We start from the raw sequence: 115,343 nt of genomic DNA, 5'->3' as shown, positions 1-115,343 counted from the left end.
CGCCCTGCACGGTGCGGCTGACCATCTCCAGGTACCGGCCGACGCCGTGCTGCTCGTGGACGACGTAGTCGCCCGCGCGCAGCCGCAGCGGGTCGATGCCGCCGCGCCGCCGCGACGGCATGCGCCGCATGTCCTTGGTGGACGACTTCTGCCCGGACAGGTCGGCCTCGGTGACGACCGCCAGCTTGATCGAGTCCCAGGTGAAGCCGTGCTCCAGCAGGCCGGTGGAGACGCTGACCACGGCGGGGGCCGGGGGTTCGGCCAGGTCGGTGAGGGTGGCGCCCAGGCCCTCCTCGCCGACGAGCTGGACGAGGCGTTCGGCCGGGCCGTGGCCGGGGGTGACGACGACGACGCGCCAGCTGTCGCCCGTCCACCGCTTGAGGTCGCCCATGACGCGGGCGGTGTCGCCCCGGTACGCCTCGGCGGCGTGCACGCCGAGGTTGAGCGCGTCGCCCTCGGGGTTGAGGGCGGTGACCGTCCAGCGGTTCAGCCCCAGCTCGGTGGTGTGCTGCTGCACCTCCTCCAGTGAGCGGAAGGCGGCCGCGCCCAGGTCGATGGGGGCCTCTCCCCCGGCGGCGGCCGTGACCCAGCTCGCCTCCAGGAACTCCTGGCTGGTGCGCACCAGTTCGGCGGCGCGGCTGCGGATGCGCTCCGGCTCGCACACCAGCAGGCGCGAGCCCTCGGGGAGCAGGTCGGTGAGCAGCTCCATGTGGTCGGCGAGGACGGGCGAGAACGCCTCCATGCCCTCCACGGTGTCGCCGTCGGCGATGCGGGTGAGGATGTCCTCCAGGGCCGGGTGCTGCTCGGCCAGCAGCTTGGCGCGTTCCCGCACCTGCTCGGTCAGCGGCAGCTCGCGGCACGGCGGCGCCCACAGGCCGTCCTGGGCCACCTCGAGGGACCGCTGGTCGGCGGCCTTGAAGTAGCGGATCTCCTCGACCGTGTCGCCCCAGAACTCCACGCGCAGCGGGTGCTCCTCGGTGGGCGGGAACACGTCCAGGATGCCGCCGCGCACGGCGATCTCACCGCGCTTCTCCACCAGGTCGACGCGGTGGTATCCGGCGTCGACGAGGCGGCGGACGACGTCGTCCAGCTCGGCCTCGTCGCCGGAGCGCAGCCGCACGGGCTCCAGGTCGCCGAGGCCGGACACGATCGGCTGCAGCACCGCCCGCACCGGCGTCACGACGACGTCCAGCGCCCCGCCGACCCCGTCGTCGGCGCCCGGGTGGGTCAGGCGGCGCAGGACGGCCAGGCGCTGCCCGACGGTGTCCGAGCGCGGCGACAGCTTCTCGTGCGGCAGCGTCTCCCACGCCGGGAAGTGCGCGACCCGGTCGGGGTCGAGCAGGCTGGTCAGCGCCGACGTCAGGTCCTCGGCCTCGCGTCCGGTGGCGGTGACGGCCAGCACCACCCCCCCGTCCGTGCCGTGGCGCGCCAGGGCGGCGGCCAGGATCGGCCACAGGGCCGGAGGCGCGACCACGTCCCGGTCGACGCGCGCGTTCTTGAGCGCGGCGCCCAGCTGAGGGTCGCCGCAGGCCAGGTCAACAAGTCCAGAAAGCGTCATGTTCGCCCGCTCGTCGGTGCTCCTTGCGGGGGCGGCCCCCGCCCCGCCGTTCGAAAGACCTCCGCCCGCCTTGCCCGGCGCCCGCCCGGCAGCACCGCCGGGGGACGACCCGTCGCGGGGCAGCCCGAAGCCCCGGAATCCCTCTGGACCCCGGTGTGCGGTACCAGCCTACGCGCCCGCATACCGTCCCGTACGGCCGCCGGACGATCAACCGGAATGCGACGGAGTCGTCTAGGATGAGACAAGTTTGTCGCATATGAGACAGAAGAGTGTCACCGCCATGAACTCCGAAGAGATCGTCACCGCGGCGATCCGGCACCTCAACGAGCACCCGACCGCCTCGATGGCCCAGCTCGCCGAGGCGATCGGCGTCAGCCGCGCCACCCTGCACCGCCACTTCGCCAGCCGGGAGACGCTGCTGCACGCGCTCGGCAGGCGCGCCGTCGACCGCTGGGAGCGGGATCTCGAGGAGGCCGACGCCGACGGCGCCGCCGCGTCGGGCGACCCCGCGCGCATCGAGCGGGCGCTGCGCCTGCTGCTGCGCGGCTTCGTCCAGGAGGCCGACGAGCACGGCTTCGCGCTCACCGACCACTTCATCGGCCAGTTGCCCGACCTGGCCGAGCGCGGCGCGCGGCTGGAGGAGCGCGAGCAGGCGCTCTACGCCGCGGCCCAGGCGGCGGGCCTGCTGCGCGCCGACCTGCCCGTCCGCTGGATCGGCAACGCCGTGTACGGGCTGCTCGTCGCCGTCCGCGAAAGCCTGCGGCGCGGCGACGTGGCCCGGCGCGACGTCGAGGACCTGCTGCTGACCACCTTCCTGCGGGGTGCCGGGTACGGCGCCGACGCGCACGAGCGGGGGCGGCCATGACCCGCACCACGACGCCGGCCGACCCGACTCGCGCGCGTCCGCCGGCGCATCCGCGCCGCTGGGCGGGGCTGGCGGTGCTGTCGGCGAGCCTGCTGATCGTCGTGATGGACATGACGATCCTCAACGTGGCGCTGCCCGCTCTGTCGGCCGAGCTGCGGCCGGACTCGGTCGGGCTGCTGTGGATCGTCGACGTCTACTCGCTGGTGGTGGCCGGGCTCCTGGTCACCGCCGCCGCGCTGGGCGACCAGTGGGGCCGGCGGCGGGTGCTGCTGGCGGGATTCACGGTCTTCGGGCTGGCCTCGCTGGCGGTGCTGGCCGCGGGGACGCCGGGCGCGGTCATCGCGGTGCGGGCCGTGCTGGGCGTGGGCGGCGCCCTGATCATGCCGTCCACCCTGTCGATGATCCGGCACCTGTTCACCGACCCGCGCGAGCGCGCCACCGCGCTCGGCGTGTGGGCCACGATGGCGGGCCTGGGCGCCGCGCTCGGCCCGATCCTGGGCGGCGTGCTGCTGGAGCACTTCAGCTGGCGGTCGGCGTTCCTGGTGAACGTGCCGGTCATGGTGGCGGCACTGGTGCTGGGCCGCTGGCTGCTGCCCGAGTCGCACAACCGGCGTCCGGCCGCACCGGCCCATTCCGGCGGGCGCTCGGGGACGGGGCGGTGGGACCTGCCCGGCACACTGCTGTCGACCGTCGGCATGGTCGCCCTCGTCTACGCGATCAAGCACCTCGGCAAGAACGGCCCGGCCGACCTCGGCGCGCTCGTCGCCGCGGCGATCGCGGCCGTCACGCTCGGCTGGTTCGTGACGCGCTGCCTGCGCCGTCCCGACCCGATCCTGGACGTGCGCCTGTTCCGGGGGCCCGCCTTCTCCGCCGGGGTGGTGGCCGCACTGAGCACGAGCATCGCGGTGGCCGCGGCGATGCTGCTGCTGGCGCAGTGGATGCAGCTCGTGCAGGGCTACTCGCCGCTGGAGACGGGACTGCGGCTGCTGCCCAGCGCCGTCGCCACGGCCGTGCTGTCGCCGCTGGCCCCCGCCCTGGCCGCCCGGATCGGCGCGCGCACCGTGCTGGCCGGGGGCCTGGCCGTCAGCGGGCTGGGGTTCGTGACGCTGGCCGCCGCCCCCGGCCCGCTCGGATACGGCACCGTCGCGGCCGCGCTGACGCTGGTCGGCGCGGGACTGGGCGCGCTGGCCGTCGCGTCCGCCGTGATCATGGCGGGCGCCCCGCCGGAGCGGTCCGGCAGCGCCGCCGCCATCGAGGAGACCAGCTACGAACTGGGCGGCACGCTCGGCGTGGCCGTGCTGGGCAGCGTGGCCGCCGCCGTCTACCGGGCCGGCCTGCCCCCGGACCGCCTCGCCGACGCCGGGCTGACCGGGCCGTCCGCCGCCGGCGTGCGCGAGTCGCTGGGCGGCGCGCTGGAGATCGTCCCGACCCTGGGCGAGGCCGGGGCGCGCCTGGCCGAACGGGCGCAGGCGGCGTTCACCTCGTCCCTGCAGTGGGCGGGCGCGGCGGGCGGCGCCCTGCTGCTCCTCGCCGCCGCGCTGGTGTGGCTGCTCACCCCGCGCGACCTCGACCTGTCCGGCGGCCACGAGCACTGACACCGGCGCGCTCGACCCGCGACGTCCGGAGGACCGGCGAGGTTGGTCGCCTGGCCGCATGCGGCATGCCAAGAAGCCGCAAATAGCGGACAGTGCGCAGTCGTGCGATTACGCTGCGAGACTGTGACCGATCTGCGTACGCCGCCGCTCAACGACGGTGATCTGTTCTCAGAACGCGTCCGGCAGTACGCCCATGACCGGCCGCTGCGGCCCGTCCACATCCTGGAGGCCGGATGCGGATGGGGGCGGGGGCTGGACCTGGGCGACTGCGAGCGTCGGGTCACCGGTGTCGACATGGACGCCCCGGCGCTGCGGGCCCACACCGCCGGCCGCACCGACCTGGACGAATGGCACCTGGGCGACCTGCGCACCGTGCCCATGCCGCCGCGCGCCTACGACGTGGTGCACGCCCCGTTCCTCATCGAGCGGGTGCCGCACGCCGAACTGGTGCTCGACCGCTTCGTCGCCGCGCTCAAGCCCGGCGGGCTGCTGCTGGTGCGGCTGCGCGACCGCAACACCGCGTTCGGCTTCCTGGACCGCAGGCTGCCCCGGTGGCTGCGCGACCCGCTGTGGCGCCACCTGGCGCGGCACGGCCGGGTCGAGCTGCTGCTGCGGCCCGAGGCGTCGCCGGGCGCGGCGCGGCCCGCGCAGGAGGCCGAGGGGCGCCACGAGGCGGCCGCGTCCGGCGCCTCCGGGGGCGGCGCGGACGACGCCGCCGAGCGGGGCCACGTCCGGGGGCGGCGGGTCGGCGACGAGCGCGCCGCCCGGATCGGGGTGCCGCCGCCCGCCGTGTACGAGAAGGTCGCCTCCCGGCAGGGCATGCGCTGGTACTGCGTCATGCGCGGGCTGGTGATCGCCGAGGAGTACACCTCGCGCGCCTCACTGGACGCGCTGGGGGCCGGTTCCGGCCTCGTCGGCGGACTGTGCCGGCTGGTCGCCTCCCTGTCCCGCGGGAAGCTGACCTCCGAGCACAGCGAGGTGACGCTGGTCATCCGCAAACCCGAGAACCGTTTCGCGCGGGTCATCTGAGCGCGGCCCCCGCCCGGGCGGCCGTCCCGGCCACCGCGGCGGGCGGGCCGAGATGCGCACAGCGGTGGACGGTAGGTAAATTTTCTGCGGCATCCCCCTACTGACCTGCGTCGGCCCGGTTCCCCGCCCGGGCAGGATCGGAGACCGCGGTGACCGCCGAGACGGGCCTTCCCGACACGCTGCGCGACCTGCCCGCACACACCCCGGGCACGGTCGAGCTGGCCGATCTGGAACTGCTGCTGGCCGGGGCCTACCCCCCGCTCAAGGGGTTCCTCGGCTCCTTCGACACCGCCATGGTGATCGCCGGAGGACGGCTGGCCGACGGCACGCCGTGGCCCGTCCCGGTCACCCTCGCGGTGCCCGAGGAGCTGACCGGCCACGAACGGATCGTCCTGCAGGACCCCGAGGGCGTGCCGCTGGCCGTGCTGAGCGTCGCCGAGGCCTGGCAGGACCCCACCAGCCGCGGCTGGCGGCTGGCCGGCGAGCTGGAGCCGCTGCGCGCCCCCGCGCACGGACCGTTCCACCGCCTGCGCCGCCGTCCCGACGAGCTGGAGCGCCCGGACGGCCCGCTGCTGGCCGTCGCCACCCGCGAGCCGTTGCACCGCAAGCAGCTCGGCCAGCTTCGGCAGGTGGCCGAACGGCTCGGCGCGCGGGTGCTGGTGCTGCCGCTGCTGGGCGGCGAGCACGACGAGGCGCTGGTGCGGGCCCTGCTGGCGGTGCGCCGCGACCTGCCGGACGGCACGCGGGTCGTCCCGGTGCCGCTGCCGCCGCGCGAGGTCGACGGCGAACGCGACCTGCTGCTGCGCGCGCACGTCGCCGCCGCCTACGGCGCCACCCACCTGCTGGCCGACGAGCAGCAGGCCGACACCGCCGAGAAGATCGCCGACGGCGCCCCGATCCCGGTGGTGGTGCCCGAGCCGTGGGCCTACGACGCCGACGTGGAGGTGTGGCGTCCCGTCGCCCGCATCGAGCCCGACCACGTCCAGGCGGAGCTGACCCGCGAACGGCTCGGCGAGCTGCTCGACCGGGGCGAGCCGATCCCCGACTGGTTCACCCCGCCCGCGGTCGCCGCGGAGCTGGCCGTGGCGCGGCCGCCCAAGCACGAGCGCGGCCTGACGGTGTTCTTCACCGGGCTGTCGGGGTCGGGCAAGTCGACGGTGGCGCGCGGGCTGGCCGACGCGCTGGTCGAACGCGGCGGCCGCACCGTCAGCCTGCTGGACGGCGACGTGGTGCGGCGGCTGCTGTCGGCCGGGCTGACGTTCTCCCGCGCCGACCGGGACCTCAACATCCGCCGCATCGGATACGTGGCGGCCGAGATCACCCGGCACGGCGGGGTGGCGATCTGCGCGCCGATCGCCCCGTACGCCGCCACCCGCGCCGAGGTGCGCCGCATGGTGTCGGCGGTCGGCGACTTCGTGCTGGTGCACGTGGCCACGCCGCTGGAGGAGTGCGAGCGGCGCGACCGCAAGGGCCTGTACGCCAAGGCGCGGGCCGGGGCCATCCCCGAGTTCACCGGGATCTCCGACCCGTACGAGGAGCCGGACCCGGCCGTCGACGGGGGCGCCGACCTGCGGCTCGACACCACCGGGCTGGAGCCCGACGAGGCCGTCGACCGCGTGCTGGACCTGCTGGTCGAGGGCGGCTGGGTGCGTCCCGCCTGACGCGCGGCGCACAGGGGTCACCGTTCTCTCACCTGTCCGGTACGGGGCCCCTGGCTGCCGATCATGCCTGCCGGGCGTTTAGTCTGGTTTTCGGCTTTCCCGATATACCCGGTAGGTCATGCTGATGGACTTTGATTGGACGATGGCGTTCGGCTCGTTCCTGGTCGCCATCGTCGTCGGGCTGACCGGCATGGGCGGCGGCGCGCTCATGACGCCGATGCTGGTGACGTTCTTCGGGGTGAGCCCGCTGGCGGCGGTGTCCAGCGACCTGGTCGCCGCCGCGGTGATGAAGCCGGTCGGCAGCGCCGTGCACTACCGGCAGGGCACGATCAACCTGCGGCTGGTGGCGTGGCTGTGCGCGGGCTCGGTGCCCGCCGCGTTCTGCGGCGTGCTGGTGGCCCGGGCCCTCGGCGACGGCGCCGAGGTGCAGGACGTCATCCAGAAGGCCATGGGCGTGGCGCTGCTGCTGGCGGCCGCCGGGTTGATCGTGCGCGGCTACATGGCGCTGGCCGACCGGGCCGCGCGGCGCGAGCCCGGCGAGCGCCGCACCGCCGCGCCGGGGTCGCCGGCCGCCGTCGGCGCACCCGAGATCAAGGTCCGGCCGGTGCCGACCGTGCTGGTCGGCGCGGTCGGCGGGCTGGTGGTCGGCATCACCTCGGTCGGCTCCGGCTCGCTGATCATCGTGGCGCTGCTGGCGCTGTACCCGGCGCTCAAGGCCAACCAGCTCGTCGGCACCGACCTGCTGCAGGCGGTGCCCCTGGTGTTCGCCGCCGCCCTCGGCCACCTGCTGTTCGGCGACTTCCACCTGGAGGTCACCGCGGCGCTGCTGGTCGGTTCCGTCCCCGGCGTCTACCTGGGGTCGCGGATCTCCTCGCGCGCGCCGGGCGGCCTGATCCGCCGCGCGCTGGCGTTCGTGCTCGTCGCGTCCGCGCTGAAGATGTTCGGCATGGGCACCGAGGTCCTCGCCTGGACGCTCGTCGGCCTGGCCGTGGCGGGCACCGCGACGTGGGCGCTGCTGCGCCGCCGCCACGGCCTGCCCGCCCTGGAGCTCACCGGCAGGCTCGCGCGGGCGCCCCGGCACGAGCCGGAGGTCACCCGGACCCCCGCGGGCAGGAGATAGCGACCGCTCGCCGCCGGCGCCCGGCTCGGCGGGCGCCGGCCGCTCAGCGGGAGCCGGTGATGAGGGCCCGCAGCGCGGTGCTGGAGGTGTGCACCGTGTACGGGAAGTAGATCACCCGCACGCCGCGTGCGCCGAGGTCGGCTTCGAGGCGGTCGCCCTTGGGGGTGCCCTTCCAGTCGTCGCCCTTGAACAGCACGTCGAACCCCAGGCGCTCCCACATCACCACCTTGTCGGCGGAGACGTCGGTGACGACCTCGTCGACGCAGCCCATCGAGCCGACGATCTCCATCCGCTCGGCGTGCGGGACGATCGGCGCCCGGCCCTTGACCTGCTCCAGCACCTCGTCGGTGACCACGCCCGCGATGAGGTGGTCGCACTCGGCACGGGCGCGCTTGAGGATGTTGAGATGCCCGATGTGGAACATGTCGTAGGCGCCCGGCACGTACCCCACCACGCCCGTACGGCGGCTCACCGGCGCACCCCCGTGTCCACCGGCTGCCCGGCGGGCGCCGCGGCGGGCGCGGGAGCGTCCAGGGCGGCGACCTCGCGGAACCACTTGACGGAGGCGGCCAGCAGGAACAGCGCGTTCCCGGCGAACAGCAGCGTGTAGAGGGGCAGGAAGACGTCGGTGAAGCCGAGCAGCAGGAACGCCACGCACAGCACCCCGTAGTCGGTGGGGATCACCAGCAGCGACCGCAGCGTCGACGGCGCCGCCGGGGCGGGCGCCGGGCCGGTGCGGCGGGCCCGCGCCAGCAGGTCCTTGAGGATCATCCCGAAGAACATCACCGCGGCCACGATGGTGAACCCGAGCGGGACGAGCAGGTAGGCGTCGCGGTCCAGGTCGTAGAACCGGTACCACGACACCAGCACGGCCGAGTGCAGCGCGGAGATCTTCGCCGCGTCCACCATGTGGTCCAGGTACTCGCCGGACGCCGAGCCGCCGCCGCGCAGCCGGGCCAGCTGGCCGTCGGCGGCGTCGAAGGCGTAGCCGACCACCAGCGCCAGGCACACCGCCGCGCCCAGCCACGGCGCCGGGTCGACCAGCGCGATCAGGGCGATGCCGGTGAAGGTGAAGCAGGCGCTGATCGCCGTGACCTGGTTGGGCGTCAGGCCGGCCACGTACGAGGCGGCGGCCAGCACGCGGCCCAGCTTGCGGTTGACGAACCGGGAGTAGGCGGGGGCGCCCTTGGCGCTCTTCTGCGCGGACGCCAGCCGGGTCAGCGCCGCGCGGAACCCGGCGGGCGCGGCGGCGTCCGAAGTGGCCCGCGCGCTCACGCGACCGACGTCCTCGGCGCGGCGCCGGCACCGCCGGCGCGGGACAGGCGGATGCGCTCGCGCAGGACGGGGCTGCGGGTCTCGGCCAGGTCGGTGAACCGCACCACGCGCACGCCCGTGCCCTCCAGCTCGCGTTCGGCCGAGGCCGCGGAGCCGGCGGAGCCGGCGGAGTCGCCCGGGGACGCGTCCGCACCGGTGAACACCACGCCGAATCCGACCGCGTCCCAGGCGGGACGCAGCGCCGCCTCCTCCAGCGGCACGACGTCGTGGACGCCGCGCACGTTGCCGACGATCTCCATGCGTTCCAGCAGCGGCACCACCGGCCGCGCGCCGTGCACCCGTTCGGCCAGCTCGTCGGACCACACGCCGACGACGAGCCGGTCGCACGACCGGGCGGAACGTCGCAGGACGTCCAGGTGACCGACGTGGAAGAGGTCGAAGACCCCCGGCGTGAAGCCGATCACCCCGTGCATGCAGCCCCCTTGCCCCTGAACGCGGGCCTACGTGTACGTCCGTCCTGGAACAGCCGTACGCTAGCAGCCCTTTGCTCGAACGTTGTCGCAGTTCTACCTATTGTTTCCATGGCGTCCATCTGGTGGTCGTCAGGTCCTGCTGAGGTCCGCCGCGGGGTCTCCCGGCGCGGCCGACGCGTCCGCCGCGGGCGGCGCGGACGGCGCGGCGCCGACCGGCGGGTCGCCCCGGCGCAGCATCCGCCACAGCAGCGCGGCCGACACCAGTCCCCCGGCGCCGAGGCAGAACGGGGCGATCGACGCCGCCCCCGCGTCCACGGCCAGCAGGACCGTCAGGACCAGCAGCCCGACCAGGCTCTCCACGCCGCGGATGACGAACACCGTCCGGGACCGCTTGCGGGCGGTGGCCAGGCTCGCCAGCGGCAGCGTGCAGGCGAAGCACACCGCGTACACGCCCCAGCCGACCGTGGCCAGGCCGTCGACGTCGAACGAGCCGCCGGTCACCACCGGCCCCAGCCAGTCCGCCAGCAGGATCCCGGCCAGGCTCATCACCAGCGCGATCCCCGCCATCAGCGCGCACGCCCGCACCGCCTGCCGGGCCCGCATGGGACGGCCCTCGCGTTCGGCCTTGGCGAAGTCGCCCAGCAGGAACCAGCCCGCGCCGTTGACGAACGTCAGCGCCGGGGCCAGCAGCAGCCGGGCCGCCTCCACCGCCGCCAGCGCGGCCGTGGACGCGAACCCGGCGATCATGAGCCGGGCGACCAGCAGCGCGGTCGGCCGGATGCCCGCCTGGATCGACCGCCACCACGCGAACGCGGCGATCTCGCGGAACGCGGTGCCGCGCAGCGGCGCCCGGGCGTACTCCTCGCGCGGCAGCCGCACCCAGGCCAGCAGGATCGAGGCGGCACAGCCCACGCACATCGCGCCGAGCAGCAGCTCCAGCGACGCCTCGCCCGTCAGCGTCTGCCACCCGCCCAGCACGCCCAGCGTGACGAGCAGGTAGCTGCAGTCGTTCAGCGCCAGGCGCCAGAACTCCATCCGCGCGGTGAAGATCCGGCGGCCGGTCTCGTTCAGCAGCCACAGCGCGACCAGCAGCGCGAACAGCGCCGTGCCCGCCGCGCCCGCCAGTCCCATCACCAGCGAGATCACCGCGCCGACGACCGCGCCCGCCGCCACGGTGCCCGCCACCGACAGCAGCAGCGCGCCGCGCACCCGCGGGTCGAACCGGTCGTAGACGGTCAAGGTGTCGCCCACCCACGCCGTCTGCACCGCGGTGATCATGACGAGGACGGCGACGAACAGCGCGTACCCGCCGTAGCCGTCGGCGCCCAGGCCGCGGGCGGCCAGCGCCTGCACGACCAGGCTGCCGCCCGCGGTGACGAACTGGACCGTGACCGCGCCGCCCGCCGACGACAGCAGCCGCCCGAGCTTGCGCGCGACCCGGCTCTTGGGGACCCGGCTCACCTGTCGAGGTCGTAGCGCATCAAGGTGGACTCGTTCTTCCGCGGACGGGCGTCCTTGGCCAGGTCGTCCAGGGAGAACGTGTCCTCGGCGGTGCGGCTCGGGTCTCCGGAGCCGTTCCAGCGGTCGCGCGGCCGCTCGGCCGGCTTCGTCCGGTCGATGTCGGCGGCGCCGTCGCCGGGCTTGCCCGCGGAGGACGACGCCGACGGCCCGGACGGCGCGGACGCACCATTGCGGGACATGCGTCCACCCGGCGGGGACCCCGCCGGGGACGCGTCACGCGACGACGGGCGACCGGCGTCCGAGCCGGGGTTGCCGTGCCGCCCCGGGCGCGCCGGACGGCGGCCGTCGCCCCGGCCGCCCACCGGCCGTCCGTTGCGCGAGCCGTTCATCTCGGCCCGGCCGGTCGGGGGAAGCGGCGGCACCGGGCCCTTGGCCGCGTCGTCGGACCACGCCCGGCCGGGCCGTTCGACCGCCGGGTCCGCCGGAGCGGACCGGCCGCGGCGCGGACGCGGCGGCTCGGGCGCGGCGGGCGGCGCGACCGCCTGCTCGCCGTGGTCGGCCGGGCCCGCCGCCGGGACGGGCGCCGTGCGCCGCCGGGCGCGCGGCGAGGCGGCCCGCAGGAACGACACCACGCACGCCACGATCAGGCCGACGGCCAGCCCGATGACGGCGTTGCGCGGCAGCTTGCTCGGCTCGGCCGCGTTCGGGTCGGCGGTGTCGACGAACTGCACGCCGTCGTTGGTGTTGGCGCGGGCCGACAGCACGCCGCTCTCGTCGGTCTGCAGCTTGGTCAGCCGGGTGGCCAGCAGCCGGTAGTTGCGGCTGCCGACGGCCGTGGCCTCCATCTGCTGGGTGACCTGCTGCTGGGTCTGCTGGATGGACTTCAGCTGCTCGTCGAGCTTGGCGATGTTGGTGGAGACCGTCACCTCCTGGTAGGCGTCCACCACCGCGTTGGCGAACATCGCCGCCTCGCGCATGTCGGACCCCTTGGCCTCGACCAGCACCACGCCGCCGTCGGCCTTGCTGGAGGTGGACACCCGGCCGCGCAGCTGCGCGCTGGTCATGGCCGGGCCGCCCTTGCGCTTGATGATCTCGGTCGCCTTGGTCAGCACGGGCGTGGACCCGGCGAACGCGGCGCGCTGGGCGGTGTAGGTGGCGAAGCCCTGCCCCGAGACCACGCCCATGCGCAGCACGTTGTTCTTGTTGGTGGGGTCGGTGACCGCGAAACGGGCGGTGGCCGTGGCGCCGCCCAGCAGCAGCTGCGTGGCCGCCGCCGAGACCAGCACGGACACGAGCACGATGATGAGCGACATCGTCCGGAAGCGCCACACCGCCTCGACAAGACTGATCTCCGGCGTGGCCGGGACGGAGGCCGGAACGGGAGTCTGTGCTGTCATCGGCTGCTCTGGGTCCTCGTGGGATCGGATGGGGGGACGTCTGATGCGGGCGCGGATGCGGCGGCGGATCCGGGCGAGGTCAGGGCGCGTACGGCGGCGCGCAGCTCGCGATGGTAGCGGTCCTCGCCGAAGCGGTGGGCGGCGTCGGCGCGGGCCCGCTTGGCCATGGCCAGGGCGCCGTCCCAGTCCTCCAGCAGGCGGGCGATGCCGTCGGCGAGGGCGGCCGGGTCGTCGGGGGGCACCAGCACGCCGTTGTCGCCGTCGCTGACGATCTCGACCAGACCCTGGGTGGCGCTGGCCACCACGGGCCGTCCGGCCAGCATCGCCTCGACCGCGACGTTGCCGAACGGCTCGACCCGGGACGGCACGACCGCCACGTCGGCGGCGGCGAACGAGTCCCACACCGAGGGACGGAAACCGGCGAACTCCACCGCCCCGTCGTCACCGGCCAGGGTCCGCAGCTCCTCCTCGAACCACTCGTAGCCGGGGAAGACGTTGCCGACGAGGGTCAGCGTCACGTCGTGGCCGCGCTCGCGCAGCAGCCGGACGGCGCGCACCGCCACGTCCGACCCCTTGCGCGGCGACAGCCGTCCGACCAGCGTGACCCGCACCGGCGCGTCCAGGACGGGCCGCGGCTCGGTGACCTGGGCCGGGTCGGGCTCGGCCACGCCGTTGTAGATGATGCGGGCCCGGCGGCCGACCGGCCCGAGCGCCGCCGCGCTCGCCCGGCTGTTGACGACCACCGACCGGGCCAGCCGCAGCGGCATCGCCAGCGCCGCGCGCACCGGGCGGGGCACGCCCTCCTCGGCCTCGTGCACGTGGCACAGCGCCGGGACGCGGGCGAGCCGGGCCGCCACCAGCCACAGCGGGATGGTGACGGTGTTGACGTACAGGGCGGCGGCGCGGTCGCGGCGCAGCAGCCGCACGGCGCGCGGCAGCGCCCGCACCGACGCGGCCGCCAGCCGCAGGATGCCGACCGGCGACATGTACGCCTTGCGCAGGACGGGGACGGGCAGCACGACGACCTCGGCGCCCGCGTCCCGCAGCGGACCCGACAGCGGCCCGTCGGCGGGCAGGGTCACCACCACGCGCCGTTCGGCCGCCAGCGCCCGGACCGACTCGACGAGCATGCGGTCCGAACCGTAGAGATCGGGCGACGGGTGCGCCAGCACCACAACGGATCTCTCGTCACCCTCGTCCACGGCCCCCTCCTTCCGGCGCCGGTGCACCCGGCAACCGTTGTCGCGCCACCCACAGATTAACCGGGCTTTACTTACAGGACGCGCGAGATGTCCGCTCGCCTTACGCTGGCCTGATCAGACATTGCGGTTCTACGACCGCGGCTGGATCTCGGTTCAACAAGGTAATGCTCAGGCAGGGGGTCAAGGGTGCGCATCGCCATGGTGGGGACTCGCGGAGTTCCGGCGCGCTACGGCGGCTTCGAGACCGCGGTGGAGGAGATCGGGCGTCGCTTGGCCGCCTCCGGCCACCAGGTGACGGTGTACTGCCGGGGCGAACGGCATCCTGAGCGGGAGTATCTGGGCATGCGGCTGGTGCACCTGCCCGCGGTGCGCGCCAAGGTCGCCGAGACGCTCAGCCACACGGCGCTGTCGGTGCTGCACGCCTCGACCCGGCGGATCGTGCGCCGCGGCCCCGACGTGGCGCTGGTGTTCAACGCCGCCAACGCGCCGATGCTGCCGATGTTGCGGGCGCTGCGCGTCCCGGTGGCCACGCACGTCGACGGGCTGGAGTGGAAGCGCACCAAGTGGAGCGGCTCCGGGCAGCGCTACTACCGCACCGCCGAGAGCCTGGCGGTGCGCTGGTCGGACGCGCTGATCGCCGACGCCCGCGGCATCGAGGACTACTACCGGGAGCGCTTCGGCGCCTCGTCGGTGTTCATCCCCTACGGCGCGCCGATCCTCACCGAGCCCGACAACGCCAAGCTGGCCGAGGCGGGCTACGAGCCGGGCGGGTTCCACCTGGTCGTGGCCCGGTTCGAGCCGGAGAACCACGTGCATCTCGCCGTCGACGGCTACCGGCGCAGCAAGGCCAAGCATCCCTTGGTGGTGGTGGGTTCGGCGCCCTACTCCGACGCCTACACCGCGCAGGTGAAGGAGCTGGCCGGGGACGACCCGCGCATCACGTTCCTCGGCGGCGTCTGGGACCAGGATCTCCTCGACGCCCTGTACGCGGGCGCGCTCACCTACATCCACGGGCACTCGGTGGGCGGCACCAACCCGTCGCTGCTGCGGGCGATGGGCGCCGGCGCCTCGGTCGTGGCGTTCGACGTCAACTTCAACCGCGAGGTGCTGGGCGAGGAGGCCGGCCGGTTCTTCACCGACCCGCAGGACCTGGCCGCCGAGATCGAGGCCGCCGAGAACGACCCGGGCGCGGCCGCCGACCGGGGCGCGGCGGCGCGCAAGCGGGCCTCCGAGCACTACGTGTGGGACGACGTGGCCGCCGCGTACGAGCGGCTCTGCGAGGACCTGCTCGCACGCCGGCTGACCCGCAAGACGATCCGCGGTAAGTGACCCCGCCGTGGCCGCTCCCGGTCACGTGAGCGGGCCGTCAGCGGTCACGTGAACGGGCCGCGCGCCGAGGGGCGACCCCCGGTGCGCGGCCCGTCGTCGTTCATACGGCCCGTTCATACGGCCCGTCAGGCGGTGCGCGTCACCTCGTCACCGCGTTGGACGCGGCGCTGGTCACGACGTTGCCGAGCGGGTCCTTCACGCGGATCTTGTAGGTGTGCTCGCCCTTCGGCGCCTTGGTGTCGGTGAAGGACAGGGAGGGCTTGGTCCAGAACGTGGACGCCTTGCTCACCGTGCCGACGGGGGTGGTGCCGTTGTCCCGCAGCACCTCGTAGGTGAGGTTGTTGTTGTCCATGTCCCAGGTGGCCTGCCAGGACACCTTGACGCCGCTCACGCCCGCGACGGCCTTGGGCGCGGCGAGCTCGGCCTTCACCGGGCCGGACTTGTTGGGCGCCTTGGCCTTGACCGCGAACCGCACCAGCCCCTGCTGCGCGACGCCGTTGACGCGCGGGAACTCACCGCCCATGGCGACGTACTCGGAGTTGCCCGTCACCGCCCACGCCGCCTGGGACTGGCCGGTGAACGTCCCCGCCGTGAGCGTCGGGAACCAGTGCAGCAGGCTCGGCACCGGCTGCCTGCGGTAGTTGCTGTTGGAGCCGGGAGGCGCCTGGTCCTTGCCGGTGGCGTAGGTCGTCTCGGCCAGGGCGCGGTGCCACGTCGACGGGGTCGTCTCGGGGAACGCCCCCAGGGACGAGCAGTCGTGCGCGTGCGACACGCTGTAGAGCGACTTGCCCTGGGCGAACACGCCGTACGAGGCGCCGTAGCAGTTGTCCAGCCACACCAGCTCGCCGTCGGCCGCCTTGGCGGCGAACCGGCCGTCGAACCAGTGCATCCCCTCGCCGTTGGCCGAGCCGTACACGGTGTCGCCCGACACGAACAGGTCGGTGACGTAGGAGAACCGGCTGCCCTGGCGCGTGGGGATGGGACGGCTGGTCCAGGTGGCCGTCGCGCCGGTGGTGGCGTTGACCGCGCCGATGCCGACCTTGGCCGCCCCGTTGATCTTCTGGAAGCGGCCGCCGATGAGGACGCGGGTGTTGCCCGGCGCCATCGCCATGGCGAACACCTCGTCGTCGTCCGCGGTCGGACGCCAGGCGTCGACCAGCGAGCCGTCCGACGCCTTCACCGCGGCCAGCCGCGTGCGGGACTTGCCGTTGACGTTGAAGAAGTTGCCGCCGAAGTAGACGGTCGAGTTGGTCGCGGCGATGGCGCGGACCTTGTTGGACACCTTGGGCGCGAAGCCGGCCACGAGCTTGCCGGTGGCGGTGTCGAACGCCGCCAGCCGCGACCGCGGCTGCCCGTCCACGGTGGTGAACTCGCCGCCCACGTAGACGCGCTTGCCGTCGGGCGAGCGGACGATCCGCAGGCCCTGGCCGTTGAGCGAGTGCTTGAAGGTGGTGACCAGGTTCCCGGTGCGGATGTCGAACGCCAGGATGTTCTGCGCGTTGACCTCCTTGCTGCTGCCGGCGGCGGTGCCCGGCGGGCGCGCCTTGGTGAACTTCCCGGTCGCGTAGACGGTGTTCCCGACCGTCGTCATGCTCCACACGACGCCGTTGACCTGCCAGGTCGGCAACGGGTCCACGCTGACCGTGGCCGGTGTTCCCGAGGGCGGCGCGGTGTCGGCCGCCGCGGGCACGGCGGACGCGCCGAGCAGGACGGTCGAGGCCGCGACGGCGGTGGCGGCGGCACGACGACGTCGAAGCGAAGGACTTGTCACGAGTCAGTTCCCTTGCCAAGTGGCCCCTGTGACCCCTGCGGTCACTTCGATCCGCAGATCGTAGTGCGGTCCCGCGGGGGACACGGCGGCAACGTACGAAATTGTCACCATGTCAGGAGGTGACGTGCCGATATGACGATCTGTCAGGCGGCCGCCCTCACTCCGCGGCCTGCGCGGTGAAGTCGTCCACCGACAGGACGATCGGGGCGTTGGTCGCGCTGCCCGCGAGCTGGGAGCGCAGGCCGACGCCGCCGGGCGTCTGCAGCCCGTCGGTGGAGTCGGTGCCGGTCACCTGCCAGTCCGGCTCGGCGGCGCCGTCCGCCCACACCTTGGCGCTCAGCGTGGTCGGGGCGGAGCCCGTCACCCGCAGGCGCAGCCGCAGCGGGGTGTTCGGCGCGTACGTCAGGCCGGGGATGGTCTGCTCGGCGCCGATGACGGTCTCGCTGTTGCTGGAGTTGGTGCGGCTGATCTGCAGCGAGACGACCCCGGACGGCCGCAGCCGGACACGCGCCCGGTAGTCGCCCGCGCCGGAGACGCGACGCCCGGCCAGCCAGACGTAGACGCCGTTGCCGGTGCCCTCCTTGTCGACCGACAGCTTGACCGTGGCGTCGGTGCCGGCGGCCGACACGTTGTTCAGGTAGGCGCCCATCGACGTGCCGGCGGTGGCGAGCGTCATCCGCCCGGCGCCGCCGCTCACCGACAGGCCGCTGACCGTGCCGACGCCCGACCAGGGGCCGCCGGTGTCGGCGGTGCCGAAGCCGCCGCTGCCGACGGTGCGGTCGAAGGCGTCCGAGGCGACCGTCTGCGAACGGACGGTGACGGTGCGCAGGGTCTCCCCGGTGGCGCCGTCGTCGTCGGTGACGGTGAGCTTGACGGTGTGCTCGCCGGGGGTGGTGAAGGTGTGCGAGGCGTTGGCGCCGGTGCCGGTCTTCCCGTCGCCGAAGTCCCAGGCGTACTGGGCGATCGTCCCGTCGGAGTCGCTGGAGCCGGTGGCGTCGAACGTGCAGGTCATCCACTGGCAGTCGGCGGTGAACGCGGCCGTGGGCGGCTTGTTGGGCACGACCGTGCCGAGGCCGACGCCGTGGTGCAGGGCGACCTGCTGGGCGGTCAGCGCCCGCGGGTACACCGCCACCTCGTCGAGGGTGCCGGCGAGGAAGTTGCTCGTCGGCCGGTTCGGCCAGGAGCCGAGGTTGTCCCCGCCGACGCGCCAGTAACCGGAGATCTTCTCGCCGTTCTTGGCGCCGGCGTCGGCGCCGACCTGCGTGCCGTCCACGTACAGCCGGATGCCGGCGGACGAGTCGAGCGTGCCGACGATGTGGTGCCAGCGCCCGTCGTTGAGCCCGGCGCCGCTCTGGATCGTCACGACGGACGTCGCCGGCTTGACGCCGAACACGACGCGGCCGTCGTTGGTCATGTACAGGTGCCGGTCGTAGGCCGTGCTGGTGCCGCTGTTGCGGTTGCCGTAGCCGATGATCTTGCCGCCGGAGGTGCTGGTGGTCTTGACCCACGCCTCCAGGCTGAAGTCAGCGGGCGCGGGCACGGCGGCCGTGCTGGACGTGCCGGTGGACGTGCCGTTGAACGTCATCGCCTTGTCGGTGTCGTTCTTGATGGCCCCGGCCTGGCCGCGCGTGACCCCGGACTGGAGCGTCAGGTCGTACGGGCCGGCGTGGTCGTAGGCGGGGCCGCTGCCGCCGTCGCCCAGGCGCCAGTGGTCGGCCGCCCCGTCGTCGGCGATCGCCTTGGCGTACGCGCTGGGCGTCGCGGACACACCCGTCACCGCGTTGGACGCGGCGCTGGTGACGGCGTTGCCGAACGGGTCCTTCACCCGGACCTTGTAGGTGTGCGACCCGGAAGGCGGGGCGGGGTCGGTGAACGCCGCGTTCGGCATGTTCCAGAACGTGGACGCCTTGGTGACGCGGCCGATCGGCGTGGTGTCGTCGTCGCGCAGCACCTCGTAGGTGAGGTTGTTGTTGTCCATGTCCCAGGTCGTCTTCCAGGACACGCGGATGCGCCCGTCGGGCAGCGCGGTCGCCTGGGGCGTGCCGAGGTCGGCGTCCTCGGGGCCCGCCTTGTTGGGGGCCTTGTCCTTGACGGCGAACCGCACGAGCCCCTGCTGCGCGACGCCGTTGACGCGCGGGAACTCACCGCCCATGGCGACGTACTCGGAGTTGCCCGTCACCGCCCACGCCGCCTGGTACTGGCCGGTGAACGAACCCATCGCCAACGTCGGGAACCAGTGCAGCAGGCTCGGCACGGGCTGGCCGGAGTAGTTGCTGCCCGCCCCGGGGGCAGCCTGGTCGGTGCCGGTGGGGTAGCTGGTCTCGGCCAGCGCGCGGTGCCACGTCGTCGGGCTGGTCTCGGGGAACGCCCCCAGCGAGGAGCAGTCGTGCGCGTGCGAAACGCTGTAGACCGACTGGCCCTGGGCGAAGATGCCGTAGGTGGCGCCGTAGCAGTTGTCGAGCCACACCAGGTCGCCGGTTTCGGCCTTGGCGGCGAAGCGGCCGTCGAACCAGTGCCACCCCTCGCCGTTGGCCGAGGCGAACACCGTGTCCCCCGACACGTACAGGTCGGTCACGTACGAGTAGTTGCTGCCCGACCGCGTGGGGATCGGGCGGCTGCTCCAGGGGGCGGAGGCGCCGGTCGTGGCGTCCACGGCGCCGATGCCGACCTGCGTCGCGCCGTTCAGCGTCTGGAAGCGGCCGCCGATGAGGACGCGGGCGTCGCCGGGCGCCATCGCCATGGCGAACACCTCGTCGTCGTCCGCGGTCGGACGCCAGGTGTCGATGTTCGAGCCGTCCGACGCCTTCACCGCGGCCAGCCGCGTGCGCGACTTGCCGTTGACGTTGAAGAAGTTGCCGCCGAAGTAGACGGTCGAGTCGGTCGCGGCGATGGCGCGGACCTTGGACGACACCGTCGGCGCGAAGTCGGGCACCAGGTCGCCGGTGGCGGTGTCGAACGCCGCCAGCCGCGACCGCGGCTGCCCGTCCACCGTGGTGAACTCGCCGCCCACGTACACGCGCTTGCCGTCCGGGGACGCGACGATGCGCAGCCCCTGGCCGTTCAGCGAGTGCCGGAACGAGGTCACCAGGTCGCCGGTGCGGATGTCGAACGCCACGATGTTCTGAGCGTCGACCTCCTGCGAGCTTCCGGCCGCCGTGCCCGGGGGACGCGCCTTGGCGAAGTTGCCCGTCGCGTAGACGGTGTTGCCGACCGTCGTCATGCTCCACACCACGCCGTCCACCTGCCAGGTGGGCAACGGATCCACGCTCACCGTCGGGGGCGTGCCCGCGGGCGGCGCCGTGTCGGCGGCCGCCGGAACGCCGGCAACGGTCGTCGACGCGAGGACCCCCGCAGTCGCGACGGCCGCAACGCGGCGCAGGAGACTTCTCATTGGACGCAACCCCTAGTCGTTCTGCCCCGTGGCACTGCCGGCTTCGAAACCCCGTCAGTTGCCATAAGTCGGCTGTTCATCATTGCCGCTCTTTTACACTGTTGGCCAGTCCAGGGGATCTGCTCCGCCTCCAGCACGCCCCGCTCCACTGGCCGGCGTCCGTGCACCCCCCGATCCGCGATGCCCGAGGAGATAGCCGCATGCCCCGTTCGGTTTCGCGTCCGTCCCGGCCGATCCGGCAGGCACGCCGCGTGGCCGGTTCCGGCCTGACGCTCACCCTGGCGTTCGCGCTGGCCGTGACCGGATGCTCCGGCGACGAGAAGAAGGCCGACAAGCCCGGCCCGCCGCCGCCCGCGCCCAGCCAGCAGTCCGAGTCGGAGGCCAACGCCGCGCCCGGCGCGCAGAGCATGCGCCTGTCGCAGGGCCTGCGCAAGCCGGTGACGTACGACGACAAGATCACCGTGCAGGTCACCGGAATCCGCAAGGTGCGCAACCAGAACAAGGGTCCGGGCGAGATGACCGGCCGCACCCTGACCATCTTCACGCTGCGCTTCACCAACGGCTCGCCGCGCCCGCTGGACCTCAACCAGGTGCGGGTCGTGGCGCGCTACGGGGCGAAGGGCACGCAGGCGAGCCCGACCTCCTACGCCAACCTCAACGACTTCTACGGGACGGTGGCGCCGGGCAGGACCAGGTCGGCGTCCTACGCCTTCGACCTGCCCAGCTCCGGCTACGGGAAGGTCGTGCTGGGCGTGAAGTTCAGCGAGACGCACAAGGTCGCCCTGTTTACGGGCGCCATAGAAACCTGACCAGGCCGTAATGGTCGCCTTCCGGTAGCGGTCACACCCGCCTCGACTGTCACGCCGACCGGCTAGGGTTCGCGCTATGACCGGCAGCAGCACCCGCAGGACGTGGATCATCAGGGCGGCCGCCCTGCCGGCGGTCGCCGCCGTGGCCGTCCTCGGCTGGCTGGTGCCGCGCGGCGAACAGCCCGCCGGGACGGTCGCGAGCACCGCCGGCGCCGCCCAGGTCGGCAGCACCCGCTACCCGGCGCCCGACGGCGCCCTGTACGTGGCGCCGTCCGGGCGCGACTCGGCGTCCGGCGAGCGCGACGCGCCGCTGCGCACCGTCGGCGCGGCCATCCGCCGGGCGCGTTCGGGCGGCACCGTCGTGCTGCGCGGCGGCACCTACCACGAGTCGGTCACCATCCCCGCCGGCAAGAAGCTGACCCTCCAGGCCTATCCGGGCGAGGCGGTCTGGTTCGACGGCAGCTCCCCCGTGTCCGGTTGGGTCAAGCGCAACGGCGTGTGGGCCGTCGACGGCTGGACGGCCAGGTTCGACTCCACCCCGGGCTACACCAAGGGCGCCGCCCCCAGCAGCGACGACGACTTCCGCTTCGTCGACCCCGGCCACCCCATGGCCGCCCACCCCGACCAGGTGTGGATCGACGGCGTCGCGCAACGGCAGGTCGAGTCGCGCGCCAAGGTCAAGAGCGGCACGTTCTACGTCGACGAGGGCGCGCGGCGCCTGTACGTCGGCACCGACCCGCGCGGCCGGGCCGTGCGCGCCAGCACCCTCGCCGAGGCCATCACCGTGCGCGGCGCCGGGTCCACGCTGCGCGGCATGGGCGTGCGCCGCTACGCCACCTCCATCCCCCAGATCGGCATGGTGAAGGTCGTGGCGCCCGACGTCACCGTCGAGAACGTGGCGGTCACCGACTCGGCCACCACCGGCCTGAGCGTGCTGGCCGCGCACGCCCGCGTCCGCCGCGTCACCGCGACCCGCAACGGCATGCTCGGGGTGCACGCCAACCACGCCGACGACCTGCGGCTGGAGGCGGTCCGCGCGGCCTCCAACAACACCGAGCACTTCAAGCCGTCCCCGGTGGCCGGCGGCGTCAAGATCACCCGCTCCCGCAAGGTGGCGCTGGTCGGCGGCGCCGCCGTCGGCAACCGCGGCAAGGGCCTGTGGCTGGACGAGTCGGTGTACGACATCACGATCACCGGCAACCGCATCGCCCGCAACAGCGACCACGGCATCTCCATCGAACTGAGCGCCAAGGCGGTCGTGGCCGACAACGTCGTCCTCGGCAACGGCGGCGACGGGCTGCGGCTCAACGACAGCGGCGACGCGCAGATCTGGAACAACACGCTGACCGGGAACGGCCGCACCGTCCACCTGGTGCAGGACCGCCGGCGCGCCACCGACCTGTCCACACCCGGCCACGACCCGCGGCAGAAGCTGCCCGACCCGACCGTGCCGTGGCTGGTGCAGAACATCACCCTGAGCAACAACGTCCTCGCCGACGCCCGCGCGGGCGCGCCGTGCCTGCTGTGCGTGCAGGACCACTCCGAACGCCCGCGCAGCGCCGAACAGATGCGCATCACCGCCAACGGCAACGTCTACGTCCGCCCCGGCCGCGGCAGCCCCTTCTTCACGATCGTCTGGCAGCGCGCGGGCAACGCCGCCACCTACGCGACCCTCGACGCCTTCCGAGCCCAGACCGGCCAGGAGAAGAAGGGCCTCGCCCTCGACGACCCCAACGCCGCCGCCCCCGACGGACGGCTCGCCCCGAAGTCGGCCGGACGCGCCCGTCCCACCCCCCTCGCCCTGCCGAGCCGCATAGCCAAGCTCGTCAACCGTCCCGCCGGCACCCGCCACACCGGCGCCTGGACCCTGTCCACCCCCAACTGACCGCGCCCCCGCACGTCCCGCAGCGGCCGCAAGCCGTGCCGTGACCCGTCGTGTAGCCGGTCACGGTCGTCCGGGGGCGAGGGTGGATATGCGGCGGTACACCGGGACAGGGGGTGGGCGGTCTTATTCTGAGGACGATTCGTTTTCGGGAGCGGCCGTTGAAGCTTGCCAAGGTGTCCGTTCTGCCGCGTCGGCAGCAGCGGACTGTCGTGCCCAGCGCGGGCTGGTGGGTCGTCGTGCTGCCGCTCGCGCTGATGCTGTCCAGCGACTACAAGCTGCGCAGCCGCGAGGTCGACCAGGCGGTCAGCGGCAGCGCCGACCTGACCGTGCTGGTCGAGATCGCGATGTACGGATGCGCGGCGCTGTACCTGCACCACCGGTTCCGGCTGCGGCCGCCGGCGCGGCGGCCCACCGGGCTGCTGCTGGCCGCGTGGGCGTTCGCCGTCTATGTGGCGCTGACGGCGCTGTGGTCGCCGTACCCGCAGCTCGGCGTGGTGCGCGGTGCGCAGCTGCTCATCACCATGACGGTGATCTACACGGTCGCGACGCGGGCGCAGCCGCGGGACCTGCACCGGCTGGCGCACGCCTTCATCGCGATCGTGCTGGTGTCGGTCGCCATCGGCGTGGTGCATCCGTTCCCGCGCACCTCGCGCACCCAGGAACGCTTCAACTGGCTGTTCGTGCACCCCGTCATCGCGGGCGTGTACCTGGCCGTGGCGGTGCTGCTGGTCATCAGCTACCTGGTGCGCCGCGAGCACCCCGAGCACCGGCTCTGGCATCCCGTGGTCTACATGGGGGCCCTGGCGGTGCTGTCCGGGGCGCTGGTGGCCACCGGCACGCGGGGCGCGGCGCTGGGCTGCGCGGCCGGGCTCGTCGTCCTGCTGGCCACCGCGCGCGGGCCGCACGGCCGGGCCGACGTCATCGTGCTCGGCGCCGCCGTGGCGGTGCTGGCGGCGCTGGCGTTCTCCGACGCCATCATGGCGTTCGTGGCGCGCGGCGAGACCGCCGACAAGCTGCTGTCCCTGAACTCGCGCACCGACCTGTGGGAGCTGGCGATGCGCGCCTACGCCGAGGAGCCGGTGTTCGGGCGCGGGCTGGGCGCCTCCCGGGGGCTGTTCCTGGACGACATCGGGCTGGGCGGCGGCCACAACGCGTTCATCAACGCGCTGGTCGACAACGGCGCGGTCGGCGCCGCGATATTCGCCGCGCTGCTGGTGGCCCTCTGCTTCGTGCTGCTGCTGCTGTGCCGGCACCGTCCGCTGCGGCCCGACGCGGGGCTGCTGCTGGGCCTGCTGGGATTCTTCGTCGTCGACAGCATGACCACCGAGGGCCTGGCCACCCCCGCCAACGTCTCGGGGATCTGGCTGCTGATCATGGTGGCGTGGACGGAGACGCTGCGCCGGCAGTCCCGGGTCCTGGACGCCCCGCCGCCTGCGGTGGACGCCGCCTCCCCGACGGCGGACGCCGCCCCGGCCGTGGCGGCCGAACCCGAGCGCGCGACGGTCGCATCCTGATGGATGTGGCATTCTTGCGCGTGTGGAACCACTCGGCATCAAAGGCGCGTTCTCGTTCACCCCGAACGTACACGGCGACCACCGGGGGTCCTTCCACGAGTGGTTCCGGGCGGACGAGCTGCGCGCGCAGGTCGGTCACGAGCTGAACCTCGCCCAGGCCAACTGCTCGATCTCCGCCAAGGGCGCGCTGCGCGGCGTGCACTTCGCCGACGTCCCGCCCGGGCAGGCCAAGTACATCACCTGCCTGCGCGGCGCCATCCTGGACGTGGTGGTGGACCTGCGCGTCGGCTCCCCCGACTTCGGCCGCTGGGAGGCCGTCCGGCTGGACGACCGGTCCCGCCGGTGCCTCTACGTCGCCGAGGGGCTCGGGCACGCGTTCATGGCGCTCACCGACGACGCCACCGTCATCTACCTGTGCTCCCAGCCGTACGCGCCCGAGCGCGAGCACGGCGTGCACCCGCTGGACCCCGACCTCGGCATCGCCTGGCCGCAGGACATCGAGCCGGTCCTGTCGGCCAAGGACGCGGCCGCGCCGAGCCTGACCGACGCGCAGAAGACCGGCCTGCTGCCCGACTACCGGGAATGCCTGGAGTACTACGCCGAGCTCGGCCTGCCGGTCTGACGGGCGCCGCCCCCGACCCGGGCACGCGGCCGGGGCGGCACCCCGGCCGCGGTCAGCGCAGTTCGGGCCAGGCGGCGTGCAGGGCCTCGCGCCAGTGACGCATGGGCGACAGGCCCGCCTCCGCCCAGCGGGCGTGGCCGAGAACGCTGTAGGCGGGACGCGGCGCGGGACGCGGGAACCTGTCGGTCGTGGTCGGCTGGACGCGGTCCGGGTCGAGCCCGAGCAGGGTGAACACCTCGCGGGCCAGGCCGTACCAGGTGGTCTGCCCCGCGTTGGTGCCGTGGTAGACGCCCGGCGGCGCGTCCGACGACGCCAGCGCGATGATCTGTTCGGCCAGGTCGCCCGTCCAGGTCGGCTGGCCGTGCTGGTCGTCGACCACCTGGACGGTGTCGCGTTCGGCGGCCAGGCGCGTCATGGTGCGGACGAAGCTGGGCCCGTGCGCCCCGTACAGCCACGCCGTGCGCACCACGTAGCCGCGTCCGGTGTCGAGGACGGCCCGCTCGCCCACGAGCTTGGTGCGGCCGTAGGCGCTGACGGGCGCCGGCGGGGCGTCCTCGGGGTACGGGCGGTCGCCCCGGCCGTCGAAGACGTAGTCGGTGGAGATCTGCACGAGCGTGGCGTCGGCGTCCGCGCACGCGGCGGCCAGGGCGCCCACGGCGGTGCCGTTGACGGCCAGCGCGGCGTCCTCGTGCGTCTCGGCGTCGTCCACGGCCGTCCAGGCGGCGCAGTTGACCACCGTGGCCGGGCGGTGGCCGCGCAGGGCCCGCCGGACGGCGTCCGGCGAGCACACGTCGAGGTCGGCGCGGGTCAGGGCGGCGACCTCGTGGCCGTGCGCGCGCAGGCGGTGCACCAGGTCGGTGCCGAGCATGCCGCCGGCGCCGATGACGAGCCAGCTCACCCGGCGTCCTCCGCGCGCTTCTTCAGCGGCTCCCACCACGCCCGGTTGTCGGCGTACCAGCGGACGGTCTCGGCGATGCCGTCCTCGAACGAGACCCGGGGCGCGTAGCCGAGACGGCGCAGCTTGGCGTCCGACAGCGAGTAGCGGCGGTCGTGGCCCTTGCGGTCGGGGACGCGCTCCACGCGGCTCCAGTCGGCGCCCAGCGCGTCGAGCAGCCGCCGGGTGAGCTCCAGGTTGGTCAGCTCGGCGGTGCCCGCGATGTGGTACACCTCGCCGGGCTCGCCGTGTTCGGCGACCGTCTGGATGCCGCGGCAGTGGTCGGCCACGTGGATCCAGTCGCGCACGTTGCCGCCGTCGCCGTACAGCGGGACGGTGCGGCCGTCCATCAGGTTGGTGACGAACAGCGGGATGACCTTCTCGGGGTACTGGTACGGCCCGTAGTTGTTGCCGCAGCGGGTGATGCTGACCGGCAGGCCGTGGGTGCGCGCGTACGCCCGGGCGATCATGTCGCCGCCCGCCTTGGCCGCCGAGTACGGGGAGTTGGGCGCCAGCGGCGCGTCCTCGTCCCAGGAGCCGTCCTCGATGCTGCCGTACACCTCGTCGGTCGACACCTGCACCACGCGCGGGACGCCCGCGTCCAGGCACGCCTGCATGAGGGTCTGCACGCCCAGCACGTTGGTGCGCACGAACTCGCCCGCGCTGGCGATGGACCGGTCGACGTGCGACTCGGCGGCGAAGTTGAGCACCACGTCGTGCCCCGGCACCACCTCGGCGAGCAGGGCGGCGTCGCAGATGTCGCCGTGCACGAACGTGAAGCGCCCCTCGACCGGTTCGAGGTTGGCCAGGTTGCCCGCGTAGGTGAGCTTGTCCAGCACCGTCACCTCGGCGCCCGCCCACGCGGGATAGCCGCCCGACACCAGCTCGCGAACGTAGTGCGAACCGATGAACCCGGCCCCGCCGGTGACCAGTATCCGCCGGGCCCTCATTTACTGATCTGCACTTTGCTGTGGTCTCCCAGGACGAGACGGTGTGCCCTCGGCACGGGGGGAGCGGGCGTCACCCGTGCCTGCCTTCCGATGAGCGAGACCTCGATGCGTCCCACCCCGTCAATGGACGCGCCGCGCAGCACGATGGAGTACTCGATCTCGCTGTCGATGACCGCGCAGTCGCTGTCGATGGAGGTGAACGGGCCGACGTAGGAGTCGCGGATGACCGCGCCGGGACCGATGATGGCGGGGCCGACGACGCGCGAGCCGGTGACGCGCGCGCCCTCCTCGACCACCACGCGGCCGATCAGCTCGCTGGCGGAGTCCACCTCCCCGGCCACCGACGGCTCCAGGCCCTCCAGCACCAGCCGGTTGACCTCCAGCATGTCGGTGACGTTGCCGGTGTCCTTCCAGTAGCCGGACACCATCGTGGACTCCACCCGGTGCCCCTGGTCGATCAGCCACTGGATGGTGTCGGTGATCTCCAGCTCGCCGCGCCGGGACGGCTTGAGCCGCGCCACGGCCTCGTGCACCGCCGGGCCGAACAGGTACACCCCGACCAGGGCCAGGTCGCTCTTGGGACGTTCGGGCTTCTCCTCCAGCCCCACCACCCGGCCGTCCGCGTCGAGCTCGGCGACGCCGAACGCGCGCGGGTCGGACACCTTGGCGAGCATGATCTGGGCGTGCGGGCGCTCCCGGCGGAACCGGTCCACCAGGTCGTTGATGCCGCCGACGATGAAGTTGTCGCCGAGGTACATGACGAAGTCGTCGTCGCCGAGGAAGTCCCGGGCGATCAGCACCGCGTGCGCCAGCCCGCGCGGGGCGTCCTGCCGCAGGTAGGTCACCCGCACGCCGAACCGCGACCCGTCGCCGACCGCCTCCCTGATCTCGGCCTCGGTGTCGCCGACCACCACGCCGACCTCGCGGATCCCGGCGTCCCGGATGGCCTCCAGGCCGTAGAACAGCACCGGCTTGTTGGCCACCGGAACCAGCTGCTTGGCGAAGCTGTGGGTGATCGGCCGCAGTCGCGAGCCGGATCCGCCCGCCAGGACGAGCGCCTTCACCGGGCGGTCCGGGCGGCCGGGGACGGGGGGAGGGAGGGTTTCACTGCGGCTCCAGCGCGGCCAGGGACGTCAGCGACGTCGGTGACGTGAATCTGACATCGACATTACCGGGATCTGACATGCGGCGGCCCCGGCCGTCCGACATCGGAACGGCCGGGGCGCACGCGGACGCGCGTCAGGACGCGCCGGTGATCATGCCTGCCGCGACGGTGTTGTTGGTGGCCTCGTCGATCAGCACGAACCCGCCGGTCAGCCGGTTGCGCGCGTACTCGTCGATGAACAGCGGCTGGGTGACGCGCAGGCTGACCCGGCCGATCTCGTTCAGCCCGAGCGCGCCGGCCTGCTCGTCGCGGTGCAGCGTGTTGACGTCCAGCCGGTAGTGCAGGTCCTTCACCAGCGCCTTGGCGGTGCGGGTGGTGTGCTTGATCAGCAGCTTGGTGCGGGGCGCGAGCTGCCGGTCGGGGGTCATCCAGCACACCATCGCCTCCAGGTCCTGGGCGACCTGCGGCCGGTTGTTCGGGCGGGCGATCATGTCGCCGCGGGAGATGTCGATGTCGTCGGCCAGCCGCAGCGTCACCGACATCGGCGCGAACGCCTCGGTCACCGGCCCGTTCGGCCCGTCGATGTGGGTGATGGTCGTGGTGAGCCCGGACGGCAGGTGCACCACCTCGTCGCCCGGCTTGAGCACGCCGCCCGCGACCTGCCCCGCGTAGCCGCGGTAGTCGTGCAGCGCCGGGTCGGTGCTGGCGTGCGGGCGGATCACGTACTGCACCGGGAACCGCACGTCGATCAGGTTGCGGTCGGAGGCGATGTGCACGTGCTCCAGGTGGTGCAGCAGCGACGTGCCCTCGTACCACGGCATGTTCACCGACCGCTGCACCACGTTGTCGCCGTGCAGCGCCGAGATCGGGATGAACGTCAGGTCGCCGACCGACAGCTTGGCGGCGAACGCGGTGAACTCGTCCACGATCGACTCGAACACCGCCCGGTCGTAGCCGACCAGGTCCATCTTGTTGACCGCCACCACCAGGTGCGGCACCTTCAGCAGCGTGGCCAGGAACGCGTGCCGGCGCGACTGCTCCAGGATGCCCTTGCGCGCGTCCACCAGGATGATCGCCAGGTCGGCGGTGGACGCCCCGGTCACCATGTTGCGGGTGTACTGGATGTGGCCCGGAGTGTCGGCGATGATGAACTTGCGGCGCGGGGTGGCGAAGTAGCGGTACGCCACGTCGATGGTGATGCCCTGCTCGCGCTCGGCGCGCAGCCCGTCGGTCAGCAGGGCCAGGTTGGTGTGCTCCTCGCCGCGGTCGGCGCTGGTGCGCTCCACCGCCTCCAGCTGGTCCTCGAAGATCGACTTGGAGTCGTACAGCAGCCGCCCGATGAGCGTGGACTTGCCGTCGTCCACGGAACCGGCGGTGGCGAACCGCAGCATGTCCATCGTCTTGCCCTGGGGCGCGCTGTCCTGGGCGGTGTCGGTGGCGGCCATCAGAAGTAGCCCTCCTTCTTGCGGTCCTCCATGGCGGCCTCGCTGGAGCGGTCGTCGGCGCGGGTCTGCCCCCGCTCGGTGATCCTCGTCGCGGCGATCTCCTCGATCACCTCGTCCAGCGTGGTCGCGGCCGACTTGACCGCACCCGTGCAGGACATGTCGCCCACCGTGCGGTACCGCACCATCGCCTCGAACACCGGCTCGTCGTCGTCCCGGTTGGCGTACGGGTTGTCGTCCAGCAGCAGCCCGTCGCGTTCGAACACGCGCCGGTTGTGCGCGAAGTAGATGGACGGGATCTCCAGGCCCTCGCGGCGGATGTAGTCCCACACGTCCAGCTCGGTCCAGTTCGACAGCGGGAACACCCGCACGTGCTCGCCCTGCCGGATCCGCGTGTTGTACAGGTTCCACAGCTCGGGCCGCTGGTTCTTGGGGTCCCACTGGCCGAACTCGTCGCGGAACGACACCACCCGCTCCTTGGCGCGCGCCTTCTCCTCGTCGCGGCGGGCGCCGCCGAACGCCGCGTCGAAGCGGTGCTCCTCGATGGCGTCCAGCAGGGTGGTGGTCTGCAGCCGGTTGCGGGAGGCCCACCGGCCGGTCTCCTCCACCACCCGGCCCTTGTCGATCGACTCCTGGACGGACGCGACGACCAGCCGCACCCCCAGTTCGGCCACCCGCCGGTCGCGGAAGTCCAGCACCTCGGGGAAGTTGTGGCCGGTGTCGACGTGCATCACCGGGAACGGGATCGGCGCCGGCCAGAAGGCCTTGGACGCAAGGTGCAGCATCACGATGCTGTCCTTGCCGCCCGAGAACAGCAGCACCGGCCGTTCGAACTCGGCCGCCACCTCTCGGATGATGTGAATCGACTCCGCCTCAAGGACGTCCAGCTGTGACAGCAGGTAATCGCAGCGCTGCATGGTCTGGGGTTCTCTCCACGCTCTCTGGCAGATGCACCGGTGGCCGGGATGACGCCGTCCCCGCGGGTCGGGGGCGGCCGATCCGGCCGGCTCAGCCCGGCAGGGCCGCGCCCACGTCCCGGATGCCGGTCAGCAGCATCGATGCCGACACGGGGTGACAGACAAGGATATCCGGCAGCCGGGGGTCCTTCTGGTTGTAGCGGGGCGGGGTGCCGTCGACGCGGGACACGTGGGCGCCCGCGGCCACCGCCACGGCGACCGGCGCGGCCGAGTCCCACTCGTACTGCCCGCCCGCGTGGACGTAGACGTCGACCTCGCCGAGCAGCACCGCGGCGATCTTCGCCCCGGCCGAGCCGATGGGCACCAGCTCGACCTCGGGCTCGACGCGCTCGATCAGCGCGTCCAGGAACTTCGGCGGACGGCTGCGGCTGACCGTGACGCGCAGGCGCCCGGGGTCGGGCTCGGGGGTGCGCAGCGGACGGTCCGGCGTGCCGTCCCACGGGCTGACGAGCGCGCCGTCGGGCGCCGTGCGGAGCGTCACGCCCCGCGCGGGCAGCGCGACCGCTCCCGCGACGAGCTCGCCCGACTGCCACAGCGCCACGTGGACGGCCCAGTCGGTGCGGCCCTCCTCGCCGAACTCGCGGGTGCCGTCGAGCGGGTCGACGATCCACACCCGGTCGGCGTCCAGCCGGGCCGGGTCGTCCTTGCCCTCCTCCGACAGAACGGCGTCGCCGGGGCGGCGCTCGGCCAGCGCGGCCGCCAGGAACTCGTGAGAGCGCAGGTCACCCGCCTTCTTCAGGGCGTCGACGTCGGCGAATCCGACCTCCTCGCGCACCTCCAGCAGCAGGCGCCCGGCGTCCCGGGCCAGCCCGGCCGCCAGCGCGTGGTCATCCCGCGGGCTCTGCGTCATCACTCGCCCATTTCCGGCTCGGCTGATCGGTTGGGTCTCCATTGTCGCCTACCCCGCCTCCACGCCCTGCCCCCGGGGTCGCCCCCTGGGAGACGCAGCTCGCGGGCCCGGCGAAGGTGAGCGCAACCCACCGAGCAGGATGCGGCCCTCCCCGCCCGCTAGTACGCGCCGGAGCCGCGGACCACCGCCGACCAGGTCTTCCACAGGATCAGCAGATCGAGGGCGAGCGACCAGTTGTCGACGTAACGCAGGTCGAGCCGGACCGATTCCTCCCAGGTCAGGTCCGAGCGTCCGCTCACCTGCCACAGCCCGGTCAGGCCCGGCTTGACGGCCAGCCGCCGGTAGACGTCGCCGCCGTAGCGGGCGACCTCCTCCGGCAGCGGCGGACGCGGCCCGACCAGCGACATGTCACCGCGCAGCACGTTGAACAGCTGCGGCAGCTCGTCCAGCGAGTAGCGGCGCAGCCGGCGGCCGACCGGGGTGATCCGCGGATCCTGCCTGATCTTGAACAGCACCCCGTCGTGCTCGTTGTGCACCAGCAGCTCGGTCTTGCGGGCCTCGGCGTCGACCACCATCGTGCGGAACTTCAGCACGGTGAACTCGCGCCCGTCGCGGCCCACCCGGGTCTGCCGGAACAGCACCGGCCCCTTGCTGGTGAGCTTGATCAGCAGCGCGACGGTCAGCAGCAGCGGGCTGAGCGCCACCAGCGCGGCCAGCGCCCCCACCCGGTCGAACAGGTCCTTGACGACCTGGCGGCCGCCGTCCAGCTCGGGATGCTCCACGTGCAGCAGCGGCAGCCCCGACACCGGGCGGATGGAGATGCGCGGCCCGGTGACGTCCATCAGCGCGGGCGCCACGACCAGTTCGACGTCGTCGCGTTCGATCTGCCAGGCCAGGCGGCGCAGCGCCACCCCGTCCATCTCCGGGCAGGCCAGCACCGCCACCGAGTCGGCGCCCACCCGGTCCACGACGGTCGCGGCCTGCCGGAAGTCGCCCAGCACGGGGACGCCCTCGACCTCGGTGACCGCGTCCTCGCCCTCGACCAGCGCGGGCGGCAGGCACACCGCGACGATGTCCATGCCGTGGTAGCGCTTCTGCCGCAGCAGGCGGATCAGGTCGGCGACGGACGTGCGGTGCCCCACGGCGACCACGCGCCGCATGCACTCGCCCTCCCAGCGCCGCCGGTGCAGCCACTTGCGCAGCCGGTACCGCGCGACCAGGCCGAGGAAGGTGCCCAGCGGCAGCGCCATCACCACGTAGCCGCGGGCCACCTCGGTCTTGGTGGCGTAGGCGACGATCGCCACGGTGGCGGTGAGGATGAACCCCGCGCGCAGCACACGGTGGAACTCCTCGTAGCCGACGCCGATGTAGCGGGGCTGGTAGGCGCGGCACAGCGCCAGGATCGGCAGCCACGCCAGCGGCAGGGCCACGGTCAGCGCGACGTACGGGATCGTGAACTCGCCCGGCATGCCCGGAAAGCGCAGCACGAACGCGATCGCGCCCGCGACGAGCATGCTGAGGAAGTCCAGGGTGAGCGCACGCCGACGGTACGAGCCCGTCCAGTTGACGGAATGCCCCTGCCGCGGCCCGTCCTTCGCGGACGCGTCCGCCACCTGGACCCTGTCAACGACGGCCATAGACGTCTCACCACCCCTGCCACATGCGCCCCGTAAGACGAGGTCCACCTCGGAGACGGCTGAACGGCCTTTGAGGTTCACATGTGTGCGAACCCCAGATGGCCGCATCTTACGGACGCTTCACCCCGGGCGACTCCCAAAACGGGCGGTCAGCCGCGGTTTTGTTACCCAAGCTAAAGGATCGGCTCACCGCGGGGGCCGAAATAGGTCACCTTTCCGAGTGCCATCCCCCGGACGGGCCGCGATGATCAGGACGCGTGGAAAACGTTCTGGGCCGCGCCGAGCCCGTCGGTGAGCAGCGCCTCGACCGCGTCGGCGGCGCGTTCCACGTGCAGGTCCAGCTCCCTGCGCTCGGCGGCCGAGAAATCCTTGAGGACGTACGCGGCCGGATCCATGCGGCCGGGCGGACGTCCCACACCGAAGCGGATCCGCAGGTAATTCCTGTCGCCGAGCGACTTGGTGATCGAACGCAGCCCGTTGTGGCCATTGTCACCGCCGCCCTGCTTGAGCCGTATCGCACCGTAAGGGATGTCCAACTCGTCGTGCACGATAACGACGCGTTCGACCGGTACCTTGAAGAAGTCGCGCAGCCCCTTCACCGGGCCGCCCGATTCGTTCATGTAACTGCGGGGCTTGGCGAGCACGACGCGCTCGCCCGCCAGGCGTCCCTCGACCACCTCGGCGCGTCCCCGGTGCGCCTTGAACCGACCGCCGACCCGCCCGGCCAGCACGTCCAGCACCATGAACCCGGCGTTGTGCCGGTTGCCCGCGTACGACGGCCCGGGATTGCCCAGACCGACCACGAGCCACGGCTCGGCGCTCACCACCGCACCTCCCCAGCGCGTTGTCCGACATGATCGTCCGACACACTCGACGGCCCCCGCCGGTGCGCACCGGCGGGGGCCGTCGACAGTAACGTGCCGCGCGCGGCGACGCGCGCTCGGCGGGAACTACTCGGCCGACTCGGCGGCGGGCGCGGCCTCCGCCTCGGCGCCCTCCTCGGCCGCGGCCTCCGCGGCCGGGGCGGTGGACGCGGAGGCGTCGCTGATCTGCAGGATCAGCGTCTCCTCGTCGGTGGCCAGCGACGCCCCGGACGGCAGCTTGAGGTCCTTGGCCAGGACCTGCGTGTCCACCTCCAGGCCGGTGACGTCGACGTCCACGGCCTCGGGGATGTGCGTGGCCTCGGCCTCCACGGACAGCTGCACGACCTCCTGCGCGACCCGGCCGCCGGCCACGACGTCGCCGACGACGTTCACCGGGATCTCGACGGTGACCTTCTCACCGCGCGTGACCAGCAGCAGGTCGACGTGCTCCAGGAAACCCTTGATCGGGTCCCGCTGAACGTCCTTGGGCAGGGCCAGCTCGCTGCCGCCGTTGAGGCCCTCGACGCGCAGCAGCACGTTGGGGGTCTTGAGCGCGAGCATCAGCTCGTGCCCGGGCAGCGAGATGTGCTGCGGGGCGGTGCCGTGGCCGTAGAGGACGGCGGGCACCCTGCCGGCCCGGCGGGCGCGCCGTGCGGCCCCCTTACCGAACTCGGTGCGCGGCTCGGCGGCGATGCGTACCTCGGACACGGCGAAAACTCCTCGTTCTTGCGATCCACGGCCGTCCGGTCACGGACGTCCGCTACGGACAAAGCGATCAGGCGGTTGCTCGATGCGTCGGGCGCCTCGAAGACTCTTTGCGTACCCCGGGGAGCGGGTGTCCGACGCGGAGCCGCACTGAACGACCCGGGGCTTACGCAGGTTCCCCGAGTTTAGCCGATGCGCGACCGCCCGAGCGCCCAGAGGGCGCCCGTTCCCGGGCCGCCGGTCAGCTGTGGCCGCCGAAGAGGCTGGTCACCGAGCCGTCGCTGAACACCTCATTGATGGCGCGGGCCACCAGCGGGGCGATGGACAGCACGGTCAGCTTGTCGAACTGCTTCTCCTCCGGGATCGGCAGCGTGTTGGTCAGCACGACCTCGGAGATGCGCGAGTTCTTCAACCGGTCCACCGCCGGACCCGACAGCACGCCGTGCGTGGCGGCCACGACGACGCGGGTGGCGCCGTGGTCGAACAGCGCGTCGGCCGCCTTCACGATGGTGCCGCCGGTGTCGATCATGTCGTCCACCACCACGCAGGTGCGGCCCTCCACCTCGCCGACCACGTCGAACACCTTGACCTCGTTGGCCACGTCCGGGTCGCGCTTCTTGTGGATGATCGCCATCGGCACGCCGCCCAGCCGGTCGCTCCACCGCTCGGTCACCCGCACCCGGCCCGCGTCCGGCGCGACCACGGTGACCTGCGACAGGTCCAGCCGCTTCTCGAAGTGCGAGGCCAGCAGGTCCAGCGCGAACAGATGGTCGACGGGCCCGTCGAAGAAGCCCTGGATCTGCGCGGTGTGCAGGTCGACGGTGATCAGACGGTGCGCGCCGGCGGTCTTGAACAGGTCGGCCATCAGCCGGGCCGAGATCGGCTCGCGGCCGCGGTGCTTCTTGTCCTGGCGGGCGTAGCCGAAGAACGGGGCCACCACGGTGATCCGCTTGGCGGACGCCCGCTTCAGCGCGTCCACCATGATCAGCTGCTCCATGATCCACTGATTGATGGGAGCCGTGTGACTCTGGATCACGAAGGCGTCCGAGCCACGGACCGACTCCAGGAAGCGCACGAACGTCTCACCGTTGGCGAAGTCGTACGCCGAGGTCGGCGTGAGCTCGACGTGGAGGTTGTCGGCTACTTCCTTGGCCAGGTCCGGGTGGGCTCGGCCGCTGAAGAGCATCAGCTTCTTCTGGCCGCTCGCCATGATCCCACTCACCTCTGACAACTCCCCCTCAATGGATTGTTCTTACGTGGGTGTTGTCCCCACTCCCCCGCACGCCGAAAGAACCGGGTTCGGCGGTTTCGCGGGGCATCTTCTGTCGTTGTGCATGGGGACGACCCCCACCCGCCCGCCGACCGGAGGGACCCGGCCGATGAGCCGTGACTCGCGGGCACGCGGCTGGACGTGCCCACGCTCCGCCGACGGACCTCCTCGTCGACCGGCGGACGCTGTTGGCGGCGGGGCGCGCACGCCCCGCCCGTCCGTCGTCCGGACGGCACCGGACGGCGGCTCCCATTCGGCCTCTCGGCCATCACCCGGCCTCGCGGGCCCTCACCCCGGCCTCTCGGCCGTCACTGGGCGTCGCGGCCGTCCTCGTCGACGGCTTCCCGTTCCCTGGCGTGGCGGGCCGCCTCGGCGGCGGGCGTGCCCGGACGCCGGCGCTCCACCCAGCCCTCGACGTTGCGCTGCCGCCCGCGGGCGACCGCCATCGCCCCCGGCGGCACGTCCTGCACGATCACCGAGCCGGCGGCGGTGTAGGCGCCGTCCCCGACGGTGACCGGCGCGACGAGCATGGTGTCGCTGCCGACCCGCGCATGGTCGCCGACCACGGTGCGATGCTTGCTGACGCCGTCGTAGTTGACGAACACGGTGCTGGCGCCGATGTTGCAGCCCTGCCCGATCTCGGCGTCGCCGACGTAGGTCAGGTGCGGCACCTTCGACCCCTCGCCGACCTGGGCGTTCTTCATCTCAACATACGTGCCGGCCTTGGCCTTGCGCGCCAGCCGCGTGCCGGGCCGCAGGTAGGCGTAGGGGCCGACCGACGCCTGCGGGCCGATCTCGGCCTCGACGCACACCGCGTTGACCACGGTGGCGTCCGCGCCGACCCGCGTGTCGGTGAGCGTGCAGCCCGGGCCGACCCGCGCGCCCTCGGCGAGGTGGGTGCGGCCGTGCAGCTGGGTGCCGGGGAGGATCTCGGCGTCCGGCTCGATGGTCACGTCCACGTCGATCCACGTGGTGGCCGGGTCGACGATGGTGACCCCGGCCCGCATGTGCGCCTCCAGCAGCCGGTCGTTGAGCTGCCGCCGCGCCTGCGCGAGCTGGACGCGGTCGTTGACGCCCTGCGTCTGCACCCAGTCGGGGGTCAGGTGCGCCCCGGCGCGGTGGCCGTCGCCGCGCAGGATCGCCACCACGTCGGTCAGGTACTCCTCGCCGCCGGCGTTGTCGGTGGTGACCCGCTTGAGCGCGTCGCCCAGCAGCGTCCCGTCGAAGGCGTACATGCCGACGTTGATCTCGCGGACCGCGCGCTGCTCGTCGGTGGCGTCCTTGTGCTCGACGATCGCGGTGACCGAGCCGTCGGCGGCCCGCAGGATGCGTCCGTAGCCGGCGGGGTCGGGGATCTCGGTGGTGAGGACGGTGACGGCGTTGCCCTCGTCCTCGTGGGTGCGCACCATCGCGGCGAGCGTGTCGCCGCGCAGCAGCGGGTGGTCGCCGTTGGTGACGACCACGGTGCCGCGCAGCTCGCCGACCTGCTCCAGGACGGTGCGGACCGCGTGCCCGGTGCCGCCCCGCCGCTCCTGGACGACCGCCTCGGCCTTGGGCCAACCCCGCTCCAGATGGGCGATGACCTGCTCCCGGCGGTGCCCGACGACCACGATCAGCCGTTCGGGGTCCAGCTCGCCCGCGGCGGCCAGCACGTGGCCGAGCATGGTGCGTCCGCCCAGCTCGTGCAGGACCTTCGCGGTACGGGACTTCATCCGGGTGCCCTCGCCCGCGGCGAGGACGATGACGGCAGCCGGGCGGCTAGCGCTCACTGGGAGGCTCCTCGGCATCGCGGTTAAAGAACTCGGCGCGGGCGCAACCGTATGGAGATGTCCAACAGGCTGGCGACCTGCCCGAAAGGGGGGCAGGCGGCAGGCCGCGGCTCACCCGACACCGGAAGGATACCGCCCGTCCGTCTTCTGTCACCCCGGGGGCGGCACGTCGTTCCGGGCCCGTTACCAGGTAGGGCGTATCGTCGGACCGGCGGGACGGGTGTGTTCCGCCGCCGCGTCCGCGTCACGACGATCGAGCTCCCGGGGGAGGATTCGAACCTCCGTTGACTGAACCAAAATCAGTAGTCCTGCCCCTAGACGACCCGGGACCGGCCGAACCCGGCCGTCCCTGTGGCAGGGCGCCGGTTCGCCGGGCCTAACGATACCGACTCCCCCCACAGGGGCCCACCTCTATTTCCCCGCCCCCGGGCGCGTTCGGGGGGATCTTCTTCGTCCGTGCGGACTTGCCCGGACACGCCGCATGCGTCCCATGCCACTCCAGGATGGTGGTTTAGGGCGGCCGGAGACGAGCACGTGACAGACGTCCGCCCCGGCAAGGGGGCCGGGCGGCGAACTTCGCGGCGGCGTCGCGCGTTCGTGCGGGAAGGGGCTGTGAACGGGCTCCGCGTCCAGTCCCGGGAGCACCGGACGGTGCGCGGCCCGCTGACCCGGCGTGAATTTTGTGACCGCTGAGACAGATTCCCACCGATTTTACGAATCGGGCCTGTCCAACTTACGCCAGCGTAGGTTACGGTGGCGTAGGTAAGCATCCCGAGTTGCAGGAAGTGGTGACCGCATGACTACAGCCCCCGTCCTCGATCCCCCTCGCCGAGAGCCCCGTCCCGAGATCGAGCCGGAGCCGCAGGGGACGTTCGAACGGGTCCTCGTCGCGGTGTTCACCGGCGTCCCGTTCCTCGCCCTGTTCGCCGCCGTCCCGCTGGCCTGGGGCAGCTTCCTAGGGTGGACGGACGTGGCGCTGGCCGCCGTCTTCTACTTCATCTCCGCCGCCGGCATCACCGTCGGCTACCACCGGTACTTCACCCACGGCTCGTTCAAGGCGCGCCGCGGGCTGAAGATCGCGCTGGCGCTGTCCGGCAGCCTGGCCATGGAGGGCCCGGTCGTCACGTGGGTGGCCGACCACCGGCGCCACCACAAGCACTCCGACAAGGAGTTCGACCCGCACTCGCCGTGGCGGTTCGGCAGCGACTGGAAGGCCCTGCTCAAGGGCCTGGGCTGGGCGCACTACGGCTGGCTGTTCGACGGCAACCGCACCTCCAAGGAGCGCTTCACCAAGGACCTGCTGCGCGACGACGACGTGATGCGGGTGCACCGCTTCTTCCCGGCGGTGGTCGCCGTGTCGATGCTGCTGCCCGCCGCGCTCGGCGGCCTGCTCACCATGTCCTGGCAGGGCGCGCTGACCGCCTTCTTCTGGGCCGGGCTGGTGCGCATCACGATGGTCCACCACGTCACCTGGTCGATCAACTCGATCTGCCACGTGTTCGGCAAGGAGGACTTCGAGGTCCGCGACAAGTCCCGCAACGTGTGGTGGCTGGCCATCCCGTCGCTGGGCGAGTCCTGGCACAACCTGCACCACTCCGACCCCACCTGCGCCCGGCACGGCGTGCTGAAGGGGCAGATCGACATCAGCGCCCGGATCATCTGGCTGTTCGAGAAGCTCGGCTGGGCCTACGACGTCCGCTGGCCCAACGACGAGCGGCTGGCGGCCAAGCGAACGAAGCAGGCAGCCTGAGCGAGACAATTGGCAGTGTGACTGAACCTGCCCCCCGGTCGAGACGCAAGCGCATGACCGGAAAGGAACGACGGGAGCAGCTGCTCACCATCGGGCGCACGCTGTTCGCCGAGCGCGGCCTGGACGGCACCTCGGTCGAGGAGATCGCCGGCGCCGCGGGCGTGTCCAAGCCGGTCGTGTACGAGCACTTCGGCGGGAAGGAAGGGCTCTACGCGGTCGTGGTGGACCGGGAGTTCGAGAAACTGCTCGCTCTGGTCACCGAGGCGCTGACCTCGGCCATCCACTACCGCAGCAAGCTGGAGAAGGCGGCGCTGGCGCTGCTGGCCTACATCGAGGAGAACCCCGACGGGTTCCGCATCCTGGTGCGCGACTCGCACGGCGGCACCGGGACCGGCAGTTTCGCCAGCCTGCTCAGCGAGATCGCGGGCGAGGTCGAGTACGTCCTCGCCCGTGAGTTCGACCGGCACGGATACGACGACAAGAACGCGCCGATGTACGCCCAGATGCTGGTCGGCATGGTGGCGCTGATCGGGCAGTGGTGGCTGGACGTGCGCAAGCCCCGGCGCGAGGAGGTCGCCGCGCATCTGGTCAACCTGGCGTGGAACGGCCTGTCCGGCCTGGAACCGCGCCCGTCCCTGGACCCCAAGCGCCGCCGCAAGGAGCTGGAACGCATGGAGAAGGCGGCCGAGAAGGCCGCGGCCAAGGCCGAGAAGGCCCAGCGCAAACAAGCCCGCCGCACCGAGGAGACCTGACCCGGTTTGCGGCACAGGGCGGCCGGGACGGTGTTCCCCCGGCCGCCTTTTCGCGTCCGCGGCCATTTCGCTGGTCATCGGCCCGCCTCGGGGCGGCGCCGGACCGGTCTCCTCGTCCCCCTGACGGGGCGGGGCGCGGACATGAGTGAGCCGGTGGCCGCGTGAAGTTCGTTCGGTGCGGCCACCGGCCGGGGTCGCCGGGCTCGGATCGCGAGCCCGGGGTCTGCGCGGCGCGCCGGGTGCGGCGCGCCAGGATGCCGCCCGCCGCGTGAGTCGGCACACCAGGGGAAAGGGTTCGCTTCCCTCGCGCGGCGGGCGGCATCACGTTCTAGGGCCCTCGCGGGCGGCCGCCACGACGAAGATCCGGCGGAACGGGAAGACCGTCCCGGCCGGGGTGGGCGGGTAGGCCCCGCGCAGGCACGCGCCGTAGACGTCGAGGAACTCGGTCGCCTCGGCGGGCCCGAGCGCGGACAGGACGGGACGCAGCGCGGTGCCCTTCACCCATTCGAGCACCGGGTCGTCCCCGTGCAGGACCTGGAGGTACGTGGTCTCCCAGGCGTCGACCGCGCAGCCGTGCCGGGTCAGCAGGTCGAGGTAGCCGGCGGCGTCGCGGACCGGGTCCGGGCGGGCCAGGCCGCCGAGGCGGTCGCGCCAGCGCGGCGACTCGCACAGCTCGCGCAGCAGGACATGGCTCGGCGCGTCGAAGTTGCCGGGGACCTGGAAGGCCAGCCGCCCGCCCGGGGCGAGCGCCTCGGTCGCCCAGCGGACGAGCAGGTCGTCGTGGCCGGGCACCCAGTGCAGGACGGCGTTGGAGACGATCAGGTCGACCGGCTCGGCGGGCCGCCAGGCCGCGACGTCCCCGACGGCGAAGCGCAGCCGGCCGGGGATCTCGTGCGCGCGGGCCGCGGCGACCATCTCGGGGGACGAGTCGAGACCCTCGATCACCGCGTCCGGCCAGCGGCGGGCCAGCGCGGCGGCCGGCTCGCCCGAGCCGCAGCCCAGGTCGGCGACGCGCCGGGGCGCGGTCAGGTCGACGCGGGCCAGCAGTTCGGCGAACGGACGGGCGCGCTCGTCCCCGAACGCCCCGTACTGCGCCGGATCCCACACGGCGACCGCTGCTTGTCTCGACATCGAGATACATGATGCCCGGCTTCATATCTTGATGTCAAGAAAGTCGTCTCGATATCGAGACGAGTAGGCTGTGCGCATGCAGGATGAGGTCGACCGGCTGGTGGAGGCGTGGCACGCCGAGCGGCCCGATCTCGACGTGCGGCCGCTGCACGTCCTCAGCCGCGTGTCCCGGCTGGCGCGCCATCTGGACCGTGCCCGGCGCGCCGTGTTCGCCGCCCACCGGCTGGAGCCCTGGGAGTTCGACGTGCTGACCGCGCTGCGCCGGGCGGGCGCCCCCTACCAGCTCAGCCCGGGGCGCCTGCTGCGCGCCACCCTGGTCACCTCGGGCACCATGACCAACCGGATCGACCGGCTGGCCGCCGCCGGGCTGGTCGAGCGCCATCCCGACCCGCAGGACAAGCGCGGCGTGCTGGTGCGGCTCACCGCGGCCGGTCAGGCCCGGGTGGACGCGGCGTTCGCCGACCTGCTGGACCGCGAGCACGTCATCCTGGAGTCGCTCACCCCCGACCAGCGCGACGCGCTGGCCGGGCTGCTGCGCACCCTGCTGATACCGTTCGACGCCGACGCCGAGCCGCGTCCCACGGCGTGACGGCTCAGCCGGCGTCCTCGGCGAGCATCAGCCACTCCTCCTCGACCTGCCCGGCCTCGGCCTGGACGGCCTTCAGCTCGGCGTCGAGCTCCTGGAGGCGTTCGTAGTCGGTGGCGTGCGCGGCGAGCAGCTCGTGCAGTTCCGCCTGACGTTTGGCGAGCTTGTCGAGCCGCCGTTCGAGCCGGTCGAGCTCCTTGCGCGCCCGCCACGCCTGGGCGGAGTCCTTCGGCTTGGCCTCGGGCGCCTTGCCGGCGGGCGCCTTGCCCGCGGGCGCCTTGGCGGCGCCGGCCGCCGACGTGCGGGTGGGGGCCGCGCCACGGCGCCGCCGGTCCAGGTACTCGTCCACCCCGCCGGGCAGCAGCGACAGCCTGCCGTCGCCCAGCAGCGCCACGACGTGGTCGGTGACGCGCTCCAGGAAGTAGCGGTCGTGGCTGACGACGACGAGGGTGCCAGGCCAGCCGTCGAGCAGGTCCTCGACCTCGGTGAGCGTCTCGATGTCCAGGTCGTTGGTGGGCTCGTCGAGCAGCAGGACGTTCGGCTCGTCCATCAGCAGCCGCAGCAGCTGCAGGCGGCGCCGCTCGCCGCCGGACAGGTCGCCGACCGGCGTCCACTGCCGCTCGCCGCGAAAGCCCAGGCGTTCCAGCAGCTGGCTGGCGGTCCACTCGCGCTTGCCGACGGTGATGCGCCGCCTGATCTCCTCGACCGACTCCAGCACCCGGCGGCCCGGGTCGAGCTCCTCCAGGTTCTGCGACAGGTGCGCCAGGCGGACGGTCCTGCCGCGCACGAGCCGTCCCGCCACCGGGGAGACGCCGCCGTCCAGCAGCCGCAGCAGCGTGCTCTTGCCGCTGCCGTTGACGCCGACCAGCCCCACCCGCTCGCCGGGCCCCAGCCGCCAGGTCAGATGCTCGAAGAGGTCCGTACCGCCGACCCTGACGGTCGCGTCCTCCACGTCGATGACGGTCTTGCCGAGCCGCGCGGTGGCGAAGCGGGTCAGCTCGACGGTGTCACGCGGCGGCGGCTCGTCGGCGATCAGCGCCTGCGCGGCCTCCACCCGGAACCTGGGCTTGGACGTGCGGGCCTGGGGGCCGCGGCGCAGCCACGCCAGCTCCTTGCGCAGCAGGTTCTGCCGCTTGGCCTCGGTGGCCGCCGCGATGCGCGCCCGTTCGGCCTTGGCCAGCACGTACGCCGAGTAGCCGCCCTCGTAGCGTTCGACGCGGCCGTCGACGACCTCCCAGGTGCGGTCGGTGACCTCGTCCAGGAACCACCGGTCGTGCGTGACGACCAGCAGCGCCGTGCCGCGGCCCTTCAGGTGCCGGGCCAGCCAGTCGATGGCCTCGATGTCGAGGTGGTTGGTGGGCTCGTCCAGCACCAGCAGGTCGCGCTCGGGGACCAGCAGCCGGGCCAGCGCGACGCGGCGCCGCTCGCCGCCGGACATCCCGGCGACGGGCGCGTCGAGGTCCAGGTCGGCCAGCAGGCCGCCGAGCACGTCGCGGACGCGGGTGTCGCCCGCCCACTCGTGCTCGGCGCGGTCGCCGAGCACCAGCGAGCGCACGGTCGCGCCCTCGGGGAACTCGTCCCGCTGGGTCAGGTGCCCGAGCCGCAGCCCGCGCGCGTGGGTGACGCGGCCCTCGTCCGGCTCGATCAGCCGGGCGATGATCGACACCAGGGTGCTCTTGCCGCCGCCGTTGCGTCCCACGACGCCGACGCGGTCACCGTCGTCGAGGCCGAGCGACACCGCGTCCAGCAGCGGGACCGGTCCGTAGGCCTTGCCGACGTTCTCCAGATTGATCAGATTCACGACGTCCTCAAGGCTACCGACCCCGCCCGGTGCGCCGCTCGCCCGGCGTCAGCCGGTGGGCGGCTGCTGCCCGTAGGGCGCCTGCCCGCCCTGCTGCCCGTACTGCGCTTGCCCGTACTGCGCTTGCCCGTACTGCTGCCCGCCCTGCTGCGGCCACTGGCCGTACGGCGGTTGCTGCGGCATGCCGGGGGACGCGGGGCCGTAGGGCTGCTGTGGTGCGCCCTGGCCCGGATAGGGCGGCCGGGGCGGCTGGTACGGCGCGGGCGCGTCGCTCTTCCGCGCCATCACGACGACCACCACCACGACCGCCACCAGCGCGGCGACGCCCAGGAGCAGGAGCAGGACCACGAGGAGGGAAGACATCATGCCGGGCTCCTGTATCAGAACGGATCACACAACGGTGGCGCCGGGGACGGGGCCGTCGGCGCACAGCAGGGACGCGGCGACGCCCTTCTCGGCCAGGGCCGCGGCCAGGTCGGCGGCGTGGCCGCCGGTCTCGGCGAGGAAGGCGCACGTCGGACCCGAGCCGGAGACCAGCGCTCCCAGGGCGCCGAGTTCGAGGCCGGCGTCGAGGGTGCGGCGCAGCTCCGGCTTCAGCGACAGCGCGGCCGGTTGCAGGTCGTTGTGCAGGGCCGCGCCGAGTTCCTTGGCGTCGCCCGAGGCCAGGGCGGCGGCGAGCGCGTCGGACGCCTCGGGCGGCGGGACGTGGCGGTCCTCGCGCAGCCGGTCGCATTCGGCGTAGACGGCGGGCGTGGACAGGCCGCCGTGGGCGGTCGCGAACACCCAGTGGAACGTGCCGCCGGTGGGCAGCGGGGTCAGCCGCTCGCCGCGGCCCAGGCCCACGGCCGTGCCGCCCAGCAGCGCGAACGGCACGTCGCTGCCGAGGTCGGCGGCCAGCGCCATCAGGTCGAGTCGTCCGCCGTCGTCCCACAGCCGGGCGCACGCCAGCAGCGCGGCGGCGGCGTCGGCGCTGCCGCCCGCCATGCCGCCCGCCACGGGGATCGCCTTGCGGATGCGCAGCGCCACGCGGGGTTCGACGCCGAGACGTCCCGCGACCAGCCGCGCCGCCCGCGCCGCCAGGTTGCCGTCGTCGGCCGGGACGCCCTCGACCGGCACCGGCGACCCGGGCGCGGCCCGCACCTCGATCCGCAGCCGGTCGGCGGGCTCGGCGGTCACCTCGTCGAACAGGGACACGGCGTGGAAGACGTTGACCAGGTCGTGGTACCCGTCCTCGCGCGGCGGCCCCACGCTGAGCCGGACGTTGACCTTGGCGGGCGCCCGAACGGTAATGGCGGTCACGGAACGACAACCCTATGCCAGGAAGCCCGCGCCGAATGCACCACGCCGACCCCTCAGCCGCCGCCGGTGACCGGCAGGTTGCGCGGGTTGAAGTACGGGACGGTGGCGAACTCGCGCAGCGCCGACACGGCGTGCCGGTCGTCGGTCACCGAGTACTTGCGGCGCTCGTCGCGCGGCTCGGTGGCGTTCTCGTTGGAGTTGAAGTACACCACGGCCTTGACCTGCGGGTGCTGCAGCGTCTGGGCGGCCTTGCGCAGCCACTCGGCGCGCCGCTCGCCGTAGGAGCGCGGCACCCCGAACTCGGCCACCATGATCGGCTTGGGCCGTCCTTCCACCCACTCCAGGAAGCCGCGGATCGGCTCGGACAGGTCGCGGTACTCGAAGTCGGCGCCCGGGTAGACGTCGGCGCAGATCCAGTCCACCTGGTCGTCGCCGGGGTAGAACGACTCGGCCTTGCCGGAGGCGAACCCCCCGGCGGTGGGGCACCACACCCACGCGACGTTGGCGACCTTCTCCTGGGTGAAGAGCGTGCGGATGTGCTTCCACGCGGCGACGTAGTCGCCCGCCGAGTGCACCTTGTTCTGCAGGCTCTCCCTGTCCATGTCGCGCTGCCAGCGCAGGAACACCGGCTTGCCGAGGGCCTTGACGGCGCGCGCCCGCTCCCGGATCAGCGTGTCGTGCTCGCCGCGGACGATCTCCCGGGTGTCGGTGCCGGACCAGGTGAGCAGCAGGTAGCGGGAACTCTGCGCCACGGCGGTGTCGGTCTTGTCGGGGAACTTGGACTTCCAGCCGTGGAAGGTCTGCACGATGTCCAGGCTCCGGCCGAGCCCGCGCTCGAACCCGGTGACCGCCGCCATGCCGGGGCCGCCGGGGGCGTCCTCGGCGTCGCCGCCCTGCTCGGTGGGCGACACCCACGCGCCGAAGTAGGCGCCCTTGCCGGGCGGCGTGGGGGCGACCCCCGCCTGGGCGGTGGTTCTGATCTTGGGTGTGGCGACCGCGCCGCTGCTATCGCACCCGGCCGTGACCGCCGTCACGGCCAGAGCCGCCGCGGGCGCCAGGGCCCGCGCCGCCCGCGAACGCGCCTTGAACATGTTCCTCCGCCTCATTCCGGTTACGCCCGGTCGTCCGGTCGCCCGCCGGTTCCGGTCCGCCTCCAGGACCATACTGGGCAATGCGGGCGAAGGCGGCCACGTCCAGAGCTTCGCCCCGGGTTCGGGGGTCGACGCCCGCCGCGCGCAGCGCCCGTTCGGCCGCGTCGGGGCTCCCGGCCCACCCCGAAAGCGCGGCCCGCAGCGTCTTGCGCCGCTGTGCGAACGCCGCGTCGATCACCGCGAAGACCTGCTCGCGGGTGGCGGTGGTGGGCGGCGGGTCGCGGCGTTCGAACGCCACCAGGCCCGAGTCGACGTTCGGCACCGGCCAGAACACCGTCCGGCCCACCGGCCCGGCACGGCGAGCCTCCCCGAACCAGGCCAGCTTCACCGACGGCACGCCGTAGATCTTGCCGCCGGGCGCCGCCGTCATCCGGTCGGCCACCTCGGCCTGCACCATCACCAGCGCGCGCCGCAGCGACGGCAGCGCGGCCAGCAGGTGCAGCACGACGGGCACGGCCACGTTGTAGGGCAGGTTGGCGACCAGCGCGGTCGGCTCGGGCCCCGGCGGGCGCGTCAGCCGCAGCGCGTCGGCGTTGACGACCTCTAGCCGGTCGGCCAGGCCGGGCGCGCGCCCGGCGACCGTGCCGGGCAGGGCCTCGGCCAGCACCGGGTCGATCTCCACGGCCACGACCCGGCGCACCGCCGGCAGCAGCGCCAGCGTCAGCGACCCGAGCCCCGGCCCCACCTCGATCACCACGTCGTCGGGCGTCACCTCGGCGGCGCGGACGATCCGCCGCACCGTGTTGCCGTCGACGACGAAATTCTGCCCGAGCGTCTTGGTCGGCCGCACGCCGAGCCGCCCGGCCAGATCGCGTATGTCCGCCGGGCTCAGCAGCGCTTCGCAGTCCCCCACCCGTCCAGTGTCCCAGTGTTCGCGACAGCGCACGCCCTCACGGGAACGCCGGAGCCCCCTGGGGGCGGGGGTTCACGAGAACAGGCGGCTTCCGCAGTTGGGCCACTGGCCCTGCCAGCGGCCGTTCACCTTGTTGTAGAGCAGCTGGGCGCGGTAGGTCTGCTCGGCGGGGCTGGCGTCGCTGGGCTTGCCGCTGCCGCCGACCGACGTCCACGTCTGCATGGAGAACTGGTACAGCCCGTAGTACCCGGCCGGGTTGACGGCCTTGGGGTTGCCGCCGGACTCGCACTTGGCCAGCGCGGCCCAGTTCAGCCGGGCGGCCGACCCGACGCCGCCCGGCTTGGGGCCGACTCCCAGGATCTGCGCCACCGGCTTACGCTTGACCTTCTGCGCCAGCACGATCTTGACCTTCTTGCCGCGCCGCTTGACGTAGGCGGTCTGCACGACCTTCAGCCCGGGACGGCCCTTGCGCAGCACCTTCTCGCTGTACGGCGCCAGCGACGACTGCGTCTTGCGGACGACCGGGGCGGGCAGCCTGATCGTCGTGGTCACCGGCTTGGACAGCAGCCGCCTCACCTTGATCGTGTCGCCGGCCTTGGCGTCCCGGGGCGGCGCCACCAGGTCGTAGGGGCCGAGCGCGACCTTGGCCTCGGCGAGCACCTCGTCGACGGTCGTGCCGGTCGTCATGGCCGTGGTCTTCTTCCCGTCCACCACGATCACGACCTTGCGCGCGGGCGGCGCGCTGGTGCGCGGCGCGTCCGCGACGGCGACGGTACTGCGCGGCGTGGGCTTGTCACCGCCGCCGCAACCGGCCGCCGCCAACGCGAGGGGCACCGTCAGGAGCACGCAGAACGCCGAGGTACGGGGGGAACGACGCACCTTATCCTCCAGCTACGCCAAGGGGCACCAAGGCACACAAAAGGCCCGGCCGACGGCGCAGCACATTAGAGCCACCCGACCACCCTCCGCCACCACAACGGCAGATGTGACGGCCGGTGACATAGCGGACGGCCGGTCGGGCGGTCAGGGGCCCGGAGGACCGAGCCCGCGGGACAGGGCCCGGCGGATCAGGCCGGAGGACGGATCACCAGGGGCCGAAGACGCGTTCCCCGGTGGCGGCGATCGCGGCGCACAGCTCGTCCACGTCCATGCCCTTGACCTCGGCCATGAAGCGGACGGTGTGCGGGATCAGGTACGAGGAGTTCGGCTTGCCGCGGTGCGGGACGGGCGTCAGGAACGGCGCGTCGGTCTCCACCAGCACCAGGTCCGCCGGGGCCGCCCGCAGGGCCTCGCGCAGCGGCTCGGCGTTCTTGAACGTCACGTTGCCGGCGAAGCTCATCACGTAACCGCGGTCGGCGCACTCCTTGGCCATGGCGGCGTCCCCGGAGAAGCAGTGGAACACCACCTTGTCCGGGGCGCCCTCCTCGCGCAGGATGCGCAGCACGTCGTCGTGGGCCTCGCGGTCGTGGATGACCAGGGCCTTGCCGGTGCGCTTGGCGATGTCGACGTGCGCGCGGAACGAGCGGTGCTGGTCGTCCTTGGGGGCCCAGTCGCGGTAGTAGTCCAGGCCGGTCTCCCCCACCGCCCGCACCCGGGGCAGCGCGGCCATCTCGGCGATGTCGTCGAGCACCGCGTCGCTGACGCCGGCGGTCTCATTCGGGTGGATCGCCACGCCCGCGTACACGTCGTCGTACTCGGCGGCGGTGTCGGCCGCCCAGCGCGAGGACGCCAGGTCGCAGCCGATCGTGACGATCCGCGCGATGCCCGCCGCCTTGGCCGCCGCCAGCGCCTCCTCCACCGGCACGTCCAGCATGTCCAGGTGGCAGTGGCTGTCGAAGACGCGGACCGGCAGCGGGTCGGGAAGCGGGGGGAACCGCTCCGCCGCGTAGCCGTCGGACCTGCCGGATTCGCTCACTTACCACCCTCCATCGCGCACGTTCCTCGCCGAAGGGGACGAGGACACGCAATCAAGACTACGGGCCCGGCCGGACGCGCTCGACCCCGATGACGCGGTGTTGGACGGCCCTTTGGGCCCGGTTCGCCATGCCCTTCCGGGTTCAGCCGATAACCTGCGGGAGGCCCGGACCCGGACGCGGAGAGCAGCAGCAGGATGACCGAGACCACGATGCGTGAGACTGCCGCCCCGACGAGCGCGTCCGGCAGGCGGTCCCGCGGGTGGTGGAGCCGGCCGCCCGCGCGGCTGTCGCGGCTGTCGCGGCTGTCGCGGCTGTCCTCGCGGCGGCGCGCGGTGCTGCTGGCGGCGTTCGTGGCGGCGTGCGCGGTGCTGGCGCAGTGGGTGCTGATGGTGCCGCCGCTGTACTTCGACCCGTACTACGTGTGGGAGGCGGCCCGGCACTGGCCGGACATCCCGCTGGACCAGTGGCCGTTCAACGAGGTCCCGCACCAGGTGACGCGGATCGGGCTGGTGCTGCCCGCCCGGCTGGTCATGGAGGTGCTGGGGGAGGGGCAGGCGGCCTACTTCGTGATCTCGGCCGCGGGCGGATGCCTGTTCTTCGTCGGCTGCTACCTGGTGGTGCGCTCGCTGTTCGGGGACGTGGCCGGGGTGGCGGCCGCGCTGCTGATGATCGTCCACCCGTTCTTCACGATCACCAACCCGTTCGGCCACGAGATCACCTGGTCGACCGGGGTGATGCTGCCGGACATGCCCGGGGCCGGGCTGTTCGCGATCGGGATGGCCGCCCTGGTCACGGCGAGCCGCCGGACGGGACGGGCGCAGACCCGGCTGCTGCTGGCCGCCGGGTTCTTCCTGGGGTCGTCGTACCTGGTCCGCGAGTTCCTGGCGTTCCTGTTCCTGCCGATCCCGCTGTACCTGTGGCTGCTGCGGATCCCGTGGCGCCGCAACGTCGTCGTGGGCGCGCCGATGGCGGCGATCCTGGCGTTCAACCTGGTGCACAACGCGCTGGTGTGGGGCAACCCGATGGCGGGGCTGCGGTCGGCGGCCGGGCACGGCGGGCGGCCCAACGAGCCGGTGACGCGGGCCTGGGCGGCGGGCTCGTTCCCCCGCGCCATGGACGACTGGCACTGGCTCGGCGTGATCTTCCTGGTGGCGCTCGGCCTCACCGTGGTGGGCTGGACGGTGACCCGGGACCGGCGGCTGGCGCTGGTGCTGGTGTGGTTCCTGGCGCTGTGCGTGCCGATCACGCTGCTGTCCGGGGTGATCGACCCGCACGACATCTCGCTGCGGGGCTGGCTGCTGCGCTACTGGTTCTCGGTGCTGCCCGCCCTGCTGGCGGGCGGTTTCGGCGCGCTCGTCCTGCTGGCGCGGCGGCTGCCCGCGGGGGCCGCCCGGTTCCGGGTGGCGGGCGGCGTCGCCGCGGCCGTGCTGGCGGCGGCGTACATGGTGACGGCCGTGCGGGCCGTGCCCGACCTGCCGCGCGACCGCGCCTGGAACGAGCTGCGGGTCTGGCTCGGCGACCGTGACGACATCCGGGTGATCTGGGCCGACCGGCGCCTGGCGCAGACCATGACGTTCTACACCCGGTCCATGTGGGGCGACGTGCGGTGGCACGGGCAGATCCGCGACTTCGAACACGTCGTCCCGGCCCTGCCTGAGGGCGCCTACCAGGCCCCCATGCTCTACACGCGCTGGCGCGGCATGGAGTCGCAGATCGCCGCCGGTTACCGGCCGGGCCCGCAGAACGGGTGGCGGCTGCTGTGGCGCTCGTCCGACGGCGTCCTGGAGATCTGGGACCACTCCGGCCGCCACGGCTGACCTCCGGGCCCCTCAGGCGCGCTCAGTCCCCGGGCGGCTCAGGCGCGCTCACTTCTGGGGGGCGCTCGCTTCCGAGGGGCGCTGCCAGGCGACCCAGTCGCCCTCGGCGGTGCGGTGCCTGGCCACGACGCGCCAGCCGGGCGGCGCGGTGCGCCAGGTGGCGGACGCGGAGGTGCTCTTGTCCCACGCCAGGATCACCAGGTCGACGTCGGTGGGCGGGGCCTGGTTGAGGCCGTCGAAGCCGCGCACCTCGGTCCACCACACCCAGTACAGCTGCGGTAGCCGGATCTTCCAGGCGACCGTCCAGTCGATCGCCACGGTGCGCTGGTTCCGCGGGTCGGCGATCTTCCGCAGGTCGGTCATGGCGGTGTAGTCGCGCACCAGCGGCCGGGCGATGTGCCAGGTGGCGGTGGCGTTCATGGCCAGGTGCAGGCCGACGAACAGCACGGCCAGCGTCAGGGACCCGTGCCGGGGCACCTGGACCGCCAGCACCGCCACCGCGAGCAGCGCCAGACCGGCGAACGTGGCGGGCCACAGCCGGAACTCGTTCCAGTTCCAGGTCAGGAACGACGGCTCGGGAAAATCGTACTTGGTGAAGGCGTAGGTGGTGAGCCGGTCCCCCGCGTACCACTGGACGATCCAGGCGGTCAGCAGGGCCAGCCCGGCCGCCGCCCCCGCCGCGACCAGCACGTTCCTACGGGACGCGCGCAGCACGAACGCCGCCCCCACCGCGAACAGGATCGGCGCCACACACGCCAGGTAACGGCCGTAGGCGTAGTTGCCCACGCGGTACTCGTCCGGCAGCGCCGCCGAGGTGGCCAGTGCGATGCCCCCCAGAACCGCGAGCACAGCCAGGGCCAGGGCGCGCAACCGTGGCGCCGTGCCCCTGCGGACGGCCACGGCCGCCACCACCACCAGCCCGATGCCCGCCAGGCCGCCCGTGGCCACGATCTGGTACCAGAGCTGGCCCGTGCCCAGCGACAGCACCCATCCCCAGCCGTCCACGGTGGTGAGCCGCTGCACGAGGTTGGCCTCAAGGTTGTTGTCCCCGTTGGGGTACATGTGCGGCAGCAGGTAGCCGTTGAGCATCGTCCCCGCCGCGGTGGCGGCGGCGAGCGGCAGCACGCCCAGGGCCGTGGCGCCCCAGGGCCGCCAGCGGAACGCAACGGCCAGGCCGACCAGGCCCAGGTGCACCAGCAGGACGATGATGCCGCGCGTGTGGGTCGTGTAGGCGTAGGCGGCCAGCAGCCCGGCGCCCGCCCCGTACAGCGCCGTCCGCGCCGGGGACGCCTCGGCGGTCAGCCATGAGTGCGCGAGCAGCAGCCAGCCGAGCAGCACCACCGGCAGCACCGCGTCGGTCAGCACGAACTCGGCGTAGAACACCACGGCGGGGATCAGCGCGGTGGCGTGCGCCAGCGCGTACGACCGGCGCCGTGACAGCCCAAGGCGGCGCAGCAGGACGAAGGCCAGCGGCAGCATCGCCGCGCTGACCAGCGCGTTGATGCCGATGCACAGGCGGTAGACGGAGACCGGCTCGTCGGCCAGCCAGAACGCCGGCATCAGCAGCAGCGGATAGCCGCCGCGGTAGATCGTGCTCCAGGACAGGTCGGCGTCCGGGCCGCCGGTCAGCACCCGGGCGGCGAACAGGTACCCGGTCTCGTCGGGCGTGGCGACCGGCATGGTCTGCCCTGAGGCCAGCCACAGCCGCACCGCCACCTGCCCCAGCCAGCCGAGCAGGAGCAGCGTCCCCCAGCCGCGCAGCCGCCGCGCCGCCCGCCCGGCGCGGGGACCGGCGGTGCGGACCGGTGTGCGCGCGACCGGCAGCGTCGCCGTCTGCGGGCCCATCACGGCGCGCCGGGACGGTCGGCGGGGCTCACGGGTGGATGATCCATCGCCGAGTCAGCCTGTCACAATCCGGGCGTCAAGGCGTACGCGGGCAGAAAACGCTCAGCCAGTTCTCGGTTTCCGGCGCGCGACGCGACGCGCCGGTCACGCTGCGCCACAGCGTAGGGGCGTACGGGTTCGCGGGGTGACATGACGTTGCGCTTTCGGCGGTCCAGCGGTGCGACGGGACGAACGGGCGGCCGGGCGGCGGGACGCCGCGGCCGGTCCGTGTCAGCGTTCGGCGTCCCCGTCCTCGGCGGCGTCCCCGGCCTTCTTGGACTTGACGTTGACGACCTTGACGTTGCCACCGCCGAAGGTCTCCGCGGGCTTGGGGGCCTCGGCGGGCTTGTCGCCCTTCGCGGACTTCGCGGACTTCGCGGGCTCGGCGTTCTCGGCGGTCTCGGCCGATTCGGCGGCCTTGGCGGTCTCGGCGGCCTTCGCGGCCTCGCGGGAGACCCGGTGGGCGGCGGCGTCCACCACGCCCGCGGCCTCCTCGGCCACGTCCACGGCCGGCGGGTGCTGGCGGCGGCGGATCCGCAGGATGCTCACGAACAGCGCGGCGAACACCGCCTGCAGGCTCATCATCAGGGCGGTGGCGGCCGGGACGACGATGCGCAGCGACTCGCGCGGGTTGAGCTCGCCGAAGTTGTTGATGCGCCAGTGCAGCAGCGAGGCGATCAGCCCGCCGAGGCCCGCCAGGGCCAGCAGCCCGCCGACCACCAGGCCGCGTTCCAGGCTCAACCAGTCCATGACGCGCTTGACCCGCGGGTCGTGAGGTAGGAATCCCTCCTGCATCGCATAGACCTTGGTGAGCAGGGCGAAGATCACCGACTGGAAGCCGATGATCATGGCCGCCGAGGCGCCGACGAGGGTGTCGACGTCGAAGGCGATCTCGCCGACGGTCACCGGACCGAAGGACAGCGCGATCCCGGCGATCAGCCCGAGCGTCATAAACAGCAGGCCGGGGATCAGGAACAGCCAGCGCGGGCTGTAGAGCAGGAGGAAGCGCAGATGACGCCAGCCGTCCCGCCAGGTGTTCAGGTGCGGCGGACGCGAGCGCCCGTCCGGCGACAGCGTGGTGGGCACCTCGCGGATGTCGTACTTGGCCAGCGTGGCCTTCACCACCATCTCGCTGGCGAACTCCATGCCGCCGGTCTGCAGGCCGAGCCGCATGATCGACTCCTTGTTGAAGGCGCGCAGCCCGCAGTGGAAGTCGCCGATCTTGCTGCCGAAGAACAGCCGGCCGACGAAGCTGAGCACCGGGTTGCCCAGGTACCGGTGCAGCGGCGGCATGGCGCCCGGGGCGATGCCGCCCTTGAAGCGGTTGCCCATGACCAGGTCGGCGCCGTCCCGCAGTTCCTCGAGGAACGGCAGCAGCGTCGTGAAGTCGTAGGAGTCGTCGGCGTCGCCCATGGCCACGTACTTGCCGCGGGCGGCGCGGATGCCGCCCATCAAGGCGTTGCCGTACCCCTTGTCGATGACGGGCACCACCCGGGCCCCGGCGTCGCGGGCGAGCTGCTGGCTGCCGTCGGTGCTGCCGTTGTCGGCGACGACGACCTCGCCGTCGATGCCGTGCTTCTCGAAGAACCCGACCGTCTTGCGGACGCAGGTCTCGACCGTCTCGGCCTCGTTCAGGCACGGCATCACTACGGAGAGTTCCACGCGATCTCCTTCGTTACCCCTGGTGACCGTCTGCGGTATTTTCCACTAATCTCGTCATGTCCCGCCGGGCGGCCCGTCGTACGCCATGATGCCTGTCCGGGAGGGGCGTTGCGCGCCGCTCCCACCAAGAGCGCCCGTATCGTGTTGCGCACTTGCGACCCGAACACCCGCTCCGTCACGGCCGCGGGCGGCAGGCTAGGGGGACAAGCATACGGGCACCGCGGCCCGGCGGGGGCGGGTCGGCCGTGCGGCGGCATGGCTTGATGACGCGGCGAGGGTGTGCCGCCGATCGGGGAACCGGCGACGGACAACGAGTGGGAGGTGCGGCCGTGGCGGGAAACGCGGCGCGGGGCACGGTGCTCGGTGAGGGCGCGGAGGCCACGCGGTCCGAAGGGGCGACGGCGCCGGCGGGGGCGCGGCCGTACGACTCCGGAGGCGGCGCGTGACGGCCGCGCCGGAGACGCCGGAGACCACGACGCGGCGCACCGAACCCGACGGGGATGAGCCGCAGCCGCCGGACGCCTCGCCCGCGTCCCGGACGCGGGCCCTGGCCGGACGGGTGCGCGCGCTGTCGTGGCGGCAGGCCGGGCCCTGGACGCTGCGGACGGGCCGCCGCGCGGCGGGCGCGGCTGCACGCGGCACGGTCCGGGCCGGGCGCGCGCTGCGCCCCTCGGCCGTGTGGGCGTCGGCGCGCCGGCACCCGGCCTTCGCCGTGCTGCTGGCCACGGCGGCGCTGCTGCGCGCCGTGACGATGATCGGCTACCAGCCGGTCATGTTCTTCAACGACAGCTTCGACTACCTGCACGTGGCGATGAAGCCGTACCCGCACCCGCTGCGGCCCGACGGGTACTCTTTCATGCTGCTCGCGCTCAAGCCGCTGCACAGCTTCGCGCTGGTGGCGGCCGTCCAGCACCTGATGGGGCTGGCGATGGGCGTGATGATCTACGCCCTGCTGCGGCACCGGTTCCGGCTGCCCGGCTGGGGCGCCGCGCTGGCCGCCGCTCCCCCGATGCTGGACGCCTACACCATCCAGCTCGAACACCTGGTGCTGTCGGACACGCTGTTCACCTTCCTGGTGGTGTGCACGGTGACGCTGCTGCTGTGGCGTGACCGGCCCACCCCCAAGGTCGCCGCGGCGGTGGGGCTGCTGATCGGGATGGCCTGGCTGACCCGCTCGGTGGGCCTGCCGGTGCTGCTCGGCGTGCTGGTGTTCCTGCTGATCCGGCGCACCGGCTGGCGGCTGATGGCGGTCATGCTGGCCGCGTGCATGCTGCCGGTGGTGGCCTACATGGGCTGGTTCAAGGCCGAGTACGGCAAGTTCGCCATCACCGAGAGCAACGGGATCTTCCTGTACGCGCGGGTCTACAAGTTCGCCGACTGCCACAAGATCAACCCGCCGGTGCAGGAGATGCCGCTGTGCACCGAGCCGGAGAACCGGCTGCCCAACTCCCAGGACGGCATCTGGAACGCCGCGTCCCCGCTCAACCGCTACCCGGGCCTGCGGTTCAGTCCCGAGCAGAACGCCACCGCCAACGAGTTCTCCAGGCGGGCGATCCTGTCCCAGCCGCTGGACTACCTGGGCGTGGTGGCCCACGACTTCTTCCGCGTCTTCCGCTGGGAGCGCACGGTCTTCCCGGACCGGGCCACCTACCAGCAGTACGAGTTCGGCGAGACGTCCACGGCGCTGCCGAACTGGCGGATGGACAACGACACCACGGCCGCCGACGAGGCGGTGGCCTACGAGCGCGGCCGCGCCCGGCCCCGGGTGGTCGAGCCGTTCGCCGGGGTGATCCGCGGCTACCAGGACGTGTTCTACCTGCGCGGCGCCATGGTCGGCGTCATCCTGCTGGTCGGCCTGGCCGGGCTGGGCGCGATGTGGCGGCGGGTGGGCGGCGCGGCGTTCCTGCCGTGGACGCTGGCGACCGGGCTGCTGCTGGCGCCCGCCGCGACGGCCGAGTTCGACTACCGGTACGTCCTGCCGTCGGTGCCGCTGGCGTGCCTGGCGGCCGGCCTGGCGTTCGCGCCCGAGACGCGGTCGCGGCTGGCGGGCCTGGTGCGGCGCCGCGGCGCCGAGCCCGCCGAGCGTACCGAGACCGAGCTGATCGAGGAGAAGGTCCCCCAGGTCGCCGCCAAGTGACGGCACGCGGGCCTCGCGCGATCACGCGAGGCCCGCGGCCGAGACGTCCGGCCGGGGCGCGGCCACCAGGCGGGCGCGGCTACCAGGCGTGCAGGCGGCGGAGGCGGAACACGATCTCCAGGTCGTCCCTGGCGGCGGCGTGGGTCTGGGCCCGTTCCCGCCGCCGCGTCCCGGGGAACGTCTTGACGTTCTGGCAGTGGCACCGCGGGCAGACGTGGTCGAGCCAGGGGGTGGTGCAGGGATGCCCCTCGTGCGAGTACACCACCACCTCGCCGCCGTGACCGTCGGCGGTATGGATCACCTCGAACTCCTCAGGCCAGGTGGTCAGGCAGTTGAGGCATTCGTAGACCCAACTCTCGTGGCTGGACCATGTGTCTCGCACAGGCCCCCACCTCCTCGGGTGACGCCACATCGCGTCCGGGACACCCGGTGTGTCGGGCGACGCGGTGCATGACCAAATATTCCCCGATTGCAGGCTTTTGGACCGTGCCGGAGGAGGTCAGTGTTCCCTGTCCCGCTTGGCCGCGACGACCGCGTCGTAGACGTCCCGCCGGGGCACGCCGGTGGCCTTGGCGACCTCGCCGATGGCCTGCTTGCGGGGCGTTCCGGCGGCCTCGCGGGCGGCGACCTCGGCGGCCAGGTCGGCCGGTTCGGCGGTGCCGTCCGGCTCGGGCGCGCCGCCGACGACCAGGGTGATCTCGCCGCGCACCCCGTCCGCCGCCCAGTCCGCCAGCTCGCCGAGCGTGCCGCGCCGCACCTCCTCGAAGGTCTTGGTCAGCTCGCGGCAGACGGCGGCGGGCCGCCCGGCGCCGAACGCCTCGGCCATCGCCGCCAGCGTGGCGGCCAGCCGGTGCGGGGCCTCGAAGAACACCATGGTGCGCGCCTCGGCGGCCAGCGCCGCCAGGCGCCGGGACCGCTCCCCGGGACGGCGCGGCGGGAACCCCTCGAAGCAGAACCGGTCGGTCGGCAGCCCCGACACCACCAGGGCCGTGGTCACCGCGGACGGGCCGGGCAGCACCGTGACCGGCACGCCCTCGGCCACGGCCGCGCGGACCAGCCGGTAGCCGGGGTCGGAGACGCCGGGCAGGCCCGCGTCCGTGACCACCAGCACGTCCCGTCCGGCCAGCAGCTCGGCGAGCAGCTCGGCGGCCCGGGCGCGTTCGTTCTGGTCGTAGTAGGACACGACCCGCGCGTGCGTCTCGACGCCGAGGTCGGCGGCCAGCCGGCGCAGCCGCCGGGTGTCCTCGGCCGCGATGATCTGCGCGTCGGCCAGTGCGGCGCGCAGCCGCGGCGACGCGTCGTCGGCCCGTCCGATGGGCGCCGCGGCCAGCCGCAGGGTGCCCGTCGCGCCGTCCGCCTCGTTCCCCGTCACGTCCCCATTGTCCCGCCGCCGGGACGCCGCCCTGACCACGAAGGGTTCGCCATGCAACCATCGGGTTACCGTCCCGCCCGTACCATGGCGGAATGGCGATGACGGATCTGGCCCCGGCTGTGGCCTCCGACGAACCGCGGAGGACGCCCCCTCTGCGCGACCGGCTGTCCCCGCCGGTTCCGGGCAGCGCCCTGCTGGGCTGGCTTGGGCCGCTGCTGGTGACCGCGTTCGCCGCCTTCCTGCGCTTCGACCGGCTGAGCGTGCCCAAGACGGTGGTCTTCGACGAGACCTACTACGCCAAGGACGCGCTGTCGCTGCTGAAGTTCGGCTGGGAGCACAGCACCGTCAAGGACGCCGACAAACTTCTCATCAAGGACCCGAACGCGCACATCTGGGCGGAGGGGCCGTCGTTCGTCGCCCATCCCCCGGGCGGCAAGTGGATGATCGCCATCGGCGAGTGGCTGTTCGGCGCCACGCCGTTCGGGTGGCGGTTCATGCCCGCGCTGTTCGGCACGCTGGCGGTGCTGGTGCTGTGCCGGGTGGCCCGCCGGATGACCGGCTCGACCCTGCTGGGCTGCGCCGCCGGGCTGCTGCTGGCGCTGGACGGGCTGCAGTTCGTCACCAGCCGGGCCGCGCTGCTGGACGTCTTCGTCCAGTTCTGGATCATCGCCGCGTTCGCGTGCCTGGTCAACGACCGGTTCCGGTCCCGCGCCGAGCTGGCCGACCGGATCGACGCGCGGGGCGGCCCGGACGCCGGGTCCCCCTACGGGCCGTTCCTGGTCCACGGGTGGCGGATCGCCGCCGGGGTGTGCCTGGGCATGGCCTGCGCCACCAAGTGGACCGGCGTCTTCTACGTCGCCGCGTTCGGGCTCATGGTGCTGTTCTGGGACTTCGGCGCCCGCCGCGCGGCGGGCGTGCCGCGGCCGCTGGCCGGCACGCTGCTGCTGACGGCCGTCCCGGCCTTCGTGCAGCTGGTGGTCGTGGCGGCCGTCACCTACCTGGCCTCCTGGTGGGGCTGGATCTTCCGGCCGGGCGGCTGGGGACGCGGCGAGGTCGCCGGCAGCCCGCCGCTGCGTCCGTTCGAGGCCCTGCCGGACCTGTGGCGCTACCACGTCGAGATGTGGAACTTCCACAACGGGCTGGACGCCAAGCACCCGTACCAGTCGTGGCCGTGGGACTGGCCGATCCTGCGCCGTCCCGTGGCGTTCTTCTACTCCGAGCCCAAGGGGGGCTGCGGCGAGGCCGCCCGCTGCTCGCGGGAGATCCTCGGCATCGGCACGCCCGCGCTGTGGTGGGGCGGGCTGATCGCCCTCGTGGTGGCGGTGGGGCTGTGGCTGGTGGCGCGGGACTGGCGGGCGGGCGCCATCCTGCTGGGGTACATGGCGGGCTGGCTGAGCTGGTTCCCCAACGCCTTCGCCGACCGGACGATGTTCCTGTTCTACACGACCCCGATGATCCCGTTCATGGTGCTCGCGGTGGTGCTGACGCTGGGCGTGCTCATCGGGCCGCAACCGACGCGGGCCGCCGCGCTGACCCACCTGCCCCGGTTGTACGGCACGGCGGCGGCCGCCCCGGCGGAGACCGCGGCGAAGATCGGCGGCGTGCTGACCCGGATGGAGACGCGCCGGATGGTGGGGGCGGCCATCGCGGGCGCGTTCATCCTGGTGGTGCTGGCGAACTTCGCCTACTTCTACCCGGTGCTGGCGGCGAAGGTGATCTCGTACGACGAGTGGCACGCCCGGATCTGGTTCAAGGACTGGATCTAGCGTCGGGCCCGCGTCCGGGCGTGCCGTCCCGCCTGGCCGCTACTGCTTGAGCAGGGCCTTCATCCGGTCGATCTCGGCCTGCTGGGTCCTGATGATGGCGGCGGCCAGATTCCTGGCGGCCGGGTCGGCGCCCTTGGCCTGCTCCTGCCGGGCCATGGCGACCGCGCCCTCATGGTGCTCGATCATCATGGTGAGGAACTCGCGGTCCAGGCGTTCGCCCTTCAGCCTGCCGAGCTGCTCCATCTGCTCCTCGGTCATCATGCCGTGCATGGCGCCGCCGCCGCCGTGAGCGCCGTGCTCGCCGTGGCCGCCCGCACCCATGTCGCCGTCCTCGGCGGGGACCTCGGCGCCCCACGCGCGGAGCCATCCGGTCATGGTCTCGATCTCGGGCGCCTGGGCCTTCTCGATCTGCTGGGCGAGCCGCCGGACCTGCGCGTCCTGGCTGCCCTTGATGACGATCCGGGACATCTCCACGGCCTGGCGGTGGTGCGGGATCATCATCTGCGCGAAGGTGACGTCCTGCGCGTTGTGCCGCGCCGTGGCGGACGCGGTCGCCGACGGGCTCGCCGAGGCGGCCGCACCGTCCGCGCCGCCGTCGTCGCCCCCGCCGCAGGCGGCCGTGCCGATCAGGACGACCGCGATGATCATCGCGAACTTCTTGGTCATTTCGTTCTCTCCTTGCCGGACGAGCTGTTCCAGGGCATGCGGAATGCGCGATCGGCACCGGGGACGACCCGGCACCGGCCGCGGCCTGTCACAGCCTCAGCACGGAGAGTTGGTAGACGTTGGGCGGCCGCGCCTTGGGCGGGCCCCGGCGCGACGGCGGCGCGCCGCCGGCCACGGCCCGTACGGGCAGCAGGGCGATCGGACGCACCGTCCCGGCGAACACCAGCAGCGCGATCGTCAGGAGGGCGAAGCACACGGTGCCCGCAGAGCAGCCCGCCAGGTGCCCGGCGCCGTGCACCGGCCCGACGGTCTCATGGTGGCCGCCCGTGGCGTGGCCCATCGCCGACGACGGCAGGTGAACCGCGGGCACGGGCAGCGGCGCGGAGACGTGCACGGGGGACGGGGAGGCGGTGACGCCGTGCATCATGAACAGCCCGGCGAGCAGCCCCAGCCCGAGCAGCGTCAGCAGGACGCCGCGCGGCGACGGCCCCGATCCCCTCACGGCATCCCACTCTAGTGCGTGTGCCCGCCGTCACACTCGGCGACCGTCAAACCCGGGCCGTCTGCGGGCGGACGGCGTCGGACGGCTTGCGGGCGAACGTCCGGCGACCCAGCAGGCAGCACGCCAGCGCGAGCGCGCCGCCCACGCCCGCTCCGGCGAACGCGCCGGGGACGCCGGCGATGTCCTGCCCGAGGCCGGCGACGGCCGAGCCCACCGAGTTGCCGACGCCGAAGGCCGCCACCACCCAGGCGAACGCCTCGGTCACGGTGCCGGCGGGGGCGAGCCGGTCGACGAGCGAGAACGCGCACGCCAGCATCGGCGCCAGGAAGACGCCGCTGAGGAACGCCAGCGCGGTCATGAGTGGCAGCACGGGCGCCCACACCAGCGGCAGGTAGCCCGCCGCCAGCGCGCCCATCAGCCACTGCATGCGCACGTGCGGCTCGCCGCGCCACTGCCTGGCCCCGTACACGAGGCCGCCGGTGAGCGCGCCGGCGGCCATCGCGGCCAGCAGCAGCCCGGACGCGGCGTCGTTGCCCTCGCGTTCGGCGTAGGCGACGACGGCCACCGCGTAGACGCCGAGGGCGATGCCCGCGCAGGCCAGGGCCAGCAGCAGCACCCGCAGGCCGCCCGAGCGCAGCGGTCCCGCCCAGTCGGCGGCGCGCGCCTCGCCGCGCCAGCGGCGCGACGGCCTCGACAGCGTGACCACGAGGGTCCCGGCGATGCCGAGCGTGCCGGTCAGCAGCAGCGCGGCCTCGGTGGAAATCGCGGCGGCGGCCACCACGAGCAGCGGCCCGGCCGTGAACAGGATCTCCTGGGCGGCCGCGTCCAGCGCGTACGCGGCCTGGACCTGCGCGGGCCCGGGCAGGACGGAGGTCCACAGCGCGCGCAGCCCGGCCTCCAGAGGCGGCGTGGCGAACCCCGCGAGGATCACCGCGCCGACCGCGACCGGCAGCGGTTCGGCGCCGACGGCGGCCAGCAGGGTGAACCCGGCGGCGGACAGCACGGCGGCGGGCACCAGCACGCGGGGCTGGCCGTAGCGGTCCATGGCGCGGCCGAGCACGGGCTGCCCGGCGGCCATGGCCAGGCCGAACACCCCCGCCAGGGTGCCCGCGAGCGGGTAGCCGCCGCCCTCGTCGCGCACGTGCAGCACGACCGCCAGCACGCCCATGCCGTTCGGCAGGCGGCCGAGCAGCGTGCCGCCGAGCAGGCGGGCGGCGTACCGCGTCCGCAGGAGGCCGAGGTAGGCGCGCATTCCACTCCCGGGTTCGTCATACGTATTACTTCCCGTCATACGTACCACTTTCCACCCCTCGCGCTCTAGCCTGATTCCACTGCGGTCCGGTGCGGCTGGCCGATCGGGCCGACCGAAAGCCGACGGCGAGGAGGCGCTGTGCCCACGACCAAGCGCCCCACCAGCAGGGACGTCGCGCAGGCGGCCGGGGTCTCGCAGTCGACCGTCTCCCTGGTCCTGGGCGGCAAGTGGTCCGGCCGGGTCTCCCCCGCCACCGCGCGCACGGTGCGGCGGGCGGCCGAGCGGCTCGGCTACCGGCCCAACCTGGCCGCGCGCAACCTGCGGCTCGGCACGACCCGCACGGTGCTGCTGGTGGTGCCGACGCTGAGCAGCACGTTCTTCGGCGCCGTCTACACGGGCGCGGCCGAGGTCGCCGCGCGGCACGGGTTCGGCGTCGTGGTGTACCCGTGGCCGGACGACACGCGGCCCGGCGACGCCTCGTCCCAGGTCGGCCCGTTCGCCTCGCCCCGGGAGGCCATCGACGGGGTCCTGGCCTCGTCGCTGGCCGTGGAGGTGCTGGAGGAGTTCAGCGACACCCCGGCGGTGATGCTCGACAACGACCCGGCGGGCGCGACGCCCACCGTCGACTTCGCCGTGGCCGACGGCATGCGGGCCCTGGCCGCGCATCTGGGCGCGCTGGGCCACCGCCGGTTCGGGCACGTGGCCGCCGCCGTCGACCAGTGGACGTTCCACGAGCGCGGCGCCGCGCTGGCCGCGGCCGTGGCCGCCCTGCCCGGCGGCGAGCTGGTCCGCACCACGACGGCGATCGACGCGGGCGCGGCCAAGGAGGCGGCCGGACGGCTGCTGGACCGCCCGGACCGCCCCACCGTCCTGGTCTGCGACGACGACCTCATGGCGGCGGGCGCCTACAAGGCCGCGCGGGCGCGGGGCCTGGACATCCCGCGCGACCTGTCGGTCACCGGGTTCGACGACGACGTGCTGGCCACCGCGCTGGAGCCGGAGCTGACCACCGTCCGGCTGCCCGCCCGCCGCCTCGGCGCCGAGGGCATGACGGCACTCCTGGAACTCCTGGACGGCCGCCGCCCCGAGCCACGCTCCCTCCCCGCCGAGCTCGTCGTCCGCACCTCCACCGCCCCTCCCCGCCCCTGAGCGGCCGTGGTGAACGGCGGTATAAGGGAGCGCATGGAAAAGCCGCCCTCTGAGACCGACGCCGCCGCTCATCCGGACAACCGCATCGGCACTCACCCCCCGCGTACGCGTCTCTGGCGGCGTGGCCGGGTGGTGGCCGAGGGGTTCCCCGTCGCGGACATCAGCGACCATCTGGAGCTGCCGGACACGGTGGTGTGGCTGGACCTGTGCGGGCCCCGCGACGGCGAGCTGCACGTGGTGAAGGAGGAGCTGGGGCTGGACCCGGTGGCCGTGGAGGACGCGGTGTCCCGGCACGAGCGCGCCAAGCTCGACCGCTACAGCGAGTACTCGTTCCTCAACGTGTACGTGCCGGACGTCGTGGGCGGCGGGCTGCGGATGCACGAGGTGTCGGCGTTCATCACGCCCCGGGCGCTGGTGACCGTCCGGCAGGACCCGGGGTTCGACGTGGACGAGCTGGTCCGCCGCTGGGACGACCACCTGCGCATCCCCCGCACGGACGATCCCCGGGACACCATGGCGCTGCTGGTGTACGGGCTGCTCGACCTGACCGTGGACCGGCAGCTGGACGCCGCGCAGGCCCTGGACGACGACGCCGACGAGCTGGAGGAGCTGGTGTTCGACGAGTCGTTCCAGGTGCGGGAGATCCAGCTGCGCAGCTACCGGCTGCGCAAGAACCTGTTCACGCTGCGCCGGGTCGCGCTGCCCATGCGGGAGATCGCCGGCACGCTGCTGTGGCGCGACGCCGACCTGGTCACCGAGCCGCTGGTCCCCTACTACCGCGACCTGTACGACCACACCCTGCGCGCCGGCGAGTGGATCGACGGGCTGCGCGAGCTGGTCGCCAACCTGCTGGACACCCGGATCGCGCTGCAGGGCAACCGGCTCAACGAGGTGATGAAGAAGGTCACCAGCTGGGCCGCGATCATCGCCGTGCCGACCGCGATCACCGGGTTCTACGGCCAGAACGTCCCCTACCCGGGCTCGCAGCAGCACTGGGGGTTCGTCCTCAGCGCCCTGCTCATGGTCGTGTGCAGTGCCGGGCTCTACGTGTTGTTCAAAGCACGCGACTGGCTTTGAGCGAGAGAAATCCCGGCGTCTTCCAGCGTTTATTGCGTTCTTCATATCGTCCGGCAGGCCATATCAATATTGGACATGGGTGCGCGGGGTCTGGTCTGCTTCCTGGCGTCCGGAGATCACCGACCGACGAGGACCAGATGATCGAGCGAGAAGACGAACGTCGCCGGCGGCCGTGGCGGAGGCTGGGCGCGGCGGCGCTGGCGGCCTCCCTGCTGTTCGGCGGGACCGCCTGCGGCGCGGCGCCCGAGACCAACGCGGCCACCCGAGGCGCCGCCTCCCAGCAGACGCCGGTCGCGGCGTCCGGCCAGGCCGAGGTCACCAAGCGGCTGCGCGAGCTTGAGGCGTCGTACAACGGACGCATCGGCGCGTTCGCCATCGACACCGCCACCGGCAAGGTCGTCGGCCACCGGACGCACGAGCGCTTCGCCAGCAACTCAACGTTCAAGGCCATCCTGTGCGGCGCGATCCTCAACAAGGCGCGCACGACCGACCCGGGCCTGCTGGAGCGCAAGCTGTACTGGACGGCGGAGGAGGCGAAGAAGGCGGGGCACGCCCCCGTCACCGGCCTGCCCGAGAACATCGAGAACGGGCTGACCACGGCGCAGCTGTGCCACGCGACCATCACCACCAGCGACAACGGGGCCGCCAACGTGCTGCTCAAGCAGATCGGCGGGCCGCGGGGCATGACGCGGTACTACCGTTCGCTCGGTGACCCGACCGGACGGCTGGACCGGTACGAGCCCGAGCTGAACGAGTGGGAGCCGGGCGGGAAGCTCGACACGATCATGCCCGCGTTCATGGCCCGGAACCTCGCCGCCCTCACCGTCGGCGACGCGCTGGTGCCCGAGGACCGCCGTCAGCTGGTCGCATGGATGAACGCCACCACCACCGGCTACGAGCGCATCCACGCCGGGCTGCCGAAGGACTGGACCGTCGGCGACAAGACGGGAACCGGCGGCGGCAAGTACGCGCTCGCCAGTGACATCGCGATCGCCTCGCCGCCGTCCGGCGCACCGTTGATCATCGTGGTGTACACCAACCGGGACGGCGCGCACCCCGAGATCGACAACGGCGTCATCGCGCAGACCGCGTCTGTGCTGGCGCGCGGCCTGGGCAAGATGCCTTGACCGTCGCGTCCCCCTCTGGCCACCCGCCGCCCGCCCCGAGCGAGCGGCGGGTGGCCGCCGTCGTGGTGGCCGGGAACCTGCCCGCCGCGCTCGGCTTCTACGCGGTGATGGCGCACGTGGTGGTGCACCTGCGCGACGACGTGGGCCTGCTGGCGGGCATGATCGGGCTGGTGCTGGGCACGCGCGTCGGCGTCCAGTACGCGCTGTACCTGGCGGTCGGGCCGGTCACGGACCGGATCGGCGCGGCGCGCGCCGCGGCGGTCGCCTGCGCGCTGCGGGCGGTGGGGTTCGCCGTGCTCGGCGCCGCGGACGGCCTGTCCGGGCTGTTCGGAGCGGCGGTGCTGCTGGGCGCGGGGGGCGCGCTGTTCCATCCCGCGACGCGTTCGCTGCTGGCCGGGCTGGACGCGCGGCGCCGCGCGCGGGGGTTCGGCGCGTACGCCGCCGCCGGTCAGGTCGCGGCCGTCGCGGGCCCTACGGCCGGGCTGGTGCTGCTGTCGGACGACGTGCTCGGCGTGCTGGACGGCGGTTTCGGGGTGCTGTCGGGCGTCGCGGCGGCGGCGTGGGCGATGGCGGCCGTGCTGTTCGCGTCGCTGCGGGAGCCGGGGCGGGCGCGGCGCCGCTCCTCACTCGGCGTGGGACGCTCGGTGCTGGCGGTGCTCCGGGACCGCCCGTATGTCCGGTTCATCGTGCTGGCCGCGCCCACGACGCTGCTGCCCACCCAGACGTCGGTGGTCGTCCCGCTGAAGGGCTTCGACCCGGGCGTCACGACGCTGTACCTGTGCGTGTCGGCGGCGGTCTCGGCGGCCGTCCAGCCGTGGTGCGCCGGCGCCGGCCGCCGTGGCGGCGGGGTACGGGCCGCGCGCGCGTGGGTCATGCCGGTCAGCCTGGCGCTGGCGGGCACCGGTTACCTGCTGATGGTCCCGCTGGACGACCACGGCGCCGCGTCCGTCGCCGCGCTGGTGGGGATCGCGGTGCTGCACGGGTTCTCCTACGGGCTGCTGGAACCGGCGGTGTTCCAGAACGTCGCCCGGCACGCGCCGCCCGCGCAGGTCGGCGCGTACTACGGGGTCATGGCTTTCGTGGGCGGGGTCGTCGCGTTCGTGGGCGGCCTGGCCGTCGGGCGCCTGTTCGACCTGGGGCCCGCGGGGGCGGCGGCGGCGCTCGCCGGGCTGGGAGTGCTGGCGCTCGCCACCGCCGCCTGGCCCGCGGCCGGTTACGCCCGCCGGGCCGCCTTCCGTCACGCCGCGTCCCGTCACGCCGCGTCGCGCAGGAACTTCGCCGCGACCGGCGCGGCCGCCTCGGCGCCCGTCCCGCCGCCCTCGACGACCACCGCGAAGGCCAGGTCGCCCCGGTAGCCGATGAACCAGGCGTGGGTCGGCGGGTTGTCGCCGGAGCCGTACTCGGCGGTGCCGGTCTTGCCCGCCGTTCCCGCCGGGAAGCCGACCGCGGCGGCCGTGCCCTCGCTGACCACGGCGGGCATCAGGGTGCGCAGCGCGGACCGCACGCCCGGCTCCAGCCGGCGCGGCGGCTCGGGCCTGCGGCCGCCCGCGTCCAGCGCCTGCCCGGCCAGCGCCGCGTCCACCAGCCGGGGCGAACGCCACGTGCCGGTGGCCGCGGCCGCGGCCACGCTCGCCATGTTGAGCGGGCTGGTCAGCACCTCGCCCTGCCCGAACGAGGCGGACGCGAACGCGGTGTCGTCCTTGACCGGCGGGTAGGACGCGCGGACCGCCGGCAGCCCGCCGATGATCGGCGCGTTGAACCCGAATTGCTCGGCGACCTGCGCCAGCCGCTTCTGGCCGAGCCGGTCGACGGCCATCCGCGCGAACGTGGTGTTGCACGAGTGCGCGAACGCCTCGCGGAACGGCACCGTCCCGAAGTCCTCGTTCTTGTAGTTCTTGAACGTGCGGCCGCCGACGTTGGTGGTGGCGGGGCAGCCGACCCGGCTGGTCACGTTCACACCGCCGGCCACCAGCGCCGCCGCCGTGACGACCTTGAACGTCGACCCGGGCGGGTAGCGGCCCATCAGCGCCCGGTTGTAGCCGCCCGGCTTGTTGGCCACGGCCAGGATCTCGCCGGTGGACGCGCGCAGCGCCACCAGCGAGGCGGGCTTGCCGACGTCGGCGAGGGCCTGGCTGGCCGCGCGCTGCGCCTTGGGGTCGACGGTGGTGCGCAGCGGCGTGCCGCCGGTGCCGCCGAACCGGTGCAGCGTCTGGACGACCTGGTCGTCCGCGCCGACGATCTGCACGGCGAGCGCCGGGGTCCCGGCGAGCCGCCGCTCGTACTGCCGTTGCAGTCCCTCGACGCCCGCCAGGTCGCCCTCGCGGTAGGGGGCGCCCAGCTCGCGGGCGGACTTGGCGTCGAGCTTGCCGACCGCGCCGACGAGCTGCTGCACCGAGCCGGACTGCACGCTGTCCAGGTCGCTGCCGTCGGCGGCCCGCACGGCGGCCCGGTCGGGCCAGGAGCGGGTGGCGCGCAGCCGCTGCCCCTCGCGCAGCGTCGGGTAGACGACCCGCGGCGACCAGTCCACCAGCCACTCGCCGTCGCGCTTGGTGAACGGCAGCGTGCCGGTGTACGCCCAGACGCGGCCGCCGGCCAGCGTCAGTTCCGCGCGGTAGGAGCCGCCCGCCTCGTCGTCCTTGGGATCGCCGATCGCCGTCACCCGGTACCGCTGCCGGACGACGCCCATGTCGTCGCGCATCCGGGTGAAGATCTGCCGGAAGTCGGCGGGCGGGTCGGCGGTCAGCGTCCGCATGGTCTCGACGTCGCCGCGTTCCCACGCGGCCAGGTAGCGTTCGGCGGTGTCGCGCGGGCCCTCGTCGGCGCGCAGCACCCAGACCGCCCCCACCCCGACGACCAGGGCCGCGGCCGCGACCAGCGCGACGACCAGGATCCCCCGAGATCGGCGCATCGCCCCTCCCTTTCTCTCGTTGCCCGGACAGCACACCAGTTGACCAGCGAAAAGTCCAAGAGCGATATGAGTGTCGCAGTGATAGGCGAATCGATATGATCGCTGCTCGTGAACCTCGTCGGTCATCTCCATTGCTTCGTCGCGGTGGCCGAGGAACTGCACTTCGGGCGGGCCGCGGACCGGCTGGGCATGGCGCAGCCGCCGCTCAGCCAGCGCATCCAGCGGCTGGAGCGCGAGCTCGGCGTGCGGCTGTTCGAGCGGTCCAGCCGCCGTGTGGAGCTGACCGTGCCCGGACGGCTGCTGCTGGAGGAGGCCCGTGAGATCCTCGCCCGGGTGGACCGCATCCACTCCCTGGCCGAACGCGCCCGCCGCGGCGAGCTGGGCGCGTTGCGGGCGGGCGTGCCGGCCGACCTGACCGGCGCCGTCGTCGCCGCGTTGATCGCCGAGTTCCGCGCCCGCTGTCCCGAGGTGCGCCTGGAGCTGCGCGAGATCGGCACGGCCGAGCAGATCCGCGCGCTGGCCGAGGGCGCGCTGGACGTCGGCGTGCTGCGCCATCCCTGCGAGGTGCGCGACCTTGGCCTCGGGCCCATGCTCGGGCAGCCGGTGGGGGTGCTGGTACCGTCCGGCGACCCCCTGGCCGCCGCACCCGAGGTGCACCTGACCGACCTCACCGGGCGCGACCTGGCGCTGTTCTCCCGTGACGAGGCGCCCGGCCCGTACGACGAGCTGCTGGCGGCGTGCCGCCGGCACGGGTACGACCCGGCCGCCGTGCACGAGGCGCGGCAGCCGCAGTTCGCCGTCGGGCTGGTGCTGGCGGGGTCCGCGGTGGCACTGACGCCCCGTACCCCCGAGACGTCCGGCGTCACGTGGCTGCCGCTCGTCGGCGAGCCGCTGCTGCTGCGCGTGTCGTGCGCCTGGCGCCGCGACGCCGGAAACGAGCACGCGGTGGCCGAGTTCACCGCCGCCGCCACCGGCGTGCTGTGCGCGCAGGCCGGGATGTCGCCGCTGCCGTCCGCGCCGCCGCGCCGCGTCGTCCCCCGTCCGGCCTCGGGGTTCCTGGCATGAAGGGGCGTATGGACACGCAACTGGACCGGATCGAGGCGGCGTTCCGCGACGCGGGCGTGACCGGGTACCTGCACGCCGTCGACGTGGACTCCGGGCGGGAGATCGGGCTGCGCGCCGACGAGCCGGTGGTGCTGGCGTCGGTGTTCAAGGTGCCGCTGCTGGTGACGTTCTTCCGGCACGCCGCGGCCGGACGGCTCGACCCGGCCGCGCGGGTCACGCTGCGTCCCGAGGACCGCTGCGACGGCCCCACGGGCGTGTCCACGCTGCTGGACGAGGTGCGCATGTCTCTGCGCGACCTGGCCTGCCTGATGATCACCGTCAGCGACAACACCGCCGCCGACGCGGTGTTCGCCGCCGTCGGCCCGGAGGCGGTGGACGCCACCGTCGCCGAGCTGGGACTGCACGCCACCCGCGTGATGGGCTCCGGCCGCGACCTGCACGCCATGATGCTGGCCGACGGCGGCGTGGACGACCTCGGCGAGCTGTGGGCGCGGCTGGGCGAGCCGGGGGTGCTGCAGCGGCTGCGCGCGCTGGACCCGCTGAGCACCAGCCGCAGCACGCCCCGCGAGATGGCCCGGCTGATGGCGATGATCTGGCGGGACGAGGCCGCACCGCCCGCCGAGTGCGCGCAGATGCGGCGGTTCTTCGGCCTGCAGGTGTGGCCGCACCGGCTGTCGTCCGGGTTCCCCTACGACGACGTGCGCGTCAGCGGCAAGACCGGGACGCTGCCCACGATCCGCAACGAGATCGGCGTCGTGGAGTACCCCGACGGCGGCCGGTACGCCGTGGCGGTGTTCACCAGGTCGCTGCTGCCGACCGCCGTGCTGCCGCAGGCCGACGCGGTCATCGGCACGTCCGCGCGGCTGGCCGTCGAGGCGCTGCGCCGCCCGCTGCCCCGGGTCGCGGATGGGGCCGGGTCCTCGGGGTAGCCGAGGGCTCGTGGGCGAGGTGCTGCGCGTACGCGGGGTGGCACTGCCGTCGGAGGAGTCCGCCGAGTTCTGGATCACCGGGGGCGTGCTGTCGCGGGAGCCGGTCCGCGACGCGGTGACCGTGGTGGACGGGGGGTGGCTGCTGCCGGGCCTGGTGGACGCGCACACGCATCCGGGCGCCGAGCGGCCGGGCGACCCGCTGGACGCTGAGCTGCTGCGGCGCCATGGGCGTGAGCACCTGTCCGCCGGGGTGACGCTGTTGCGGGTGCCCGGCTCGGCGGGTCGGCTGCCGGGCTGGTTCGGCACGGAGCCCGATCAGCCGCGGGTCGTCTCGGCGGGGCGCTGGCTGGCCCTGCCGGGCCGGTTCTACGACGGCTGGGCCAGGCACGTCGAGGCGGCGGATCTGGCCGACGCGGCCGTGGAGGAGGCGCTGGCGTCCGGCGGCTGGTGCAAGGTGTACGCCGACTGGGTGGGCGACGAGCACGGCCTGGACGATCCGCCGCTGCCGGCCGGGCGGCTCGCCGAGGCGACCCGGCGGGTCCACGCGGCGGGCGGACGCGTCGCCGTCCACGCGCAGACGGCGGCGGGCGCGCAGGCCGCCGTGCGGGCCGGCGTGGACAGCCTCGAACACGGGCTCGGCCTGGACGTCTCGCTCCTGGACCGGATGGCCGCCCAGGGGACGGCGCTGGTGCCGACGTTCACGGTGTGGGAGACGTTCGCCGAGGTGGCGCGGGCGTCGCGGTCGCGGCGGTTCCGGGAGTGGTTCCGGGCCGCACGCGAAGGGCTGGGGCCGCTGGTGGCGGCGGCGCACGAGGCCGGGGTGACGGTGCTGGCGGGCACCGACAGCTACGGCACGTCCGTGCTGCCGCACGGCAGGGTGGCCGGTGAGGTGCGTCACCTGGTCGCGGCGGGGGTCCCGGCGGACGCGGCGCTGGGCGCGGCGTGCTGGACTGCGCGTTCGTTCCTCGGCTTCCCGGGGCTCGAACACGGCGCCGCGGCGGATCTCGTGGCGTTCGAGGAGGACCCGCGCGCCGATCCGCGGGTGCTGGCGCGTCCGGCGCGCGTCGTGCGGGGCGGCCGGGTTGTCCGCTGACCGGTGCGGCATGACCCGCGTGACCGCGCCCGGCGGACCGCGCGGACCGGGGCGAAAGGAGCGGGCCGACCCGATACGGTCGCCCTATGCCTGATCGTGTGCTCGGCGGGCGATATCGCCTGATCTCCCGCCTCGGCGCCGGCGGCGCGGGATCGGTGTGGACGGCGACGGACGAGACGCTGCGGCGCGAGGTGGCGGTCAAGGAGATCGTGCTGCCCGACGGCCTCGACCCCGAACGGCACCGGGTGGCCTGCGAACGCGCGCGGCGCGAGGCCCGCGCCGCCGCGCTGATCGACCACCCCAACGTCATCACCGTGCACGACGTGCTGGTGGAGGACGGGCGGCCGTGGATCGTCATGGAGCTGATCCGGGGCGAGTCGCTGGCGCGGGCGGCGCGCGCGGGCCTGACGCCGCAGCAGGTCGCCCGGATCGGGCTGCAGGTGCTGGACGCGCTGGAGGCCGCGCACGCCCGGGGCGTACTGCACCGCGACGTCAAGCCCGGCAACGTGCTGCTCGACCGGGACGGGCAGCGGGCGGTGCTGACCGACTTCGGCATCGCCGCCCTGGACGGCGACCCGGCGCTGACCAGCACGGGCACGTTCGTCGGGTCCCCCGGCTACATGGCGCCCGAGCGGCTGCGCGAGGAGCCCGCCGGGCCCGAGTCCGACCTGTGGTCGCTGGGCGCCACCCTCTACACGGCCGTGGAGGGACGCGCCCCGTTCGAACGCGACAGCCCGATGGCGGTGCTGGGCGCGGTGCTGTCGGACGAGCCCGCGCCTCCGCGCCGGGCCGGTTCGCTGGGGCCGCTGCTGTGGCACCTGCTGCGCAAGAACCCCGACGACCGGCTTCCGGCGGACGTGGTGCGGCGGGTGCTGCGCAACGTGGCCGAGGGCAGGCCGTCCGGGCTGCCCGACCCGGCTCCGCCCTCGGTGCAGGCGCCCTCGGTGACGCATCCGCAGCTCACCGCCGGTACGTACCCGGGCGCGGCCTCTCCGGGGGCGCCGCACGCGGGTACGCCGTCGAGACCCCGCCGCGTGTGGCCGGGTGTCGTCGTGGGCGTCGCGGGCGTGTTCGCCGTCGCACTGGTCGTCGCGGGGGTGGCGGTGGCGGCGTCGTCCAACGGGAAGTCCGGCGGGAACGCCGAACCGGCCGAGAGCACCACCCCGCAGGTGACGCGGAGCACCCCGAGGCCCGCCGCGTCCCCCTCGGTCATCGCCGCGCCCGTCGACTTCTGCACGACGCTCACCGACCGGCAGACGCGCCGGTTGCTGCCCGGCGCGACGCCCCAGCGCGCCAAGGCGAAGGACAACGGCTGCTCGTGGTGGATCGAGAACCGGGGCCTGACCGTGGAGGACGTCAACCGGCTGCCGGACGAGCCGTGGCCGTCGTCGGACGGCGAGGCGCACACCAAGTTCGTCGGCTACCGCAACCAGCGCGCCAAGGGCTCGGAGCTGATCATCTGGGGCTGGGAGGAGATCGGGGTGCGCCAGGTGCGGGCCCAGCGGTCCCCCGCCTCAACGCTCGGCGGGGTCGGTGACGAGGCGTTCTCCTACACCTACCGCGGCACCAGCGCCCCGATGGACAAGGCGTTCGTCGTCTTCCGGAAGGGCAAGGCCGTGGTGGAGGTCGAGTTCACCCACAGGCGCGGCACCGGCGGAATGGACGACGCGGTGCAGGCGGCGCGCTGGGTCGCCACGTCCCTGGAGGGCCGCGCATGACGGCGCCGCGGGTGCTGGCCGGGCGGTACCGGCTGGTGGAACGGCTGGGCCAGGGCGCCATGGGCGTGGTGTGGCGGGGCCGCGACGAGGCCCTCGGCCGGGAGGTCGCGGTCAAGGAGCTGCTGCTGCCCGCCCATCTGGACGCCGCCGACCGCGAGCACGCGGCGCGGCGCGCCTTCCGCGAGGCCCGCGCCGCCGCCGCGCTCGACCACGAGTCGATCGTCACGGTGCACGACGTGGTCATGGACGGCGACCGGCCGTGCATCGTCATGGACCTGCTGCCCGGCCGTTCCCTGGACGCCGTCCTGGCCGACCGGGGCGCGCTGCCGCCCGTGCAGGCCGCCCGGGTGGGCCTGGACGTGGTGCGGGCGCTGCGCGCGGCGCACGAGCGGGGCGTGCAGCACCGGGACGTCAAGCCCGCCAACATCTTCCTGCGCGACGACGGCCGCGCCGTGCTCACCGACTTCGGCATCGCCGCGCTGGAGGGCGACGCCACGCTCACGCAGGAGGGCTCGCTGATCGGGTCGCCCGCGTACATGGCGCCCGAGCGGGTGCGGCACGAGCGCGGCGGGCCCGCGTCCGACCTGTGGTCGCTGGGCGCCACGCTGTACGCGCTGGTGGAGGGGCGTCCGCCGTTCGCCCGGTCCACGCTGATGGGCACGCTGAGCGCGGTGCTGACCCAGGAGCCGGTGCCGCCCAGCGCCGCCGGGCCGCTCACCCCCGTGATCATGAGGCTGCTGGTCAAGGACCCGGCCGCGCGGCTGCCGGCCGGGGACGCCGAGAACGCGCTGCTGGCCGTCGCGTCGGGCAAGGAGGCTCCCCCGCCGCCCCCGCCGGGCTTCTCGCCGGTCCCGCCGTCGCCGCCGGCCGTGCCGCGCGCGTCGACCGTGCCGCCCGGATCCACCGTGCCGCCTGTGACGACCATGCCGCCCGTCCCGACGATGCCGCCGGGGCGGCCGCCGTCCGGGCGCGGCCGGGGCGTGGTCGTGCCGCTGGTGACCGGGGCGGTCGTGACGCTCGTCGCCGTGGTGGCCGTGGTCGCGGTCGTGCTGAGCACCAGGGAGGACGGGAACCCGACCTCGGGGCTCGCTTCGCCGGACCGCACCGCCACCGCGGCCGCGTCCGGGCCCGTCCGGTTCGCCAAGCCGCCGCCCGCCTGCGGCCTCATCACCGCCGGCCAGGCCGCGCGGCTGGTGCCCGCCTTCTCCTCCCACGCCGACGCGTCGGACGACTACTCGACCGGCCTGCCCAAGTCGGAGTGCAGGTGGAGCGTCGCGGATCCCGGCGCGCGCGGCGAACCCGAACTGGGCGTCACCCTGATCGCCGACCGGGCCACCGCCGCGGCGCAGACCCGTTTCCAGAAGGAGCGCCGGACGGCGGCGCCGCTGCGGACCCCGGACCCCGAGCGGCCCTTCCGCGACATCCCCGGGCTGGGCGACGAGGCGTACGGCTCGGACCGGCTGTCCGACGACGCCCGCGCCACCGTGGTCTTCCGCCTCGGCAACCTCACCGCCGAGATCGAATACCAGGCGGACGGCCGGGCGATCGGTTCGCTACGGGAGAACGCGCTGCAGGCGGCCCGGTGGGTGGAGGCGGCGCTGAAACGCCAGGGGTGAAACGTCGGCGACGAACGACAACGCACACTTCCGGAAAACGTAGGCTGTTACCCGGTTTGATCACTATTTGGGAGTGTGCGTTGCGGCTGCCGGAGCACCTGGAGCTACTGCTCACCGACGAGCCGGTCCTCGACGTCTACTCGTACGGCCCGTGGCGGGTGCCCGACGGGCTGTTCGAGGAGATCGGGGCGCGGATCGACGCGCTGGCGGGCGACCCGCGCTGCGCGGAGCTGACCACCGACGAGCACAAGCTGCTCACCCTGCCCGCGCCGCTGGTGATCGCCGAGATCTTCGGCATCCTGGCGTTCCTGCCCGGCGGCGGCGCGATCAAGGGCGGGTCGTGGTCGCAGCTGCCCGAGCGGCTGCTGCGCCGCCACATGGTCAACCCCGGCCCGCTCAGCACCCGGATGACGCGCTGGGACGCGCCCGGCGGCCGCTGGCGGCCCCCGGTGGACTGGCTGGTCGAGGCGCCCGACCGCAAGCTGGCGATCGAGCTGGCCCGCGAGTGCCTGGCCGTGCTGGAGGGGATCGAGCCGCTGGAGCGGCGGCGCGCCGCGCTGCTGCGCCTGTACGACGACCCGCCCGCGTGCGAGGTCAACCTGCCGAAGATGGAGCTGCGGGAGAACTGGCACGCGCACGCCGACGACGAGGTCCTGGCGGCCGTGCCCGAGCTGCTCGGCCCCGTCGGGTACCTGGAGTGGGTGTGCTCGGGGCTGCTGGCCGCGCACGAGGCGCTGACCGCGGTGGCGCCGCGCGAGGAGCCCGTCGAGGTGCACCTGATCCACCTGCTGCTGCAGGGCAGCATCGAGCAGGTCCCCGGCGAGCTGGTGGTCGCCCTCGGCGAGGACATGTACGGGGAGCTGAACGCCCGCTTCCCCGTCGAGCGGCGCGGGTTCAAGCCGGGCCCGTGGCAGGAGCAGACCCGCGCGTGGCTGGTGCGGGCCCTGGTCGCCGGCGCCGCCGACGCCTGCCGCGCCTGGCTGGACATGGCGATGCGGTTCGTGGCGATCCTGCAGGGCCTGCCCGGCGACCCGTGGTTCCCCAAGCCCGAGTGGATCCCGGTCGGGCAGTTCCAGACCGACCTGCGGCGGCTGTTCGCGCCGCGCCGCCGCGTCGTCAACCCGCTGGCCGCCCAGCTCAGGGCCGCGGCCAAGCCCGCCGCCGGGGACGGTGAGGCCGCCGGGGACGGCGGCGAGGTGGTCAGCACCCTGGTCGGGCAGCCGGAGGTGTCGGCCGTCCTGGCGGAGATCGGCGGGGAGCGCAGGCCCGTGCGGCTGCTGCTGGCCGGGCCGGACGGCACCGGCAAGCGCGACGCCGCCCAGGAGGTCTCCAAGGCGCTGCGGATGGGCCGCGATCCGCTGTGGATCACCGACAACCTGTTCGCCGGGCAGCGGCTGTCGGACGCGGTCGCCAAGCTGCACGCCGACGCGCGCGACTGCGCCCACGAACGGCTGCTGGTGATCGAGGGCCTGGACGACATCGCCACCGACCCCGGCAACGGCGAGGCGCTGACCGAGGAGCTGCACCGGCTGCTGGCCGTCCACCCCGACCTGAACCTGGTCGCGCTGTGCGACGAGGGCGGTGACGAGCGGATCCGGCAGGTCAACCCGGCGCTGCTGCAGCGCCTGCGCGTGGCCCGCACCCACCCGTTCAGGGCCGAGGGGCACGCCGAGCTGTTCCGCCGCGCCCTGCGGCGGCACGGCGCGCGCGCCACCCGGCAGGCGCTGGCCGCGGCGGGCCGGGTGCTGGCCGCCACGCCGCCCGCGCAGACGCTGCGCAACGCGCGCCTGGCCCCGCATCTGGCGGACCTGGTCGTCGCGGCCGTGCGGGACCGCACCGAGCCCGGCGGCGAGCTGGTGGTGCGGCAGAAGGACATCCCGGCCACCCTGGAGACCGCGCCGGGCGCCGGGGACGCGCTGGCCGAGCTGAACGGCCTGACCGGGCTGGAGACCGTCAAGCACGAGATCGCGCTGCTGGTCGCGGGCACCCGCGCCGAGCAGCTGCGCAGCGAGTCCGGGCTGTCGCTGACCGCGCCGACCCGGCACATGGTGTTCACCGGCAACCCCGGCACCGGCAAGACGATGGTGGCGCGGCTGCTCGGCCGCATCTACAAGCAGCTGGGCGTGCTGTCGTCGGGGCACCTGGTGGAGGCGTCGCGCGCCCACCTGGTCGGCGAGTACATCGGGCAGACCGCGCCGCGCACCCGCCGCCTGGTGGAGCGCGCCCTCGGCGGGGTGCTGTTCATCGACGAGGCGTACACGCTCACCCAGTCGCCGCTGCGCGGGGACTACGGCCACGAGGCCATCGCCGAGCTGGTCAAGCTGATGGAGGACCACCGCGACGACCTCATCGTGATCGTCGCCGGGTACGAGCGGGAGATGGCCGAGTTCCTGGCCGCCAACCCGGGACTGGACTCGCGCTTCCCCAAGCAGCTGCACTTCCCCGACTACTCCGACGACGAGCTGGTCGCGGTGTTCGAGCAGCTCGCCGCCGCCGACGGGTTCCGCTTGGCGCCGGGCCTGGCCGACCAGCTGCGGGCCATGCTGCGCCGCGCCCCGCGCGGCCCGTCGTTCGGCAACGGCCGCCTGATGCGCAACCTGCTCGACCTGGCCGTCGCCAACCAGGCGCAGCGCCTGGCGGCGCACGTCCACCCCGTGGCGAACGGGCAGTCCCCGAACGGGCAGTCCCCCAACGGCAAGGCGTCCGCCAACGGCAAGGCGTCGCCGAACGGGAAGGTGCCCGGCAAGAGGCAGCTGGTCACCCTCACCGCCGAGGACCTGCCGGAGATCTTCGACCATCCCGAGGAGCTGTTCGGCCTCTACCTGTGATCGTGTACCTGTGATCGTGCTTGCCCGGCGGCCCGCCGGGGTATGACACGGGGTGCGAGTCCCGGCCTGTCGTCGCGTTCGCGCGTGCTTCCCCGCCTTGACGTCCGACGGCGAGGAGGCCCGCATGACCGGACCCGAGCGGCCGTGGCCGAGCGTGCTGCGCGGCATCGCCGACGCCGAGACCGCCCGCCTCCGGGACGGCACGCTGCCGTGGACGTGGTGGCTGGACCGCGCGGTCCGGCACGGCCGGTACGGCTTCGCCAACACGCTGCTGATCGCGGCGCAGTGGCGCGCCGCCGCCGACGTGCGCTCCTACGACGAGTGGCGCGCGGCGGGACGGCAGGTCAGGAAGGGCGAGACCGGCATCCGGATCGTGTCCGCGGACGGCCGCGTCCGCGCCGTGTTCGACATCGCCCAGACCGACGGCCTGCCGCCGTCCCCTCCGGCTCCCGGCGACGGCGGTGAGCGCCTGGCCGAGCTGGCCGCCCGGCACGGGCTGCGTCCCCGGCTTCATCCCTCGCTCGGCGGGCTCGACGCCGCGACCGTGCTCGCGCACGAGCTGGCGCACGCCGTGCGCGGCGACGACCACGCCGACTGCCACGGCCTGCGGCGCGTCGAGGCCGACTCGGTCGCCTACATCGTGCTCTCCCGCCTGGGCCTGCCGCCGACCCGCCTGAGGTTCCCCCCGGCCGCCCCCTGGGCCGGGGCGACGCTGGGCGACCGGATCCTGCGCCACGCGCGGCGCCTGCTGGCCGACCACGACATCGCCCCGCTGCTCGCGGAGGCACACGCGTTCTTCCTGTCCCGGCTGCCCGGCAGCTGGGTGCCGGACTACCTGGCCGGACGCGGTTTCCCGCCGGACGTGCGGCGGCGCCGCCAGATCGGGTACGCACCGCCCGGCCCGCGCGCCCTGACCTGCCGTCTGCGGTCGCTCGGCCATGACGACGCGGCGATCCTGGCGTCGGGCCTGGCCCGTCCGGGACGGGACGGCGGGCCGTACGACACGTTCCGCGACCGCGCCGTGTTCCCCCTGCGCGCCGCCGACGGCACGATCGCGGGCTTCATCGGCCGCGCCCGCGACGGCGCGCCCGGGCCGAAGTACCTCAACGGGCCCGACACGGCGCTGTTCCACAAGGGAGAGCTGCTCTACGGGCTGCACGAGGCGCGGGCGCGGCTGGCGCGCGGCGCCCGCCCGGTGATCGTCGAAGGGCCGCTGGACGCCATCGCCGTGGACATGTCGACCGGCGACGACCACGCGGCCCTGGCGCTGTGCGCGGGCTCGCTCACGTCCGCGCAGCTCGACGCGCTGCGGCGGGCCGCCGACCTGGACGGCGCCGGGCTGCTGCTCGCGCTGGACGGCGACCGGGCGGGGCGTTCGGCCGCGCAGCGGGTCTGGCGGCTCCTCGCGGGCGTGCGCGGCCCCGTCGACGTCGCCGTGCTCCCGGCCGGGCGCGACCCCGCCGACGTGCTGCGCGAGCACGGGCCCGGCGCCGTCGCCGAGGTGCTGCGCGGCGCCGTGCCGCTGCCGGACGTCGTCGTGGACGCCGCCATGGAACGGGCGGGCGGACGGCTCGCGACGTGCGAGCACCGGCTGGCGGCGATCCGCGCGGCCGCCCGGGTCATCGCCGCGGGCCGTCCGGACGACGCCGCCCGCCAGGTCGTCCGCGTCGCGCACCGCACCGGCGTCGCCCCGGCCACGGTCACCGAGGCCCTGTGCGCGGCGGTCGGCCCCGGGACGCCTGGAACCGCTCCGCCGCGGCGAACAACACGTGCTCGGCACCGGCCCGTCCGATGAACTGGGCGCCGACGGGCAGGCCGCCCACGAACCCCGCCGGGACGCTCAGCGCGGGCACGCGCGCCACGTTCCACGGGCAGGTCAGGGACACCAGCGCGGGCTGCATCGGGCCGAGGGCGCTGTCGCGCCACCCGATGGGCGGCGCGGTGAACGGGACCGTGGGCAGCACCAGCACGTCGTACCGGTCGAGCAGGCGGGCGACCGTGCGGCCGAAGGCGTCGCGTTCTCGCAGGCCGCGCACGTAGCGCCAGCCGGGCGTGCGCCGGGCGCGCTCGAGGCGGTCGAGCGTGGCGGGCTGGTACTTGTCCGGCACGCGTTCGACCTGGTCGGCGTGCACGTCGTAGGTCTCGCAGTCCTGGATCGCGGCGAAGATCCGGCGCGCCACGGGCAGGTCGAGGCGTTCGGCGGGCAGGTCGGCGAGCAGGTCGGTAAAGGCGGCCCGCACGACCTGCTCGACCTCGGCGTCCACCGGGGCCATGCCGTCGACCCAGGCCATGCGCATCTCGTCGGGGGCGGGCCGGTCGGCGGACGACGTCAGCACCCGGTAGGCCGTGCGGCAGTCGGCGGGGGTCGCGGCGAGCACGCCCACGTGGTCCAGGGACTCCGCCAGCGGGAACACGCCGTCGATGGGGATCGCCCCGAAGGCGGGCTTGAAACCGGCGATCCCGCACAGCGCGGCAGGAATCCGCACCGAGCCGCCCGTGTCCGTGCCCAGCGCCAGCGGCACCATGCCCGCCGCGACGGCGACCGCGCTGCCGCCGCTGGACCCGCCGGAGATGCGCGCCGGATCGTGCGGGTTCCGTGACGGGCCGGTCACGGACACGTCTCCGCTCGCGCCGTAGGCGAACTCGTGCGTGGTGGTCTTGCCGACGATCACCGCGCCCGCCTCCCGCAGGAGCCGCACGCACGCCGCGTCCCCGGGGGCCACGTACCCGTCGAAGAGGGCCGAGCCCATGCCGGTGGGCAGGCCCGCGACGTTGATGATGTCCTTGACCGCGACCGGGACGCCGTGCAGGGGGCCTCGGTCGGCGCCCGCCGCCAGCTCCTCGTCCGCGCGCCGTGCCGCCTGGGCGGCGCCCTCGGCGTCGACGGTGACGAACGCGTTCAGGCCCGGGTCGATCGACTCCAGCGCCCGTTCCAGGAGCGCGGCGGCGCTCGTCCGGCCCGCCCGCAGGTCGTCTCCGAGATCCGCCAGCGTCCGGCCGATGAAGAAGCCCTTCATGCCACGCCCTGCCCTTCCTGCTGCCCATGCCGGGCGTTCCCGGCGAAACGGCCACGGCCCCGGCCGTTCGTCGCAGCCGGGCGACCGCTGGTCGACTGCCGCCCCGGTCCGGGGAATCCGCGCCTGCCAACACGACTAGTTTCGTCGCACCAACGAAGCGGTCCCGCCGGCGCGCTGGGGGGCGGGGCGGCAGTCCCGGTGGCGCGAGCCCCGGGGGCGGCCGCCCCTGACGCCGGGGGACGCTTCACGGCGAGCGGGGGGATCGGGGGCACGGCGGCACGGCCGAGGGACGGCGTGCCGTCCGCCGTGGCCCTCCGCGACCGGCCCCCACGACAGGGCGGCCCCGCTCAGCCGCCGTCCAGCAGGCGGCGCAGCGTGTCCGGCGTGCGGGCGGGCGGGTCGGCGTCCACCACCAGGCGGTTCATGACGTCGGTGTAGTGGTCCACCTCGGCGGGACGGTCCGGATAGTGGGCGTTGGTGAGCTGCTGGAGGTACACCACGTCCGGCAGGTCGGCCTCCTCGAAGCGCAGCAGGGTGATCGGCCCGCCGATGGCGCCGTGCCCGCCCGCGCCGAACGGCAGCACCTGCACGGTGACGTTGCGCAGCGCGCACACGTCGATCAGGTGCCGCAGCTGGGCCCGCATGACCTCCCGGCCGCCGAACGGGCGGCGCAGCGCGGCCTCGTCCACCACCGCCCACAGCCGCGCCGGTTCGTCGCGGGTGAGGACGCGCTGCCGCTCCCGGCGCAGCGCGACCCGCCGCTCGATCTCCCCGGCGGACGCGTCCGGATGGGCCAGCCGGATCACGGCGCGCGCGTAGTCCTCGGTCTGCAGCAGCGCCGGGACGACCTGCACCTCGTAGCAGCGGATGACGCCGGCGCCCTGCTCCAGCCCCAGGTACGGCTCGAACCAGGGCGGGACGATGTCGTGGTACCGCTGCCACCAGCCCGGCACCGAGGCCACCCGCGCCAGTTCCAGCAGCGGCTCGCGTTCGGCGGGGTCGGTGACGCCGTAGAGGGTCAGCAGGTCGGCCACGTCGCGCTCCTTGAAGCCGACCCGGCCCAGCTCCATCCGGCTGATCTTGGACGCGGAGCCGCGGATCGCGTACCCGGCCTTGTCGGCCGACATCCCGCAGGCCTCGCGCAGCCTGCGCAGCCGCGCGCCGACCACCATCCGCAGCACCGTCGGCCCGGCCCGGCGAAGGCCGACCGCCTGCTCGCCCGCCGCGAAGTCCGCCACTTTCGCTCCCCCCGGTGGCCGAAGTCCGCCGTAACCAGCGTGCCATCTTCGGCGTGCGGTGAACAGCGGCGGTGAGCGGCGTCGGTGAGCGGCGTCGGTGCACGGCGGCCCGCGAGCGCGGGGAGGCGCCGGCGCGATGATTTTCGGCGGGACACCCGGTCCCCATAGGCGAAACACCCGCCGACGGACGGAGTGACATGCGAGCACCGCTTCTGCAGCGCGCCATCGATCACGCACTCGATTCCGTCGAGGGCGTCACCCCCGCCGCCCTGTCGCTTCCGACTCCCTGCGCCGGCTGGGATCTAGGGACGCTGCTCCATCACCTGAACGACGCGTTCGACGTGCTCGCCGAGGGCGTGTGCGCGGGAATCATCGCCTCCGCCCCGGCCGTCATGGACGACGCGGACGCCGATGATCCCGCCGCCGTCTTCCGCAAGCGCGCCGAACGGGTGCTGGACGCCTGCTCCCGCCCTGAGACGACGCGGCGGGGCGGCGCCGCGATCGCCGACCGCCGCCTGCCGGTGGACGTCGTTCTGACGACCGTGGCGTTGGAGATCGCCGTGCACGGCTGGGACGCCGCGCGGGCGGTCGGCGACCGGCGGCCGATCCCCGGCAGGCTGGCCCTGGAGCTGCTGCTGCTCGCTCCCCTGCAGGTCGACGACGCCGTGCGGCCCGGCCTGTTCGCGCCGCCCGTCCCGGTGCCGCCGGACGCCCCGCCCGGTGACCGCCTGGTCGCGTTCCTGGGCCGCGACCCCGCCTCCTAGCCGAGGCCGCGTGGCCGCCGAGCGGCGCGCTCAGCCGAGCGGGGCCTCGGCCCAGGTGACGCGCCGGTCGATCGGGAGGCGCACCGGGAGCCGGACCACGGCCAGCGGCCCGCGCTCGACCTCGCGGGCGTCGAACACCCGCAGGTCGCAGCGGCCGCGCCCGGCGTGCCAGGCGACGGTCACGAGCCAGCCGTCCCCTTCGGCCGCGCCGTCCCGGGCGTCCGGTGCGAACACCGGCGACCCGACCCGCCAGCCGGGCCCCAGCGGGGCCGTCCGCAGCCCTCCGGTGACGCGGTCGTGGCGGACGACGGCGGCGCCGTTCCCCTCGTCGTTCACCACGCCGAACACGTAGCGGTGCCGCCTGCCGCCGACCCGCCCGTCCACGACCGCCGCCGTGACGTCGGGGGCCGCGCACGCGACCCGCACGACGCCGGTCGCGGGGTCGATCCGCCACCGTCGCAGCCTCGGCCGGCCGGCGCGGGTCATGGCGTCCAGAACGATCTGGTCACCGTCGTCGTGGGCGTTGACGACATCGAGCGCGGCGCCGAGATCGACGTCCAGCCAGGAAGGTTCGGCCTGTCCGGGCCCTGAGCGCGGCAGCAGCCCGACGCGCACGGGCCGGTCCGGACGCTCGACGTACGGCGACCGCGCCCCCACCAGCGCGGCGGCCCGCGAGTGGACGACGGGCGAGTCGACGATCACGACGTGGCGGCGTGTCAGCGCGACGGCGTGACCGATCGGGGCGCCGTCGAAGGGGAAGGGCCGGGCGTGCAGCACGGTGCCGTCCGGCCCGGTGACCAGGTGCTCGGCGTGCCCGAGCCCGGGATAGGTGGCGACGGTGTGCCAGCGGGACGCGCCCGCCTCCCGCACCGGGCGGGCGAACGCGACCAGCCCCGGCCCGTCCGGTTCCGGCCCGCCGCACCACACGGACGGGGCCAGGGCGGGGATGGGCCCGAGGGGGTGGCTCCGGTCCACCGGCGGCCGCGCCCGGAACAGGCGGGCCTCCCCGGCGCTCAGCCGGACGCCCGAGAGCACGTGCGGGCCCCGCAGAACGCCGCCGGAAGCGCCCGGGGCGGCCGGGTGCGTCCGCGCCTGGAGGAAGCAGCCGTCCAGCCCGGCGGGAAGCCCGCCGTCGAGGGGCAGGGGACCGTCCTGACGCGAGGGCCCGGCCGGCACGACCGCCAGCGCCGTCCTCGGATCGAGACCGCGGATCCGGGTGGCCATGGGCGCCTCCTCCCGGGAGACCCATCGCATAACGATGTTGTACTAACGAAAACATATCGGCGTTATGGCATGATGTCAACATGAGCCCACGCCGCCTGGATCCGCGGGTCCGCTCGGCCCTCATCGACGTCGCCGCCCGGCTGCTCACCGAGGAGGGGCCGCACGCGCTCACCACGCGCCGCGTCGCCGCCGAGGCGGGCAGCTCGACGATGGCCGTCTACACCTACTTCGGGTCCATGGGCGAGCTGGTGCGCGCGATGGTGCACGAGGGGTTCGCGCGGCTGCAGCACCACCTCACGCACGTGGCGCGCACCGACGATCCCGTCGCCGACATGGCCTCGCTGGGGCGGGCCTACCGGCACAATGCCCTGGCCAACCCGCACCTGTACGGGGTGATGTTCGGCGGGTCGGCGCCCGGCGGCTTCTCACTGACCGAGGACGACCGCCAGCACGGGCGCTACACGCTGGGCAACGTCGTCGAGTGCGCGGCGCGGTGCATCGACGCGGGCCGGTTCCGCACCACCGACGCCGAGCTGGTGGCGCACCAGATGTGGGGCGCGACGCACGGCCTCATCACCCTGGAACTGGGCGACTACCTGATCGAGCCGTACGACGCCGAGCACCTCTTCGAGGCCCAGCTCGTGTCCCTCATGGTGGGCGCCGGCGACGCGCACGAGGCCGCCGAGGCGTCGGTGCGCGCCTCCCGCCGGCTCTTCGGCGACGGGCGGCCCGGCGACGAATGGCCCCGTGACGAAGGGCCCCGTGACGAAGGCCCCGGCAAAGCACGCGCCGGTAAGGAACGTGCCGGCAAAGAACGTGCCGGTGAAGGACGGCTCAGTAACGGGCGGCGAGCTCCTCGGCGGGCCGCTCGGGCGGACGGAACGGCCCCCGCGTGAACGCGGGCAGCCACCGCTCCGGATCGCCGCTCCACGACAGCGCGGCGATCTGGTCGTGCGTCCGCCGTCCGGTGAGCGAACGGTACAGGTCGTGGCGGCCGGCGCTCAGCACCCCGGCGGCCTCGTCCGGGCCGGTCGCCCACCGGTCCCCCGGCGTCTCGACCCGCAGGGCGGGCAGGCCCAGCTCGCGCACCCGCTCCAGGAAACCGCCGACGGGCACGTGGAGCAGGCTGGTGTAGCCGGGGTGACCGGCGGGCGGCGGCGCCCCGACGGCCACGCGCAGGTCCAGCTCGTGGCAGAACGCGTCGTGCGTCAGCATGGCGCTGCGCGGGTCGCCGGTGCGGGCGACCAGCGCGTCCAGTTCCGCACCGCGCTCCTCCCACCGGTCGAGCAGCTCGGTCAGCGTGGGCCCGTCGGCCCGGGGCGTGTCGGTGCGGACCGGCCCCGACGCCCGGCCGGTCACCAGCTCGACGGCCTGCTCGCAGATGTCCAGCAGGTGGGCCACCAGGTCGCGGACCCGCCACTCCGGGCACGCGGGGACGACGGCGCCGGCCGCGTCCGGACGGCCGTCCACCAGGGCCCGCACGTTGCGCCGGACGAGGGCGTAGACGACATGGTTCGGGGGACGCTCCATCGGACGGGCCTCCATCACAGCGGGGTGTTGCCGTGCTTGCGTTGCGGGGTCGACGCGCGTTTGCGCCGCAGCATCTCCAGCCCGCGCGCGACCGCGGCCCGGGTCCGCACCGGATCGATCACGTCGTCGACGAGCCCGCGTTCGGCGGCGTAGTAGGGGTGCATGAGCTGCTCGGAGTACTCGGCGACGAGTTCGGCGCGCAGCCCCTCGGGGTCGGCGGCGGCGGCCAGCTCGCGCCGGAACAGCACGTTGACCGCGCCCTCGGCGCCCATCACGGCGATCTCGTTGGTCGGCCACGCCAGGGACAGGTCGCAGCCGATCGACCGCGAGTCCATGACGATGTACGCGCCGCCGTAGGCCTTGCGCAGGATCACCTGGACGCGCGGCACCGTCGCCTCGCAGTAGGCGTACAGCAGCTTGGCGCCGTGCCGGATGACCCCGGCGTGCTCCTGCTCGATCCCCGGCAGGAAGCCCGGCACGTCCACCAGCGTCACCAGCGGAATCCCGAACGCGTCACAGAACCGCACGAACCGCGCCGCCTTCTGCGCCGCGTCGGCGTCCAGCACCCCGGCCAGCACCATGGGCTGGTTGGCCACCACCCCGACGACCTCGCCGTCGATGCGGCCCAGCGCGCAGATCACGTTCGGCGCCCAGTTCTCGTGCAGCTCGATGAACTCCCCGTCGTCCACCAGCTCCTCGACCACCAGGCGCATGTCGTACGGCTTGTTCGGCTCCACTGGGACGATCTCGGCGAGCCGCGGCCGCTCGTCGCCGGCCGCCCCGGTCGGCGGCAGCGCGGGCGCGGGCTCCAGGTTGTTGGCGGGCAGCAGCGACACCAGGTAGCGGACCTCCTCCAGGCAGGTCTCCTCGTCGTCGTGGACGAAGGTGGCCACCCCGGTGAGCTCGCCGTGCACGTCCGCCCCGCCGAGCTCGGCGTGCGTGACACGCCTGCCGCTCACCGCCTCAACCACGTCCGGGCCGGTCAGGTACATCTGGGCGGAACCGCGCACCATGAACGTGAAGTCGGTCAGCGCCGGCGAGTAGGCCGCTCCCCCCGCGCACGGCCCCAGGATCACACTGATCTGCGGGATCACCCCCGACGCCCGGACGTTGCGGTGGAAGATCCCCCCGTACCCGTCCAGGGACATCACGCCCTCCTGGATCCGGGCGCCCCCGCTGTCGTTCAGCCCGATCAGCGGCGCCCCGTTCTCCAGGGCCAGGTCCATCACCTTGTGGATTTTCGCGGCGTGCGCCTCGCCGAGCGAGCCGCCGAAGACGGTGAAGTCCTGGGCGTAGACGAACACCCGGCGGCCGAAGATCGTCCCGGATCCCGCCACCACGCCGTCGGTGTGCGGACGGTTCTCGCCCATCTTCAGCCCGTGCGACCGGTGCCGCCGGTACATCTCGATCTCCAGGAAGGAGCCCTCGTCCAGCAGCAGGTCGAGCCGTTCGCGCGCGGTGCGCTTGCCCAGCCCGTGCTGCCGCTCGACCGCCTCCCGCCGCCCCGCCAGCACCTGCGCGCGCAGCCGGGCGTCGCGTTCGCGCAGCCGCCCCATGGACGGCGCCGATGCCCCCGCCTGACCGCCCCGCGCGGGCGCGGCGTGCCGCCGCCCGTTCGGCCGCGGCACCGGAACCGGGACGAAATCGACCTCCGAAGCGCTCACCGCCTCTCCTTTCGCAGCTCGTCGCGGTCCGCCGGGACCGGCAGGGGGCGTCCGGCGGCCAGGCCCGCCTGCCGGTCCGACAGGAGCCCGGCCCGGTGCAGCCAGCCCACCGCGTCGCCGACGGTCTCGGTCACCGGCCGCGCCGCCGGGTCGGCGTCGACCCGCAGATCGCGGACGCAGGTGTAGACGGCGCCGTACTCGGCCGGGATGTGCCACGGCCACACCCGCTGCACGGCGCCCGTGAGCAGCCCCACCGGCAGCATGGCGCGGGCCGGGAGGAACACGGCCGGCAGGCGGCGCCCGGTCACCTGCCGCAGCACCGACACGTACTGCCGGGTGGACAGGTACCGCCCCGGCGTGAGGTGCCGTCCCTGTCCGGGCGTTTCCAGCAGATCCATGTGGAACGCCGCCGTGTCGCGCACGTCCCCCACCGGGAAACCGCCCAGCGGCCACATCGGCATCAGCCCGCGCAGCGCGTTGCGCAACCGCGCGGTCTGGTCGCCGAGGTTCGGGTCGTGCGGGCCGAGCAGGGCGGGCGGATAGGTGATCATCACCGGTGCCCCCTGCGCCTGGTGGCGGCGCGCGATGCGGTCCGCCGCCGCCTTGGTCGCCATGTACCTCTCGCGGGGACGGCCGACCGCCGACTCCGCCCGCACCGTCCGCCCCTGGCCGGGGTCCAGCACGCCGAACGTCGAGACGTGCACGATCGGGGCCGCGCCGTGGCGGCGCGCCGCGTCGAGCACGACCTCGGTGCCCCGCTCGTTGACCCGCGTCATCTCCGCGTGCCGCCTGCTGTCGAACGAGTACACCGAGGCCGCGTGCAGCACCGCGTCGGCGCCGCGCACCGCCCGCCGGACGCTCCCCTCGTCGGTCACGTCGCCGACCACCACGTCCACGGCACCGAGGTCGACGCCCAGCGGCGCCAGCGCGCGCCCGGCCCTCGCCTCGTCCCGCGCCAGCAGGCGGACGCGGTGGCCGCGCCGGACCGCCGCGGCGACCGAATGAGCGCCGACGAAGCCGGTGCCGCCGGTCACGCTCACCAACATCGAACCATCTCCATTCGGCTCCGGCCGCCGCACCGGCCTGCCTGGCTGCGGTCCCCGCTCGGGGCCGCCCGTGTCACACCCGCCCGTCTCCGACCGGCCGGGGGCCCGGGGCGGCCGGCGCCCGCCGGGCCTGGCCGGGCGGGGGCTTGCGGACGGCGTGCCGCAGGACGCGCAGCATCATCGGCGGCTTCATCAGCGCCTCGGGCGGGTCGAGCAGCCCGGCCACGCGCAGGAACCCCTCGGTGACCTTGGCGTCCTTCGTCGCGGCATACTGGAGCCGGGCCATGTAGGCGTTGCCCGCCCGCACCTTCAGCGTGCGGCGCCCCTCCACGCCGGGGAAGTCCAGGTCGCCGCTGACCGAGACGTCCCAGGGCATGTCGATGACCCGGGAGACCCGGGTGAAGAACTCGCCCGGCTCCGGAGGGCCGCCGCGCCGCAGCTGCCGCCGCAGCTCCAGCGTCTCCATGGCGGCCACGGTCATGCCCTGCCCGTAGACGGGGTTGAAGCTGCACACCGCGTCCCCCATGACCAGCAGGCGTTCGGGGAAGCGGCTCAGCCGCTCGTAGCGTTTGCGCACGCTGGCGGGGAACCGGAAGCTGACCGGGTCGAACAGCGGCTCGGCGTCGCGGACGGCCTCGTAGATGTCCGGCACCGGCAGGGTCCGCGTGTACTCCAGGAACGCCTCCGGCTCGGTCGGCGGGTGGTCGCCCAGGATGCCGGTCAGCGACAGGTTGATCGTCTCCGGGCCGATCTTGCCGAAGAACGCGCCGCGCGGGTGTGCCGGCGAGGCCACCGGGTTGATCGACAGCGCGCCGTTCAGCATCCCGGGCCGCAGCTTGTAGTGCCGGGTCGTGTAGGCCAGGCCGATCTTCACCCGCTCCTCGTCGGGGCGCCGGTACCCCAGCTCCTCCAGCCAGGCGGGAGTGCGCGAGCCGCGGCCGGTGGTGTCCACCACCAGGTCGGCGTCCAGGAGCAGTTCCCCGCCGCCGTCGCGCGGCTCCACCCGGACCCCGGTGATCCGTTCCCGGGCCTCGTCGGCGACGATCCCGAGGATGTCGTGCCGTTCGAGGAAGGTCACGTTGGGTTCGGCCGCCACCTGCGCCCGGATGTGCTCCTCCAGCAGCGGCCGGGGGGCCATCACCGACATCAGCCCGGTCCGCGCGGGCCGCAGCCGCCGCGCGTTCAGGTACCAGTGCAGCTCGCCGAGGTCGCCGCTCGGCACGCCCGCCGCCAGCAGCCCGTCGGTCAGGCCGGGGAACAGGTCCTCCATGATCAGGTGCCCGCGGGCGTGCAGCGCGTGCGCGTGGACGGTGTGCGGCGCGCCGCGCCGGGTCTCGGCGACGCCGAGCACCGTGTCGCGGTCGACCAGCACCACCTCCTGGTAGGACTCGGCCAGCACCCGCGCGGCCAGGCACCCGGCCATGCTGCCGCCGAGCACCACCACGCGCCTTCCGACCTGGCTCTTCACCACGGCCTCCTCTTCCTGGTGAGCACCGCTGGGTCAGCCCTTCTTCAGCAGCCGGGCGAAGGCCCGCAGGTCCTGGACGAACAGGTCGGGTTCCTCCATGGCGGCGAAGTGCCCGCCGCGGTCGAACTCGGTCCAGTGCGCCAGCGTCGGGAAGTCCCGTTCGGCGAACCGCCGGACGGCCACGAACGCGCCCCGAGGGAAGATCGCGATGCCGAGCGGCGCGGAGATCGGCGGGTACCGGCCGGTCGTCATGTTGATCGGCAGCGTGTCGACGACCTCGTAGTACGTCTGGTTGGACGACCCGGCGGTCCCGGTGAACCAGAAGATCGTGGCGATGGTGAGCATGAGGTCGCGGTCGACGGCGTCCTCGGGGACCTCCGCCGCGTCGGCCCAGTCCCTGAACTTCTCGACGATGTAGGCCAGCTGCCCGACCGGCGAGTCGGTCAGCGCGTAGGCCACGGTGTGCGGCCGCGTCGAGTGCAGCTTCATCGTCCCCGACAGCTCGTCGTTGAACCGCTGCGAGCGGGCGATGCGGGCCTGGTCCTCCTCGCTCAGCCCCTCCAGGTCGGCGGGGTCGCCGCTGGGCATGGTGGCGAGCATGTTGAGGTGCACGCCCGCGACGTGCTCGGGGTCGGCCAGCGCCGTCATGATCGAGACGGGGGCGCCGAAGTCGCCGCCCTGCGGGACGTACCGGTCGTAGCCGAGCCGGCGCATCAGCTCGGCCCAGGCCGCCCCGACCCGCTGCAGCGTCCAGCCGGTCTGCTCGGTCGGCCCGGAGAACCCGTAGCCGGGCATCGACGGGATGACCAGGTGGAACGCGTCGGCCGGGTCGCCGCCGTGGTTGCGGGGGTCGGTCAGCGGGTCGATGACGTCCAGGAACTCGGCGACCGAGCCGGGCCAGCCGTGGGTGATCAGCAGCGGCGTCGCGTCCGGCTCGGGCGAACGGACGTGCAGGAAGTGCACGTTCGCACCGTCGATCTCGGTGACGAACTGCGGATGGCGGTTCAGCCGCGCCTCCATCGCGCGCCAGTCGTAGGTGGTGCGCCAGTATTCGGCCAGCTCTTTCAGATACGCCGTCGGCACCCCCCGCGACCAGCCGACGTCGGGCAGTTTCTCGGGCCATCTCGTGGCCGCGATCCGGCGGTGCAGATCGTCCAGGTCGGCCTGCGGAATTTCGATTCGGAATGGCTTCATACCGGCTCCTCGTCGCGGCGGGTCGATGAAATGCAGACGGCTTTCGGAGTCGCCCGTTCACCTTCGCACCCGCCATTGGGGGGCGCATCTCCTGGGATGCGATGTGCGCGGCCGCCGGTATCGTCCCTGCTGCCGGACGGGTGCCGTCCCCGGCACTTCGGAAGATGCCGCGAAATCCCGGCCGTTGCAGGCTGGAACGGCCCACACAGGAATCCTCCCGGGAGGATCACCGACCCGTGCTTCGGCGAAGGGTGGATGCATGACCGGACTGCGAAATGTGTTCGAGGATCTGGCCGCGGAGGGCGACGACGTCGACCGCATCGTGGCCGGCCTGGACGAGGCGGGATGGCGCACGCCGACACCGGCTCCCGGATGGACGGTGTTCGACCAGATCGCCCATCTCATCTTCATCTACCAATTGGCGGGAACGGCGGCGACCGACGCCGGCCGCTTCCAGAAGATGGTGGCGGACTCGGGCGACGATTTCGAGGCGGCGGTCAACGCCCGGCTCGCCGACCACCGCCACCTGACGCCCGCGCAGTTGCTGGAGCGCTTCCGGGCAGAACGCGCCGCGACGGTGCGGGCCCTGGCCGCCGTGCCCGCCGACCAGGTGGTGCCGTGGCTGGTGCGGCCGCTGCCCGCGGCGATCCTGGCCTGCGCCGGGATCATGGAGCTGTTCGGGCACGGCCAGGACGTCGCCGACGCGGTGGGCGCCGAGCGCGAGTACACCGACCGGCTGGTGCACCTGGTCGGTTTCACGGTGCTGGTGCGCGACTTCGGCTACCAGGCGCGCGGCCTGACACCGCCGGACCACGAGTTCCGCTTCGAGATCACCGCCCCGTCCGGCGCGCTGTGGACGTTCGGCCCCGAGGACTCGCCGGACCGGATCACCGGGTCGGCCGTCGACCTGTGCCTGCTGGCGGGGCGGCGCCGGCACCGCGCCGACCTCGACCTGGTCGCCACCGGTCCCGAGGCCGACCGCTGGCTCGACATCGCCCAGAACTACCGCGGACCCGCCGGTCCCGGCCGCAGGCCGGGGCAGTTCGCCGTGCCCGCCCGCTGAGACCGGCCGCAGACCCGCGACCCCGTCCGCACGACCCCGTCCGCACGACCCGTCCGCACGAGAAGGAGAAGTGACCCATGACGACCACCGACACCTCCGCCGACCAGGCCGCCATCGCCGCCGTCCCGCAGCGCGTCGTCCAGGCGTGGGCCGCGCATGACGCCGACGCCTTCGCCCGCGTCTTCGTCGAGGACGGCACCATGATCCTGCCGGGTGTCTTCCGCAAGGGACACGACGACATCCGCGCGTTCATGACCGACGCCTTCCAGGGCCGGTTCAAGGGCACCCAGGTCACCGGCAAGCCCATCGACATGCGCCGCTACGGCAACACCGCCGTGGTCGTCACCCAGGGCGGCGTGCTGGCGCCCGGTGAGACCGAGCCGTCGAAGGAGCGCGCCATCCGCGCCACCTGGGTCGTCGTCAAGGACCAGGGGGAATGGCGCCTGGCCGCCTACCAGAACAGCCCGACCGCGGCCTGAGGCAAGGCCCGGACCGCACGAGATCCGCACCCCGTCCCCTGGCTGAGGGGGCGGGGTGCGCGGCTGTCGGGAAGGCGTCGGCGAAGCTTCACCGCCGCGCGGCGCGGCGGCGTATCGCGTCGAGCAGGACGGCCTGGCGCAGGCAGACCTCGGCGTCGGGCGACCCGGCGCCGGTGCGGACGGCTTCGGCGAAGGCGGCGACCGTGTTGGCCACCTGGTCGTCCGGGGCCAGCCGCATCTCCTCAACGCCGGAGGGGCGTTCGACGCGGATGACGGGCACGCGGTCCGCGGGAGGGGTGAACGCCATGTCGAGCGTCAACCGCCCCTCGCTGCCGTTGACGGTGTACGTCGCGGTATAGAAGTTCTCGAGCCCGTAGGCGACCTGGACGCCGACGCCCTTGGGCGAGCGCAGCAGCGCGGCGCCGGAGGTGTCGACGACGCGGCCCGGCGCGACGCGCTGATGGGCGCCGACGACCTCCAGCTCCGGGCCGAGCAGGTACAGCGCCGCGCGGACCGGATAGACGCCGACGTCCCACAGCGCCCCGCCGCCCAGCGCCCTTTCGTAGCGGATGTCGCCGTCGGGACGCTCGGGCACGGTGAACGCCGCGTGCAGCGACCGCACCTCGCCGATCGCCCCGCCGCCGAGCAGGTCCCGCACGACCGCGTGCTGCCGGTGGTGGACGAACATGACGTTCTCCATCAGCACCAGGCCGCCGCGCCGCGCGAGGTCCAGCAGCTCACGGGTGCGCGCCGGATCCGTGGTCATGGGCTTCTCGACCAGGACGTGCTTGCCGGCGCGCAGCGCCGCCTCGGTCCACTCGGCGTGCAGGGCGAGCGGCAGCGGCACGTACACCGCCTCGACCTCGGCGAGTTCCAGCAGCGCGGCGTATCCCGTCACCGGGCGGCAGCCGAACGCGCGCGCGGCGCGTTCGGCTCTGCGGCCGTCGCGGCTGGCGATCGCGACGACCTCGGTCCGCGGCGCCGCGGCCATGGCGGGGAGCATGCGCCGCAGCGCGATGCTCGCGCAGCCGGCGACGCCGACGCGCAGCGGCTCCACTAACGCACCGATCCCAGGTTGAGGCCCGCCATCAGCGTGCGCGCCTCCATGGTGACGTAGTGGCCGTGCCGCAGCAGCCAGGTCAGCTGGCCCGGCGTGACCCACTGGTAGCCGGGCGGCGGGTCGAGCGGCGCCTGCGTCTCGTCGGCCTCGACCACCAGGTACCGGCTGTCGGCGTTGCGGAACCGGCCGCCCTCCTCCGAGTGCACGGCCTCGTAGCGTATCCGGGCCGGGTCGGCCGTCAGCAGCGCGTCGAGGAACGGCGGCTCGTCCTGGCCGGTCAGGCGCGCGTGGTCGCCGGGCGTCCACTGCGCGGTGGGGCCGAGCTCCACCGTGTGCACCAGGCCCGGCTCGACGCGGGCGTGCACCAGGACGTGGCGCACGCCGTCGATCGTCCGGCTCAGGAAGCCGGCCACGCCCTGCCCCGGCGGCTCCAGCAGCGGCTGCGTCCACCGGCTCACCTCGCGGCGGTCCGCCTCGACGGACACGGCCACGACGCGGAAGCACCGGCCGTCCTCGTGGCCGATGGACGAGTCCCCGACGCGCCAGCCCGGGGTCCGCGCCAGCGGGACGAGCCGCGCGGACGGGTGGCGCCGCGAGCGCATCTCGGTGAGCCAGGACAGCAGCTCCACGTCCGTCAGCAGCGCGCCGCGCTCCCGCCGGGGCACCGGCAGGCACGACAGCACGCTGCGGGTGTCCATGGCGAGCAGCAGGTCGCGCCGCATCAGCTCGCCGAGCTGGGCGAGGGTGACCCAGCGGTAGTCCTCGTGCACGGCGACCTCGTCGGTCACCTCCACCACCATGTTGCGGTTGCTCTTGCGGTAGAACCACCAGCCGAGTTCGGACTGGAGCGCGTCCGCCAGCACCCGGCCGCGCCGGTTCCCGACGAAATACTCCAGGTACCGGGTGCCCTTTCCCCGGTGCACCCGCGTGTAGTTGCTGTAGGTGGCCTGAACGGTCGGTGACAACTGCACGAGATTCGGGTTGCCGGGTTCCATCTTCGCCTGCATGAGGAAGTGCAGTTCGCCGCCGAAACGTTTGGCCAGCAGCCCGAGAACACCGACCTCGGGCTGGTGGAGAATGGGCTGGTACCAGTCGTGTTCGAGGGCGACGTGCAGCCCTTCGACGCTGAAGAAGCGGCCGGTCTCGTGGCGCAGGTTGCCGGTGCCCTCCTCGAAGGACCAGCCGCGCAGCGCGCCGAAGGGGATCTGTCGTACCTGGTAGCGCCCGGCGGCGGCGCGGCCGGCGAACCAGGCGTCGAAGTCCGCGGTGCTCGGATGCGCGCCCTCGCCGGCGGCCGCGGACGGGGCGAGCAGCGCGGCGGCCGCCGCGTCCTCCCTCGAACGCAGCGCGGGCGCCGCCTTCACAGAATCGGACAACATGATTTGACTGTAGGGGCGCGCCGCGTGCCGCACACCTTTGAGCGTGCCGTCGGCCGCACACTCAAAGAAATGCCGGCGGAAAACGTCAGTCCGGCACTATGACTATTTTCCCGAAATGGCCGCCGGAGTGCAGGAGGCGATACGCCTCGGGCGCGGCGGAGAACGGGACGGCGCGGTCGACGACCGGGCGGATCCGGTGCCGTTCGACCGCGCGGTTCATCGCCTCGAAGGTGTCCCGTCCGCCCACCAGCATCCCCTGCACGGTGAGCCCCTTGCGCAGCAGCGGCACGGGACTCAGCCCGTCGCCCCGGGCGAGCACGCCGATCAGGCTGACCCGTCCGCCGGTGCGCGCCGCCCGGACCGACTGCGGCAGCGTGCCCGCGCCGCCCACCTCGACGACGTGGTCGACGCCCCCATCCGTCATGTCGAACACGGCCTTCCCCCACTGGGGGACGCGCGTGTAGTTGACGCCCGCCGCCGCGCCGAGCGCGCGCAGCCGGTCCAGCTTGGCGTCCGTGCTGGAGGTGGCGATCACCTCGGCTCCCGCGAGGGTGGCGAACTGCAGCGCGAACACCGACACTCCCCCGCTGCCCAGCGTCAGCACGCGCTCCCCGGGGGCGAGCGTCCCCTGCACCATCAGGCAGTGCCAGGCGGTGACCGCGGCGCACGGCAGCGTCGCGGCCTCGGCGAAGTCCAGGTGCGACGGCGCCGCGACCACCGCGTCCTGGTCGAAGACGACGTACTCGGCGAGCACGCCGTCCACGGTGCCGCCCAGCGACGCGGCGATCTTGTCGGCGGTGGCCGGACCGGAGATCCAGTCGGGCATGAAGACCCCGAGCACGCGGTCTCCCTCCCGCCACCGCGTCACCTCCGGGCCCGCGGCGACCACCTCGCCCGCGCCGTCGGACAGCGGCACCACGTCCGGTTTCATGCCGCGGCCGTACGTGCCCGTGGCGATCAGCAGGTCGCGGTAGTTCAGCGACCACGCCCGCATGCGCACCAGCACCTGGCGCGGGCCGGGCTCGGGCACGGGACGCTCGTCCATCCGCAGGGCGCCGACCCCGGTGAACGCCGGCAGCCGGTAGTACCTCACGCCGCGCCCAGCCGTTCGGCCGAGTCCGGCCGGTGCCGCGCGGGCGGGCCCGCGGACGCCGCGCACAGGCCGACGAAGTTGGTGATCAGCCGCATGCCGTCCTCGGTGCCGATGCTCTCCGGGTGGAACTGCACCGACTCGACGGGCAGGTGCCGGTGCCGCAGCCCCATCACGTACCCGTCGTCGTGGGACCGCGCGGTGATCTCCAGGCACTCGGGCACGGTGTCCTCGACGACCACCAGCGAGTGGTAGCGGGTCGCGACGAACCCGTCGGGGACCCCGGCGAACAGCCCCCGGCCGTCGTGCCGGATCCGGCTGGTCTTGCCGTGCATCAGGTGCCGCGCGGGCACCACGCTCGCGCCGTAGGCCAGCCCGATCGCCTGGTGCCCGAGGCAGACGCCCAGGATCGGGACGAGGCCCGCGAACTCCCGCACGATCTCCACGTGCCCGGACTCGGCCGGCCGTCCGGGGCCGGGACCGAGCAGGATCGCGTCGGGGGCCGTGCCGCGGATCGTGGCGGCGGTCAGCTCGTTGGACCGCGCCATGACCGGGTTCGCGCCGGCCGACATCAGGTATTGCCGCAGGATGTAGACGAAGCTGTCGAACGCGTCGACCACGAGGATCCTCACAGCAGCTCCTCTCCGGTCACCGCCCAGTACGGGGCGCTCAGCTTGGCGAGGGTCTCGTTCCACTCGCGGCCGGGCACCGAGTCGGCGACGACGCCCGCCGAGGCCCGGGTCCGGTACGAGCCGTCGCGGTGGATCAGGGTGCGGATGCACAGCGCGAGGTTCAGGTAGCCGCCGACGTCGATGAGGCCGAGCGCCCCCGAGTACAGCCCCCGCCGGCTGCGCTCGGTCGCCTCGATGATCTCCATGGCGCGGATCTTCGGGGCCCCGGTCATGGTGCCGGCGGGGAACAGCGCCGGGATGACGTCGAAGCCGTCGGTGCCGTCCTCGGCCTCCCCGACCACGGTGGACACCAGGTGCAGGACGTGCGAGTACCGCTCGACGACCAGCGAGTCCGGCACGTCCAGGGTGTCGCGCTTGCAGATGCGGCCGATGTCGTTACGGCACAGGTCGACGAGCATGGTGTGCTCGGCCAGCTCCTTGGGGTCGGCGCGCAGCTGCCGCGCGGCGATCTCGTCGTCGGCGGCCCCGCGCGGCACCGTCCCGGCGATCGGCCGCATCGTCACGGTGCCGTCCTCCACGCGCACGAACAGCTCCGGGCTGCCGCCGATGACGGTGTGCCCGCCCACCGTGGCCAGGTACATGTACGGCGAGGCGTTGCGCTCGCGCAGCCGCCGGTACACCTGCACCGGATCGGCCGGGCTGCGGATGTCGAGCTCGTGGCCGATCTGCACCTGGTAGATGTCGCCCGCCGCGATGTGCTCCAGGCACCGGTCCACGGCCGCCAGGTACCGGCCGCGCTCGGTGTCGCCGGTGACGGCCGCCACCGGCGGGGCGTCGCGCGGGGCCCCCTCCGGCGGGGTCCCGCCGGCGGCGGCGAGCAGCGCGGCGATCTCGTCCCGGTCGAGGGCGGGCCAGGCCGGGGACTCGTGCAGCGACAGCTCGGCGCGTCCGGTCGCCAGGTCGGTCACCAGGCAGCCCCGCGACAGCGCCAGGTGCACGTCGGGCAGTTCCGGGGCCTGGTCGATCAGGTACGGCAGGTCCTCGACGTACCGCGCGGCGTCGTAGCCGAAGTAGCCGATGAACCCGAACCGGAACCGCGACGCCGACCCCTTCGCGTCGAACGCGCCGCCGACCGCGCGCAGCACCGGCCACAGGTCACGGGCGGCGCGCAGCCGCGTCCGCCCGTCGGCGGCGATGTCGAGCAGCGGCCCGATCCGGCGCCGCACCGCCTCGCGCAGCGCCGGAACCCCGTCCACCCGGACCTCGCCCCGCGTCACCGAGACCGTCAGCAGCGTCCCGAACCCGGTGAAGTGGTATCTGACGTCCCGCGCCGGGCCAGCGGCGGACTCCAGCAGGTAGACCTGCTCGCGTCCGAACCGTCCGGCCAGCGCCAGGTAGGCCGCGAGCGGTTCCACCGGCGGGACCGCCAGCCGTGTGGTGCGCACGGGCACCGCCGCGCCGTCCGGCGCCGGTCGAGCATCGTTCATCGCCTGTGGTCCCGGGTGCTCAGTCGGCGATCGCGTACCGGTGCGCGACCTGCCGCGCGACCAGCGCCGCGTCGTCCGGCTCGGTCCTGTTGTCCAGGATCCGGGCGGCCTTCCAGCTGACGTACGCGCCGGTGTTGGTGACCGGGTCCAGCTCGCCGTCGGCGACGACGGCGGCCCGCACCCCCGCCAGCTCCCGCAGCCGCTCGGCCACCCCGGCCCCCACCTGGTGCGGGGGCCCGCTGATGTCCGGCAGCAGGTCCATCCGGACGGTCACCTGGTCGGCGCCGTCGGGCGCGGTGTCGATGACGACCTGGTAGCCGAGGCAGCCCCGCACGCCGCGCAGCACCGCTGACTCGATCTCGGCCGGATGGAACCGGCCGCCGCCCAGCTCGATCCGGTCGGCGACGCGGCCGACCACCTCGACCAGCGCGCCGGGACGCCCGCACGGGCAGCCCGGCCCGGTGACGGTGACCAGGTCGCCCGTGCGGTACCGCACCAGCGGCTTGATCCCGTCGATCAGCATGGTCAGGCACAGCTCGCCGGTGCCGGTGCGGCCGCGCACCGCGCCGGTGCGCGGATCGAGGATCTCCACCAGGTAGTTCGGGTCCGACAGGTGCATCCGGCCCTCGGCGCAGCCGGTGGCGATGGCCAGCGCCTCCTGCGAGCCGTACAGCGTGGGCAGGGTCCGCGCGCCCCAGATGGACGCCACGTTGTCGGCGAACTCGGGGGTGCAGATCTCCCCGAGCACCAGGAACAGCTCGATCCCGAAGTCCTCGCGGGGGTCGTAGCCGTAGTGGCGGGCCGCCTTGGCCAGGCTGAGGCACAGCGCGGGCGCGCACACCACGACCTCGGCGCGCAGCTCCTTCAGCAGCCGCAGCGCCTTGCGGAACCCGACCCGGCTGGACTCCGGCCAGATCTTGGCGTGGCAGGCGCCGAGCCGCTGCGCCACCTCGCCGAAGGTGTCGCCGAACGCGTACAGCTCCGACGGGCCCATCAGGGCGATCACGGGCATCCGGGCGCCGAAGTGCGCGGCGAACAGGCGGCGCCACGCCTCCTCGACGTGGGCGTTGCTGCGGGCGATGTCCTCGGGGCCGCGCGGGCAGGGCGTCGGCGGGCCGGTGGTCCCGGTGGTCTCGTAGTAGATGGCGCCCTCGCCGACCGGCCCGCTCAGCACCGCGAACATCGCCTCGCGCAGGTCGTCCTTGGTGGTGAACGGGAGCCGGGACAGGTCGTCGGGGGTGACGGCGTCGACGTCGACGCCGGACAGGTGCGCGCGGTAGAAGTCCGACCGGCGGGTGACCTTCCGCAGCACCGCGGTCAGCCGCTCGGCGTGCCAGCGCCGCCAGTCGGCCTCGGTGACCTCGCCGGAGTAGTAGCGCCGGGTGAAAGCGTCGTAGTCGGACGGCGACAGGCTGGATGGCATTCGATGGGCCTCCGTCGTGTTCGCGTCATGGGGCTCGCGTCGTGGGGGCTGGCGTCGTGGGTCTCGCGTCGGGGCGGGAGGGGCCGCCGGGTCAGCCCACCGGCGAGCTGCGGGCGGCGAACCAGCGGTCGTCGCGTTCGTTGGCCTTGTCGGTGGCCATCGCGTCGCGGCCGGTCAGCTCCCGGTGCTCGGCGAGGACCTCGATCATGTCGACCATGCGGTGCAGCATCCGGTCGAGCATCTCCAGGCCCTCGTCGTCGTGCCGGGCGTCGCCGGGCTGGTTGCCGTAGACGATCGCCGGGAACCCGCTGCCGACCAGGATCATCCGGTTGAGCATCACGTTGGCCACCAGGTGGCCGTGCACCTCGGTGTGGCTGTAGCGGCGGCCGGTGACGATCACCCCGGCGACCTTGTTGGTGAGGGGACGCTCGAACCGCAGGTACCCGACGCCGGAGCGTTCGATGAACATCTGCATGAGCGCCGACGTCCCGAACCCGTGGACGGGGGCGGCGTACAGGATCCCGTCGGCCTGCGCCATCCGCCGCACCGCCTCGGGGACGTCGTCGTCGACGGTGCACGGGACGGTGCGGGAGTTGCAGTCGCCGCACGGCCCGCACGGGCTCATGCGCAGCTCGGCCAGGCGGATGATCTCCAGTTCGACGCCCCGGGCGGCCAGGGTCTTGGCGGCGTGCTCCAGCACGTCCAGGGTGTTGCCCCTGGCCCGCTCCGACCCGTGGATGGCGACGATCTTCTTCGGCGTGGTGGACATGGCCGTTCCTCTCTGCGGTCGCGGTCAGCCGGTCTGCTGCGGCGCCAGCGCGGGGTCGGGGACCGGCCGCGGCGCGCGGGGCCATCGGTGGCCGAGCCGGGCGACGGGCCGCTCGAACAGGTAGTGGCTGGCCGCGGCGACCGCCACGGTGCCGAAGAACGTGATCGCCAGCAGGGGCCACATGCCGACGTCCATCCCGGCGGCCTGGTAGGCGACGGGATCCATCGGGGCGGTGCGGCCGTTGATGCTGCCCTCGCCGATGGCCACGTCCAGGACGAGCATGTGCCACAGGTACACGCCGTAGGAGATCCGCCCGAGGAACCGCACGGGCGCGTTCGCCAGCACGGCGTCGGCGAACCGCCAGCGCACGCCCGGCACGGTCAGCGGCGCGACGAACAGCGCCGCGAAGGTCAGCGACAGGACGTAGTCGATCTGGGCCTGGGTGAACCCGGACCAGTCGGGCACCGCGGCCGGGCCGAACGGCTTGTAGAGGTTGACCGCGAACACCGCCAGCGCGGCGAGCCAGCACAGGTTCGGCCGCTGCCTGACCAGGCGGTAGAGGCGGGGCGGCTCCGCGGCGGTCTCGGCGCGCACCGCCAGCACCGCCAGCGCCATGCCGATGGCGAACGTGCCGGCGTAGTGGGGCGGCCAGAAGGTCAGGTCGGACATCCCGAACGGCGACGACTGCCGCAGCGACGGCAGGCTGCAGTACACGTGCCAGACGACGCCGAACGCCACGAACCCGGCCAGCGGCAGCATGATCCGCCGGGCCCGCCGCACGGGGTCGTCGGCGCGGCGCGCGTACCGGGCGATGAGCCAGGCGAACGGCGGCAGGACCAGGTAGAAGGCGAACTCGGTGGTCACCGTCCACGTCGGTTCCATGCCGACGGGGAAGTTCTCGATCTTGAACGAGTGCAGCATCAGCAGCGGGCGCAGCACGTACCAGATCCCGTTGATGCTGTGCAGGTTCATCACCAGCAGCGTCACGATGGTGACGACCCAGAATCCGGGGACGATGCGCAGCACGCGCCGCCACATGAAGTTGCCGAGCGCGGGCCAGGGGGCGCCGGTGATGGTCGCGCGGGCGAAGGAACGGTAGAGCAGGAAGCCGGACAGGACGAAGAACGGCGGCAGGAACACCTCCAGGCCGGAGGCCACCACGCCCCAGAACGGGTCCTTGGGCTCGTTGAGCATTCCCAGCAGGCCGCCGGCGAAGGCGACGTGGTAGAAGAGGACCGCGGACGCGCAGAGCCCGCGCACCCCCTCCAGATTCGGCAGGTGCCTGCCCTCGGGGGCGATCGTGCCCAGGCCGCTCGGGGGCTCAGTGTTCGCCATCGCGTCTCCCCGTGGCGTGCGTCCTGTCGATGTCGTAGAAGTCGAAGTCCATGACCTGCCCGTAGAGCGCGACGCGCAGTTCCGCCAGGGCGGCCCGCACCGCCGCCACCACGGACGGGACGTCGCAGGTTCCCGCGAGTTCGCGCAGCGAGGCGTAGCACTCCAGCAGCTGCCGCTCCTGGGCGTCGGTCAGTTCGCCCTCCACACGGGCGCCGGTCTCGGGGAGGGGCCGGGTGTGCAGTTCAGCGTTCGTCATGGAGCCTCGCCGCCTTGAATTCAGCTCGGGGAAGGGTGCCGGTCTCCGCGAGTTCCACCACCGGGCGGATGCCGATCTCGCGTTTGAACTCGACGGCGATCCGCTCGCACAGGGTGGACAGGTCCCCCACCGCGTCGGCAGTAGGCTCGACCCGCAGGAAGACGGTGTCCAGGCCGCGCACGGTGCGCAGCGTGGTCTGGTACTCGCTGACCTCGGGGAACGCGCGGAGGACGTCCTCGATCATCACGGGCGTGACGGACACGCCGCGGATCTTGCGCATGTCGTCGGTGCGGCCGAGGATGCCGCCGTCGAACCAGTCCCACGTCCGTCCGCAGCCGCACTCGTGCCACGGCCGCCTGACCACCAGGTCCTCGGTCCAGTGCCGGAACAGCTGCATGCCCTCGCGGCCGAGACCGGTGGTGACCCGCACGCCCTGCTCGCCGTAGCCGACGGGCCGCAGCGTGTCGGGATGCAGGACCTCCTCGATGACACCGGACTCGATGATGTGGCAGGCGTTGCGCCTGGTCGGGCACTCGAACATGAACACCGCGCCGAGTTCGGTCGTCCCCGCGGCGTTGAGGACACGCGCGCCGAACGCCTCGGAGATGGCCCGCGTCGTGGAGTCCGGCCGCGGCTCGGCCCCGGCCAGGATCACCTTGACGTTTGCCTCCGCCGCCAGGTCGACGCCCATCTCCCGGGCCGTCTCCATGAGGCGCAGCGCGTAGCTGGGCGTGCATCCCAGCACCTCGATCTGCAGGTCCACCAGCAGCCGGATGCGGGCCCGCGAGTCCAGCCCGCCGGACGGGACGACCATGCACCCCATCCGCTCCAGCGCGTAGTGCATGCCCCAGAAGCCCATGAACAGGCTGTAGCCGAACGCGACCATCCCCCGGTATCCGGGGCGGACGCCCATGCCGTACAGCGCCGTGCAGAAGGTGTCGACCGACCAGGCCCAGTCGCGCGCGGTGTCGAAGGTGCGCACCGGGGGGTTGCCGCTCGTCCCGCTGGTCTGGTGGTGCCGCGAGCCCAGCCGGGAGTCGGTGGACGGCCAGGTGCCGTACGGCGGCGACGCCTGCTCGGTCGCGAGCAGTTCCGGCTTGCGCAGCAGCGGGACCCGGGCGAAGTAGTCGTCCATCGAGGTGATGTCGCCGGGAATCCGTTCGGCCCAGAACTTGGAGTTGGTCCTGGCGTACGTCAGCGCCTGCCGCAGCTTGCGCCACTGCCACTCGGCGAGACGCTCCCTCGGCATGGTCTCGGTTCTGCGATTCCAGTAGCCGATCCGGTCGTCTTGGACCGGTTCAAGCGATGTCATCGAACCTCCCTGCGGATGTGACCGGTCGAGAAGGGAACGGGGTGGGTGAGAGGGGCGGGTGTCAGCCGAGCGCGACCGGCAGCCGGCTGTGCCCGCGCACCAGCCACCGGTCGCGATAGACGGCGGGACCGGCCGGGGCGAGGCCGGGGAAGCGGCGCAGCAGCGCGGGCAGCGCGACCTGCGCCTCCATCCGGGCCAGCGCCGCGCCGACGCACAGATGGATGCCGCCGCCGAAGCTCAGCGGCCTGTTGTCGGGACGGTCGGGGTCGCACCGGTGCGGGTCGGGGTAGCGGCGGGGATCCCGGTTGGCGGCGGCCAGCAGCACCAGCACCTTCGTACCGGCGGGGACCGGGGTGCCCATCAGGTCGACGTCCTCCGCGGCCCAGCGGCTGGTGGCCTGCACCGGCGGTTCGCACCGCAGGGTCTCCTCGACGAAGCCGGGCGCGAAGCCCGGCTCGGCGCGCAGCCGCGCCGCGAATCCGGGGTGCTCGAACGCCGTGTGCAGGCCGTGCCCGAGCAGGTGGGTCGTGGTGTCGAACCCGGCCACCAGCAGCAGGACCAGGTTGCCGATCAGTTCGTCGCGGCTGAGCCGGTCGCCGTCGGCGCCGTCGTCGTGCGCCCGGACCAGCGCGCTGATCAGGTCGGTGCCGGGACGGCGCCGGCGCCGCTCGATGACGTCGGCGAAGTAGTCCGACAGCTCGTCCATCGCCGCGTCCGCCCGGTCCAGCCTGGACAGGTCGGTGATGCCCTCCAGGGCGAGCGTCACCTCGGCCGACACCGCGCGGAACCACACCTGGTCGCTCTCCGGGACGCCGAGCAGCTCGCCGATGACCGCGACCGGGAGCCGGAAGGCGAACTCGGCCATGAAGTCCACCGGCGCCCCGCCGCCGAGGTCGGCCATGCGCCCGAGCAGCCGGTCGACCAGGCGCACCACGGCAGGCCGCAGCTCCTGCACCCTCCTGGCGGTGAAGGTGCCGACCACCTGCCGCCGCATCCGGGAGTGGTCCGGCGGGTTGGTGTAGAGCATCGACTCGGTGAAGCCGCGCAGCGAGGAGTGCTCCCGCCAGCCCGGGTGGATCACGTCGTGGCTGTTCTCGTCCTGCACCTTCAGCAGCGGTTCGCGCAGCGCGGCGACGCACTCGTCGTAGCCGACGGCGACCAGCATCCCGTCGTCGACGCGCACCAGGTTCCCGTGCGCGCGGATGGCCTCGTAGTGGGGGTAGGGGTCGCGTCTGCCCTGCGGGCTCACCAGTGCCGCGATCGCCTCGTCGGGCCGCGTCGCAAGCTCGGCCATCGGCCTCTCCGTTCTCGTCCCCGTGCCGCCCGGCCCGGTCTCGCCGGGTGCGGTCCTCACGGGCGTGCGGGGATTCTGAGTTCGACGATCGACGACTCGCCGGCCGGGTGCGTCCCGGCGACGGCGAGCCCCGCGTCGGCGGCCAGCGCGCCGAGCTCGGACAGCCCGCGCTCCCTGCCGCCGTAGTAGGCGAGCATGCGCAGGTCCAACGTGGGAGGGGGCGACTCCCCGTCCGCGCCGAGCGCCTCCACGACGAGCACGGCGCCGTGCGGACCGGCCGCCTCGGCGCAGCGGCGCAGGATCGCGCGCGCCGCCTCGTCGCCCCAGTTGTGCAGGATCGAGGAGAGCAGGTAGCCCCCGGCGCCCGGGGGCAGCGGGTCGAAGAAGCTGCCGGGGACGGCGTCGGCGCGGTCGGCGAGCCCCGCCGCGGCCAGCGTCTTGCGCGCCGCTTCGGCGGTGTCGGGCAGGTCGACGACCGAGCCGCGCAGGGACGGGTGCGCGGTCAGCAACGCGATCAGCAGCGAGCCGTCGCCGCCGCCGACGTCCACGACATGGCCGAGGGAGCCCCAGTCGTAGCCCGCCACGATGCCCGGCGCCCGCCGGGCCAGGTCGGCGGCCATGCGGGCGTCGAAGGACGCCGCGCGCCCGGGTTCGGCCGCCATGTCCTCCCAGAAGGGCCGGCCGAAGTGCGCCGGGTAGGCGGCCTCTCCGGTGCGGACGCTGTGCAGCAGCTCGACGAAGGACAGCTCGGCACGGCCGACCGCGCCCTCGATGTCCAGCATCTCCCGCAGGCGCGCGGGATGGTCGTCCAGCAGCGGTTCGCCCAGGTCGGTCAGGTGGTGGCGCCCGGAGTCGTCGCGGGCGAACACCCCCTTGGCGACCAGGAACCGCAGGAGCCGTTCCAGCGCGTCGGCGTCGGCCCCCGCCGCCCGCGCCAGCTCCGGAACGGTTCGCCGCCCCGCGGCGATGTGGTCGGCGATGCGCAGGGTCGCCGCCACCCGTATGGCCATCGGCGTTCCCAGATGGGCCATGGCCCACAAGCGCGCGCTGCCGTCAACGGCCGTCACCGTGTCCCCCTTCGCCTCACGCCCCCGAGGCCGGGCCGCACTGGCCCGGGCAACGATCTCGATCGTGGCCCTGGGAGAAGACCGATACATCCTTCAAATTGCGCTTTTCCCGTTGCCTCGGAGTCCCGTGTGCAGGGCGCAATCCAGGAGATGCGGAACGTGTGCGGCGGGGTGAGGATTCGGCAGGTGTCGTTGCCTTCCGGCGGGGGCGGGCCAGACGGTACCGGCGGCACGAGGCTCAGGAAGGTGCTGGAAATGGTCGTAGTCATGGCCGCGGACGCCCTGCCACGGGACATCGAGGCGGTCGTCCGGCGGGTGGAGGCGGCGGGCGCGCGGGCGTACGTCAGCCGCGGGTTCAGCAGGGTCATCATCGGTCTGGTCGGCGACGTCGACGGCCTCGGCTCGCTCAACCTGCGCGCGATGCCGGGGGTCGGCGCGGTCACCCGGATCTCCACGAAGTACAAGCTGGTCAGCCGCGAGCACCGGCCGGGCCGGTCGGTTGTGCAGGTCGGCGGGGTGCCGATCGGCCCGGACACGGTGACGCTGATCGCCGGGCCGTGCGCGGTGGAGACGCCCGACCAGACGCTCGCCGCCGCCCGGATGGCGCGGGCGGCCGGCGCGACGCTGCTGCGCGGCGGCGCGTACAAGCCGCGCACCTCGCCGTACGCCTTCCAGGGCCTCGGCGAGGCCGGGCTGAGGATCCTGGCGGACGTGCGGGCCGAGACGGGCATGCCGGTCGTCACCGAGGTGGTCAGCGCGCACGACGTCGACACGGTCGCCGCCTACGCCGACATGCTCCAGATCGGCACCCGCAACATGCAGAACTTCCCGCTGCTGCAGGCGGTCGGGGCGGCGGGCAGGCCGGTGCTGCTGAAACGGGGCATGAGCGCCACCATCGAGGAGTGGCTGATGGCCGCCGAGTACATCGCCCAGCGCGGCAACCTGGACATCGTGCTGTGCGAGCGGGGCATCCGGACGTTCGAGAAGTCCACCCGCAACACCCTGGACATCTCGGCGGTGCCGGTGGCGCAGTGGCTGTCGCACCTGCCGGTCGTCGTCGACCCGTCGCACTCGGGCGGGCGCCGCGAGCTGGTCCTGCCGCTGAGCCGGGCGGCGATCGTCGCGGGCGCCGACGGCCTCATCGTGGACGTGCATCCGCACCCCGAGACGGCGCTGTGCGACGGCCCGCAGGCGATCGTCACCGAGGACCTGCCGGTGCTGGCCGACACCCTGACCGGGCTGGCGGCGTTCATGGGCCGCCGGCTGCCCGCTCCTGCCCAGGCGTCGGCATCGGCGCAGGCGCCGGCCGAACCCCTGGCGGAGGCGGTGGCGGAGCCCACGTGATCACGGGTGATCCGCGCGGCGGTGTCGAGAACGGCGGCTCGGCTCCGACCTGTGCGGTGAGGCTTCCACCGGGGCCCGGCGGCGCGGCGCGGCGCGCCGCCGGCGCCGGGTCCCGGATTCCGGCCTCTGCTACGCTGCGCCCGCGGCGGTGCCTGGATGTGAGGAGTCGAGAGTGAAGTACATGCTCTTGATCTACAGCAACCCGGAGAACCTGGAGCACCCGATATTCCTGCAGAATCCCGATTTCCTGGCGTTGTCGAGCGACGAGCGCGGCGAGCTGACCGAGCGGTTCGAGGCGCTGCACAAGGAGATCACCGAATCCGGTGAGCTGGTCACCGGGGCCGCGCTGGCCCATCCGGTGAACACCAGGACGACCCGCGTGCGCGACGGTGTCCCGGCCACCACCGACGGCCCCTACCTGGAGGCCAAGGAACATCTCGCGGGATACTTCGTGATCGACTGCGACGGCCCGGAACGGGCGGCCGAGATCGCCTCCCGTTTCCCCCGCACCTGGTTCGCCGCCGTCGACATTCACCCGATCGTCGACTGCGCGTAACGCCTTTCCGCCGACCGCGCGCGGAACTCCGCGGCCCTTCTCATATCCGCGAATCCCGCCCGGTCGCGGCGCGGCCGGGGATGCTGTGGGCGGCGACCGGGGCGAGCAGTGCCCCGTCGAGCGCCAGGCCGCCGATGCGCACGGTGCCGTCCAGGACGATCGAGTCGCGGACGCGGGCGCCGCGCAGCACGCAGCCGCGGCCGACGGCCACATGGGGCCCGATCCGGCAGCCGTCCAGCAGGCTGTCGGCTCCGACGAGCGCGGGGCCGACGATCCGCGAACCGCGCACCCGTGCGCCCGGCTCGACCACCACCGGGCCGGTCAGCTCACTGGCCGCGTCCACGTCCCCGGCGACGCGGGGACGCAGGTCCGCCAGGTAGCGGCGGCTGCAGGCCAGCACGTCCTCGGGCCGCCCGATGTCGCGCCAGTAGCCCTCGTACTCCACCGCCCGCACCGGCGCGCCCCGCGCGATCAGCCACTGGATCGCGTCGGTGATCTCCAGCTCGCCGCGCGCGCTGGGCCGGATCGCCGCGACCGCCTCGTGCACGGCCGCGGTGAAGAAGTAGACGCCGAGGACGGCCCGGTCGCCGCGCGGACGCGCGGGCTTCTCCTCCAGCCCCAGCACCGCGCCGTCCTCGCCGAGCTCGGCGACGCCGAACTCGCGGGGGTCGGGCACCCTGCGCACCAGCAGCTGCGCGGCCGGGCGGGCGGCCCGGAACCGCCGCGCCAGGCCGGCGATCCCGTCCCGCAGCATGTTGTCGCCGAGATAGAGGACGAAATCGTCGTCGCCCAGGAAACGGCGCGCCAGCCGGACGCAGTGCGCCAGCCCCAGCGGCTTCTCCTGCCGGATGTAGCCGATGTTCAACCCGAGGTCGGAACCGTCACCGATGGCCTTGACGATCTGCGGCCCGGTGTCACCGACGATGACGGCGGCATCGGTCACGCCCGTCGCCGCGACGTCCCGCAGAACGTGCTCCAGGACCGGTTTTCCCGCGATCGGCACCAACTGTTTGGCGATGGCGTGACTGAAGGGGCGAAGCCGGGTAGCCGAGCCGCCCGCCAGCACGAGTGCCTTCATGGATATTCGTCCCTTCCGTCGTGTGACCGAGACTAACCACGGGGCCGGGTCCGGCACTTCTCGCAGAATGGCGCCGGCGGGCACTCGGGAGGATGCCGGGCCGTTCCGGGCCGCGGAGAATTCGGGGAAGGCCCGCGGCCACGAAAGGAAACCGAAAGCGATGGACGAGACGTACACTGCGGAATTCGCCGAGATCTACGAACCCTTCTACCGGCTCCGGGGAAAGGACTGGACGGCCGAGGCCGAATACCTCGTCAAGCTGATCCGGGACAGATCGCCGGGGGCGCGGTCGCTGCTGGACGTCGGCTGCGGCACCGGCGCGCACCTGGAGACGTTCGACAAGCTGCTCGACCATGTGGAGGGGCTGGACGTCGCCGCGCCGATGCGGGACGTGGCCAGGCGGCGGCTGCCGCACGTCACGGTGCACGACGGCGACATGCGCGACTTCGACCTCGGCCGCCGCTTCGACGCGGTGACGTGCATGTTCAACGCGATCGGCTACATGGAGAGCGTGGGCCAGCTGCGGGCCGCCGTGCGCGCGATGGCGCGGCACGTGGTCCCCGGCGGGGTACTGGTGGTGGAGCCGTGGCGGTTCCCGGACAAGTTCGTCGACGGGCATCCCGTGGCGGAGGCGGGGCACCCCGACGGCCGTGCCATCGCCCGGGTGTCGCACTCGGTGCGCAGCGGCCGCGCCATCCGCATGCAGGCCCGCTACCTGGTGGGCGAGCCCGGCGGGATCAGGGAGTTCACCCAGGTCCACCGGCTGCGGCTGTTCACCGAGAACGAGTACCTGACCGCCTTCGCGTCCGCCGGCTGCCCCGCCGAGTACCGGGAGGACGACCTGACCGGGCGGGGCCTGTTCATCGGCGTCCGCCGGTAGCCCGGCCGCCGGACCCGGTCCCGGTGCTCGGGCCCGCGCTCAGGGCCCGAGCGCCGTCAGCCGCACCCCGTCCAGCGTGCCGTCGTCGTCCAGGGAGCCGTCGCCGTCCAGGGAGCCGTGGCCGGCGGCCGCCTCCTCGGCCTTCAGCGGCTCCCACCACGCCCGGTTCGCGCGGTACCACTCGACCGTCGCCGCCAGCCCCACGTCCAGGCCCACCTGCGGCGCGTACCCCAGCTCCTCGCGGATCTTGGTGATGTCCAGCGAGTAGCGCAGGTCGTGTCCGGGCCGGTCGGCGACGTGCTCGACCATCTCCCAGCCCACGCCGCACGCCTCCAGCAGCCGCGCGGTCAGCTCGGCGTTGGTCAGCTCCGTGCCGCCGCCGATGTGGTAGATCTCGCCGGGGCGCCCGGACCGCATGACCATCTGGATGCCGCGGCAGTGGTCCGACACGTGCAGCCAGTCCCGCACGTTGGCGCCGGTGCCGTACAGCGGGACCGGCACGCCGTCCAGCAGGTTGGTGACGAACCGCGGGATCACCTTCTCGGGGTACTGGTAGGGCCCGTAGTTGTTGCTGCACCGCGTGACCACCACGTCCAGGCCGCGGGTGCGGTGCCAGGCGAGCGCCACCAGATCCGAGGCGGCCTTGGACGCGGCGTAGGGCGAGGTGGGGTTCAGCGGGGTGTCCTCGGTCCACGAGCCATGGTCGATCGAGCCGTACACCTCGTCGGTGGACACGTGCACGAACCGTCCCACGCCGTGCCGCTGCGCGGCCTCCAGCAGCACCTGCGTGCCGAACACGTTGCTGCCCACGAACGGGCGCCCGCTGCGGACCGAGCGGTCCACGTGGGACTCGGCGGCGAAGTGCACGATGACGTCGTGGCCGCGGACGACGTCGTCCACCGCGAACGGGTCGCGGATGTCGCCGTACACGAACCGGTAGCGGGGGTGGCCCGCCACCGGGTCCAGGTTCCGCGGGTTGCCCGCGTAGGCCAGGCGGTCCAGGACGGTGACGTGCGCCCCCGCCGACCCGGGCAGTTCCTCCCGCAGCGTCGCCCGCACGAACTCCGAGCCGATGAATCCGGCGCCTCCGGTGACCAGAATCCTCATCGCGGCGATCCTCCGGCGACCGGTCGCTTGGTCTGCGTCTCCATTCGTCCATCATCGGCGCGTTCGCGAAACGGCGGCATCTCCTCGACTGCGCAGATCACGCGCACATCACGGACGACCCGCCAGGAAATGCACGGGAGCGGACATGAGAACCGGGCGGGACTCCCGCTCCGTCGTCCCGCCCGGTCGCCTCACCGGTGTCAGCCGCCGGTGCCGGGAACCGCCCGGCCCCGCCGGACCGTGGTCACCGCGGACCGGCCGCGGCGTCCGAACCGACGCCCGCGTCCTCGGCCGCGGCCTCGTCGCCGCCCTCCTGGCTCCCGGTCGGCGGGATGTGCCGGAACATGACGGCGCTGAACACCGCGAGCGCGGCGAAGATGACGCCCGCGACGATCGCGACGGTGCCGAGGCCGTCGGCGAACGCGTCGCGGACGGTGCCGAGGAACTGCCCGCCGAGCGGCTGCGGCAGCCCCTCGGCCACCGACACCGCCGCCGCGATGTTGTCCTCGGCGATGTCGGCCGAGTGGGGCGGCACCGCGCCGGGCACGTTCCCCGACAGCTCGCTGCGGTACACGAAGGTGGCGAGGCTGCCGAGCATCGCCACGCCCAGCGCCATGCCCAGCTCGCCGCTGGCCTCGGAGATGGACGAGGCCGAGCCCGCCTTCTCCGGCGGGGCCGCGCCGAGGATCAGCGCGGTGCCGAGGCCGGACGGCAGGCCCACCCCCAGCGCCATGATCGCGTACCCGATCCACAGCTTGACCAGCTGGTCGGGCCCGTCCACCTGGGACAGCACGGCGTACCCGACGGTGCCGATCAGCAGTCCGGCGGTGAAGACGTAGCCGGGCCGCACGCGGGCGGCCAGCGCGGTGCCGGTGCCGATGGCGAAGATCATGATGAGCGTGGACGGCACCAGCCACAGGCCCGCCTTGATCGGCTCCAGCCCCTCGACGCTCTGCAGGTGCTGGGCGATGAGGAAGTAGGTGCCGCCCTGCAGCATCGGGACCAGCAGGCCGACGAACAGCGCGGCGCTGAACGTGCGGTTGCGGAACAGGCTCATGTCCACCAGCGGGCTGGCGAGGCCGCGCTGGCGGATGACGAACACCGGCACGAACGCGACGCCGACCAGGATCGTGACGACGGGCACCGCCGCCCAGCCGTCCTTGGCCAGCTCCTTGAGGCCGTAGACGATGGGCAGGATGGCCAGCAGCGACAGCAGCACGCTGACCATGTCCAGGCGGCCGGCGTCGGGGTCGCGGTACTCCGGCAGCAGGATCGGGCCGACCACGACCAGCAGCACCATCACCGGAACGCCCAGCAGGAACACCGAGCCCCACCAGAAGTTGTCGAGCATCGTGCCGCCGACGACGGGACCGAGCGCCATGCCGCCCATGAAGCACGACATCCAGGCGGCGATCGCCATCCCCGATTCCTTGGGGTCCTTGAACATGTTGCTGATCAGCGCCAGCGTCGAGGGCATCAGCGTCGCGCCGGTGATGCCCATGATCGCCCTGGTCGCGATGAGCATCTCGGCGCTGGTGGAGAACGCGGCCACGACCGAGGCCACGCCGAACAGCGCCGCGCCGATCAGCAGCAGCCGGCGGCGGCCGATGCGGTCGCCGAGCGTGCCCATGGTGATCAGGAAGCCGGCCACCATGAAGCCGTAGATGTCGGCGATCCACAGCTGCTGGGTGCTGTCGGCGCCCAGGTCGGTGCTCAGGTGCGGGATGGCCAGGTAGATCACGCTGAAGTCGAGTGACAGCAGCAGCGTGGGCAGGGCCAGGACGATCAGCCCGATCCACTCGCGCCGTCCGGCCTTGGGGCCGGAGGCGGTGGCGGCACTGGGGTCCATCTGCGGTTCCTTCCTCGAAGCGTACGGGCGTACGAGCCGGTCCGGCGGCACCCGCGCGCGCCGCCGGCGGAGGTTCCGGCGGCGGCGTCCCGGTCTGGCGCCTCCGCAGCAGAGGTCGGAGCGGACGGGCCGGTTTCGACATCGCCGCGAGATTTCGCGGGCGTCTCGGCACCGGCCGGTGCGACGCGGCGCGTCCGGGCGGTCGCGCAGCGGCAGGTGCGCACGGGGGGAGTAGTGCGCGCGGTCCCGCCGTGGCGACAGTGGTGGCGGAGGGATGATTCAAGTGATCAACGTGTTCCAGCCCTCACTGGGCGAGCGGGAACTGTCGGCCGTGCGCGAGGTGTTCGAGAGCAACTGGATCGGCAAGGGCTCGCGGGTGGCGGCGTTCGAGGCGGCGTTCGCCGAGCACGTCGGGGTCGCCCGGGAGCAGGTCACGTCGGTGAACTCCTGCACCGAGGCCACCTTCCTGGCGATGCGGCTGCTGGACGTCGGGCCGGGCGACGAGGTGGTGCTGCCGACGGTGAGCTTCGTCGGCGCGGCCAACGCGGTCGCCGCGGCCGGGGCGCGCCCGGTGTTCTGCGACGTGGACCCGCGCACGCTGAACGCCACCGTGGACGGCGTGGCGGCCCGCCTGACGCCGGCGACCAAGGCGGTGCTCCCGCTGCACTACGGGGGTCATCCCGGGCAGATCGCCGAGATCGCCGAGCTGTGCCGGGACCGCGGCCTGTTCCTGGTCGAGGACGCGGCGAACGCGCAGGCGTCCCGCGTCCACGGGCGGGCCTGCGGCACCCTCGGCGACATCGGCGTGTGGAGCTTCGACCACGGCAAGATCGCGGTGTCGGTGGACGGCGGCATGCTCTACGCGCGCGATCCCGAGCTGGTCGAACGGGCGACCAAGCTGGCCTACTTCGGCCTGGAGCAGACCAGCGGCTACGACCAGGCGATGCGGTCGCGCACCCGCTGGTGGGAGTTCGAGATCTCCTCGTTCTCCCGCCGTTCCATCATGAACGACGTGCTGGCCGCGGTCGGGCACGTCCAGCTCGGCAGGCTGGGCGAGTTCCTGGCCCGCAGGCGGGAGGTCGTCGCGGCCTACGACGAGGCGCTGCGCGACGTGCCGGGCCTGCTGATCCCGCCGCCGCTGCCCGAGGGGCACGAGAGCTCCTACTACCTGTACTGGGTGCAGATGGACCCGGGCGTCCGCGACTCGGTCGCCAGATATCTGTACGAGCGCGGCATCTACACCACGTTCCGGTACCCGCAGCTGCACAAGGTGCGGGCGTACCAGGCCGGGGACGGGCGCTTCCCCGGGGCCGAGCGGGCGGCGGGCGCCACCCTGTGCCTGCCGCTGCACCAGGCGCTCAGCGACGACGACGTGTCGCTGGTCATCACCACGCTCATCGAGGCCATGGACGTCCACCGCGGTGCGTCCGGCGCCCCCGCGTCAGGTGAGCAGGCGTCCGGTGAAAAGGTCGCGTGAACTCGCCGTCGCGGGCGCCGTCGAGCTGATCCGGCCGGTCTTCCGCGACCACCGGGGGTCCACCGTCGCGCCGTTCCAGCAGTCGGCGTTCCGGGAGGCCACCGGACGGCCGCCGTTCCGGGTGGCGCAGACGTTCCTCAGCGTCTCCGCGCGCGGCGTGGTCAGGGGCGTGCACTACACCGCGACCCCGCCCGGCGGCGCCAAGTTCGTCACCTGCGTCCGGGGCGGTGCGCTCGACATCGTCGTCGACCTGCGGGTGGGCTCCCCCACGTTCGGACGGCACGCGGCCGTGCGGCTCGACGCCGACGAGGGGCGCGCGGTGTACCTGCCCGTCGGCGTCGGCCACGTGTTCGTCGCGCTGGAGGACGACACCGTCATGTCGTACCTGCTGTCCACCGAGTACGCGGCCGCCGACGAACTGGCCGTCGCGCCGCTGGACCCGCGGCTGGGCCTGCCGATCCCCCCGGACGTCAGCCCCGTCGTGTCGGCCCGGGACGCGGCGGCGCCGACGTTCGCCGAGGCGGCCGAGGCCGGGCTCCTCCCGGACTACGGGCGGTGCCTGGAGGCCGAGGCCCTGGCGAACGCCGAGGCCGCACACAGTCAAGAGAGGCAGGGTGAGCCGAGTGGCCGGTGACGAGCCGACGACGGGCTGCCGCGTCTGCGGCGGCACGGTCGAGCAGTGGTGCGACCTGGGACGGCAGCCGATCTCCCAGGACTTCCGCGACCCCGCCGCGACCGACCCGGAGTACTTCTTCCACCTCGCCGTGGGCGTGTGCCTGTCCTGCGCGATGGTGCAGCAGCTGGAGCAGGTCCCCAGCGAGCTGATGTTCCACGCGGACTACCCGTACCGCTCGTCCGGCTCGGAGTTCATGCGCAGGCACTTCGCCGGGGTGGCGCGGCGGCTGCTCGCGACGGAGCTGGCCGGGCCGGACCCGTTCGCCGTCGAGATCGGCTGCAACGACGGCATCATGCTCGGCACGATCGCCGCGGCCGGCGTCCGGCACCTCGGCGTGGACCCCTCGCGCCGGGCCACCGAGACCGCCGAGGCGGCGGGCGTGCGGGTGCGGGTGGACTTCTTCGACGAGGCCACGGCGCGCGAGATCCTGGCCGCCGAGGGCCCGGCCGACCTGATCTACTCGGCGAACACCGTCAGCCACATCCCCTTCCTCGGCTCGGTGTTCCGCGGGGCGGCCACGCTGCTCGCGCCGGACGGGGTCTTCGTGTTCGAGGACCGCTACCTGGGCGACATCCTCGACAACGCCTACTTCGACCAGATCTACGACGAGCACTGCTACCTGTTCGCGGTCCGGTCCGTGCAGGCGCTGGCGGCGCGCAGCGGCCTGGAGCTGGTGGGGGCCGAGCGGATCCCCGTGCACGGCGGTTCGATCCGGTACACGGTGGCGCGGGCCGGGGCCCGCCCGCCGGGGCCCGAGATCGCCGAGCTGCTGGCCTGGGAGCGCGAGCAGGGGCTGCACCGGCCCGAGCGGCTGCGGCGCTTCACCGCGCGCATGGAGCAGATCCGCGCCGACCTGGTGGATCTGCTGCGCGACCTGCGGGCCGCCGGTCACCGGGTGGTCGGCTACGGCGCCACCGCCAAGAGCGCCACCGTGACGAACTACTGCGGCATCGGCCCCGGCCTGGTCGAGTTCGTCTGCGACTCGACGCCGGGCAAGCAGGGGCTGGTGACGCCCGGCATGCACCTGCCGATCCGTCCCCCCGAGTCGTTCGCCGGCCCCTACCCGGACTACGCCCTGCTGTTCGCGTGGAACCACGCCGAGGAGATCATGGCGAAGGAGCACGCGTTCCGCGAGCAGGGCGGCAAGTGGATCCTGTACGTCCCCAAGGTGCACATCGTCTGACCCGGGACACGACTGACCCGGGACACGACTGACGCGGGACACGACTGACAGTGATGATGTTCGTGGTGACGCCGCAGGTGGGTCTGACCCACCGACTGACTGACGTCTCGACTGTCCTTTTTGGGATTTGTCGGCC

Annotated in this window: 96 protein-coding genes and 1 tRNA gene (1 of these 97 running past the window's edge); 37 read left to right on the top strand and 60 right to left on the bottom strand. The window is 73.5% G+C overall.

The features are described 5' to 3' along the window. Positions 1-1,558 carry the 5' end (the start) of a transcription-repair coupling factor gene (gene mfd / locus ABZ801_RS37255; protein ID WP_360707523.1) on the bottom strand. It extends 1,937 nt beyond the left edge of the window, so 1,558 of the gene's 3,495 nt are visible here — the first part of the coding sequence; its start codon is at positions 1,556-1,558; its stop codon lies beyond the left edge, outside the window. A gap of 280 nt (positions 1,559-1,838) precedes the next feature. Between mfd and ABZ801_RS37250 the strand changes: the two genes are divergently transcribed. The 5 genes from ABZ801_RS37250 (at position 1,839) to ABZ801_RS37230 (ending at position 7,828) form a co-directional block, all read left to right on the top strand. Then, positions 1,839-2,423 carry a helix-turn-helix domain-containing protein gene (locus tag ABZ801_RS37250; RefSeq protein ID WP_360707520.1) on the top strand — a complete coding sequence of 195 codons (585 nt, stop codon included), beginning with the start codon at positions 1,839-1,841 and terminating at the stop codon, positions 2,421-2,423. After that, positions 2,420-4,018, top strand: coding sequence for an MFS transporter (locus tag ABZ801_RS37245; RefSeq protein WP_360707518.1), 1,599 nt, complete (start codon positions 2,420-2,422; stop codon positions 4,016-4,018). The genes ABZ801_RS37250 and ABZ801_RS37245 overlap by 4 nt, the downstream gene beginning before the upstream one ends. Before the next feature lie 123 nt (positions 4,019-4,141). After that, positions 4,142-5,047, top strand: coding sequence for a class I SAM-dependent methyltransferase (locus tag ABZ801_RS37240; protein ID WP_360707515.1), 906 nt, complete (start codon positions 4,142-4,144; stop codon positions 5,045-5,047). 149 nt (positions 5,048-5,196) lie between these two features. Continuing rightward, a complete protein-coding gene (gene cysC, locus ABZ801_RS37235) occupies positions 5,197-6,708 on the top strand; it encodes an adenylyl-sulfate kinase (RefSeq protein WP_360707512.1) in 1,512 nt (503 codons plus the stop codon). A gap of 124 nt (positions 6,709-6,832) precedes the next feature. Then, positions 6,833-7,828 (top strand): sulfite exporter TauE/SafE family protein, encoded by a 996-nt coding sequence (locus ABZ801_RS37230; RefSeq protein ID WP_360707510.1) that lies wholly within the window; start codon positions 6,833-6,835, stop codon positions 7,826-7,828. A gap of 43 nt (positions 7,829-7,871) precedes the next feature. On the opposite strand, the gene ABZ801_RS37225 is transcribed toward ABZ801_RS37230, so the two are convergent. From ABZ801_RS37225 to ABZ801_RS37200, 6 genes are all read right to left on the bottom strand, one after another. Then, positions 7,872-8,300, bottom strand: coding sequence for an adenylyltransferase/cytidyltransferase family protein (locus ABZ801_RS37225; RefSeq protein WP_344959557.1), 429 nt, complete (start codon positions 8,298-8,300; stop codon positions 7,872-7,874). Beyond that, on the bottom strand, positions 8,297-9,103 hold the full coding sequence (locus ABZ801_RS37220; RefSeq protein WP_344959559.1) for a CDP-alcohol phosphatidyltransferase family protein: 807 nt from the start codon (positions 9,101-9,103) through the stop codon (positions 8,297-8,299). The genes ABZ801_RS37225 and ABZ801_RS37220 overlap by 4 nt, the downstream gene beginning before the upstream one ends. After that, positions 9,100-9,576: an adenylyltransferase/cytidyltransferase family protein gene (locus ABZ801_RS37215; protein ID WP_360707506.1), complete on the bottom strand. Its 477-nt coding sequence runs from the start codon at positions 9,574-9,576 to the stop codon at positions 9,100-9,102. The genes ABZ801_RS37220 and ABZ801_RS37215 overlap by 4 nt, the downstream gene beginning before the upstream one ends. A 129-nt stretch (positions 9,577-9,705) precedes the next feature. Beyond that, entirely contained in the window at positions 9,706-11,037 is a 1,332-nt protein-coding gene (locus tag ABZ801_RS37210) for a hypothetical protein (RefSeq protein ID WP_360707503.1), read from the bottom strand. Beyond that, complete coding sequence (locus ABZ801_RS37205) at positions 11,034-12,434, bottom strand: hypothetical protein (RefSeq protein ID WP_360707500.1); 1,401 nt, start codon at positions 12,432-12,434, stop codon at positions 11,034-11,036. The genes ABZ801_RS37210 and ABZ801_RS37205 overlap by 4 nt, the downstream gene beginning before the upstream one ends. After that, a complete protein-coding gene (locus ABZ801_RS37200) occupies positions 12,431-13,636 on the bottom strand; it encodes a glycosyltransferase family 4 protein (RefSeq protein WP_360707498.1) in 1,206 nt (401 codons plus the stop codon). The genes ABZ801_RS37205 and ABZ801_RS37200 overlap by 4 nt, the downstream gene beginning before the upstream one ends. Before the next feature lie 198 nt (positions 13,637-13,834). On the opposite strand from ABZ801_RS37200, the gene ABZ801_RS37195 reads away from it, so the two are divergent. Next, positions 13,835-14,965 (top strand): DUF1972 domain-containing protein, encoded by a 1,131-nt coding sequence (locus tag ABZ801_RS37195; RefSeq protein ID WP_344954959.1) that lies wholly within the window; start codon positions 13,835-13,837, stop codon positions 14,963-14,965. A gap of 139 nt (positions 14,966-15,104) precedes the next feature. On the opposite strand, the gene ABZ801_RS37190 is transcribed toward ABZ801_RS37195, so the two are convergent. After that, complete coding sequence (locus ABZ801_RS37190; protein ID WP_360707494.1) at positions 15,105-16,736, bottom strand: hypothetical protein; 1,632 nt, start codon at positions 16,734-16,736, stop codon at positions 15,105-15,107. A gap of 157 nt (positions 16,737-16,893) precedes the next feature. Beyond that, the gene (locus tag ABZ801_RS37185; protein ID WP_360707491.1) at positions 16,894-20,001 is read right to left on the bottom strand and encodes a LamG-like jellyroll fold domain-containing protein; all 3,108 of its coding nucleotides are present in this window, start codon (positions 19,999-20,001) and stop codon (positions 16,894-16,896) included. A 326-nt stretch (positions 20,002-20,327) separates the two neighbouring features. Between ABZ801_RS37185 and ABZ801_RS37180 the strand changes: the two genes are divergently transcribed. The 4 genes from ABZ801_RS37180 (at position 20,328) to rfbC (ending at position 24,957) form a co-directional block, all read left to right on the top strand. Then, the gene (locus ABZ801_RS37180; protein ID WP_360707488.1) at positions 20,328-20,936 is read left to right on the top strand and encodes a hypothetical protein; all 609 of its coding nucleotides are present in this window, start codon (positions 20,328-20,330) and stop codon (positions 20,934-20,936) included. A 76-nt stretch (positions 20,937-21,012) separates the two neighbouring features. Beyond that, on the top strand, positions 21,013-22,821 hold the full coding sequence (locus ABZ801_RS37175; protein WP_360707485.1) for a right-handed parallel beta-helix repeat-containing protein: 1,809 nt from the start codon (positions 21,013-21,015) through the stop codon (positions 22,819-22,821). A 158-nt stretch (positions 22,822-22,979) separates the two neighbouring features. Then, the gene (locus ABZ801_RS37170; protein ID WP_360707482.1) at positions 22,980-24,335 is read left to right on the top strand and encodes an O-antigen ligase family protein; all 1,356 of its coding nucleotides are present in this window, start codon (positions 22,980-22,982) and stop codon (positions 24,333-24,335) included. Between the two features lie 22 nt (positions 24,336-24,357). Beyond that, positions 24,358-24,957: a dTDP-4-dehydrorhamnose 3,5-epimerase gene (gene rfbC / locus ABZ801_RS37165; RefSeq protein ID WP_360707479.1), complete on the top strand. Its 600-nt coding sequence runs from the start codon at positions 24,358-24,360 to the stop codon at positions 24,955-24,957. Positions 24,958-25,009: 52 nt separating this feature from the next. Here the strand turns inward: rfbC and rfbD are convergent, their stop codons facing one another. The 12 genes from rfbD to ABZ801_RS37105 all read right to left on the bottom strand — a co-directional run bounded on the left by rfbD (position 25,010) and on the right by ABZ801_RS37105 (position 37,788). Continuing rightward, a complete protein-coding gene (rfbD, locus tag ABZ801_RS37160) occupies positions 25,010-25,855 on the bottom strand; it encodes a dTDP-4-dehydrorhamnose reductase (RefSeq protein ID WP_360707476.1) in 846 nt (281 codons plus the stop codon). Continuing rightward, entirely contained in the window at positions 25,852-26,841 is a 990-nt protein-coding gene (gene rfbB / locus ABZ801_RS37155; protein ID WP_360707473.1) for a dTDP-glucose 4,6-dehydratase, read from the bottom strand. The genes rfbD and rfbB (ABZ801_RS37155) overlap by 4 nt, the downstream gene beginning before the upstream one ends. Continuing rightward, a complete protein-coding gene (locus ABZ801_RS37150; protein ID WP_360707471.1) occupies positions 26,838-27,905 on the bottom strand; it encodes a glucose-1-phosphate thymidylyltransferase in 1,068 nt (355 codons plus the stop codon). Before ABZ801_RS37150 ends, rfbB (ABZ801_RS37155) begins: the two co-directional genes overlap by 4 nt. A gap of 175 nt (positions 27,906-28,080) precedes the next feature. Continuing rightward, entirely contained in the window at positions 28,081-29,343 is a 1,263-nt protein-coding gene (locus ABZ801_RS37145; RefSeq protein WP_360707565.1) for a GTP-binding protein, read from the bottom strand. 47 nt (positions 29,344-29,390) lie between these two features. Continuing rightward, positions 29,391-30,305 (bottom strand): sulfate adenylyltransferase subunit CysD, encoded by a 915-nt coding sequence (gene cysD / locus ABZ801_RS37140; protein WP_344954941.1) that lies wholly within the window; start codon positions 30,303-30,305, stop codon positions 29,391-29,393. 91 nt (positions 30,306-30,396) lie between these two features. Continuing rightward, a complete protein-coding gene (locus ABZ801_RS37135) occupies positions 30,397-31,215 on the bottom strand; it encodes a 3'(2'),5'-bisphosphate nucleotidase CysQ (RefSeq protein WP_360707467.1) in 819 nt (272 codons plus the stop codon). A gap of 158 nt (positions 31,216-31,373) precedes the next feature. Then, on the bottom strand, positions 31,374-32,852 hold the full coding sequence (locus ABZ801_RS37130; RefSeq protein ID WP_344954938.1) for a sugar transferase: 1,479 nt from the start codon (positions 32,850-32,852) through the stop codon (positions 31,374-31,376). 248 nt (positions 32,853-33,100) lie between these two features. Continuing rightward, positions 33,101-33,676 carry an aminoacyl-tRNA hydrolase gene (pth, locus tag ABZ801_RS37125; protein ID WP_360707463.1) on the bottom strand — a complete coding sequence of 192 codons (576 nt, stop codon included), beginning with the start codon at positions 33,674-33,676 and terminating at the stop codon, positions 33,101-33,103. A gap of 126 nt (positions 33,677-33,802) precedes the next feature. Next, entirely contained in the window at positions 33,803-34,423 is a 621-nt protein-coding gene (locus ABZ801_RS37120) for a 50S ribosomal protein L25/general stress protein Ctc (RefSeq protein WP_344954933.1), read from the bottom strand. Between the two features lie 238 nt (positions 34,424-34,661). Further along, positions 34,662-35,642, bottom strand: coding sequence for a ribose-phosphate diphosphokinase (locus ABZ801_RS37115; protein ID WP_344954931.1), 981 nt, complete (start codon positions 35,640-35,642; stop codon positions 34,662-34,664). Positions 35,643-35,998: 356 nt separating this feature from the next. Continuing rightward, positions 35,999-37,459, bottom strand: a complete 1,461-nt coding sequence (gene glmU / locus ABZ801_RS37110) for a bifunctional UDP-N-acetylglucosamine diphosphorylase/glucosamine-1-phosphate N-acetyltransferase GlmU (protein WP_360707459.1) — start codon at positions 37,457-37,459, stop codon at positions 35,999-36,001. 258 nt (positions 37,460-37,717) lie between these two features. Next, positions 37,718-37,788: transfer RNA gene (locus ABZ801_RS37105), tRNA-Gln, on the bottom strand. Positions 37,789-38,255: 467 nt separating this feature from the next. Between ABZ801_RS37105 and ABZ801_RS37100 the strand changes: the two genes are divergently transcribed. Then, positions 38,256-39,209 carry an acyl-CoA desaturase gene (locus tag ABZ801_RS37100; protein WP_360707455.1) on the top strand — a complete coding sequence of 318 codons (954 nt, stop codon included), beginning with the start codon at positions 38,256-38,258 and terminating at the stop codon, positions 39,207-39,209. Positions 39,210-39,226: 17 nt separating this feature from the next. After that, the gene (locus tag ABZ801_RS37095) at positions 39,227-39,961 is read left to right on the top strand and encodes a TetR/AcrR family transcriptional regulator (RefSeq protein WP_344954925.1); all 735 of its coding nucleotides are present in this window, start codon (positions 39,227-39,229) and stop codon (positions 39,959-39,961) included. Between the two features lie 321 nt (positions 39,962-40,282). On the opposite strand, the gene ABZ801_RS37090 is transcribed toward ABZ801_RS37095, so the two are convergent. After that, the gene (locus tag ABZ801_RS37090; protein WP_360707452.1) at positions 40,283-41,092 is read right to left on the bottom strand and encodes a trans-aconitate 2-methyltransferase; all 810 of its coding nucleotides are present in this window, start codon (positions 41,090-41,092) and stop codon (positions 40,283-40,285) included. Between the two features lie 76 nt (positions 41,093-41,168). Here ABZ801_RS37090 and ABZ801_RS37085 point away from each other — a divergent pair, with 76 nt between their 5' ends. Beyond that, positions 41,169-41,681: a MarR family transcriptional regulator gene (locus tag ABZ801_RS37085; RefSeq protein WP_344954921.1), complete on the top strand. Its 513-nt coding sequence runs from the start codon at positions 41,169-41,171 to the stop codon at positions 41,679-41,681. Positions 41,682-41,685: 4 nt separating this feature from the next. On the opposite strand, the gene ABZ801_RS37080 is transcribed toward ABZ801_RS37085, so the two are convergent. The 7 genes from ABZ801_RS37080 to ABZ801_RS37050 all read right to left on the bottom strand — a co-directional run bounded on the left by ABZ801_RS37080 (position 41,686) and on the right by ABZ801_RS37050 (position 48,697). Further along, on the bottom strand, positions 41,686-43,479 hold the full coding sequence (locus ABZ801_RS37080) for an ABC-F family ATP-binding cassette domain-containing protein (RefSeq protein ID WP_360707449.1): 1,794 nt from the start codon (positions 43,477-43,479) through the stop codon (positions 41,686-41,688). Positions 43,480-43,527: 48 nt separating this feature from the next. Beyond that, positions 43,528-43,845: a hypothetical protein gene (locus tag ABZ801_RS37075; protein WP_360707446.1), complete on the bottom strand. Its 318-nt coding sequence runs from the start codon at positions 43,843-43,845 to the stop codon at positions 43,528-43,530. A gap of 24 nt (positions 43,846-43,869) precedes the next feature. Beyond that, positions 43,870-44,769 (bottom strand): 4-(cytidine 5'-diphospho)-2-C-methyl-D-erythritol kinase, encoded by a 900-nt coding sequence (locus ABZ801_RS37070; protein WP_360707563.1) that lies wholly within the window; start codon positions 44,767-44,769, stop codon positions 43,870-43,872. A 62-nt stretch (positions 44,770-44,831) separates the two neighbouring features. After that, positions 44,832-45,869 (bottom strand): glycosyl hydrolase, encoded by a 1,038-nt coding sequence (locus tag ABZ801_RS37065; protein ID WP_360707443.1) that lies wholly within the window; start codon positions 45,867-45,869, stop codon positions 44,832-44,834. Then, positions 45,784-46,782, bottom strand: coding sequence for a 16S rRNA (adenine(1518)-N(6)/adenine(1519)-N(6))-dimethyltransferase RsmA (gene rsmA, locus ABZ801_RS37060; protein WP_360707441.1), 999 nt, complete (start codon positions 46,780-46,782; stop codon positions 45,784-45,786). The genes ABZ801_RS37065 and rsmA overlap by 86 nt, the downstream gene beginning before the upstream one ends. A gap of 72 nt (positions 46,783-46,854) precedes the next feature. Then, entirely contained in the window at positions 46,855-47,661 is an 807-nt protein-coding gene (locus ABZ801_RS37055; RefSeq protein WP_344954911.1) for a transglycosylase family protein, read from the bottom strand. A gap of 205 nt (positions 47,662-47,866) precedes the next feature. After that, positions 47,867-48,697 (bottom strand): TatD family hydrolase, encoded by an 831-nt coding sequence (locus tag ABZ801_RS37050; RefSeq protein ID WP_360707438.1) that lies wholly within the window; start codon positions 48,695-48,697, stop codon positions 47,867-47,869. A gap of 210 nt (positions 48,698-48,907) precedes the next feature. On the opposite strand from ABZ801_RS37050, the gene ABZ801_RS37045 reads away from it, so the two are divergent. Next, the gene (locus ABZ801_RS37045; protein ID WP_360707435.1) at positions 48,908-50,515 is read left to right on the top strand and encodes a glycosyltransferase family 39 protein; all 1,608 of its coding nucleotides are present in this window, start codon (positions 48,908-48,910) and stop codon (positions 50,513-50,515) included. A 48-nt stretch (positions 50,516-50,563) separates the two neighbouring features. Here the strand turns inward: ABZ801_RS37045 and ABZ801_RS37040 are convergent, their stop codons facing one another. Together ABZ801_RS37040 and ABZ801_RS37035 are read right to left on the bottom strand one after the other, a co-directional pair. Then, a complete protein-coding gene (locus ABZ801_RS37040) occupies positions 50,564-52,360 on the bottom strand; it encodes a hypothetical protein (protein ID WP_360707432.1) in 1,797 nt (598 codons plus the stop codon). A 270-nt stretch (positions 52,361-52,630) separates the two neighbouring features. Beyond that, positions 52,631-54,061, bottom strand: coding sequence for a glycosyltransferase family 2 protein (locus tag ABZ801_RS37035; protein WP_360707429.1), 1,431 nt, complete (start codon positions 54,059-54,061; stop codon positions 52,631-52,633). Between the two features lie 442 nt (positions 54,062-54,503). Between ABZ801_RS37035 and ABZ801_RS37030 the strand changes: the two genes are divergently transcribed. Then, positions 54,504-56,198 carry a hypothetical protein gene (locus ABZ801_RS37030; RefSeq protein ID WP_360707426.1) on the top strand — a complete coding sequence of 565 codons (1,695 nt, stop codon included), beginning with the start codon at positions 54,504-54,506 and terminating at the stop codon, positions 56,196-56,198. 79 nt (positions 56,199-56,277) lie between these two features. Here ABZ801_RS37030 and ABZ801_RS37025 read toward each other — a convergent pair whose 3' ends face one another. Together ABZ801_RS37025 and rsmI are read right to left on the bottom strand one after the other, a co-directional pair. Next, positions 56,278-56,580: a hypothetical protein gene (locus tag ABZ801_RS37025; RefSeq protein WP_360707424.1), complete on the bottom strand. Its 303-nt coding sequence runs from the start codon at positions 56,578-56,580 to the stop codon at positions 56,278-56,280. A 117-nt stretch (positions 56,581-56,697) separates the two neighbouring features. Further along, entirely contained in the window at positions 56,698-57,570 is an 873-nt protein-coding gene (gene rsmI / locus ABZ801_RS37020) for a 16S rRNA (cytidine(1402)-2'-O)-methyltransferase (protein ID WP_360707421.1), read from the bottom strand. 98 nt (positions 57,571-57,668) lie between these two features. Here rsmI and ABZ801_RS37015 point away from each other — a divergent pair, with 98 nt between their 5' ends. Further along, entirely contained in the window at positions 57,669-59,336 is a 1,668-nt protein-coding gene (locus ABZ801_RS37015; protein ID WP_360707560.1) for a phospholipid carrier-dependent glycosyltransferase, read from the top strand. Positions 59,337-59,375: 39 nt separating this feature from the next. On the opposite strand, the gene ABZ801_RS37010 is transcribed toward ABZ801_RS37015, so the two are convergent. The 3 genes from ABZ801_RS37010 to ABZ801_RS37000 form a co-directional block, all read right to left on the bottom strand. Further along, positions 59,376-60,002 (bottom strand): DUF305 domain-containing protein, encoded by a 627-nt coding sequence (locus ABZ801_RS37010; protein WP_360707418.1) that lies wholly within the window; start codon positions 60,000-60,002, stop codon positions 59,376-59,378. An 88-nt stretch (positions 60,003-60,090) separates the two neighbouring features. Then, the gene (locus tag ABZ801_RS37005) at positions 60,091-60,504 is read right to left on the bottom strand and encodes a hypothetical protein (protein WP_360707416.1); all 414 of its coding nucleotides are present in this window, start codon (positions 60,502-60,504) and stop codon (positions 60,091-60,093) included. Positions 60,505-60,550: 46 nt separating this feature from the next. Then, positions 60,551-61,756 (bottom strand): MFS transporter, encoded by a 1,206-nt coding sequence (locus tag ABZ801_RS37000; RefSeq protein ID WP_360707413.1) that lies wholly within the window; start codon positions 61,754-61,756, stop codon positions 60,551-60,553. 138 nt (positions 61,757-61,894) lie between these two features. On the opposite strand from ABZ801_RS37000, the gene ABZ801_RS36995 reads away from it, so the two are divergent. From ABZ801_RS36995 to ABZ801_RS36980, 4 genes are all read left to right on the top strand, one after another. Continuing rightward, positions 61,895-62,905 carry a LacI family DNA-binding transcriptional regulator gene (locus ABZ801_RS36995; protein WP_360707411.1) on the top strand — a complete coding sequence of 337 codons (1,011 nt, stop codon included), beginning with the start codon at positions 61,895-61,897 and terminating at the stop codon, positions 62,903-62,905. Between the two features lie 33 nt (positions 62,906-62,938). Then, positions 62,939-63,982: a magnesium transporter CorA family protein gene (locus ABZ801_RS36990; RefSeq protein WP_344954885.1), complete on the top strand. Its 1,044-nt coding sequence runs from the start codon at positions 62,939-62,941 to the stop codon at positions 63,980-63,982. Positions 63,983-64,119: 137 nt separating this feature from the next. Next, entirely contained in the window at positions 64,120-65,109 is a 990-nt protein-coding gene (gene bla / locus ABZ801_RS36985; RefSeq protein WP_360707407.1) for a class A beta-lactamase, read from the top strand. Next, positions 65,106-66,464, top strand: a complete 1,359-nt coding sequence (locus tag ABZ801_RS36980) for an MFS transporter (RefSeq protein ID WP_360707404.1) — start codon at positions 65,106-65,108, stop codon at positions 66,462-66,464. Before bla ends, ABZ801_RS36980 begins: the two co-directional genes overlap by 4 nt. Here ABZ801_RS36980 and ABZ801_RS36975 read toward each other — a convergent pair. Further along, the gene (locus ABZ801_RS36975; protein WP_360707401.1) at positions 66,362-68,017 is read right to left on the bottom strand and encodes a penicillin-binding transpeptidase domain-containing protein; all 1,656 of its coding nucleotides are present in this window, start codon (positions 68,015-68,017) and stop codon (positions 66,362-66,364) included. The genes ABZ801_RS36980 and ABZ801_RS36975 overlap by 103 nt on opposite strands. A gap of 108 nt (positions 68,018-68,125) precedes the next feature. Here ABZ801_RS36975 and ABZ801_RS36970 point away from each other — a divergent pair, with 108 nt between their 5' ends. The 7 genes from ABZ801_RS36970 (at position 68,126) to ABZ801_RS36940 (ending at position 79,061) form a co-directional block, all read left to right on the top strand. After that, a complete protein-coding gene (locus tag ABZ801_RS36970; protein ID WP_360707398.1) occupies positions 68,126-69,082 on the top strand; it encodes a LysR substrate-binding domain-containing protein in 957 nt (318 codons plus the stop codon). Between the two features lie 8 nt (positions 69,083-69,090). After that, positions 69,091-70,011, top strand: a complete 921-nt coding sequence (locus tag ABZ801_RS36965) for a serine hydrolase (protein WP_360707395.1) — start codon at positions 69,091-69,093, stop codon at positions 70,009-70,011. Positions 70,012-70,021: 10 nt separating this feature from the next. Then, positions 70,022-71,104 carry an amidohydrolase family protein gene (locus ABZ801_RS36960; RefSeq protein ID WP_360707392.1) on the top strand — a complete coding sequence of 361 codons (1,083 nt, stop codon included), beginning with the start codon at positions 70,022-70,024 and terminating at the stop codon, positions 71,102-71,104. An 86-nt stretch (positions 71,105-71,190) separates the two neighbouring features. Beyond that, complete coding sequence (locus tag ABZ801_RS36955) at positions 71,191-72,822, top strand: serine/threonine-protein kinase (protein ID WP_360707389.1); 1,632 nt, start codon at positions 71,191-71,193, stop codon at positions 72,820-72,822. Beyond that, a complete protein-coding gene (locus tag ABZ801_RS36950) occupies positions 72,819-74,438 on the top strand; it encodes a serine/threonine-protein kinase (RefSeq protein WP_360707386.1) in 1,620 nt (539 codons plus the stop codon). The genes ABZ801_RS36955 and ABZ801_RS36950 overlap by 4 nt, the downstream gene beginning before the upstream one ends. An 80-nt stretch (positions 74,439-74,518) precedes the next feature. Continuing rightward, positions 74,519-77,266: an AAA family ATPase gene (locus tag ABZ801_RS36945; RefSeq protein WP_360707383.1), complete on the top strand. Its 2,748-nt coding sequence runs from the start codon at positions 74,519-74,521 to the stop codon at positions 77,264-77,266. A gap of 124 nt (positions 77,267-77,390) precedes the next feature. Then, entirely contained in the window at positions 77,391-79,061 is a 1,671-nt protein-coding gene (locus ABZ801_RS36940) for a toprim domain-containing protein (protein ID WP_360707380.1), read from the top strand. Here the strand turns inward: ABZ801_RS36940 and ABZ801_RS36935 are convergent. After that, on the bottom strand, positions 78,967-80,283 hold the full coding sequence (locus ABZ801_RS36935) for an amidase (RefSeq protein WP_360707377.1): 1,317 nt from the start codon (positions 80,281-80,283) through the stop codon (positions 78,967-78,969). The two genes, ABZ801_RS36940 and ABZ801_RS36935, sit on opposite strands and share 95 nt — an antisense overlap. Before the next feature lie 347 nt (positions 80,284-80,630). Further along, positions 80,631-81,455 carry a helix-turn-helix transcriptional regulator gene (locus tag ABZ801_RS36930; RefSeq protein ID WP_344954991.1) on the bottom strand — a complete coding sequence of 275 codons (825 nt, stop codon included), beginning with the start codon at positions 81,453-81,455 and terminating at the stop codon, positions 80,631-80,633. Between the two features lie 263 nt (positions 81,456-81,718). On the opposite strand from ABZ801_RS36930, the gene ABZ801_RS36925 reads away from it, so the two are divergent. Further along, positions 81,719-82,285 carry a TIGR03086 family metal-binding protein gene (locus tag ABZ801_RS36925; protein ID WP_360707374.1) on the top strand — a complete coding sequence of 189 codons (567 nt, stop codon included), beginning with the start codon at positions 81,719-81,721 and terminating at the stop codon, positions 82,283-82,285. Positions 82,286-82,315: 30 nt separating this feature from the next. On the opposite strand, the gene ABZ801_RS36920 is transcribed toward ABZ801_RS36925, so the two are convergent. Beyond that, positions 82,316-83,509, bottom strand: coding sequence for a carotenoid oxygenase family protein (locus ABZ801_RS36920; protein ID WP_360707371.1), 1,194 nt, complete (start codon positions 83,507-83,509; stop codon positions 82,316-82,318). An 80-nt stretch (positions 83,510-83,589) separates the two neighbouring features. Here ABZ801_RS36920 and ABZ801_RS36915 point away from each other — a divergent pair, with 80 nt between their 5' ends. Further along, the gene (locus tag ABZ801_RS36915) at positions 83,590-84,405 is read left to right on the top strand and encodes a TetR/AcrR family transcriptional regulator (RefSeq protein WP_360707369.1); all 816 of its coding nucleotides are present in this window, start codon (positions 83,590-83,592) and stop codon (positions 84,403-84,405) included. Here the strand turns inward: ABZ801_RS36915 and ABZ801_RS36910 are convergent. From ABZ801_RS36910 to ABZ801_RS36890, 5 genes are all read right to left on the bottom strand, one after another. Next, complete coding sequence (locus ABZ801_RS36910) at positions 84,344-85,039, bottom strand: maleylpyruvate isomerase family mycothiol-dependent enzyme (RefSeq protein ID WP_344954857.1); 696 nt, start codon at positions 85,037-85,039, stop codon at positions 84,344-84,346. The genes ABZ801_RS36915 and ABZ801_RS36910 overlap by 62 nt on opposite strands. Positions 85,040-85,053: 14 nt before the next feature. After that, positions 85,054-86,703, bottom strand: a complete 1,650-nt coding sequence (locus ABZ801_RS36905) for an acyl-CoA carboxylase subunit beta (RefSeq protein WP_360707366.1) — start codon at positions 86,701-86,703, stop codon at positions 85,054-85,056. Continuing rightward, positions 86,700-87,749 (bottom strand): NAD-dependent epimerase/dehydratase family protein, encoded by a 1,050-nt coding sequence (locus ABZ801_RS36900; protein ID WP_360707363.1) that lies wholly within the window; start codon positions 87,747-87,749, stop codon positions 86,700-86,702. The genes ABZ801_RS36905 and ABZ801_RS36900 overlap by 4 nt, the downstream gene beginning before the upstream one ends. 73 nt (positions 87,750-87,822) lie before the next feature. After that, positions 87,823-89,217 (bottom strand): FAD-dependent oxidoreductase, encoded by a 1,395-nt coding sequence (locus ABZ801_RS36895; protein ID WP_360707360.1) that lies wholly within the window; start codon positions 89,215-89,217, stop codon positions 87,823-87,825. Positions 89,218-89,250: 33 nt separating this feature from the next. Continuing rightward, on the bottom strand, positions 89,251-90,411 hold the full coding sequence (locus ABZ801_RS36890) for an epoxide hydrolase family protein (protein ID WP_344954849.1): 1,161 nt from the start codon (positions 90,409-90,411) through the stop codon (positions 89,251-89,253). 259 nt (positions 90,412-90,670) lie between these two features. Between ABZ801_RS36890 and ABZ801_RS36885 the strand changes: the two genes are divergently transcribed. Both ABZ801_RS36885 and ABZ801_RS36880 read left to right on the top strand, forming a co-directional pair. After that, the gene (locus tag ABZ801_RS36885) at positions 90,671-91,474 is read left to right on the top strand and encodes a TIGR03084 family metal-binding protein (protein ID WP_344954847.1); all 804 of its coding nucleotides are present in this window, start codon (positions 90,671-90,673) and stop codon (positions 91,472-91,474) included. Positions 91,475-91,551: 77 nt separating this feature from the next. After that, positions 91,552-91,953, top strand: a complete 402-nt coding sequence (locus tag ABZ801_RS36880; protein WP_344954845.1) for an SgcJ/EcaC family oxidoreductase — start codon at positions 91,552-91,554, stop codon at positions 91,951-91,953. A gap of 88 nt (positions 91,954-92,041) precedes the next feature. Here ABZ801_RS36880 and ABZ801_RS36875 read toward each other — a convergent pair whose 3' ends face one another. From ABZ801_RS36875 to ABZ801_RS36820, 12 genes are all read right to left on the bottom strand, one after another. Continuing rightward, positions 92,042-93,010, bottom strand: coding sequence for a Gfo/Idh/MocA family oxidoreductase (locus tag ABZ801_RS36875; RefSeq protein ID WP_360707356.1), 969 nt, complete (start codon positions 93,008-93,010; stop codon positions 92,042-92,044). Then, positions 93,010-94,392: an NDP-hexose 2,3-dehydratase family protein gene (locus ABZ801_RS36870; protein WP_360707353.1), complete on the bottom strand. Its 1,383-nt coding sequence runs from the start codon at positions 94,390-94,392 to the stop codon at positions 93,010-93,012. The genes ABZ801_RS36875 and ABZ801_RS36870 overlap by 1 nt, the downstream gene beginning before the upstream one ends. Positions 94,393-94,477: 85 nt before the next feature. Next, positions 94,478-95,485, bottom strand: a complete 1,008-nt coding sequence (locus ABZ801_RS36865; RefSeq protein WP_360707350.1) for an NAD(P)-dependent alcohol dehydrogenase — start codon at positions 95,483-95,485, stop codon at positions 94,478-94,480. After that, positions 95,482-96,114 carry an aminodeoxychorismate/anthranilate synthase component II gene (locus ABZ801_RS36860; protein WP_360707347.1) on the bottom strand — a complete coding sequence of 211 codons (633 nt, stop codon included), beginning with the start codon at positions 96,112-96,114 and terminating at the stop codon, positions 95,482-95,484. The genes ABZ801_RS36865 and ABZ801_RS36860 overlap by 4 nt, the downstream gene beginning before the upstream one ends. Continuing rightward, on the bottom strand, positions 96,111-97,601 hold the full coding sequence (locus ABZ801_RS36855; RefSeq protein WP_360707345.1) for an anthranilate synthase component I family protein: 1,491 nt from the start codon (positions 97,599-97,601) through the stop codon (positions 96,111-96,113). The genes ABZ801_RS36860 and ABZ801_RS36855 overlap by 4 nt, the downstream gene beginning before the upstream one ends. A 19-nt stretch (positions 97,602-97,620) precedes the next feature. Next, a complete protein-coding gene (locus tag ABZ801_RS36850) occupies positions 97,621-99,024 on the bottom strand; it encodes a hypothetical protein (RefSeq protein ID WP_360707342.1) in 1,404 nt (467 codons plus the stop codon). 91 nt (positions 99,025-99,115) lie between these two features. Beyond that, positions 99,116-99,793 (bottom strand): flavodoxin family protein, encoded by a 678-nt coding sequence (locus ABZ801_RS36845; RefSeq protein WP_360707339.1) that lies wholly within the window; start codon positions 99,791-99,793, stop codon positions 99,116-99,118. Positions 99,794-99,817: 24 nt separating this feature from the next. After that, positions 99,818-101,128: an acyltransferase gene (locus ABZ801_RS36840; RefSeq protein WP_360707336.1), complete on the bottom strand. Its 1,311-nt coding sequence runs from the start codon at positions 101,126-101,128 to the stop codon at positions 99,818-99,820. Then, positions 101,115-101,384 carry a DUF6052 family protein gene (locus ABZ801_RS36835; RefSeq protein WP_360707334.1) on the bottom strand — a complete coding sequence of 90 codons (270 nt, stop codon included), beginning with the start codon at positions 101,382-101,384 and terminating at the stop codon, positions 101,115-101,117. Before ABZ801_RS36835 ends, ABZ801_RS36840 begins: the two co-directional genes overlap by 14 nt. Next, positions 101,371-102,696, bottom strand: a complete 1,326-nt coding sequence (locus ABZ801_RS36830) for an AMP-binding protein (protein ID WP_360707332.1) — start codon at positions 102,694-102,696, stop codon at positions 101,371-101,373. The genes ABZ801_RS36835 and ABZ801_RS36830 overlap by 14 nt, the downstream gene beginning before the upstream one ends. Positions 102,697-102,757: 61 nt before the next feature. Continuing rightward, positions 102,758-103,990, bottom strand: a complete 1,233-nt coding sequence (locus ABZ801_RS36825) for a cytochrome P450 (protein WP_360707329.1) — start codon at positions 103,988-103,990, stop codon at positions 102,758-102,760. 56 nt (positions 103,991-104,046) lie between these two features. Then, positions 104,047-105,000: a methyltransferase gene (locus ABZ801_RS36820; RefSeq protein WP_360707327.1), complete on the bottom strand. Its 954-nt coding sequence runs from the start codon at positions 104,998-105,000 to the stop codon at positions 104,047-104,049. A 312-nt stretch (positions 105,001-105,312) separates the two neighbouring features. Here ABZ801_RS36820 and aroF point away from each other — a divergent pair, with 312 nt between their 5' ends. Together aroF and ABZ801_RS36810 are read left to right on the top strand one after the other, a co-directional pair. After that, positions 105,313-106,401, top strand: a complete 1,089-nt coding sequence (aroF, locus tag ABZ801_RS36815; protein WP_360707325.1) for a 3-deoxy-7-phosphoheptulonate synthase — start codon at positions 105,313-105,315, stop codon at positions 106,399-106,401. A gap of 181 nt (positions 106,402-106,582) precedes the next feature. Further along, complete coding sequence (locus ABZ801_RS36810; RefSeq protein ID WP_344954987.1) at positions 106,583-106,957, top strand: YciI family protein; 375 nt, start codon at positions 106,583-106,585, stop codon at positions 106,955-106,957. Positions 106,958-106,997: 40 nt separating this feature from the next. Here the strand turns inward: ABZ801_RS36810 and ABZ801_RS36805 are convergent, their stop codons facing one another. Next, on the bottom strand, positions 106,998-108,035 hold the full coding sequence (locus ABZ801_RS36805; RefSeq protein WP_360707322.1) for a glucose-1-phosphate thymidylyltransferase: 1,038 nt from the start codon (positions 108,033-108,035) through the stop codon (positions 106,998-107,000). Between the two features lie 160 nt (positions 108,036-108,195). On the opposite strand from ABZ801_RS36805, the gene ABZ801_RS36800 reads away from it, so the two are divergent. Next, a complete protein-coding gene (locus ABZ801_RS36800) occupies positions 108,196-108,915 on the top strand; it encodes a class I SAM-dependent methyltransferase (protein ID WP_344954818.1) in 720 nt (239 codons plus the stop codon). A gap of 39 nt (positions 108,916-108,954) precedes the next feature. On the opposite strand, the gene rfbB (ABZ801_RS36795) is transcribed toward ABZ801_RS36800, so the two are convergent. Together rfbB (ABZ801_RS36795) and ABZ801_RS36790 are read right to left on the bottom strand one after the other, a co-directional pair. After that, a complete protein-coding gene (rfbB, locus tag ABZ801_RS36795) occupies positions 108,955-110,022 on the bottom strand; it encodes a dTDP-glucose 4,6-dehydratase (protein WP_360707317.1) in 1,068 nt (355 codons plus the stop codon). Positions 110,023-110,266: 244 nt separating this feature from the next. Next, positions 110,267-111,871, bottom strand: coding sequence for an MFS transporter (locus ABZ801_RS36790; protein ID WP_360707315.1), 1,605 nt, complete (start codon positions 111,869-111,871; stop codon positions 110,267-110,269). 274 nt (positions 111,872-112,145) lie between these two features. Between ABZ801_RS36790 and ABZ801_RS36785 the strand changes: the two genes are divergently transcribed. From ABZ801_RS36785 to ABZ801_RS36775, 3 genes are read left to right on the top strand one after another with little or no spacing between them, the layout of a single operon-like run. Next, positions 112,146-113,348: a DegT/DnrJ/EryC1/StrS family aminotransferase gene (locus tag ABZ801_RS36785; RefSeq protein ID WP_360707312.1), complete on the top strand. Its 1,203-nt coding sequence runs from the start codon at positions 112,146-112,148 to the stop codon at positions 113,346-113,348. Then, a complete protein-coding gene (locus ABZ801_RS36780) occupies positions 113,332-113,982 on the top strand; it encodes a dTDP-4-dehydrorhamnose 3,5-epimerase family protein (protein WP_360707309.1) in 651 nt (216 codons plus the stop codon). Before ABZ801_RS36785 ends, ABZ801_RS36780 begins: the two co-directional genes overlap by 17 nt. Beyond that, positions 113,963-115,207, top strand: coding sequence for a class I SAM-dependent methyltransferase (locus ABZ801_RS36775; protein ID WP_360707306.1), 1,245 nt, complete (start codon positions 113,963-113,965; stop codon positions 115,205-115,207). Before ABZ801_RS36780 ends, ABZ801_RS36775 begins: the two co-directional genes overlap by 20 nt. Positions 115,208-115,343: the final 136 nt, after the last annotated feature.

This window comes from Actinomadura sp. NPDC047616, assembly GCF_040642915.1.
Taxonomy (GTDB): Bacteria; Actinomycetota; Actinomycetes; order Streptosporangiales; family Streptosporangiaceae; genus Spirillospora; species Spirillospora miaoliensis.
This window is presented reverse-complemented; position numbering and strand designations above follow the sequence as displayed.

Bases quoted from the DNA above. Each gene is read 5' to 3' on its own strand.
- ABZ801_RS37250 (WP_360707520.1), top strand. From the start codon at position 1,839: ATGAACTCCGAAGAGATCGTCACCGCGGCGATCCGGCACCTCAACGAG.
- ABZ801_RS37245 (WP_360707518.1), top strand. From the start codon at position 2,420: ATGACCCGCACCACGACGCCGGCCGACCCGACTCGCGCGCGTCCGCCG.
- ABZ801_RS37230 (WP_360707510.1), top strand. From the start codon at position 6,833: ATGGACTTTGATTGGACGATGGCGTTCGGCTCGTTCCTGGTCGCCATC.
- ABZ801_RS37215 (WP_360707506.1), bottom strand. From the start codon at position 9,576: ATGCACGGGGTGATCGGCTTCACGCCGGGGGTCTTCGACCTCTTCCAC.
- ABZ801_RS37205 (WP_360707500.1), bottom strand. From the start codon at position 12,434: ATGACAGCACAGACTCCCGTTCCGGCCTCCGTCCCGGCCACGCCGGAG.
- ABZ801_RS37195 (WP_344954959.1), top strand. From the start codon at position 13,835: ATGGTGGGGACTCGCGGAGTTCCGGCGCGCTACGGCGGCTTCGAGACC.
- ABZ801_RS37180 (WP_360707488.1), top strand. From the start codon at position 20,328: ATGCCCCGTTCGGTTTCGCGTCCGTCCCGGCCGATCCGGCAGGCACGC.
- ABZ801_RS37175 (WP_360707485.1), top strand. From the start codon at position 21,013: ATGACCGGCAGCAGCACCCGCAGGACGTGGATCATCAGGGCGGCCGCC.
- rfbB (WP_360707473.1), bottom strand. From the start codon at position 26,841: ATGAGGGCCCGGCGGATACTGGTCACCGGCGGGGCCGGGTTCATCGGT.
- ABZ801_RS37145 (WP_360707565.1), bottom strand. From the start codon at position 29,343: ATGGACATGCTGCGGTTCGCCACCGCCGGTTCCGTGGACGACGGCAAG.
- cysD (WP_344954941.1), bottom strand. From the start codon at position 30,305: ATGCAGCGCTGCGATTACCTGCTGTCACAGCTGGACGTCCTTGAGGCG.
- ABZ801_RS37135 (WP_360707467.1), bottom strand. From the start codon at position 31,215: ATGACGCAGAGCCCGCGGGATGACCACGCGCTGGCGGCCGGGCTGGCC.
- ABZ801_RS37130 (WP_344954938.1), bottom strand. From the start codon at position 32,852: ATGGCCGTCGTTGACAGGGTCCAGGTGGCGGACGCGTCCGCGAAGGAC.
- ABZ801_RS37100 (WP_360707455.1), top strand. From the start codon at position 38,256: ATGACTACAGCCCCCGTCCTCGATCCCCCTCGCCGAGAGCCCCGTCCC.
- ABZ801_RS37090 (WP_360707452.1), bottom strand. From the start codon at position 41,092: ATGTCGAGACAAGCAGCGGTCGCCGTGTGGGATCCGGCGCAGTACGGG.
- ABZ801_RS37085 (WP_344954921.1), top strand. From the start codon at position 41,169: ATGCAGGATGAGGTCGACCGGCTGGTGGAGGCGTGGCACGCCGAGCGG.
- ABZ801_RS37075 (WP_360707446.1), bottom strand. From the start codon at position 43,845: ATGATGTCTTCCCTCCTCGTGGTCCTGCTCCTGCTCCTGGGCGTCGCC.
- ABZ801_RS37065 (WP_360707443.1), bottom strand. From the start codon at position 45,869: ATGTTCAAGGCGCGTTCGCGGGCGGCGCGGGCCCTGGCGCCCGCGGCG.
- ABZ801_RS37045 (WP_360707435.1), top strand. From the start codon at position 48,908: ATGCGTGAGACTGCCGCCCCGACGAGCGCGTCCGGCAGGCGGTCCCGC.
- ABZ801_RS37040 (WP_360707432.1), bottom strand. From the start codon at position 52,360: ATGGGCCCGCAGACGGCGACGCTGCCGGTCGCGCGCACACCGGTCCGC.
- ABZ801_RS37015 (WP_360707560.1), top strand. From the start codon at position 57,669: ATGACGGATCTGGCCCCGGCTGTGGCCTCCGACGAACCGCGGAGGACG.
- ABZ801_RS37010 (WP_360707418.1), bottom strand. From the start codon at position 60,002: ATGACCAAGAAGTTCGCGATGATCATCGCGGTCGTCCTGATCGGCACG.
- ABZ801_RS37000 (WP_360707413.1), bottom strand. From the start codon at position 61,756: ATGCGCGCCTACCTCGGCCTCCTGCGGACGCGGTACGCCGCCCGCCTG.
- ABZ801_RS36990 (WP_344954885.1), top strand. From the start codon at position 62,939: ATGGAAAAGCCGCCCTCTGAGACCGACGCCGCCGCTCATCCGGACAAC.
- bla (WP_360707407.1), top strand. From the start codon at position 64,120: ATGATCGAGCGAGAAGACGAACGTCGCCGGCGGCCGTGGCGGAGGCTG.
- ABZ801_RS36975 (WP_360707401.1), bottom strand. From the start codon at position 68,017: ATGCGCCGATCTCGGGGGATCCTGGTCGTCGCGCTGGTCGCGGCCGCG.
- ABZ801_RS36965 (WP_360707395.1), top strand. From the start codon at position 69,091: ATGGACACGCAACTGGACCGGATCGAGGCGGCGTTCCGCGACGCGGGC.
- ABZ801_RS36955 (WP_360707389.1), top strand. From the start codon at position 71,191: ATGCCTGATCGTGTGCTCGGCGGGCGATATCGCCTGATCTCCCGCCTC.
- ABZ801_RS36950 (WP_360707386.1), top strand. From the start codon at position 72,819: ATGACGGCGCCGCGGGTGCTGGCCGGGCGGTACCGGCTGGTGGAACGG.
- ABZ801_RS36940 (WP_360707380.1), top strand. From the start codon at position 77,391: ATGACCGGACCCGAGCGGCCGTGGCCGAGCGTGCTGCGCGGCATCGCC.
- ABZ801_RS36935 (WP_360707377.1), bottom strand. From the start codon at position 80,283: ATGAAGGGCTTCTTCATCGGCCGGACGCTGGCGGATCTCGGAGACGAC.
- ABZ801_RS36930 (WP_344954991.1), bottom strand. From the start codon at position 81,455: ATGGTGGTCGGCGCGCGGCTGCGCAGGCTGCGCGAGGCCTGCGGGATG.
- ABZ801_RS36925 (WP_360707374.1), top strand. From the start codon at position 81,719: ATGCGAGCACCGCTTCTGCAGCGCGCCATCGATCACGCACTCGATTCC.
- ABZ801_RS36920 (WP_360707371.1), bottom strand. From the start codon at position 83,509: ATGGCCACCCGGATCCGCGGTCTCGATCCGAGGACGGCGCTGGCGGTC.
- ABZ801_RS36915 (WP_360707369.1), top strand. From the start codon at position 83,590: ATGAGCCCACGCCGCCTGGATCCGCGGGTCCGCTCGGCCCTCATCGAC.
- ABZ801_RS36910 (WP_344954857.1), bottom strand. From the start codon at position 85,039: ATGGAGCGTCCCCCGAACCATGTCGTCTACGCCCTCGTCCGGCGCAAC.
- ABZ801_RS36900 (WP_360707363.1), bottom strand. From the start codon at position 87,749: ATGTTGGTGAGCGTGACCGGCGGCACCGGCTTCGTCGGCGCTCATTCG.
- ABZ801_RS36890 (WP_344954849.1), bottom strand. From the start codon at position 90,411: ATGAAGCCATTCCGAATCGAAATTCCGCAGGCCGACCTGGACGATCTG.
- ABZ801_RS36885 (WP_344954847.1), top strand. From the start codon at position 90,671: ATGACCGGACTGCGAAATGTGTTCGAGGATCTGGCCGCGGAGGGCGAC.
- ABZ801_RS36880 (WP_344954845.1), top strand. From the start codon at position 91,552: ATGACGACCACCGACACCTCCGCCGACCAGGCCGCCATCGCCGCCGTC.
- ABZ801_RS36870 (WP_360707353.1), bottom strand. From the start codon at position 94,392: ATGTTGTCCGATTCTGTGAAGGCGGCGCCCGCGCTGCGTTCGAGGGAG.
- ABZ801_RS36855 (WP_360707345.1), bottom strand. From the start codon at position 97,601: ATGAACGATGCTCGACCGGCGCCGGACGGCGCGGCGGTGCCCGTGCGC.
- ABZ801_RS36850 (WP_360707342.1), bottom strand. From the start codon at position 99,024: ATGCCATCCAGCCTGTCGCCGTCCGACTACGACGCTTTCACCCGGCGC.
- ABZ801_RS36845 (WP_360707339.1), bottom strand. From the start codon at position 99,793: ATGTCCACCACGCCGAAGAAGATCGTCGCCATCCACGGGTCGGAGCGG.
- ABZ801_RS36840 (WP_360707336.1), bottom strand. From the start codon at position 101,128: ATGGCGAACACTGAGCCCCCGAGCGGCCTGGGCACGATCGCCCCCGAG.
- ABZ801_RS36835 (WP_360707334.1), bottom strand. From the start codon at position 101,384: ATGACGAACGCTGAACTGCACACCCGGCCCCTCCCCGAGACCGGCGCC.
- ABZ801_RS36830 (WP_360707332.1), bottom strand. From the start codon at position 102,696: ATGACATCGCTTGAACCGGTCCAAGACGACCGGATCGGCTACTGGAAT.
- ABZ801_RS36825 (WP_360707329.1), bottom strand. From the start codon at position 103,990: ATGGCCGAGCTTGCGACGCGGCCCGACGAGGCGATCGCGGCACTGGTG.
- ABZ801_RS36820 (WP_360707327.1), bottom strand. From the start codon at position 105,000: ATGGCCATACGGGTGGCGGCGACCCTGCGCATCGCCGACCACATCGCC.
- aroF (WP_360707325.1), top strand. From the start codon at position 105,313: ATGGTCGTAGTCATGGCCGCGGACGCCCTGCCACGGGACATCGAGGCG.
- ABZ801_RS36810 (WP_344954987.1), top strand. From the start codon at position 106,583: ATGCTCTTGATCTACAGCAACCCGGAGAACCTGGAGCACCCGATATTC.
- ABZ801_RS36805 (WP_360707322.1), bottom strand. From the start codon at position 108,035: ATGAAGGCACTCGTGCTGGCGGGCGGCTCGGCTACCCGGCTTCGCCCC.
- ABZ801_RS36800 (WP_344954818.1), top strand. From the start codon at position 108,196: ATGGACGAGACGTACACTGCGGAATTCGCCGAGATCTACGAACCCTTC.
- rfbB (WP_360707317.1), bottom strand. From the start codon at position 110,022: ATGAGGATTCTGGTCACCGGAGGCGCCGGATTCATCGGCTCGGAGTTC.
- ABZ801_RS36790 (WP_360707315.1), bottom strand. From the start codon at position 111,871: ATGGACCCCAGTGCCGCCACCGCCTCCGGCCCCAAGGCCGGACGGCGC.
- ABZ801_RS36785 (WP_360707312.1), top strand. From the start codon at position 112,146: ATGATTCAAGTGATCAACGTGTTCCAGCCCTCACTGGGCGAGCGGGAA.